The following is a 115343-nucleotide window of genomic DNA, read 5'->3' as shown; positions in this document are numbered from 1 at the left end:
CAGCGTCCACCGCGGGAGCATGGTGGACGGGTCGAGCCCGAGCGTGGCCGTGCCGGTCCACCACAGCAGCACCGGGCCCGCGAGGCGCGCCCCGAGGCCCTGGCCGGCGGGGTCCGTGGCCGTCGAGTCCGGGATCGTGCCGGCAGCGGGGCCGAGCGGGAGGGTGGCGACCGGGGTCCCGGCCGCGTCGTACACCCGCAGCGTCCCGTCCGGGGCCTCGAGCGCGGTGCGGGACTCCGAGGTGGCCACCAGTCGGCCGCCGCTGACGCCGGAGAGCACGCTGAAGCGGTCCTCGGGCTTGTCGTACTCCGCCGGCGTGGTGGAGAGCACCGAGAGCCGGTCGGACGGCTCGCCCGGGCAGCGCTCCAGGACCGCGACGTCGTCCGCGCCCACCGTGATCGAGGTGTGCGGGCACTGCGCCCGGGCCTGCGGGGTGCTCTGCACCGGGGTGGGCAGCGCGCCGTACTCGAGGGTCGCGACGAGGTCGTCGCGCCACACCTCGAGGTAGTCGCGACCGGTCGCGGTGACGTGGGAGCCGTCGGCGAGCAGCCGGGTCCCGGGACGCACGTCGGCGTTCCGGGTGGGCCCGCGGGCGCCGCTCGAGGGGTCGAACGAGGCGACGTCACTGCAGTAGGTGCCGACCGGCGACGTCGTCCCGAAGAGCGCGAGGACCACCCCGGAGCCCTCGCCGAGGGTGCAGAGCGGGTCCGGTCGGCGGTACTCCCAGGCGACCGTGCCGGTGGCGGCGTCGAGCCCGGTGACCACGCCGGTGCCGTCGGGCTCGGTGCGGCCGGTGGCCACGGCGGCACCGACGCTCGTCGGCCCGCCGAGCAGGCCCGGCCCGGGCGGGGCGCCGACCGGGTCGGCGGCCCGCCACGCCTCGGTGAGCGCGGTCGGCACGCCGGCCACGTCGGGGGAGGGGATGGTGCGGAACTGCCGGAGGGTGGTCGAGGCCTCGTCGCCGGAGCGGACGACGAGGACCACACCGACGACGGCCGCGACCACGATCAGCGCGATCACGACCAGGTCGGCGCGGCGGCGGCGCTCCGCCCGGGGCCACCACGTGTCCCGCCGCGTCGGCGGGACCGTGCTCCCCGGTCGGGCTCCGCTGCGCTCCGTCTCCCCGTCGCGCTGCTCCGGCGGTGCGCTGCTCACCCGCCTATGGAATCAGTCGGCGTCGGCGCCGACTGCGACGGCCTCGCCCTCGGCGCCGCTGTGCGCACGACCGCGGCCGCGACGACGACGCCGCGGGCGCGAGCGTCCGGCCTCGTCGTCCGACGCGCCCTCACCCGTGTCGGGGCCGGCGGCCGAGGACTCCTCCGGCGCCGCCTCGTCGGCGGCCTCGGCGGCCTCGCCGTCCGTGCCGGTCACGACCTCACCCGCACGACGGCGGGTGCGGCTGCGGGCGCGGCGCGGGCGCGACGGCTCCTCGGCGGCCTCGGTCTCGCGCGCGGGCGCACCGTCCTCGGCCTCCTCCTCGGCGGGCCGGCGGCGGCGGGCCACCCGACCGGTCGCGTCGGCGGGAATGTCGAGGTCGCGGTAGAGGTGCTTGGAGTTGGAGTAGGTCTCCGGCGGCTCCGGGGCGTTCAGCTCCAGGTCGTCGGAGATCATCTTCCACTTGGGCAGGTCGTCCCAGTCGACGAGCGTGATCGCGATGCCCGTCTTGCCCGCGCGGCCGGTGCGCCCGATGCGGTGCACGTAGGTCTTCGCGTCGTCCGGGCACTGGTAGTTCACGACGTGGGTGACGCCCGTGACGTCGATGCCGCGCGCGGCGACGTCGGTGCAGACCAGGACGTCGATGCGTCCGTTGCGGAACGCCTTGAGGGCGTGCTCGCGGGCGCCCTGCCCGAGGTCACCGTGGACGGCGCCGACCTTGAACCCGCGCTCGGCGAGCTCCTCGGAGACCTTGCTCGCGGTGCGCTTGGTGCGGGTGAACACCATCGTGGGCCCGCGGTCGTGCGCCTGGAGCGTGCGGGCGAGCATCTCGACCTTGTCCATCGCGTGGGCGCGGTAGACGAACTGCGCGGTCCGCTCGCCGATGGCGCTGGCGTCGACCTGCTCGGCGCGGATGTGCGTCGGCTGCGTGAGGAACGTCCGGGCCAGGGTGATGATCGGGCCGGGCATCGTGGCCGAGAAGAGCATCGTCTGACGCTGCGTGGGCAGCATCGCGAGGATGCGCTCGACGTCGGGCAGGAAGCCCAGGTCGAGCATCTCGTCGGCCTCGTCGAGGACCAGGCCGCCGACCTTCGCGAGCACGAGGTGCCCCTGCTGCGCGAGGTCGAGGAGCCGGCCGGGGGTGCCGACGACGAGCTCGACGCCGGTCTGCAGCGCGGCGATCTGCTGCTCGTAGGGGCGGCCGCCGTAGATCGAGACGACGCGGGTGCCGAGGCCCTTCGACGCGCCCTCGAGGTCCTTCGCGACCTGCAGGCACAGCTCACGGGTGGGCACGACGACGAGCGCACGCGGCGTGCCGTCCTCGGTGGGGGTGCCGAGGCGCTGGAGCAGCGGCACGCCGAAGCCCAGCGTCTTGCCGGTGCCGGTGCGTGCCTGGCCGATGACGTCCTCGCCGGCGAGCGCCAGCGGCAGCGTCAGCTCCTGGATGGCGAAGGTCCGCTCGATGCCGTTCGCGGCGAGCGACTCGACGATCTCGGGCATGACGCCGAGCTCGGCGAAGGTCGGGGAGGCCTCCGACGACGTCGTGGTGGCCACGGCCTGCGTGACGACCTCGGCGACGTCGTCCGCGCCCTCGGTGGTGTCGGGGTTCTCGCTGGGGTTCAGGGGTCTGCCTTCCTCGCGGCTGGTGCACGCGAGATGTGCCGGTTGGCTCGACCGCTCCGCCCGGGCATCGCTGCCGCCGGGCACGAGGGCGGGAGAACCAGGGAGACCCGCGCGCGCTGATGCGTCCCGCTCCGGGGGCCGACGGCGCCGGCCCGCTCGGGGGCGGGAGGCCCGACGGCCGGCGACGGGGCGTGGGGGAGCGGCCCCGGGTGGGGCCACATCGGTCAGGTAGGGGGTGTCACCGGCCCGGACCGATGCCCATGATACCTGCCACGACGCCTCCTGTTCACCACCACCGCACCGCGTCCCGGTCGCGGGCGCTCCCCGGACGGGTGGTCGTAGGCTTCCGCGCCGTGAGCGACGGCGGCGGACGGGACGAATCGCGGGCCCTGCTGGGCCTCGTGGCCTACGGCGAGCTCGCCGCGTTCAGCCGGCTCGCCGCGGACGCCCAGCGGGCGCCGGACCTCGCGGGACGGGTCGAGCTCGCGACCCTGGCCGCCGTCGAGATGGACCACTTCCGCCGGGTGCGCGACCACCTGGCGGCGGACGGCGTCGACGTGCTCGACGCGATGGCCCCGTTCACCGCGCGCGTCGACCGGCTCCTCGCCACGGTCGTCGGCCGGGACTGGGCCGAGGCGCTGGTCGCGACGACGCTGGGCCGGGGCCTGGTCACCGACCTGCAGGCCGAGGCCCTGGAGAGCCTCTCCGGCCCGGAGGCCGACCTGGTGCGCGAGGTGATCGCGGACGCCGGGCACGACGCCTTCGCCGCCGCCCGGATCCGTGAGGCGTGCGCGGACCCGCAGGTGCACGGGCGGCTCTCGATGTGGGCGCGCCGCCTGCTGGGCGAGGCACTGGCGGCGGTGACGGCGGCGCTGGAGGAGAGCCCCGGGCTGGCCGCGGTGGTGGCGGAGGGGACGAGCGGCACCCGTTCCCCGGTGCTCAAGCGGCTGAAGTCGGCGCACAACAAGCGGGTGGCCGCGCTCGGGCTGTAGTCCGTTCGCCCTGAGCGAGCCCACCGGCGGTGGGAGCCCGATCTCGACTAGCCTCGCGGTCGCCAGGTCAACGAACGAGGACCGGAGGGTCGCGTGGAGGTCAAGATCGGCGTCGCGGACAGCCCGCGCGAACTCGTCGTCTCGAGCGGGCAGACGCCCGACGAGGTGGCGGAGCTCGTCGACGGTGCCCTGTCCGGCAGCAGCGGCACGCTGTCGCTCACCGACGACAAGGGCCGCCGCTACCTCATCCCGGCCACGCGCATCGCCTACGTGGAGATCGCGCCGTCCGAGGTGCGTCGCGTCGGCTTCGGCGTCGGCTGAGCAATCCCGACGACGGGAGCTCCCGGCGGGTCGGGCGTCAGCCCTCCTGCCGGGGGAACCCGCCGCCGATGCCCCGCCAGGCCAGCGTGGACATGAGGGCGATCGCGTCCTCGCGCGGCGGTTGCAGCCCGGCGTCCAGCCAGTAGCGCGCCGCCGTCGTGGACAACCCGACGAGTCCGACCGCGAGCAGCCTCGCCCGCTCGGGCTCGAGGCCGGCGTCCGCGGTGACCACCTCGGTCACCGCGTCGATGCAGTCGCTGGTCGCCCGGTCGACGATCTCCGCGATCTCGGGCGTGGCCCGGGTGTCGGTCTCGAACACCAGGCGCATCGCGCCGTCGCGTGAGGACACCACGTCGAAGTAGGCCTGCACGGCCGCGTGCACGCGGGCCTTGTTGTCGGTGGTGGAGCGCATCGCCGCGCGGACGGTGCGCACCATCTCGTTGGCCGCGGATTCCACGAGCGCCCGGTAGAGGTCGAGCTTGCCCGGGAAGTGCTGGTAGAGCACCGGCTTGCTCACCCCGGCCCGCTCGGCGATCTCGTCCATCGCCGCCGCGTGGTAGCCCTGGGCCCCGAACACCGACCGGGCGGCGGCCAGCAGCTGGGCCCGCCGCTGCGAGCGCGACATGCGCGGGCGACCCGCCGATCCCGGCGCGGGCGACCCGCCGGCCGCCGCGTGCGCCGCCGCTCCGGTCTCGCTCATCGACTTCCCCGCTCCCCGCATCCACGTCCCGTCGGCCGCGCGGGGGTGCCCCGCGCGGTCGGGGCGACCCTACCGACCGTGACGCGCGGACGCGTCCGTCACGCGCGGTCCGTCGTCGGTCGCCCTCCGGAGTACCGCCCGGGTGGATTCGCTTCACCTGCCGTCCACCTGCACCATGGTCATCGTGACCATCACGGTTCCGGGGAGTGGCCCGCAGGTGAACGGAGGCGGGGCGAGCGCGACGACGGCGGTCGACACCGTCCCGTTCGCCCCGACCGGCGCCCTCGGGCCGATCGGCGACCCCACGCCGCACTGGCCGGGCCGGCGCGTCGTGGTCGACGGCGTCGAGCTGCACGTGCGGGACACGCCGGCGACGGGCCCGGCCTCCGGCACGGTCGTCTACGTCCACGGCCTCGGCGGGTCCGCCACCAATTGGACCGACCTCGCGGGCGCGCTGTCGTCGCGCTGGGCCGGGCACGCGGTCGACCTCCCGGGGTTCGGCCACTCCACCCCGCGCGCCGACCGGGACTACTCGCTGCGCGCGCACGCCGACGCCGTCGGCGCGTACGTCGCGTCTCTCGGCGGGCCGGTCCACCTGGTCGGGAACTCCCTCGGCGGGGCGGTCGCGCTGACGGTGGCGGCCGACCGGCCGGCGTCGGTCCTCACGACGACGCTGATCAGCCCCGCGATGCCCGACCTGCGACCCGCGCCCGCCCGGCTCGGCGACGGGAAGATGGCGCTCGCCGCGATCCCGGTGGTGGGGGCCCGGACCCGGCGGGAGCTCGCCGCGGAGGACCCCGGGACGCGGCTGCGGCGCACGATGCGGCTCTGCTACGCCGACCCCGACGCGGTCAGCCCCGCCGCCTTCGCGCAGGCGGTCGCCGAGCAGGCCGAGCGCGCCGCGTACCCCTGGCTCGCCGAGGCCCTGCAGCGTTCGTTCGGCGGCCTGGTGTCCACGTGGTTCGCGCCGCGGTCGCGCTCGCTGTGGTCGGTCGCCGCCCGCGTCCGCACGCCGACGCTCGTGGTGTGGGGCGAGGTCGACCGTCTCATCTCCGTGCGCAAGGCCCGCCGCACCGTCGCGACGATCCCCCGCGCCCGCCTCCTGCGCCTGCCCGACACCGGGCACGTGGCGCAGATGGAGCGCCCCGCCCTGGTGGCCCGCGCCGTCCTCGGGATGGCCGACGCGGTCGACGCGGGCACATGGGACTCCGTGCCGATTCGTCCGGATGTCCGTGAGACCGTGCGGGGGTGACCCGATCGACCGGTTCGTCCCGCGGGACGCGCCCGTCCGGTCGCGCGGGCGACGGCCGCCGGTCCCTCCGACGTCGGGGTGAGCCGTTGGCGGCCTCCTGGTCGCCGTCCCGCGAGGCGGCCGCGCCGGGGACCCCGTCCCGGTCGCGGCGCGGTGCGCTCGCGGCGCTCGCGGTCGTCCTGCTGGCCCTGACCGGCTTCGTCGTGGCCCGCGCGGTGTCCCCGCGCGCGGAGAGCACCGACGTGCGCTGGCCCGCGGCGGCGGCCGAGCGGGGACCCGTCGTCGGGGAGGCGCCCTCCGGCGGGGAGTACGCGGGGATCGACATCCCGACCGCCGAGCTGCCCGCGGGCGGCGACGTCCCGGTGTCGGGCGGCGGGACGTGGCGGGTGGTGCCGGGCTCGACGCCGCAGGTCGGCACCGGACGGGTCTACACCTACACCGTCGAGGTGGAGGACGGCGCGACACCGGCCGAGGGCGACACGGCCTTCGCCACCGCGGTCGACGCGACGCTCGACGACCCCCGGAGCTGGACCGGCCGCGGCGAGATCGCGCTGCGCCGCGTGGACGCGGCGGACGGTGTGGTCCCCGACTTCCGCATCAGCCTCACCTCGCAGCTGACCACCCGGGCGCAGTGCGGCTACCAGATCCGCTACGAGGCCTCGTGCTGGAAGTCCGACCTCGGGCGGGTGCTGATCAACGGGTCGCGCTGGGTGCGCGGGGCCGCCGCCTTCGAGGGGCAGCTCGGGCTCTACCGGCAGTACGCGATCAACCACGAGGTCGGCCACGTCTTCCGCAACCAGCACGTGCCGTGCCCGGGCGACGGCGCGCCGGCGCCGGTGATGATGCAGCAGAGCTTCGGCGTGTCGAACGACTACCTCGCGCAGCTCACCGACGACCACCCCCAGGGCATCCGGATCCCGCGCGACGGCAGGGTCTGCCGCCCCAATCCGTGGCCGAACCCGGTCCGCTGAGAGCGACCACACCGGCCGTCGGGAACACGGCGTCGACACGTGGGGTTGAATCGGGTCGAGCAGTCGTCCTAGAGGAGCTGAACGCGCGATGGCAACCCTGCCGCCCCTGGTGGAACCGGCCGCCGAGCTGACGAAGGAGGAGGTCGCCCGCTACTCGCGGCACCTCATCATCCCGGACGTCGGCGTCGACGGTCAGAAGCGCCTGAAGAACGCGAAGGTCCTGGTGGTCGGCGCGGGTGGCCTCGGCAGCCCGGCCCTGCTCTACCTCGCGGCCGCGGGCGTGGGCACGCTGGGCATCGTCGACTTCGACGTCGTCGACGAGTCGAACCTGCAGCGCCAGGTCATCCACGGCCAGTCCGACATCGGCAAGCCGAAGGCCCAGTCGGCGAAGGAGTCGGTCGCCGAGATCAACCCCTTCGTGCACGTCAACCTGCACCAGCAGCCGCTGGACGCGTCGAACGCGCTGGACGTGTTCCGCGACTACGACCTGATCCTCGACGGCACCGACAACTTCGCCACCCGCTACCTGGTGAACGACGCCGCCGTGCTGCTGGGCAAGCCCTACGTGTGGGGCTCGATCTTCCGCTTCGAGGGCCAGGTCTCGGTCTTCTGGGAGGACGCCCCGAACGGGCAGGGCCTCAACTACCGGCACCTCTACCCCGAGCCCCCGCCGCCGGGCATGGTCCCGTCGTGCGCCGAGGGTGGCGTGCTGGGCGTGCTCTGCGCGTCGATCGGCTCGATCATGGTGACCGAGGCCATCAAGCTGATCTGCGGCATCGGCGACACGCTGCTGGGTCGGCTCAAGGTCTACGACGCCCTCGACATGGAGTACCGCGAGGTGAGGATCCGGCGCGACCCGAACGCCACGCCGGTCACCGAGCTCATCGACTACGAGGCCTTCTGCGGCGTCGTGTCGGACGAGGCGCAGTCGGCCGCGGCGGGCCACACCATCACCGCGGTCGAGCTCAAGGAGAAGATCGACGCGGGCGACAAGTTCGAGCTGATCGACGTCCGGGAGCCGCACGAGTTCGAGATCGTGAAGATTCCGGGCGCGAAGCTCATCCCGAAGGACAAGATCCTCTCGGGCGAGGCGTTCTCCGAGATCCCGCAGGACCGCCAGACGATCCTGTACTGCAAGTCCGGCGTCCGTTCCGCCGAGGCGCTCTCGGCCCTGCACAACGCCGGGTTCTCCAACGCCGTGCACGTGGGTGGCGGCGTTACCGGCTGGGCGCAGCAGGTCGACACGTCGCTGCCGACGTACTGAGTCACCCGTCCCGAGCGAAGGGCCCCTCTGGTCGATCTGACCGGAGGGGCCCTTCGCTCGTTCCGGAGACCTACGCGGACGCCCCGACCGGGGTGCGGTCCGTCGACCCCACTGCGTCCTCCTCGCTGCCGTGCGTCTCCTGCTCGATGGCGTCGCGGACGAGGGACGGGTCGTCGAGCGCGGCCTGGAAGCGCTCGTCGTCGCGCTCGCCGCACCAGCCCGCCACGACCATGACCGCCACCGTGTTGCCGATGACGTTGGTCAGCGCGCGGCCCTCGCTCATGATGCGGTCGATCCCGGCGATGATCGCGATGCCGATGGCGATCGACTCCACCGTGTAGAACTCGCCGCCGAAGGCCTGCAGCGAGGCGGCCAGCGTGACGAGCCCGGCGCCGGAGACCCCGGCGGCGCCCTTGGAGGTCAGCAGCATCAGGGCGACGAGGCCGAGCTGGACGCCCCACGGCAGGTCCTGCCCGCCGGCCTGGGCGATGAACAGCGCGGCCATCGTCAGGTAGATGCAGGTGCCGTCGAGGTTGAACGAGTACCCGGTCGGCAGGACCATGCTGACCGTCGAGCGGGAGGCGCCGGCGGCCTCGAGCTTGGCCAGCAGGCGGGGGAGCACGGTCTCCGACGACGAGGTGCCGACGATGATGAGGATCTCGTCCTTGATCATCCGGATCAGCTTGAACACGTTGAAGCCGGAGAGCGCGCAGACCACGGCCAGCACGCCGAAGACGAAGAGGGCACAGGTCGCCCAGAACGTGAGCATGAGCGAGAGCAGGTTGGTGAGGCTCTTCCCGCCGAGGGCGCCGACGGTGTAGGCGATGCCGCCGAAGGCCGCGAGCGGCGCCAGGAACATGATCATGCGGATGATGCCGAAGATGACCTTGGCGATGAGGTCGACCCCACCGACCACACGCCGGCGCAGGGCCGGGGCCAGCATCGAGGTCGCGGCGGCGACGAGGACCGCGAGGACGAGCACCCGCAGGATCTCGTTCTCCACGAACGGCCCGAGGAAGCTCTCGGGGAGCAGCGTGCCCCGGATGAAGTCGAGGGCGCCGCCGCCCTGGGCGCTCTTGGCGATGTCCTGCTGCGCCTCGGCGAGCGTGGCCGGGTTCGGGGGAATCCGGGGGAAGCCGGCACCGGGCCGGACGAGGTTGACCACGACCAGCCCGAGCCCGAGCGCGATCATCGTCATGAGCAGGAAGTAGGCGAGGGCCCGGCCGGCGATGCCGCCCGCGCTCGCCAGGTTGCCGATCGAGGCGATCCCGACGATGACCGTGCAGAAGATGACCGGGGCGGTCACCATCTTGATCAGCTGGATGAAGATGTCGGGGAGGACCTTGAGGTCGGAGGCGAAGCCGGGCGCGGTGAAGCCGACGACCACGCCCGCGACGATCCCGACGATGACCCAGAACCAGAGCTGCCGGTACACACCGCCCCGGGTCGTGCGCCGCGGCGGCGGATCGGTCGGCGGGGCCTGTGTGGTCGTCGACATCGGTGTCTCCTCAGGAGCGGGGCGTGGTACAGCTCTCATTCGCTGCGGCGAGTGTGAGGAAGGCCCTCCCCGTGGACCCAGATCGCGCCCTACGAACTTGAGGAACCTTTGAGCCGGCGATGAAGGTCTTGCTCGTCGAGGACACCGCACCGGTGCGGGACGCACTGGCGAAGGTGCTGCGCGCCCAGGGCTGGCGGGTGGGCACCGCGACGACCGGCGTGGCCGCGGTCGCGGCGGTCGGCGACGAGGTCGATCCGCCCGACCTCGTCCTGCTCGACCTCGGGCTGCCCGACCTCGACGGCATCGAGGTGTGCCGCCGGATCCGCGGGCGGTCGCCGGTCCCGATCATCGCGGTGACCGCCCGGGGCCACGACAGCGCGCGCGTGATGGGGCTGCGCAGCGGCGCGGACGACTACGTGGTCAAGCCGTTCTCGATCGACGAGCTGCTCGCGCGCATCGACGCCGTGATGCGGCGGGTGTCCGGACATGCGCTGGCCTCGACGATCACGTCCGGCCCGCTCGAGATCGACCTGGGGGCCCGGTCGGTGCGGGTCGACGGCGCCGAGGTCGCGCTGCGCCGCAAGGAGTTCGACCTGCTGGCCGCCCTCGCCCGCCGCAAGGGGCGGGTCGCGAGCCGCGAGGAACTGCTCGACGACGTCTGGGGGCTCGCTCCCGACGACCACGGCGCCGACGCGGGCGGCCGCACCCTCGAGGTGCACGTGGCCGCGCTGCGCTCACGCCTGGGCGTCCCCGGCCTGGTGGTCACCGTGCGGGGCGTGGGCTACCGGCTCGCGAGCACCTGACGGGGCCCGCCGGGGCAGGACGACGACGAAGCCGGTCCCGGCGCCGTCGACCCCGGGGCCCGTCGTCACCGTGCCGCCGCGGCGCTCCACGACCCGCGCGACGAGGGCCAGCCCGAGGCCGCGCGGCCCGCCCGGCTTCGTCGACCAGCCCGCCGTGAAGGCCGCCGCCGGATCGGCGAGTCCCGGTCCGTCGTCGGCCACCCGGATCGTGAGGTCGTCCCCGACGTCGGTGAGGTCCAGCTCGACCACGCCCCGTCCCGTCGTCGCGAGCACCGCGTCGAGGGCGTTGTCGACGAGGTTCCCGACGACCGTCACGAGGTCGTCGCTGCCGTCCGTGGTCCCGGTGCGGCCGGTCACCCGCAGGTCGACGCCGCGGTCGCGGGCGTCGGTGGCCTTGTCGAGGACGAGCGCGGCGAGCGCGGGGTCGGCGATGCGTTCCCGGAGGTCGGCGCCGAGGTCGGCGATGTCACGGCTCCAGCGCACGGCCAGCTCGCGGGCGTCGTCGTGGGCCCCGAGCTCGATCAACGTCGACACCGCCTGCAGGTGGTTCGCGTGCTCGTGGGCCTGGAAGCGCAGCGCCCCGGCCACCGACCGCGCGTCGTCGAGCGCCCGCATCACGTGCTCGATCTCGGTGCGGTCGCGCAACGTGATCACCCAGGAATCGTCGGTCCCTGTCCGGTTCACCAGCAGCAGCCGCTCCCCGACGAGCAGCGACTCGTCCGCCACCGGGCTCGGGTCGGCCAGCCGCGCCGCGAGCGCGGGGTCCACCCCCAGCTCCGCGAGGGTCTTCCCGACGGCGGCCGTGGTCATCTCGAGCAGGCGGGTCGCCTCGTCGTTCACCACGACGACCCGGTCGTCCGCGTCCAGGACGAGCAGCCCCTCCCGGATGGCGTGCAGCACCGCCTCGTGGTGGCGGTGCAGCGCGGTGATCTCGGCGGGCTCCAGGCCCAGCGTGTCCCGGCGCACCCGGCGGGCGGCGACGACGGCGAGGCCCGTCCCGATCGCGAGAGCGGCGACCGCGCCGAGCGCCAGGTAGCCGAGCTCGCGCAGCACCCGCGAGAGCACGTCGACGCGGAGCAGGCCGACCGCCACCATCCCGACGACGGGTCCGGTCCCACCCGCGCGCACCGGCACGATCGCGCGCACCGAGGGGCCGAGCGTGCCCGGGAACGTCTCGACCAGGGCCCCGCCGCGCGCCGCGGGCAGGAAGGTGCCCTGGTAGGTCTGCCCGATCAGGCCCGGGTCGGGGTGGCTGAGCCGCGTGCCGTCGGGCGTCATGACCGTGACGAACGAGGCGTCGGCGTCGCGGCGGACCGCCTCGGCGGCCGGCTCGAGCCGCGCGACGTCCCGGGCGGCGACGGCCTCCGGGACGCCGGGGGCGACGGCGAACGCGGTGGCGAGCCCGAGCATCCGCGCGGCCTCGTCGTCCTCCACGAGCGTGCGGGTGCTCACGGCGCTGACCCCGGCCGCGATCAGCACGGTGAGCAGGACGGTGACGAGCTCGACCACCAGCAGGCGGCGGACGAGACGGGACCGTCGACGGGGTGCGGGCACACCGGAACCGTGACGGTGTTCACCGGGCGCCCGCAAGTCCGGTCCCGTTGCTCCGGACCGTGACGATCAACGGGCGGAAACCCGACGTACCACCCGAGTGTGATGACCCACCGTGCAATGCCACCGTCGGGACCTCGGCGACGTGACCGGAACGAGATGTCACACTACGGACACGGTCACGGTGCGTGGCCCCGATCGGCGCGAGGGTGGTGGAGGCACGTGGCACGACGCTCGTCCTCCGAGCGGTCCGGCCCGTCGGTCGGGACCTGGCTCGTGGTCGCCGTGCTCACCCTGCTCGTGGCCACGGTCCTCGGCGTCACCGGCCTGGTGAACGCGACGATCGGCAACGACGCGAACCACGACCAGGGCGCGAGCGGGGCCGTGCCGCTGGAGGTGTCGCGCGGGGGGACCTTCGTCGACGGCCGGGTCGACCCCGCGCGCTCCACGGGTCTCCCGCCGCGCACCATCGCGCTGACCTTCGACGACGGGCCCGACCCCACGTGGACCCCGCAGGTCCTCGCCGTGCTGGCGAAGCACCGGGTGCCGGGCACGTTCTTCGTGGTCGGCTCGCTCGGGGTGCGTCACCCCGACCTGCTGCGCGATATCCGGGCGTCGGGCAGCGAGATCGGCATCCACACCTTCACCCACGCCGACCTGTCCCAGGTGCCGCGCTGGCGGCTGGAACGCGAGCTCGGCGAGACCCAGCTCGCGATCGCCGGTGCGACCGGCGAGACCACGTACCTCGTCCGGCCGCCGTACTCCTCCACGCCCGACGCGATCGACGACCGCGCCTACGCGGCCGTGGAGGAGTCGGGGCGCGACGGTTACGTCAACGTCTTCACCGACGTCGACGGCGAGGACTGGCAGCGCCCCGGCGTCGACGCCATCGTCCGCAACGCCACCCCGCTGAACGGGGTGGGCGCGACGGTGCTGCTGCACGACGCGGGCGGTGACCGCTCGCAGACGGTGGCGGCGCTGGACCGGCTGATCCCCGAGCTGCAGGCGCAGGGCTACCGCTTCGCCACCGTGACGGGGGCGGTCGGCGCGCCGTCGGCCCACGCGCCCGCCTCGGACCGCGACCGGCTCGTCGGCGGTGCCCTCGTCGGGGCGGTCGACCTCGCCACCGGCACCGTGCGGGTGCTGCAGGGGCTGCTGATCGGGGTCGGGCTCGTCGTCGTGCTGCGGCTGGTGCTGACGCTCGTCGTCGCCCGCCGCCACGCCCGCCGTCGTCGGGACCCCGCGTTCTCCTGGGGACCGGCCCCCGCGGCCGTGCCACCCGTCTCGGTGATCGTCCCGGCCTACAACGAGACCGAGAACATCGAGGCCACGCTGCGCTCGATCCTCGCGAACGACCACCCGCTGGAGATCCTCGTCGTCGACGACGGCTCCACCGACGGCACCGCCGAACTCGTCGAGTCCCTCGGGCTGCCCGCCGTCCGCGTGATCCGCCAGCCCAACAGCGGCAAGCCGATCGCCCTGAACACCGGTGTCGCCCGCGCCCGCCACGACCTCGTCGTGATGATGGACGGCGACACCGTCTTCCAGCCCGACACCATCGCGCACCTCGTCGCGCCGTTCGCCGACCCGGGGATCGGGGCGGTCGCGGGCAACGTCAAGGTCGCCAACCGGGCCGCGCTGATCCCGCGCCTGCAGCACATCGAGTACGTGGTCGGGTTCGGCATCGACCGCCGCGTGCAGGACACGATGCAGGCCATCACGACGATCCCCGGCGCGGCCGGGGCGTTCCGGCGCGAGGCGGTGCTCGAGGTCGGCGGGCTCTCGCTGGACACCCTCGCCGAGGACACCGACCTCACGATCGCGCTCGGCCGCGCCGGGTGGCGGGTGGTGTACGAGGAGCGCGCGATCGCCTGGACCGAGGCGCCCACCACGCTCACCCAGCTCTGGCGCCAGCGCTACCGGTGGACCTACGGCACGATGCAGGCGGTCTGGAAGCACCGCCGCTCGCTGCGTGAACGCGGCCCCTCCGGGCGCACCGGCCGGCTCGGCCTGGGCCACATCGGGCTGTTCCAGGTCCTGTTCCCGCTGGCCGCGCCGCTGGTCGACGTCTTCTTCGTCTACGGCCTGCTCTTCGGGAACGCCGCGCTCACGCTCGTGCTCTGGGGCTCGATGCTGGTGGTCCAGACCGGCGCCGCGGCGTACGCCTTCCGGCTCGACGGCGAGCCGATGGCGCCGTTGTGGGTGGCCCCGGTCCAGCAGGTGCTCTACCGCCCCCTGATGTACGCGGTGCTGCTGCGCTCCCTGCTCTCCGCCGTCACCGGGGGGCGGGTGCGGTGGCAGCGGATCCAGCGCCTCGGGGCGCTGCGCGCCCTCATGCCGGGCCAGGCGGCGCCGGTCCCCGTCCCGGTCCCGGCCCCGGCACCTGCCGGTCCCGGCACGGCGTCACCGCCTCCCCCTCGCGCGACGAAGGACACACCGTCGGAGCCGGCCGCACCGGCCGTCGGGAAGGACGACAAGCCGCTGGAGCGGACGCGGTGGCTCGACGTGCTGCGCGCGATCGCGCTGGTCCGCGTGATCGGCTACCACATCGCCGGCTGGGGCTGGCTGTCGTTCGTGTTCCCGTCGATGGGCGTCATGTTCGCGCTCGGCGGGTCGCTGATGCTCGCGTCGCTCGCGCGCGCCGAGGCCGTGGACGTGATCGGGCGGCGGCTCAAGCGGCTGCTCCCGCCGTTCTGGCTGTTCGGGCTGATCGTCGTGCCCGCCATGCTGTGGCACGGCTTCGGGCCGGAGGAGACGCCGAACGCGTCCGAGTGGCTGTTCTGGTTCGTGCCGGTGCTCGACCCGCCCGGCAGCGCCTGGGCCGTGGACGCCACGGTCGTGCTCTGGTACATCCGCACCTACCTCTGGCTGGTGCTGCTCACCCCCGCGCTGCTGTGGGCGTGGCGGCGGCGTCCGGCGGTCGCGATCACGGTGCCGCTGGCCCTCGTCGCGCTGGACGCGGTGCTCGGCGGCGCGATCCGCGAGTTCGGCGCGGTCGGCACCGCCCTCACCGACGCCGCGATCTTCGCCGGCTGCTGGATGCTCGGCTTCGCCCACCGCGACGGCTCGCTGCGCCGCATGCCGTGGGGCTGGGCCCTGCTCGCAGCGGGCGTGGCGATCGGCGCCGGCACCGCCTGGGCGCTGGCGAACCCGGCCGGCGACAACGGCATCGACCTCAACGACATCCCGCTCGGCCAGGCGCTCGTCTCCCTGGGCGCCGTGCTGCTGGTGCTGCGCTACACCCCGCGGCTGGCGTGGCTGGAGCGCATCCCGCTGCTCGGCCGCCTCGTCACGGTGATCAACGCCCGGGCCGTGACGATCTACCTCTGGCACAACGTCGCGATCGCGCTCGCCCCGGCCATCGACGAACGGTTCGGGTGGGCCGGCGACGGCGCCCTCGTGGGTACCGCGGTGGGCCTCACGGTGGTGCTCGCGCTCGGCCTCGGCTGGATCGAGGACCTCGCCGCCGGGCGCCGTCCCGCGTTGATCCCCGGGCCGGCGCAGCGCCCGCTGAGGCCCCGGGGGCCCCGGCGGGAGGCCCCGCGGCCGCCGCAGATCCCGGCCGGCGCGCTCGTCGTGCCCGCCGAGACCCAGGAGAGCCCGCTGGCCGCGCTCAACGCGCTCCGTCCGGCGTCGGACTTCCGCCGCGACCCCCGCTTCGGCGCCGTGCCGGTGCCCGACTCCCGCCGGGCGGGCCCGTCGTCGCTGCCGGGTCCGGCCGTGCGTCCGGGCCCGACGCGGGGCGGTCGGGTGCGCAGCGCCCCGACGGCGATCCCGACGGCGGCTCCCCGGACCCCGAGCGGTCCGACGGCGGTGCCCACGGGCCGGCCTGCCACCACGACGACGCGGCGGGCCGAGCGGGTCGAGCCGGACGCCGTCACCGGCGTGGTCGGACGCGCCCCGGCCGGACGCCGGCGGCTGATGACCTTCGGGGACGCGTCGCCGTCGCCGTCGCCGTCGCCGTCGCCGTCGCCGGGGTCGGGCACGGAGCCGACCGGTCGCCGCCGTGCCGACGACACCCCACCTCCGCCGTCGGCGCGGGGGACGGGCACCACCCGGCACCGGGCCGAGCACGACGACGGACGGTTCACGAACCTGGACGCGCCGAGCCGCCACCGGCGGTGAGCCGCTCGGCCCGCAGCGCCGAGCGCCGCACCTTCCCTGCGTCGTCGCGCAGCGGACCGTCGACGACCTCCACCCCGGTCGGCACCGCCCACGGCGGGAGGTCGGCCGCGGCGACGACCGCGTCGGGATCGGCCTCCCGGTCCAGGTCGAGCAGGGCGTGCACCCCGTCGTGGAGTTCGAACACCGCGGCCGACCGGACGGCGGGATGCCGTTCGAGGGCGGCCTCGACCCGCGCGGGGTGCACGTCGTGCCCGTCCCGGCGGATCACGTCGTCGGCGCGGTCGACGAGGAACAGCCGCCCCTCGTCGTCGAGCCACCCGAGGTCGCCGAGCGCGTCCCAGTCCTCCCAGCCCGGCATCCGGCGGGCCGTCCCGCCGAGGTAGCGGTACCGGGGTCCGCCCGTGCGGGTCATGATCACCTCGCCGACCTCCCCGGCCGGGAGCTCTCCGCCGTGGGCGTCGACCACGCGGAACGACGACCCGCCCACCGGCCGCCCCACCGAGCCCGGCGCCGCGAGCCATTCGTCACCCCGGATCATCGTGATCCCGGCCGACTCGGAGCTCGCGTACACCTCGACGACCCGCTCCGCGCCGATCCGTTCCAGCCACCACCGCTTGAGGTCGGGTGGGCACGGGGCGCCGAGGTGCACGAGGTGACGTAGCGAGCCCAGGTCCGCCGACCCGACGTCGGGATGGCGGGCCAGCCGGTGCAGCATGCTCGGGACGAGCAGCGCCCAGGTGACGCCGAACCGCGGGATCGCGGTGAGGACGGCCGTGGGGGAGAAGCGCTCGAGCAGCACGAGCGTGTGCCCGGTCATGAGGCCGCGCAGCGCGTAGGTGAACGGCGCCGAGTGGTGCAGCGGTCCGCTGACCAGCTGGACCTGCTCGCGGGGCAGGTAGGGGGCGACGTCGGCGTCGGGGTCGACCGTCGCGGCTCCGGTCGACAGCACGACCTTCGGGGGCCCGGTGCTGCCGCCGGTGGCGGTCGCCTTCCACGCCGACGCCGGCGCGCGGTCGGCGATCCGTCCTGACGCCCGGTCGGGCAGGGTCCCGACGACGAGGGCGGGGTCGGCGACGTCGAGCGCCGCCGCGGGCTCGGGCGGCAGCGGCAGCGGCGTGGCACCGAGGCGCCACACCGCCACGCAGCCCACGACGAGGTCCGCGGTGTTGCCGAGGTGGAGCCCGACGAGGTCGCCGGGCGCCACGTCGTCGGACCACGCCGCGGCGACGGCCGCGGACCTCGTCGCGACGTCCCGGCGGGAGAGGGTGGTCCCGGTCGCCATCTCGTGGACGGCGGTCCGGTCCGGGTCACGGTCGGCGAGGAGGTCGAGCGCGGCACCGATCGGTTGGACCGTCACGACGGATCCACTACCCCGTTCGGCGTCCGTCTCGTGTCGTGCTGGGCGATTGTGCGACAACGGTGACACAGGGTTGACCGTCTGTTCACGACCTCTTGGCCGACGACCGGGAACCGACTGTTCGTATGCCTTCCGACATGATCCCGTCGTCCGAGAGGTGACCATGCCCATCCCCATCACCGAAGCCGTGGACGAGCAGGCCGAGGCTGCGAACACCAAGCTCCGCGCCTCGCGCTCGCCCGTCTCCTACCTCGTGAGCGCCGCGCTGGCCGGGGCCTACATCGGCGTCGCGGTCACCCTGATGCTCGCCGCCGCCGGTCCCCTCAGCGCCGCGAACAGCCCGTTCACCAAGCTGGTGCAGGGACTCGTCTTCGGGATCGCCCTGACCCTGGTCGTGTTCGCCGGCGGCGAGCTGACCACCGGCAACATGATGACGATGGTCCTCGGCCTGTTCGGCCGGGCGCGACGCGTCGGGGTCGGCGCGGTGGTCGCCGTCATCCTGTGCTCGTTCGTCGGCAACCTCGTCGGCGGGCTGCTGTTCTCGCTGCTCGTCGAGGCCTCGGGCGTGCTCAAGATCGCGAACCCGGGCCAGCCGCCTGCCGCGTTGAACTTCCTCACCTCGACGTTCCGGTCGAAGGAGACCGAGACGGTCTCGACCATGTTCTTCCGCGGCGTGCTCTGCAACTTCCTGGTCTGCCTCGGGGTGTGGATGGCCGCCCGGACGCGGTCGGACGGCGCGAAGCTCGTCGTGCTGTTCTGGGCGCTCCTCGCGTTCATCACCACCGGCTTCGACCACGTCGTCGCCAACATGACGATCTTCGGCCTCGGCCTGTTCAGCGGGCTGCCGGAGGCCACCATCGGGCACTTCGCCTGGAACCTGCTGTGGGTCGGGCTCGGCAACCTCGTCGGCGGCGGCCTGCTCGTCGGTGCGGCCTACGGGTTCGTCGCGCGCAGCGAGAAGCCGGGGCGCGACGACGACGTCCCCGACTCGGCGGTGCCCCGCGAGCGCGAGGTGGCGCAGGCGTAGGTGCCTCCGGCTCGTGAGTACTCGTCCGTGCTCGGGCACGGAGAAGTGCTCACGGGCCGAAGGCGTAGCGGCTGCCCACGGCGCCCGGCACGAACGCGTCGCCGAGGGCCTGGGCCAGCCGCATCTGCGCCCGCCAGCCCGTGCAGTGCGCGGGGACGACGACGTCGGGGGCGAGGTCGACGAGCGACGCCACGGTGGGCTCGATGATCGGCTCGAACCCCGGACCGGTGAGGTGCAGGCCCCCGAGCAGGGCGTGCAGCCGGTCGTGACCGGTCAGCCGCAGCGCGTGCCGTGCGATGTTCACCGACCCGGCGTGCCCGCAGCCGGTCAGCACGACGAGGCCCCGACCGCGGACGTCGACGACGAGCGCCTGGTCGTCGACGATCCACGGGTCGGGCGCCCAGGTCCCGTCGACCCGGGCCTCGTGGAACGGCATGCCGCGCTCGAACTCCGTCGTCCGGTCGACCTCCCCGGTGACGAGGACGCTGCCGCCGAGCAGGAAGGACGGCTCGCGGCGCTCGATCAGCTCGATGCCGTCGCCGACGAGGGCCGCGCGGTCGAGCCGCGGCATCACGAACGGCTCGCCGCCCGGCGGCACGAGACGCCGCTCGGTGAACGCCACCGGGTGCAGGACCAGCGGGCTCGCGGTGCGACCGAGCCACCGTTCGAGGCCGGGGAAGCCGCCGGTGTGGTCCGCGTGGCCGTGGGAGAGCACGACGGCGCCGATGTCGGTGGGGTCGATGTCGAGCCGTCGCCCGTTCACCGCCATGCCCTCCGGCGAGACCCCGGTGTCGAACAGCAGCGTGTGGTCGTGCCCGTCGCGCGTGACCGTGACCAGCGCCGAGAACCCGTGCTCCGCCACCAGCCCGGGCCGGGCGAGCCCGCCGACGTACTGCCCGGCCTCGAGGCCCGGACCGGTGCCGAGCCGGGCCCGCGTCACCCCCGGCCCGTCGGCGAGCAGCGCGTCGAAGGAGTTGTCGACGAGCACGGTGATCGTCAGGGCGTCGACCGGCTCGAGGTGGACGGGGTCGACGGCGGTACCGTCCGCGGCGCGCGGGGCCGCGAAGGCGACGGCGGCCGCGTCGGGGGTCTCGGTGCACACGCGGGGTGCCTCCGGCCGGTGGGGACGTGTCCGGCCCGGAGCGCGGAGTGCTCACGGGCCGCAGGGCACCTAGTAGTACCAGGGGAACGGCGACCAGTCGGGCGCGCGCTTCTCCAGGAACGACTCCTTGCCCTCCACGGCCTCGTCGGTCATGTACGCGAGGCGTGTGGTCTCGCCGGCGAAGAGCTGCTGGCCGACCAGCCCGTCGTCGACGAGGTTGAACGAGTACTTCAGCATCCGTTGGGCCTGCGGGGACTTGCCGAGGATCTCCCGCGCCCACTGCAGCGCGGTGGTCTCCAGCTCCGCGTGCGGCACGACCTCGTTGACCGCGCCCATGCGGTGCATCTGCTCGGCGGTGTAGGTCCGGCCGAGGAAGAAGATCTCGCGGGCGAACTTCTGCCCGACCTGGCGGGCGAGGTAGGCCGAGCCGTACCCGCCGTCGAACGACCCCACGTCGGCGTCGGTCTGCTTGAACCGGGCGTGCTCGGCGCTCGCCAGGGTGAGGTCGGAGACGGCGTGCAGCGAGTGGCCCCCGCCCGCCGCCCACCCGTTGACGACGGCGATGACGATCTTCGGCATGAAGCGGATCAGCCGCTGGCACTCGAGGATGTGCAGCCGGCCCGCGCGGCCCTGCTCCTGGGCGCTGACCGCGGTCTCCGACGAGGCGTACTGGTAGCCCGTGCGCCCGCGGATGCGCTGGTCGCCGCCGGAGCAGAACGCGTGGCCGCCGTCGCGCGGGGAGGGGCCGTTGCCGGTGAGCAGGACGACGCCGACGTCGGCGCTCGTTCGGGCGTGCTCCAGCGCCGTCGCGAGCTCGTCGACGGTGTGCGGGCGGAACGCGTTGCGCACCTCGGGCCGGTCGAAGGCGATGCGCACGCATCCCAGCTCGACCGAGCGGTGGTACGTGATGTCGGTGAGGTCGAAGCCCTCCACCGGGCGCCAGACCGAGCTGTCGAAGAGCGGTTCGTCCACGAGGAGCGACCCTAGGCGTCCGGTCCCCGAGCCGCGGACGTGACGGGGACCCGACGCGGGAACCGGACCGTCGTCCGCGCGGGGTGAGCCTGCTGGTCTTCCTCGCCGTCGACACGGCGTACGCGGCGGTGGGCTCCTCCCGGGCCGACCGAAGGGCACCGTCGGTCGGGTAGATCGAGCGACGGTGCCCTTCGGTCAGGACACCGAGGACCGGGAGCGGACCGGCATCAGGGGCAGCGACGGCCGACCCGGACCCTCGTCGTCCCCGGCCTCCCACGCCAGGCCGGGCAGGCCTCGCAACGCCGACACGAACGGCTCCAGGCCGGTGCGGGCGACGCTGTCGGCGAGGGTCTCGTGGCCCACGCGCAGGTCCTCCCAGATGCGCACCACCTGGTCGACGAGCAGGGGCACCTGGTCCTCGGCGACCCGACCGAGCACCGTGCCGATGCGGTCGCGGCCGAGGTCCCCGCCGAGGTGCACGCGGTAGCCGGGCACGCGCCGGCCGCGGACCGAGACGAGGTTGCCGGCGAGGCCGAGGTCGGCGGCCTGGTGGCGGGCGCAGGAGGCGGGGCAGCCGGAGATGCTCACGGCCACGCGGGAGTTCCGGCGCAGGGCGGGCAGGTGCCACAGGACGCGGGCGAGGTCGCGGGTCGGGGTGATGGCGAGCGCGCACGAGGCGGCGCCGACGCAGGCGCGGACGTCGCGGGCCGGCCGGTGGGTGTGCACGGCCAGGCCTACCGCGGCGACCCGGGCGGCGACCGCCCCGACGTCGTCGACCGTCACGTCGCGCAGCACGACGTTCTGCTCGCGGCTGAGCCGGACCACCCCGTCGGCGTGGTCCTCGGCGACCTCGGCCAGCACGTCGAGCGCCGCCGCCGACAGGCTTCCGAGCGGCACCGTGACCGTCACGGTCGCGAGCCCCGGCGTGTGCTGCGGGCGCACGTCGTCACCCCAGCCGTCGGGCGGGGCCGGTCCCTCGGGCACACCGGGCGCGCGGACCGCGGGCAGCGGGGCGGGCGGCGGCCACGCCCGCGCGGACAGGTCGGTCTCGGCCTCGGAGACCAGCGCGCGGAACCGGTCGGGGCCGAGCCGGGCGACGAGGAACTTCAGCCGCGCGCGGTTCGGGCTCTCGAAGGCGCCGTGCGCGAGGAAGACCGCCAGCACGGCGTGCACGGCCGGGAGCAGGCCCTCGCGGGGGACGAAACCGGCGAGCCGGGTCGCGAGCGTCGGCCGGGAGCGGCCGAGCCCGCCGCCCACCCACAGCTCGTAGCCGGGGCGGCCGTCGTCGTCGAGGACCGACACGAGCCCGACGTCGGAGATCTTGGCCTGGGCGCGGCAGCCGGGGCAGCCGCCCAGGCTCACCGAGAACCGTTGGGGGAGCCGCGTGTTCAGCTCCGGTCCGAGGCGCAGCAGCGAGTCGGTGAGCTGCTCCGCGTCGGGCGTGCAGTCGAACGGCTCCTCGGCCGAGACCCCGGCGTCCGGGCAGCTCGTGACGCCGCGGACGGTGTGCCCGCACGTCGCGTCGGTGTCGAGGCCCGCCGTGTGCAGGGCGTCGAGGGTCCCGACGACGAGCGCCGCCGGCACGTCCTGGAGCTCCAGCTGCTGCCGGGTGGTGAGGTGCACCGGGCCGAGATCGCGCTCGCGCAGGAGGGCGGCGAGCGCCCGTACCGCCGCGGCCGGCACCCGCCCGCGGGTCCGGGCGCGCAGCAGGAACAGCCCGTCCTCGCGCTCCGAGCACGCCCCGAGTGTCTTCAGGCTGTAGCGCTCCAGGGCGCCCAGCCGGGCCGGTTCCGCCACGGCGTCGAGGTCCAGCGGCAGCCCGGCGCGCTTGCTCGCGACGACGTCGCCGGGCGCGTCGCGGCCGCCCGGCCGGGCCGGGGACGACGGGGCGTCGAGGGCCTCGTCCGGGCGCAGCGGTGCGGCGACCCGCGCGGGCGGGGCGACGCGGTCGGGGACCGTCGCCGCACCCGTCGTCGGGAAGAGGGCGTAGCCGACCCCGCGCAGGGTGCGGATCAGGTCGCGGTGGGGGGGCCCGAGGACCCGGCGCAGGGCCCGGACGTGGACGTCGACGGTGCGGGCGCTGCCCTCGTAGTCGCGGCCCCACACGTGGCGGAGCAGGGCCGCGCGGGTGGCGGGGCGGCCGGGACGCGCGGCGAGCGCGGCGAGCAGTTCCAGCTCGCGGCGGGCCAGCGCGAGCGGGCGCCCCGCGAGGAAGGCCTGGTAGGCGACGGTGTCGACGACGAGGTCGTCGACGACGAGCGCGCCCGGCGGCGGCGCGGCGGGGCGCCGGTCCCGACGCGGGCGTGGGGCCGGCGGCACCGGGCGGGCGAGCAGGCGCAGACGGGCCGCGACCTCGGCGGGCGACGCGTCGGGCAGCAGCAGCGTGTCCACCGGCACGTCGTCCTCGACGGGGAACGCCGCGTCCGGCCCCACCACCACGGCGACCGGCAGCCCGGGACGGGTCGCGTCCACGGTGGCGGCGAGCTCGGCGGCCGCGAAGGGCCGGGTGCGGGCGTCGAGCAGGACCGCGTCGACGTCCACCGCGGAGGTGACGGCCTCGGCCGCCGTCAGCGCGCCGAGCGTGACGCGGTGGTCGGGCAGCATCGCGAGTCCGGGGAGCACCTCGTCGACCGAGGACGCCCCGGTGAGCAGGAGCAGGTGCACCCGGCCATGTCATCACCCGGCGGTTACGCCCGTGTTGCTCCGCCCTCCACGGCGAACAGATCACGCACCGCGGCCCGGTCGGGCTTGCCGATGCCCCGCAGCGGCAGCTCGTCGAGCACCCGCACGGCCCGCGGCGTCGCCCGGCCGAGCCAGTCGACCTCGCGGCGTACCGCCTCGGGCTCCAGTCCGGCGCCGGTCACCACGGCCACCACCCGGGCGCCCCACTCGGGGTCCGGCACCCCGACCACGCAGGCCTCCCGCACCCCGGGCACGGTGAGCAGCGCCTGCTCGACGACGACCGGGGGCACCTTCTCGCCGCCGGTGACGATGACGTCGTCGGCCCGGCCGAGCACCTCGAGCCGGCCGCCCGGGAGTACCCGTCCGAGGTCGGACGTCCGGAACCGGCGGCCCGGGAGGAACGCGGGGTCGTCGAGGCCCTGGTAGCCCTCGGCGACGGTCGCCCCGCCCAGCACGATCCGTCCGGCGCCGGACGGGTCCTGGTCCTCGATGTCCAGCGTGACCCGGTCCAGCGGCACGCCGTCGTACACGCAGCCGCCGCAGGTCTCGCTCATGCCGTAGGTCGTCACCACCCGCACGCCCGCGGCCCGGGCGCGGTGCAGCAGCGCGGCCTCGGCGGCGGCCCCGCCGACCAGCACGGCCCCGAACCCGCGCAGGGCGTCGAGGCCGCGGCCGGTCCCGTCCTGCGCGTCGTCGAGCAGCCGCCGCAGCTGGGTGGGCACCAGCGAGAGCCGTGTGACCGTAGGGCGGGCGGCGGCCACGGCGTCCGCGAAGGCGTCCGGGCGGAACCCGTCGCGCAGGTCCATCACGGCGGCCGGCACCCCGGCCCGTGCGGAGCGCAGCAGCACCTGGACCCCGGCGACGTGGTGCGCGGGGAGGGCGAGCAGCCAGCGGCCCTCCCCGCCGAGGCGGGCGGCGGTGGCGGTCGCCGACGCGGCGAGGGCGGTCCCCGAGAGGAGGACGGCCTTCGGAACGCCGGTGGAGCCCGACGTCGTGACCACCGCGGCGACGCCCGGCGCGACCGGCGCCCTCAACCGCGCGGGCGGGGGCGCGTCGTCGGGGCCGGTGGGCAGCACCGCCGGCCCGTGCCCCGACACGGCGGCGACGAGACGTTCGCCGAGGGCCCGGGCCGCCGCCGCGGACCCGTCGGTGGCGACGACCTCGACCGGTCGGGAACGATCCATGGTCATGACGTTAGGCCCGACCCCCGCCGAACCCGCGCCGACGGTCGACATCGTCACGACCGTCGGCGGCGTCGGGCTCCGGGCGTACCCCGTGGCCCTGCCGATGCGCGTCCGCTTCCGCGGCATCACGGTGCGGGAGACGCTGCTGCTCGAGGGTGCCGACGGCGGGTGGGGCGAGTTCTGCCCCTTCGCCGAGTACGACGACGACGAGGCCGTGCCCTGGCTGCGGTGCGCGCTGGAGTCGGCGCTCGGTCCCGCGTGGCCGGCCCCGCTCCGGTCGACGGTCCCGGTCAACGCCACCGTCCCCGCCGTCGATCCGGAGCACGCGCACCGCATCGTCACGGCGTCCGGGGCCGGCACCGCGAAGGTGAAGGTCGCCGAGGCCGGCCAGGACCGGGCGGCGGACCTCGCCCGCGTCGAGGCGGTGCGCGACGCCCTCGGCCCGGGCGGCCGCGTGCGGGTCGACGCGAACGGCGGCTGGGACGTCGACGGGGCCGTCGCCGCCGTCCGGGCGCTCGACCGCGCCGCCGGGGGCCTGGAGTACGTCGAGCAGCCCTGCCGCACCGTCGAGGAGCTGGCCGCGGTCCGCCGCCGCGTCGACGTCGCGGTCGCCGCCGACGAGTCGATCCGCCGGGCGTCCGACCCGATGCGCGTGGTCGCGGCCGGGGCGGCCGACGTCGCGGTGGTCAAGGTCGCGCCGCTCGGCGGGGTCGCCGCGTCGCTGCGGATCGCCGAGGCGATCGGGCTGCCGTGCGTGGTGTCGTCGGCGGTGGAGAGCTCGGTGGGGCTCGCCGCCGGGCTCGCGCTGGCGGGCGCCCTGCCCGAGCTGCCCCACGCCTGCGGGCTGGGGACGACGAGCCTGCTCGCCCGGGACACCGTCGCGGCGTCGCTGGTGCCGGAGGGCGGCGCGCTGCCGGTGCCGCCCGCGGCGCCCGCACCCGGCGTCGGGAACCTCGCGGGGAACGCGATGTCCCCGGACCGGGCCACGTGGTGGCTCGACCGGGTGAGGCGGGTGCTACTCCTGGTCGAGGACCGGTGAGGCGCGACCCCGGGCCCGACAGGCCGGGACGGACACGCCGGGGCTCGTGTCCCTGACTCGACCCGCGTCGGGTATAGCGTGCGGAGCGTGACGGGCAGGGTGTCCATGGCGACGGGGGAACGATGACCGCGGTTGCTCAGGGCTCGTCGCAGGGACCGTCGGCCGCGGGGGAGCCCGAGGGGCCCCCGCAGCACGTCCGCACCGCCTTCGGGGTGCGCGACTCGGTGCCGCGTCCCCGCCCCCACCTGCCCGGCCCGGCGTGGAGCTGCGACGGCGTCCTGCTGCGCCCGGTGTCGGACACCGTGCTCGCCGCGTGGTCGGCCGCGACCCTCGAGGAGCTCGCGGGCGGCGGCGTCGACGGGATCCGGCTCGCCCGGCCGGTCCGTGCCTCCGACGGCCGGCGCGTCGTCTCCGGGTGGTCGGCCTGCCACGACGTCGCGGGGGAGGTCCGGCCCCGGCACGACGACGTGGTCGCCGTCTCGCTGCGCCTGCACCGCGCCACCGCGCGCCTGTCCCGCCCGCGGCTGGTCGACGACCGCGACGACATCCTCGCCCGCGCCGACCGTGCGGCCTTCGGGGAGAAGCAGGTGCCGCTCGACCCCGAGACCGGGGGCGACCTGTTCGCGGAGCTGGCCCGCCGCCGGATCGCGTCCACTCTGCCGCTGCAGCTCGTGCACGGCGACCTGTTCGGCACCGTGCTCTTTGAGGGCGACGGAACCGGGGAGGACCAGCCGCCCGCCGTGCTCGACCTCGTCCCGTTCTGGCGTCCCGTCGAGTGGGCCGCGGCCGTCGTCGTGGTGGACGCCCTCGCGTGGGGCGGCGCCGACGCCGGCCTCGTCACGCGGTGGGGCCACCTCCCGCAGTGGCCGCAGATGCTGCTGCACGGGCTGCTGTTCCGGCTCGCCGTGCACGCCCAGCACCCCGCCTGCACCAAGGAGTCGCTGCGGGGACTCGAGCACGCCGCCCGGATCATCAGCGAGCTGCTCTGAAAACCGTGACGGTGCGCTCTTCGACCGTCGTTCCACCGAAACACGCTGTCATCGCCGCGTAACGGGCGCTTCCTAGCGTCCCCGCCGAGACGACGTCCCCCCGAACGGGACGTTCCCGGCGAGGCGGAGGACGACGAGATGACGGTGGCCGCGAGGTCCGAGGGGCTGATCCGGGGTCGGTGGATCGACGACTGGCGCCCGGAGGACGAGTCCTTCTGGGAGGGCGGCGGCAAGCGGGTCGCGAACCGGAACCTGTGGTTCTCGGTGTTCTCCGAGCACATCGGGTTCTCGATCTGGACCCTGTGGTCGGTCCTCGTGCTCTTCATGCCGAACGACGTCTTCGGGCTCGACGTGGCCGGGAAGTTCTTCCTCGTCGCCATGCCGACGCTGATCGGCTCGTTCCTCCGCCTGCCCTACACGATGGCCGTCGCGGTGTTCGGCGGCCGCAACTGGTCGATCATCGCCGCGGCCCTGCTGTTGATCCCCACGATCCTCGCGGCGTTCATCGTCCAGCCCGGCGTCAGCTACACGACGCTCATGGTGCTCGCGGCGATCGCGGGCGTCGGCGGCGGCAACTTCGCCTCCTCGATGACCAACATCAACGCCTTCTTCCCCGACCGCCGCAAGGGCTACGCGCTCGGCCTCAACGCCGGCGGCGGGAACCTCGGCGTCGCGGTGATCCAGCTGCTCGGGCTGCTCATCCTCGCGACGGCGGGCGGCGGCGTGGGCGGCATCCGCATCCTGCTCGGGATCTACATCCCGCTCGTCGTGATCGCGACGCTGTCCTGCGCGCTGTTCATGGACAACCTGAGCTCGGTGCGCAACGACACCGGGGCACTCAAGGAGGCCACGAGCCAGGCCCAGACCTGGGTCATCTCCTTCCTCTACATCGGCACCTTCGGCTCGTTCATCGGCTACAGCTTCGCGTTCGGGCTCGTGCTGCAGAACCAGTTCGGCCGCACCCCGCTGCAGGCCGCGACCCTGACCTTCATCGGCCCGCTGCTCGGGTCGCTCATCCGCCCCGTCGGCGGCTGGCTCTCCGACCGCATCGGCGGCGTGAAGGTCACCTTCTGGAACTTCGTCGCGATGGCCGTCGCCTCGCTGCTCTGCATCGTCGCGTCGGGGCAGAAGTCGCTCGCGCTGTTCGTCGTCGGCTTCACCCTGCTGTTCATCACCTCGGGCATCGGCAACGGCTCGGTCTACAAGATGATCCCGGCGATCTTCCGGACGAAGGCCCTGGCCTCGTCGGAGAGCAAGGGATGGGACCAGGACGCGGCGCTGCTCTGGGCGCGACGCATCTCCGGCGCCGTGATCGGCATCGCCGGCGCGATCGGCGCCTTCGGCGGGCTGCTGATCAACCTGGCCTTCCGCCAGTCATTCCTCACCGTGAAGAGCGGCGTGCCGGCGTTCTGGGCGTTCCTCGCCTTCTACGCCGTCTGCTTCGTCGTGACCTACCTCGTCTACATGCGCAACGCGAAGGCGGCGACCGACCCGACGACGGGCTCGAAGGTCTCGTACGCGTCCGTGTGAGCACAGGTGAGCAGAAAGGGTCGCCATAGCGGCCCTTTCTGCTCACCTGCGACCGAAGGGAGCACATCGCCATGAACGCCCGCACGGTCGTCGTCGTCGGCCACGGGATGGTCGGGCACCGGTTCGTCGAGAGCCTGCGCCGGCTGGACACCGACGACGCCTGGAAGATCGTGGTGCTGGCCGAGGAGAACCGGCCGGCCTACGACCGGGTCGCGCTGTCGTCCTACGTGGGCGACGCCTCGGCCGAGGACCTCACCCTCGACGAGCACAGCGACCCGCTGGTCGAGCTGCACCTCGACGAGCCGGTCACCGCGGTCGACCTCGCCGCCCGGACGGTGCGCACCGCGAAGGGCCGGGACGTCGCCTACGACGAGCTCGTCGTCGCCACCGGCAGCGTCCCGTTCGTGCCGCCGGTCCCCGGCCGCGACCTCGACAACGTCTTCGTCTACCGCACCCTCGAGGACCTCGACGGGCTGCGCGCGGCCGCCGAGAAGGCGGTCTCGACGGCGGGCGCGGGACGGCGGGCCGGCGTCGTCGTCGGGGGCGGCCTGCTCGGGCTCGAGGCGGCGAACGCGCTGCGGCAGCTGGGCCTGTCCCCGCACGTCGTGGAGATGGCGCCCCGGCTCATGCCGGTGCAGGTCGACGAGGGCGGCGGGGCGCTGCTCGCGCGGCTGGTCTCGGAGCTCGGTCTGCGGGTGCACACCGGCGTCTCCACCAGCTCGATCGCGAAGGACCACCGCGGCGGCCTGACGGTCACGCTGTCCGACGGCACCGAGCTCGACGCGTCCGTGGTCGTCTTCTCCGCGGGCATCCGGCCCGCCGACTCGCTGGCCCGCGAGGTCGGGCTCGAGGTCGGGGAGCGCGGCGGCGTGCTGGTCGACGAGCGGTGCCGGACCTCCGACGAGCACGTGTGGGCCATCGGCGAGGTCGCGGCGGTCAAGGGCCGCACCTACGGCCTCGTCGCGCCCGGCTACGCGATGGCCGAGGTCGTCGCCGAGCGCCTGACCGGCGGGGACGGCCGTTTCACCGAGGCCGACCTGTCGACCAAGCTCAAGCTGCTCGGCGTGGACGTGGCGAGCTTCGGCGACGCCCACGCGGCCACCGCCGGCGCGCTCGAGGTGACGCTGAACGACCCGGTCGCCGGGACCTACTCCAAGCTCGTCGTCTCCGACGACGCGCAGACCCTGCTCGGCGGCATCCTCGTCGGCGACGCCTCGAACTACGAGACGCTGCGCGGGTTCCTCGGCGAGAAGCTCCCCGGCGACCCGATGTCGCTCATCGCGCCGGCGGGCGACGGCGCAGTCGGCGTCGGCATCGACGCCCTGCCCGACGGCGCCCAGATCTGCTCCTGCAACGCGGTCACCAAGGGTGCGCTGGTCGCGGCGATCGCCTCCGGCGAGGCGACGACGGTGCCGCAGCTCAAGGCGTGCACGCGCGCCGGGACCACGTGCGGGTCCTGCGTGCCGACGCTGGGCAAGGTGCTCGCGTCCTGCGGCGTCGAGGTGTCGAAGGCGCTCTGCGAGCACTTCTCCCAGTCGCGCGCCGAGCTCTACGAGATCGTCATGGCGACGGGCCTGCAGACGTTCTCCGAGATCATCGGGCAGTACGGCACCGGACGGGGCTGCGACATCTGCAAGCCCGCCGTCGCCTCGATGCTCGCGACGCTCGCCGGGGGCCACGTGCTCGACGGCGAGTCGGCGGTGCTGCAGGACACCAACGACCACTTCCTCGCCAACATGCAGCGCAACGGCACCTACTCGGTGGTCCCGCGGCTGCCCGGCGGGGAGGTCACGCCCGAGGGCCTCATCGCGATCGGCTCGGTGGCCAAGGACTTCGGGCTCTACACGAAGATCACCGGTGGCCAGCGGATCGACATGTTCGGCGCCCGCGTCGACGACCTGCCGAAGATCTGGCAGCGCCTGGTCGACGCCGGGTTCGAGTCCGGCCACGCGTACGGGAAGTCGCTGCGGACGGTGAAGTCGTGCGTCGGCACCGACTGGTGCCGCTACGGCGTGCAGGACTCCGTCGGGCTCGCGGTGGCCCTGGAGCTGCGCTACCGCGGCCTGCGCTCGCCGCACAAGCTGAAGTCCGGGGTGTCGGGCTGTGCCCGCGAGTGCGCCGAGGCCCGCTCGAAGGACTTCGGGATCATCGCCACCGAGACCGGGTGGAACCTCTACCTGGGCGGCAACGGCGGCTTCACCCCGCGGCACGCGGAGCTGATCGCCTCCGACCTGGACACGACGACGCTGGTCCGCACGATCGACCGCTTCCTCATGTTCTACATCCGCACGGCCGACCGGCTGCAGCGCACCGCGCCGTGGATCGAGGCGCTCGAGGGCGGTATCGACCACCTCCGTGACGTGATCATGGAGGACTCGCTCGGCATCTGCGCCTCGCTCGACGAGCAGATGGCGCGCCACGTCGAGGGGTACGCCGACGAGTGGGCCGCGGTCCTCGCCGACCCGGACAAGCTCGAGCGGTTCACGTCGTTCGTCAACGCGCCGGGCACGCCCGACCCGACGATCGAGTTCGTCGACCACCTCGGTCGGCGCGTGCCGGCGGGGATGAAGGACGGCCAGCCGACCGACCTCGCCGCTCTCGGTCTGGGCGGCGTGCCGATCACCGACGGAGCCCGGATCCCGATGGGAGCGCCCGCATGACCGCGCAGGCCGACGTTCGCCAGCACCCCTCCGGCTCGACCGACGGAGCCGAGTCCAAGGACCCGCAGCCGACCCCGGCGACCCCCGCGGCCCCGCCGTCGGGAACGGGATGGACCGCGGTCTGCCCCCTGGCGAAGCTCCAGCCGGAGCGTGGGGTGTGCGCCCTGGTCGACGGCGAGCCGGTGGCGGTGTTCCGCACCCACGACGACCGGCTGTTCGCCCTGCACAACGTCGACCCGTTCTCCCGGGCCTCCGTGCTCTCGCGCGGCATCGTCGGGGACCTCGGCGGGACGGCGGTGGTGGCCTCGCCGCTGCACAAGCAGCACTTCGCGTTGGAGTCGGGCGTGGCGCTCGAGGACTCCGACGTGGTGGTGGCGACCTATCCTGTGCGGGTGGTGGACGGGACGGTCGAGGTCGGGAGCCCATGACGGAGGACGCTGTCGCGCAGGACACGACCCGGGTCGCGGGTCCGCTCGGGGGCGTGCGCGTCGGCGTCACCGCCGACCGCCGCGCCGACGACCAGATCGAGCTCCTGCACCGCAAGGGCGCGACGACGGTGCACGGGCCGACGATGCGGATCGTGCCCCTCGCCGACGACTCGCAGCTCGCGGACGTCACCCGCGGGCTGGTCGACACCCCGCCCGATGTCGTCGTCGCGACCACCGGGCAGGGCTTCCGCGGCTGGCTCGAGGTCGCCGACGAGTGGGGTCTCGGGGAGCGACTGCGGGAGGTGCTCGGTTCCGCGGAGGTGCTGGCGCGGGGCCCGAAGGCGCGCGGTGCGATCCGTGGCGCCGGGCTCCGCGAGGTCTGGTCGGCCGACGAGACCGAGTCGTCGCCGGAGGTGCTCGAACACCTGCTCGACGTGGGGGTGTCCGGACGACGGGTCGCGGTGCAGCTGCACGGCGACCCCATGACCTCCTTCCTCGAGGCCCTGCGCGAGGCCGGGGCGGACGTCGTCGAGGTGCACGTCTACCGGTGGGAGCCGCCGCCGGACCTGCCGGCGGTCGACGCGCTGATCGCGGCGATCGTGGACGGGGAGGTCGACGTCGTGACCTTCACGTCCGCGCCGGCGGTGGAGGGACTGTTCCACCGCGCGGAGGCGACCGGGTCGGCCCCGGACGTCGTGGCCGCGTTCCGCGACGGCGTGCTCGCGTGTGCGGTCGGGCCGGTCACCGCGGCCCCGCTGGACCGGCTCGACGTCCCGTCGATCGCGCCGGAGCGGTTCCGGCTGGGAGCGATGGTGAAGCGCCTGGAGGAGCACGTGGCGGCGTCCTCGTGAGCGGGGCGGCGTCCTCGTGACGCTCGTGGTCCTCGCGCACGGCACGAACGACCCGGCCGGCCGGGCGACGTGGGGTGCGCTGCTCACGCGGGTGCGGTCGCTGGTCCCGGACGTCGGGGTTCGGCTGGCCTGGGCGGGCGTGGCCCGACCACAGCTGGCGGACCTGCTGCCGAAGCTGGACCCGGGACCCGTCGTCGTGGTCCCGGCGTTCCTCGCGTCGGGCTTCCACGTGCGCCGCGACGTGCCGGACCAGCTGGCCGCGCTCGGCCGGACCGACGTGCGGGTGACCGAGCCACTGGGCCCCGACGCGGTGCTGGTGGACGCGGCGCTGTCACGGCTGCGCGACGCCGGGTGGCGCTCGGAGCGGGTCGTGCTCGCCGCGGCCGGGTCGACCGACCCGGTGGCGCAGGCCGACCTGCGGGTCGCCGCCGACCTGATGCGGGAGCGGGTGGGTGCCGCGGTGCCGGTCGGCTACGTCGCGGGGGGCGACCCGCGGCTGGCGGAGGTCGTGGCGGCCCAGGACGGGCCGGTGGCCCTGCTGACGTGGCTGCTCGCCCCGGGAGTGTTCCACCGCTGGGCGTCCGCCGTGGGCGCCGCGGTGGTCGCCGAGCCGTTGGGGGACCACCCGGCGGTCGCGTCGTTGCTGGTCGACCGGTACCGGGCGTCGGTGGCGCTGGCCGGCTGAGGCCGCCCGCCGCGTATGCCCGGCGGCCCGGGTGGGCACTCCGCACCGCGCGGACGGCGGAGGGAGAGACAGCGGGTGGCCGAGGACGAGGTGATCGGCGGGCGCTACCGGGTCGTCGCGCGGGTCGGGAGCGGGGCCATGGGCGTGGTGTGGCGCGCCGAGGACGAGCGGCTGCGCCGCGCGGTGGCCCTCAAGCAGGTCCGGCTGCCCGGCGGGGTCGACGAGCGGAGCACCGAGCAGGCCCACCAGCGCGTGATCCGTGAGGGCCGGCTCGTCGCCCGCATCCACCATCCGCACGCCATCACCGTGTTCGACGTCGTCGACCACGGCGGCGAGCCGTGGCTCGTCATGGAGTACCTGCCCTCGCGGAGCCTCGCCGAGGCGTTGGCGGCGGACGGGCCGCTCTCCGCGCGGGACGCCGCGGCCGTGGGGCACCAGGTCGCCGCGGCGCTCACCGCCGCCCACGCGGCCGGGATCGTGCACCGCGACGTCAAGCCGGGCAACGTCCTGCTCGGCACCGACGGCGTCGTCAAGGTGACCGACTTCGGCATCTCCCGCGCGGTCGACGAGGCCACGATCACCTCGACCGGGATGATGGCCGGTACGCCCGCCTACCTGGCGCCCGAGGTCGCCCGCGGCACGGCCGCCGACTTCCGCTCCGACGTCTACTCGCTGGGCTCCACCCTCTACGCGGCCGTCGAGGGCGAGCCGCCGTTCGGGTCGGGTGAGAACGCGCTGGCGCTGCTGCACCGCGTCGCGACCGGGGACCACCCGGCCCCGCGGCACGCCGGGACCCTCGCACCGTTGCTGGAGCGGATGCTCGCCACCGACCCCGTGCACCGCCCCGAGATGCACCAGGTGCGCGACGAGCTCGAGCGCCTCGCCGCCGTCGACGTCGAGACCGACGCGTGGCCCGAGGAGCAGCCCCCGACGAGCCCGACCGTGCCCGTCCCGCCCCGCGACGACTCGCTCGCCGGCGCTCGTCGGCAGGCCGCCGTCCTCCACCCGGCGACACCCCCCGGCGCCCCGGCTGCCGTCGCAGAGGCGACCCGGCCGCAGGAGACCGGCCCGGTGTCGGCGCCGCCCGAGGAGGGGCAGGAGCGGGCGGGACGACGGCGCACCCCGCTCCTGGTCGGGCTCGCGCTCCTGCTGGTCGGGGCGGTCGTCGCGGTGGCGCTCGTCCTGAGTACGGGGAACGGCGCTCCCAGCGCGAGCACGGCGCCCGGCACCGGGGCCGGGGCCGACCAGCCCGCCGATCCGGGGTCGAGCTCCGGGGCCGGTTCCGGCTCCGACTCCGGCGGTGGGACGGGTGGCGGCGGTCGGTCGACCCCGCTGCGGGGCACGGCCGACCAGGTCGCGCAGCAGCAGGCGGTGATCGACTACTACGGCCTCATCCCCACGGACCTCCAGGAGGGCTGGCAACGCCTGACGCCGTCGTACCAGTCCACCACCGCGGGCGGCTTCGCCGGCTACTCCCGGTTCTGGGGCGACATCGGCCGCGTCGACGTCCGCGGGGTCTCCTCGGGACCGGGCGACACCGTCGACGCCACGGTCACCTACGAGCGCCGCAGCGGGGGCACGAGCGAGGAGCGGACGCTCTTCCGGATGGTCCAGCAGGACGGCGGGTGGAAGATCGACGGGAGCCAGGTGCTCTCCAGCCGCTGACCCGTCGTCAGGAACGCCGGTAGCGCTCCGCGTAGCGCGCGGCGGCCGCCTCGTCCTTGTCGCGGTCGCGTTCGGCCCGGGTCGCCACCCCGGTGCCCACCGGGTAGCCGGCCTTGAGCAGCCGGTGCTCGGCCGTCTCGTGCACGTAGGCCACGGCGAAGATCATGCCCATGATGCCGCCGCCGAGCGCGCACATCGTGCGCAGCCACAGCGGGCCGGGCACGAAGATGATGATCGCCGCGGCGACGGGCGCGATCTGGACCAGGATCCGTACGACGTGGCGGAGCCACCACGTGCGGCAGGTGGTGTCGTGCAGCACCCACGGCGCGAACCGCTCCGGCAACCCGCCGCCGTAGGCGTACCAGAGCCACCACAGGGGACCGGGCCGCTTGACGTCGTTCACTCCATCAGTATGCGGACGAAGTCGACCCGGGAGCGGGGCGCCGGCCTGCTGCGGCGGACGGCATGATCACGTCGGCGGGACGCCGGTGGCGGATGTCGATCTTCGGGAGAGCCACCACCGTCCCGCCGACGTGATCATGGTCGGGCCCGTCGATTTACAGGTCGGTCGCCGGCGGGGACGCTGCTCGGTATGACCACCACCACACCGGCGGCGCGGGACGTCGACGTCGCGGCGGCCGGGGACGTGCCCGAGCGGGGCCGCCTCGTCGTCGAGATCGACGGCACGACCACCGTCGGCATCTTCCGCTTCGCCGGGCGCCTCTACGCGTGGGAGAACGTCTGCGCGCACCAGGGCGGGCCGGCCTGCCAGGGGCGGATCGTCAGCCGGGTCCGCGAACGGCTCGACGACGGGAAGCGCAGCCTCGGCATGCGGTTCGACGAGGACACGATGCACGTGGTGTGCCCGTGGCACGGCTACGAGTACGACGTGACGACGGGCCGGCACCCGGGCGTGCCGGGGGCGTCGCTGCGCTCGTTCCCGGTGGCCGAGGTGGAGGGCCGCATCCGTGTCACGGTCTGAGCGGATCGCCGCGCTCGTGGCGGACCTGGACGCCGAGGTCGCGGCGGGGCTCGACGACGGGGCGATCGCGCAGCTCCCGCCGGAGACCGCGCGCCGGCTCGTCGGGGTCGCCGGACGGTGCTGGGCGGTGGCCGCCGAGGAGGGGCACGACCCGCCGTCGGGAAGGGATCTGACCCCGACCGACGCGGTGGTGCTCGCGACCGCCGCGCTGCGCAGCAACGACCTCAACCCGTTCGACCTCGCCCTGTGGTTCTCGAGGAGCAGCTCATGAGTGTCCGTCGCCTGGAGCCCCAGGAGATCACCACCGCCACCGACACCCGTGACATCCTCGCCAACGCCCGACGGGACACCGAGCGCTACGGGCTGGACGACTACTTCATCGTCGACGTCGACTCCCACCACGTGGAGCTCGACTCCTGGCCGGAGATCCTCGCGTACCTCGACTCGCCGGTCCTGCGGGACACGGCCGCGCAGATGATGCGCAACTGGCCACAGGCCTCGCACCTGGCCCTCCACAACCACCCGCCGGGCCTGACGATGCAGGACGTCTCCGGGCGCATCCCGCACCAGGCGTCGCTGGGCGAGCCGACCCCGGACGTCGGGTCGGGCGCGGAGCGCGACGTGACGCTCGTGCGGCGCGCGATGGAGGCCATGTCGATCGACGTCCAGGTCGTGTTCCCGCAGCCGATGCTGGAGACGGGGCTGCACCCGCAGCCGGAGGTCGCGACCGCCCTGCTGCAGGCCTACAACCGGTGGTTCACCGCCGAGGTGCTGCCCCGCGAGCCGCGGATCCGCACGATGCTGGGGCTGCCGTTCGAGAACCCCGACGCGTGCCTCGCGACGATCGAGGAGTTCGCGGACGTGCCCGGCGTCATCGGGTTCCTCGTGACCTCGCAGCGGCACGCGGGGGTGCACCGCAACGCGTACATGCCGGTGTACCGGGAGCTGGAGCGGCGCGGGCTGCCGATCGGCTTCCACGCCGGGCCGAACCAGGCCGACACGATGACCTCGACGATGAACCGCTTCCTCTCGGCCCACGCGATGAGCTTCGTGACCTGCAACATGACGCACATGACGAACTGGGTCGTCAACGGCATCCCGGAGCGGTTCCCGGGGCTGCGGACGATCTGGATCGAGAGCGGCCTCGCGTGGCTGCCGTTCATGATGCAGCGCCTCGACCACGAGTACTCGATGCGTCAGTCGGACGCCCCGCTGCTCACGCGCCCGCCGTCGCACTACATCCGCGAGATGTACTACACGTCCCAGCCGATGGAGTGGACCGACGACAAGCTGCTCGCGGCCACCCTCGAGGCGATCGACGCGGAGAACACGCTGATGTACTCCAGCGACTGGCCGCACTGGGACTTCGACGTGCCCGGCAAGATCGCGGCACTGCCGTTCGTGTCCGAGCACGGGAAGCGGAACATCCTCGGCGAGACGGCGCGGAAGGTGTTCTCGCTAGGTGGCTGACGCCCTGTGAGCACTTCTCCGTGTCCCGGCACGGATGAGTACCCACAGGCACCCTGTGCCCATGAGCGGATTCGTGCGACCGGCCGGGACCGGGGACACCTACGACTTCGACGGTGCCGTGTTCACGGTCAAGGCGTCGGCCGACGACACCGAGGGCCGGGTGTCGGTCATGGAGCAGGCGGCGCCCGTGGGCCTCGTCGTGGCGCCGCACACGCACGAGGGCGAGGACGAGATGTTCCACGTCCTCGCGGGCGAGGTCGGCGGGCGGTGCGGTGACGACGAGTTCACCGCGGCCGCCGGGGACTTCATCTTCCTGCCGCGCGACGTCGAGCACACGCTGTGGGTGCTGGGCGACGAGCCGGTGCGCATGCTGACGATCTGCGGGCCGGCGACGTTCGACCGACTCGTGGCGGAGCAGGGGCGCCGACGCGGGTAACCGGCCGGATGGCGAAGGGCAAGCAGGACTACGAGAAGGACTACACCGACCCCGAACTGCGGGAGCGCCTCAAGGAGGAGATCAAGCAGTCGGACAAGGGCGGTGCGCCCGGGACGTGGTCCGCGCGCAAGAGCCAGCTGCTCACCCAGGAGTACGAGAAGCAGGGTGGCGACTACAAGCACGAGGACCAGCCGACCGAGCAGCAGCGCAGCCTGGAGCAGTGGACCGACGAGGACTGGCAGACGGCCGACGGGTCCACCGAGGCGCGCGGGGAGGACGGCACCGACCGGTACCTCCCGAAGAAGGCCTGGGAGGAGCTCTCCGACGACGAGAAGGAGAAGACCCGGGCCAAGAAGAAGGACGCGTCGAGGAAGGGCCAGGGCACCGTCGACAACACGGCCGAGGCCAAGCAGGCCCGCACGGACGCGAAGCTCGAGGAGATGAACGCCGACGACGCCGTCAAGCGGGCGAAGAACATGGAGCCCGACGAGGCGGAGAAGGCCCTCGAGCACGAGAAGGACACGAAGGACCGCAAGACCGTGAAGCAGAAGCTGGAGAAGGTCGCGGCGGACTAGGGACGCCGCGGGTCCTCCGGCCACGCGTGCTTCGGGTAGCGGCCGCGCAGCTCCGCGCGCACCTGGCGGTAGCCCTCGTCCCAGAACGACGCCAGGTCGGCGGTCACGGCCGCCGGCCTCCCGGCGGGCGAGAGCAGATGCACGACGACGGGGACGCCCGCCAGCTCCGGCGCCTGCTCCCACCCGAAGGCGTGCTGGAGCTTCAGGGCGACGGTGGGCGTGTCGGGCTCGCTGTAGTCCACGCGGACGCGCCGTCCGTCCGGCGTGACGACGTGCGTCGGTGCCAGCTCGTCGAGCCGCGCCGCCTCCGGCCAGGGCAGCAACGCCGTCAGGGGCGGCGTCAGCCGGGCGAGGTCGGCGCGGCGCCGGACCCGGCTCAGGTCGAGCCACTCGTCGGCCCGGTCGAGCAGCGACGCGTCGTCGACGGCGGGCCACGGCTCGCCGACCGCGGCGTGCAGGAACGCGAGGCGCCGGCGGAGCGCCGTGACGTCGTCGGTCCACCGCAGCAGGTCGAGTCCCTCGGCCTCGAGCCCCTTCCGGACGGCGGGTGCGAGGGCTTCCACCGTCGGCTGCGGGATCGGCCGGCGGGCGAGCACGATCGCGCCGAGCCGTTCGCGGCGCTCGGCCACGACGTCGCCGTCCTCCCAGGCGACGACCTCGTCGTCGGTGTGCAGGTGGGACGCCGCGGAGCGGGCCAGGTCCTCGTCGATCGGGACGGCCAGCCTGACGCGCGCCACCCGGTCGCCCGGGCCGCGCGCTGCGTCCGCCACCACCAGCCACGCCTGGCCCCGCAACGACGACGACGGCCCGACCTCGACGCCCGTGCCACCCGTCGTCAGGAACTCGCGGGAGTCCGCGCCGCGTGCCCGGGCGAGGCGGTCGGGATAGGCGAGGGCGACGACGGTGGCGGCACTCCGCGCGAGGGTGACGCCGTCGGCCTGCCCGGCGGGCCGGTCGCGGAGGGCGCGGTCGAGGCGGCGGACCTCGGCGCGCCAGCCGGGGTCGTTGCCGGACCGCACCGCACGGAGGCGCTCCTCGAGGTCGTCGGAGCCGACGGGGCCGGCCGTGGCGAGGAGCGCGACCACCTCGGTGGCCAGGCGTGACCCGACGACGTCGGCGCCGTCGAGCAGCGCCCGGCCGAGTCGCGGGTGCACCCCGACGCCCGCCACCACCCGGCCGCGCGAGGTGATCGACCCGTCCTCGTCGACCAGCCCGAGGCCGCGCAGCATGGCGCGGGCGGCGTCGAAGGCGGCGGGTGGGGGAGGGTCGAGGAGGGCGAGGCCGGCCGCGTCGGGCGTGCCCCAGCGGGCGAGTGCGAGGGCGAACGCGGCGAGGTCGGCGTGGGCGACCTCGGGGTCGTCGTCGCGGTCGCGGTGGGCGTGCTCGGCCTCCGACCAGCATCGATACGCGACGCCGGGCGCCTCACGACCCGCGCGGCCGGCGCGCTGCGTGGCCGACGACTGCGACGCGAGCACGGTGACGAGGGCGTCGAGGCCGCGGGCGTGGTCGGTCCAGGGCTGCCGGGAGAGCCCGGCGTCGACGACGACCCGCACGCCGGGCACGGTCAGGCTGGTCTCGGCGATGGACGTGCTCAGCACGACCCGTCGAGCGGGCAGCCGTGGCCCACCGCTGACGTTCGACGTCAGCAGGTCGCCACGCTGGTTCCCCGCGAGTACGACGTCCTGGGCCGCCGCGGTCAGCCCGCCGTGCAGGGGGAGCACCTCGACGTCGGTCCCGGAGAGTCGGCGTGCCACGTCGTCGATCTCCCGCCGCCCGGGGAGGAACACGAGGACGTCGCCGTCGGCCTCGGCGAGGGCCCGGCGGGTCGTCGCGGCGACGTGGTCGAGCAGGGCCGGCTCGACGCGCATGCCCTGGGGCGGCGGGACGGGTCGGGGTGGCGGGGTCCAGCGGATCGCGACGTCGTGCAGCGGGTCGGGCGCGGTGACGACGGGCCCCTCGAGGGCGGCCGACAGCCGGTCGGCGGCGGCCGTGGCGGAGGTCGCGAGCAGGCGCAGGTCGGGGCGCAGCACCCGGGCGTCGACGGTGAACGCGAGCGCGAGGTCGGTGTCCAGGTGCCGTTCGTGGCACTCGTCGAGGACGACGGCGTCGACCCCGGCGAGCTCCGGGTCGTGCTGCAGGCGGGCGACGAGCAGGCCCGTCGTGACCACCTCGATGCGAGACCCGGGCTTCCGTTCGCCCCGGATCGCGTAACCGACCCGTTCGCCCACCTTCTCCCCGAGCAGTGAGGCCATCCGCGCGGCGGCCGCACGGACGGCCACCCGTCGCGGTTCGGCGACGAGGACACGACCGTCGACCTGCCCGGCCAGCGCCAGCGGCACGAGCGTCGTCTTCCCGGTGCCGGGCGGGGCCACGAGCACCGCCGCGCCGTGCTCGCCGAGTGCCGCGGTCAACGACGGCAGCGCGGCCCGCACCGGCAGGTCGAGCCGCACCTCGTCGATCACGCCCGCCGGTCTACCAGGAAGCGGTCACCGGCCGGGACGGCCGGTCGACGACGTCGTCGTGCGTCGGTGGCTCCCCCGACGCATCCGGTGCGACGGATCGGCCACCGACGCCGCTGGGCGCCCGTCCGGCACGTGAGTGCCGGCGCCCTGCTGACATCGGACGTCAGCGGTGGGCCACGGCTGACACGTGACCGGACGGCCTGTCACCGGACGCCAGCGCCGTGCCAGCCCCGTGCCAGCCGACCGGCCCAGAGTCGTCGCCATGCACACCACCCCCGCCCTCGAGGTCGAGGACCTCGTCCGGTCGTTCGGCGACGTCCGCGCGGTCGACGGCATCTCCTTCACCGCCGAGAAGGGCCAGGTGCTCGGCCTGCTCGGACCCAACGGGTCGGGCAAGACGACCACCGTCCGCATGCTCACCACGCTGCTCCCACCCACGGGGGGGCGGGCGAGCGTGCTCGGCCACGACGTGGTCACCGACGCGGCGGAGGTCCGCGGTCGGATCGGGCTCACCGGGCAGTACGCGGCCGTCGACGAGGCCCTGACCGGCCGCGACAACCTGTTTCTCATCGGGCGGCTCCTCGACCTGCCCCGGCACGAGGCGAAGGCCCGCGCGGGCGAGCTCATCGAGCAGTTCGGGCTCGTCGAGGCCGCCGGTCGGCGTGCGAAGACCTACTCCGGCGGCATGCGACGGCGGCTCGACCTGGCCGCGAGCCTCGTCGGCCGACCCGAGGTGCTGTTCCTCGACGAGCCGACCACGGGCCTCGACCCGCACCACCGCAACGAGGTCTGGGAGGCCGTGCGGACCCTCGCCGACGACGGCGTCACGGTCCTGCTCACCACCCAGTACCTCGAGGAGGCCGACCAGCTCGCCCACGACCTCGTCGTCCTCGACCGCGGCCTCGTCATCGCCTCCGGGACCGCCGCCGAGCTGAAGTCCCGCGCGGGCGGCCGGCGGCTCCACGTCCGCCCGGAGCTGCCGGGCGAGGCGGCGATGGTCGCCGCGATCGTCGCCTCCGACGTCGGACGGGAGCCGACGATCGCGCCGTCCGGCGAGGTCGTCGTCGGCACCTCGGACCCGCTCGCGCTGCGCCGCGTCGAGGAACGCCTGGCCGTCGCCGGCATCGCCGTCGCCGAGATCGGCCTGCGCCTGCCCAGCCTCGACGACGTCTTCCTCTCCCTCACCGGCCAGGCCACGCAAGGAGTGCCCGCATGACCACCACCCTCGAGCCGACCGCACCCGTGGTCGGGAAGGCCCCTGCCCGACGACGGGTGCCCTCGACCCTGCGCCACGGCGCGGCGCTCGCGCGGCGGGGGATCGTGAAGACGATCCACTCGCCGGAGGCGCTGATCGACGTCACGCTGCAGCCGGTCATCTTCCTGCTGCTGTTCGTCTACGTCTTCGGCGGCGCGATCGCGGGGAACAGCGCCGACTACCTGCACTTCGCGCTCCCCGGCGTGCTGCTGCAGACCGTCGTGTTCGCCTCGGCGGGCACCGGGGTCGGGCTCGCCGAGGACCTCAAGACCGGCATCTTCGACCGGTTCCGGAGCCTGCCGATCTCGCGTGCGGCCCCGTTGCTCGGCGCGATCGGCGCCGACCTCGTCCGCTACCTGACGGCGGGCGTGATCATGCTGGCGTTCGGGTTCGTCCTCGGCTACCGGACGAGCGCCTCACCGCTCGCGGTGCTCGCCGCGTTCGGCCTCGTCGTCGCCTTCGCGTTCGCCCTGTGCTGGGTGTTCACGGCGCTCGCGATGGTGGTGCGGGAGCCGCGGTCGGTGCAGGGGCTGTCGGCGACGATCATGCTGCCGCTGACGTTCGCCAGCTCGGTCTTCGTCCCGACGGCGACGATGCCCGGTTGGCTGCAGGGGTTCGTCGCGGTCAACCCGGTGTCCCGGTCGGCCGACGCGGTGCGCGCCCTGCTCGACGGCGCACCCGCCGGGGGAGCGGCGGCGATCTCCCTGCTGACCTCCGCCGTCGTCGTCGTGATCTTCGCTCCGCTGGCCGTCGCGCTGTACCGGCGCCGCACCTGATCCGTGAGGGGAGTTCTCGAGCGCTCTTGTGGCTCGAGGGTTCCCCTCACGCGAGTGGTCAGCCGACCGGATGCGACCCGTCCGCGGCCTTCGGGACGAGCACCTCGCCCTCGAGCCCGTCGGGGTCGCGGAAGAACATGCTCCAGGCCGACCCGAAGTCGGTGACCGTCCCGTCGGAGGCGCCCTCGGCGATCAGGCGTTCGCGGATCGTCGCGAACGTGGCGTAGGACGACGCGCGCAGCCCGAGGTGGTCGAGGCGGCCGCGGTGCCACATCGGCGTCTGGCGGTCGGCCTCGTCGCTGCTCGGGACGGTGAAGACGTTCAGTTCGGTGTGCGGCCCGATCCGCATCACCGTCATCGTCTCCTCGCCCTCCTGACCGTGCCGCTGCGTCGGGCCGATCTCGGCGTCGAACACCGTGGCGTAGAACGCCCCGAGGCGTGCCGGGTCGTGGGTCAGGCAGGCGACATGGTCGACCCCGTCGAGCAGCATGTCCGCATCCCCTCGTCGACGGAACGGGAGCACGGTACCGATGCGTGAGGGGAGTGTTCGAGCGTTCTCCTGGCCCGAGGGTTCCCCTCACGCGGGAGGGGCGAAGCCACAGCCGTCCCGGGTCGCGACGACGTCCGGATCGCCCAGGTGCAGCGTCCCCCGTCGGGCGACGGCCTCCGCCAGCAGCTCCGCGGCCCGCACGGCGTCGCCCTCGGCGAGCGCCAACCGGGCGGCGATCTCGGCGACCTGGCCCCGGACCGGGCCGTCCTTGGCCTCCTCGGCGGCCCGACGGGCGGCGTCGACCTCGACGCGGGCCTCGTCGAGGCGCCCGAGGTCGATCAGGGCGGCGGCGGTGGTGCCGTGGACCACGGCCTCCCGCTGGGCGCGGCCCGGGCCGAGGCCGTCGCCGGCCGACGGCGGGTGCGCGCGCAGCGTGGCGAGCGCCCGCTCCGGGTCCCCGAGCCGCCGGTCGACGTCGGCGCCGCCCCACGCGAGCCAGGCCGCGGTGCTCGGGTCGCGGGACGCCTGCGCGGCCTCGGTGGCGAGACGGAGCTGCTCGCGGGCCTCGGCGCCGTCGCCGTCGCGGGCGGCGAGGGCGGCCAGGCGCATGCGGTACTGCGGCACGTCGTCGGCGTTGTCGAGCTCCGCGGCCAGCGCGATCGCCGTCGCGAACGTCTCGCGGGCCGCGACCCGGTCCCCGGCGAGGTCCTCGAGCTCGCCGAGCGAGAACGTCGTCATGCCCAGGCCGAACCGGTCGCCGACCGCGGCGAAGCCCTCGTGTGCCGCGCGCAGGGCCCGGCGCTGGCCCGCGAGGTCGCCCGCGTTCTCGGCGTGCACCGCCGCGATCTGAGCGGCCGCCGCCCGGAGCCACGGGTCGTCGGCGCCGGCGGCGAGGTCGAGCAGCCCCGACCGGTCGTCGTCGAGGAACGCCCGCGCCGTCGGCTCGTGCAGCGCGACCACGGGGTGCCAGGGGCGGGGCAGGTCCCGGATCGTCGCGACGACGGCGTCGGACTCCCCGCGCACGTCGGTCCCGGGCACGGTGACGGCCAGGAGCACCGTGTGCAGCGACCGGTTGAGGACCACGCCCGCGTCCGTCGCGGACACCGGGAGCGCGAAGAGCCGCTCGGAGGCCCGGATGAGGCTCGCCATGTCGCCGCGGACGACCCAGCTCCACGTCAGCGCCGCGAGCAACCGGTGCGCGCGGGTCGCCTCACCGGCGTCGACCGCCCGCTCGAGGGCCCGCACCGCCTCGCCGTCGACCTCCCGCACGACGGCGAGCGCCTCGAGCTGCCGCCCGCCGCGCAGGGCCGGTTCCACGGGCTCGAGCACCCCGAGCACCCACGCGGCGTGGGCGGCGACCACGGCGTCCCGTTCCTCGGACGCGTCCAGCCGGGCCAGTGCGTACTCGCGGATCGTCTCGAGCATCCGGTAGCGCGTCGGCCCGCCCGGGACCGCGACGACCAGCGACTTCTCCACGAGCGCGTCGAGGAGGTCGAAGTCCTCGCACACGGCCTCGACCGCCCGCGCATCGACGGCGCCCGCGAACACCCCGAAGCGGGCCGCGGCCCGGCGCTCGTCGTCGGTGAGCAGGTCCCAGCTCCAGTCGACGACGGCGCGCAGCGTCTGGTGCCGCGGCAGCGCGGTCCGGGCCCCCGTCGTCAGGAGCCGGAAGCGGTCCGCCAGCCGGTCGGCGATCTCCGCCGGTGCCAGGCTCCGGACGCGGGCCGCGGCCAGCTCGATCGCCAGCGGCTGCCCGTCGAGCCGACGGCAGATGTCGCGGACCACCGCGGTGTGCTCGGACGGCACGAACCCCGGTCGGACCGCGGCGGCCCGCTCGGCGAAGAGCCGGGTCGCGTGCTCGTCGTCGAGCGCGCCGAGCGGGTGGAGCACCTCGCCGGGCACCCCCAGCGGCTCCCGGCTGGTGGCGAGGACGACCAGGCCGGGGACGGCGGTCAGCAGGTCGTGGACGAGCACGGCCGCCGCGTCGACGAGGTGCTCGCAGTTGTCGAGGACCAGCACGGTGTCCGCCCCGGTGAGCGCGGCACGCAGCCGGCCCAGGACGGCGTCGTCCGTCGGGCGGTCGCCGAGCGCGAGCTCCTGGCCCCCGACCGCGTGCAGGACGGTCGGGGCCACCTGGTCGGGGCTGGTCAGCGCGGCGAGCTCGGCGACGGCGACCCGGCGCGGGTCGTCGCGGACGGCCTCCGTCGCCAGCCGGGTCTTCCCCGCGCCGCCGGGTCCGGTGATGGTCACCAGCCGGGTGGTCGTCGCGAGGGCGTGCAGCCGCGCGAGGTCGTCGTCGCGACCGACGAACGAGGTCAGGGCCTGCGGCCGGGCCTTCCCGACGACGGGTGGGTCGTCCTGGAGCAGTTCGGTCCGGGCGTGCTGCCAGCCCGGTCCGGGATCGACACCGAGCTCCTCGGCCAACGCGGCGCGGGTCCGGTCGAGGACGGCGAGCGCGTCGGCGCGCCGCCCGCCCGCGTGCAGGCCGCGGGCCAGGGCGACGGCCGTCGTCTCGCGCAGCGGGTCGGCGTCGAGGACCGCGTCGAGGACGTCGCGGCCGGCGTCTGGGCGGCCGGCGGCGCGGCCGAGGGCGGCCAGCTCCTCCGCCGTCGCCGCGCGGGCGTCGGCGAGGCGGGCGAGGGCGGGGCCGGCGAACGGCAGGTCCTGCACCCCGCCCAGGACCGGGTCCTGCCACAGGCCCAGCGCCTCGGTCAGCAGCGCGCAGGCCCGCCCGGCGTCGGGCTCGGCGGCCGCGGTCCGGCGGAGGGTCGCGAACCGCAGCACGTCGACGTCGTCGGGATCGACCGCGAGGACGTAGCCACCCGCCGAGGACCGCACCCGGTCCGGCCCGAGGGCGCGGCGCAGCCGGGAGGCGAGGGACTGCAGGGCGTTCGCGGTGGCCGGTGGGTCCTCGCCCCACAGCGCGTCGACCAGCGTCGCGGCGTCCACCGGGCGGCCCGCGTCCAGCGCCAGCCGCGCGAGCAGCCCCCGCACCCGCGGCCCGGCGGGCAGCAGGTCGCGCCCGCCGTCGTCGACCACCGCGACGGGGCCGAGCAGCCGGATGGACACCGGATCATTGTGCCGCCGCGCGGTCGGGCCGGCCCGGAATGCACGAACGGGCCGTCCGTCACGCACGAACGTGACGAACGGCCCGTTCGTCCGGAAGGGGAACCGTCAGGAACCGAGCGCCAGCACGTTGCAGACGTCCCCGCGGCCGCCGGAGCTGGTCAGCCCGCGCTGCGAGCGGATGCGCTCGGCGAGGTAGCGGGCGTCGTCGCCGACCCCGGAGAAGCGGCCCGAGCCCCAGGTCCACTGCCAGGGCAGGCCGAGGAAGTACAAGCCGGGGGCGCTGGTGACGCCCCGCTGGTGGCCGGGGGCGCCGCGGCCGGAGAAGACCGGGACGTCGACCCAGGAGAAGTTCTGCCGGAAGCCGATGCACCAGACGACGGAGGTGATGCCGGTGTTGGCCAGGCGGAGCTCGGTGGTCTCGGTGGGCTCCCAGACCGGGGTGTAGCGCTCCTCGGTCGGGGCGTCGAGCTCCTGCGCAGCGATGTACTTGTCGATCGTGTCCTTGATCGACTCGGACACCTCGTCGGCGTGGTCGAGGCGCTCGGTGAGGTCCGGGTTGAAGTGCAGCACGCCGTCGCGGTGGTCGGTCATGAGGCCGTAGAGGCGCATGCCGTCGCGGGCGTGGGCGCGCAGGTCGATGTCGCGGCCGCCGTCGCGCCCGGTCACGTAGTGGTTCGCCTGCGCCCGGACCGCCTCGCGGCGCGGGTGCTCGGTGACGGGCATGCGGTAGTAGCCCATCTCGTCGAGCCAGTCGGTGACGTCGCGACCGCGGTAGAAGCGGGCCACGCGCGGGGCGTCGCCGACGACGAGGTGGACCTGCCGGCCCTCGAGGTGCAGGTCCTCGGCGATCTGCGCCCCGGACTGCCCGGAGCCGACGACGAGCACCTCGCCCGGCGGCAGCTGCGCCCCCGACTTGTAGTCCTGCGACTGGACCTGGGTGATCGTGTCGGGCAGCGGCTGGGAGAGCGGCGGGGTGATCGGGGTGTGGTAGCCGCCGGTCGCGACGACGACCTGGTCGGCCGTGCACTCGCCCGCCGTCGTGGCGAGGTGGTAGGTGCCGCGGTCGTCGCGGGACAGGCGGGTCACCCCGACGCCCTCGAGCAGCGGCGGGTCGACGAGGTCCCGGTAGGCCTCGAGGTACTCCACGATCTGCGAGCGCACCATGAAGCCGTGCGGGTCGGTGCCGCCGAACCCGCCCTCGCCGTACGGGAAGTCCGGCAGGTTGCACTGCCAGTTCGGGGTGACGAGGCAGAACGTGTCCCACCGGTAGGTCTTCCACGAGTGCGCGACCTCGTCGCGCTCCAGCACGAGGTGGTCGACGCCCGCCCGCTGCAGGCACCGGCTCATGGACAGACCGGCCTGACCGCCCCCGATCACGATCACGGGGCGGTGGACTCCGGTGAGGTCGCCCGGGACGTCCGGGCGGCCGCGAGCGGGAAGCGGCGTGACGGTCATGGCCGGGGTGTTCCTTCCGGAGCGCGGGTGCGAACGACGGCAGCGTTCGCCCGCGGTGTTTCCGAATGGTTGCGCGCGGAGGACCGGCGTATTGCGAGATGTTTCGCAACACGGCGGTCATGAAGGGGTCGACCGGTGACGCCTTCGTAGTCACGTGGAAACGACCGGGAAACAGGCGGTTGGTGTGCTCTGGCTGCACAACGCCCGGGACAGCGACGACCCGGTTCCGTCGTTCCGGACCGAACGTCACCAGGGGGTCATCGTGCCCGGCTTCTGGGCGACGGTGCGGCAGAAGGTGACCGGATCGTCCGGGGGCAGCCCCGCGACGGCCCCGTCCACCACTGGCCCACCGGCGTCATCCGACACCGCTCCGCCCACCGCAGATCCGAAGGAGAACGGCATGACCACGGCCGAACTGTCCGACGTCGAGCAGAAGAGCCTCGAGGAGATCCCGCACCCGTCCCTGCCCGAGGGCTCGAGCATCTACGGCGGCACCAAGGTCTTCCCCGACCTGCAGGCCGAGAACGGCGAGACCTACTTCACCCTCGTGCACGGCATCGCGCACGAGTCCTCGGTCAGCTTCGTCGCCGTCCTGCAGGCCACCCGCGCGCTGCGCAAGGGCTTCGAGACCGCGATCTACTTCTACGGCCCCGGCTCGCTGAACTGCCTCGCCACCCGCGGCTTCCCGACGACGGGCAGCTCGGCCTTCCCCGGCGAGCACAACATCAACGACCAGCTGAAGACCTTCATCAGCGAGGGTGGCAAGGCGTACTGCTGCCGCTTCGGCCTGTCGCTGCACGGTGCCCGCGAGGAGGACCTGATCGAGGGCGTCATCCCGACGCACCCGCTCGACGTCCAGGACGCGCTCATCTACTACGCGCGCAAGGGCGCGATCATCAACTCGACCTACCAGCTCTAGGTGGCTTCGCCCTGTGAGTACTAATCCGTGCCCCGGCACGGATTAGTACTCACAGGCGGCTCGCCGCACATTCCAGGAGGTCTCCCGCGTTGTCCGCTCCCGCCGAATCACGATCCGGGCTCGACGTCCGTGCCGAGGTGGCCGTCCGCGGCGTCGCGGTCGATCTCGGCTCCACCATTCCCCTGCGCCGCCCCGGTGGCGCCGGCCCCTCCGACGACGGGCACCTGCTCGTCGACGGGCGCAAGGCCGCCCTGCCGATCGACCCGTCGAGCCCCTTCCGGCTCCGGGACGGCCGGATCGTGCGCACCGGTCCCGACGGCGGGATCACCGACCTCGGCGTGGCCGTCGACACCGTCGCCCGGCCCGCCTTCTACGACCTCACCACCGCCGACGGCGTCCGCTACGAGCAGATCGCCCGCCTGCACGGGAACGACGTGCTCGCGACGACGGTCGTGCAGACCTGCGTGCGCTACGGCACGGACGACGACGCTGCCGACCGCTGCCGCTTCTGCGCCATCGAGCAGTCGCTGCGCAGCGGCGCGACCACCGCGGTGAAGACCCCCGACCAGCTCGCCGAGGTCGCCGAGGCCGCGGTGCGGCTCGACGGCGTCCGCCAGATGGTCATGACGACGGGGACGAGCAACGGCCGCGACCGCGGCGCCCGCCACCTCGCCCGCTGCACCGCCGCCGTCCGGGCGGCCGTGCCGGGGCTGCCGATCCAGGTGCAGTGCGAACCTCCGGCGCCGGACGACCTCGCCGCCCTGCAGGCGCTCAAGGACGCCGGGGCCGACGCGATCGGCATCCACGTCGAGTCCCTCGACGACGCCGTGCGCGGCCGGTGGATGCCGGGCAAGGCCACCGTCCCGCTCTCGCAGTACTGGACGGCGTGGCACGAGAGCGTCCGGATCTTCGGCCGCAACGCGGTGTCGACCTACCTCATCGTCGGCCTCGGCGAGGACCCCGACGAGCTGGTGGCGGGCGCCGAGCAGCTGATCGACGCCGGGGTCTACCCCTTCGTCGTCCCCTACCGCCCGATCCCGGGCACCCTCGCCTTCGCCGACGGCGACCCGGCGCCCGAGCCCGCCCTCCTCGCCGACGTCACCGCCCGCGTGGCCGCGTCCCTGCGCGCCGCCGGCATGCGCGGCGCCGACCAGGCCGCCGGCTGCGCCGCCTGCGGGGCGTGCTCCGCGCTGTCCGCGGCGGGGGGCTGACCGTGGCACCGCCGCTCGACGATGTGGCGTTCCGCCCACTGGATTTGCCAGCAGATTCAGGGGAGCACGCCGATAGGGCTTCGCTGGCACAGCGGGGAAGGGCCCTGACCGCCGCCGAGGAGATCCTCGGCGGCCTGGTGCACAAGCCCCGCGGGGTGACCGTCTCGGAGGCCCCGGCCGCCGACGCGACCCACCCCGACGTCGTCGCCCACCGCGCCCTGCGCCGTGCCGTGTTCGTCGACGAGCAGCAGGTCTTCGCCCACGACGACCTCGACGACGTCGACACCGACCCCCGCGCGATCGTCCTCGTCGCCCGGGACGCCGACGGCAGCGTGCTCGGCGGGGTGCGCCTCGGCCCGGCGCGGCCGGGCGAGCCCGATCTCGGCTGGTGGACCGGCAGCCGCCTCGCCGTCGACGTCCACGGCCGCCGTCGGGCCGGGGTGCGGATCGGCGCCACGCTGATCCGGGCCGCCGTGGCCCGCGCGGAGTCGGCCGGCGTGCTGCGCTTCGAGGCCGGCGTCCAGGCACCCAACGCGCGGCTGTTCGAGCGGCTCGGGTGGGAGACCGTGGCCCCGGCCCGCACGGTCGGCGGCATCGAGCACGTGCGGATGCGGCACCCGATGGACCGGATCCAGCGCCTGGTCGCCGCCACGAAGGCCCCGCTCGCCGGCCTCGTCGCCGGGCTGGCCCCGCCCGGGTTCGTCGGCGACGACGGCGCGCCCGTGCCCGGCACCGACGTCGTCGCGGCCTGCGACGCGATCCTGCCCGCGATGGTGGAGCGCGACCCGGAGTGGGCCGGCTGGTGCTCGGTGCTGGTCAACCTCAACGATCTCGCCGCGATGGGCGCCCGGCCCGTCGGCCTGCTCGACGCCGTCGGCGGGGCGGACGCCGCGGCCGTCGGGCGCGTGCTGCGGGGCCTCCGCGCCGCCGCCGACGCCTACGGGGTGCCGGTCCTCGGCGGGCACACCACCGTCGACGTCCCCGCCTCCCTCGCGGTCACCGCGCTCGGCACCACGCCCCGACCGGTCCCGGCGGGGGGCGGACGGGTCGGCCACGCCGTGCGGCTCACGTCCGATCTCGACGGCGGGTGGCGCCCGGGCTACTCCGGGCGCCAGTTCGACACCACCTCGCGGCGCCGGCCCGAGGAGCTCCGCGCGATGGTCGGGGCGATCGGACCGGACGCCGCGTACCGCCCGGCGGCCGCGAAGGACGTCAGCATGGCGGGCCTCGCCGGAACCCTCGGCATGCTCGCCGAGGCGAGCGGGACCGGGGCGGTGCTCGACGTGGCCGCCGTCCCCCGGCCCCCGGGCGTCGGCGTCGCGGACTGGTTCACGTGCTTCCCCGGCTTCGCGCTGCTGACCACCGACGAGCCGGGGGCCCCGCTCCCGGCCGCGGGACCCGCCGTCGGGAACGCGTGCGGGGAGCTCGTCGAGGGCGCGGGCGTCGCGCTGCGCTGGCCCGACGGGGAGACGACAACAGCCGTCACGGACACCGTGACCGGACTCGGGAGGGCCTGATGACGCTCACCTTCGCCGCCGCCGCCGAGGGCTTCGTCCGAGACCTGGACGAGGACTTCCGGCGCATCGAGGCCCTCGTCGGCCGGGCCCGCGCGGCCGGGGCCGACCTGCTCGCGCTGCCGGAGGCCGCGCTCGGGGGCTACCTGTCGTCGTTGCACGACGACCCGGACGACGTCCCGCCGCAGCTCGACCCCGACGGGCCCGAGATCGCGCGGCTGGTCGCCCTCGCGGGCGACCTCGTCATCACGGCCGGGTACTGCGAGCGGGGGGACGCCGCGTCGGACGGGCTGCCGTACAACAGCGCCGTCGCGGTCCACGGCGACGGCGTGCTCGGCCGGCACCGCAAGGTCCACCAGCCGTTGAACGAGAACAACTCCTACGCCGCGGGGGACCGGTTCGCCGCGTTCGACTCCCCGGTCGGGCGGCTCGGGATGATGATCTGTTACGACAAGGCGTTCCCGGAGGCCGCGCGGGCACTGGCCGTCGACGGGGCGCGGATCGTGGTGTGCATGTCCGCCTGGCCCGCGTCGCGGACCAACCGGGCCCCGGTGCTCGCCGACGACCGGTGGACCCGCCGGTTCGACCTGTTCGACCGGGCCCGGGCGCTGGAGAACCAGATCGTCTGGGTCTCGGCGAACCAGGCCGGGACCTTCGGGTCGATGCAGCTCGTGGCGAGCGCGAAGATCGTCGACCCGGGCGGGGAGGTGCTCGACACCACCGGTACCCGTGCCGGGCTCGCAGTCGCCTCGATCGACGTCGACGACGCCGTGGACGCCGCCCGCCGGTTCATGGGCCACCTGCGCGACCGCCGGCAGGCGAGCTACACCTCGGTCCCGGCCTAGGTCGCGGGCCCCGTGCTCCGGATCGCCGCCGCGGCGGCCCACTTCACCCGCGACCTCGAGTTCGACCTCGAACGGATCGGCGTCATCGTCGCCCACGCCCGTGAGGCCGGGGTCGGGCTGCTGGCCCTCCCCGACGGGGCACTCGGCGGCTACGTCACCGACCTGCGGCCGGACGACCTCGAGGCGGTGGACCTCCCGCCGGCCCTGGAGCCCAACGGGGACGCGGTGCGGTCGGTCATCGCGCTGGCGGGGGACATGGTGGTGTGCCTGGGGTACTGCGAGCGGGGCCCGGGCGGCGAGCTCTACAACGCCGCGGTGGCGCTGTGCGGGAGCGGCATCCTCGGCCGGCACCGCAAGGTCCACCAGCCCGCCGGGGTGGCGAAGCTGTTCACGCCCGGCTGCGGGTTCGCCGCGTTCGACAGCCCCGTCGGGCGGCTCGGCATGCTCATCGACCACGACAAGACGTTCCCGGAGTCGGCCCGCGCGCTGGCCCTGGACGGGGCGACCACGATCGCCTGCCTCTCCGCGTGGCCGACGTCGCTGACCAACCGCGCCCCGCGCATGGCCCAGGACCGCCAGGCCCGGCTGTTCGACCTCTACGACCAGTCCCGGGCGGCCGAGAACCAGGTGCTGTGGCTCTCGGCGAACCAGAGCGGCCGGTCGGGCGCGCTGCACTTCCTCGGGCGGGCGAAGGTCGTCGGACCCGGCGGCGAGATCCTCGCGCGCACCTGGTCGAAGGGCGGGCTCGCGGTCGCCGAGGTCGACCCGGCGGCGATGGTCGACGCCGCGCGCGCCGTGCTCCACCACCTCGACGAGCGTCGGCCCTCGGCGTACTCGTGAAGATCCGGCTCTCCACCTACTCCACCAAGCCGCGCGGCGGGGTGGTGCACACGCTCGCCCTCGCGGAGGCGCTCGGCCGCGCCGGGCACGACGTGGAGGTGTGGGCGCTCGCGCGCGGGGGCGACACGGCCTTCTTCCGCGAGGTCGCCGTACCGATCCGGCTGGTCGAGGTGCCCGAGCTCGACGGCGAGTCGGTCGGGGACCGCATCCTGCGCTCGATCGCGCTGCTGACCGATGCCCTGGCCGCCGCCGGGCCGGTCGACGTCCGGCACGCCCAGGACTGCCTCACCGCGAACGCCGAGGGCGCCGCGCACGGCTACGGGGACCTGGTCCGCACCGTGCACCACCTCGACCAGTTCACGACGCCGTCGCTCGCCGCCTGCCACGAGCGCGCGCTCGTCGAGCCCGCGCAGCTGCTCTGCGTCTCCGACGCCGTCGCCGCGGAGGTGGCCGCGGGCTGGGGCCGCACCGCACCCGTCGTCGGGAACGGGGTGGACGCGGCGCGGTTCGCCGCGGCGGAGGCGGCCCGCGCGGGGGAGCCGTGGCGGGCCCGGTTCGGGCGCTACGTGCTGTCGGTCGGCGGCATCGAGCCGCGCAAGGGGACGCTCGACCTGGTCGAGGCGATGGCATCCGTCGATGCGCCGCTGGTCGTCGCCGGCGGGGACACCCTCTTCGACTACCGCGGGTACCGCGACGAGGTGTTCGCGCGCGCGGCGTCCCTCGGCGTCGAGCCGGTGGTGCTCGGACCCGTTCCCGACGACGGGCTCCCCGGGCTCGTGGCGGGCGCGGCCGCCTTCGCGTTCCCCTCGACGAAGGAGGGCTTCGGGCTCGCCGCGATGGAGGCCCTGGCGGCCGGGGTGCCCGTCGTCGCGCGGGACCTGCCGGTGCTGCGCGAGGTGTTCGCGGGCGCGGTCCGGTTCGCGGCGGACGCTCCCGGGATCGCCGCCGAGCTCCGGGGTGTGCTCGCGGGGGACGACCCGGGCGCCCCGGCGCGCACGTCGGTCGGGCGCGCCCTGGCCGCCTCGCACACCTGGGACGCCGTCGCGGCGCGGCACCTGGCGGCGTACCGCGCACGCCTCTGACAGCGGGGGGTCGTCGCTGTCATCCGGTGGCAGGTCCGGCCACGTCGTCGGCCGCGGCTCCCGCGTGGACCTCCTCGTAGACCGCGGGCGTGGAGGCGACCTCGGCCCACTCCGGCCCCGCTGACGAGGGCCCGGAACTCCTCGTCGTGCGCCGCGGCCACGGCGGCAGCCGAGGTCCAGCGCGCGACGTTGACGAAGCGGAAGCGCGCCTCGGGCGCGAGCGAGCGGTACAGGTGGTGACCCTCGTACCCGGGCCGGGTCCGCATGTGGGCGTTGACGTCGCGCCAGCGGGCGAAGAAGTCGTCCTCGCGACCGGCGGGCACCTCGAAGCAGTTGACGAACGTGACGGACATGGGAGCTCCTCCTCGATGTAAGTGCACTGCTGTGCAGTGAGTGCACTGTCGTATAGTGAGCACATCGTCGTCAAGGAGGAGCCGCGATGGACACCCGGGAGGCGCAGCGCCGTCGGACGCGCCGCGCGATCGTCGACGCCACCGCGGGCCTGCTCGCCGCCGACCCCGCGCACACGCCCGCGGTCGCCGAGATCGCGGCGGCCGCCGAGGTCTCGCGGCGGACGGTCTACCTGCACTTCCCGACCCTCGACCAGCTCCTGCTCGACGCCGTGCTCGGCAGCCTGTCCGGCGACGTCGACGCGGCGCTCGAGGGCGCACCGGCCGACGACGTCCGGGCCCGGCTGATCGCACTCGTGGACGCGGTGGTCGCCACGATGGACACCTCGCTCGGCCTGGGTCGCCGCCTGGTCGCACTGACGGCCGGGTGGAGCCCGCACGAGGACGGGGCACCGCGGCGCGGCTACCGACGCGTCGGGTGGATCGAGGCGGCCCTCGCGCCGCTGCGGGGGGTCCTCGACGCCGGAGCGTTCGAGGACCTCGTCTCGGCGCTCGCCGTCGTGATCGGCTGGGAGGCCGTGGTGGTGCTGACCGACGTCCGGGGGCTGACCGTCGCGCAGGCCGGCGAGGTGTGCCGCCGGGCCGCGCTCGCGCTCCTCGACGCGGCGACGGGCGAGGTGTGACGCGCCCGTGGGTACACGCCGGGCATGAGCACCCCCGACGTCCGGTACTGGTTCGACCCCGTCTGCCCCTACTGCTGGCTGACCAGCGGCTGGGTGCGCACCGTCGCCCGTCGTCGTGACCTGACCGTGCAGTGGCAGTTCATCTCCCTGCGGCTGCTCAACGCGCACGTGGACTACGACGCGCAGTTCCCGCCGGAGTACGAGGCCGGACACACCGCCGGGCTGCGGCTGCTACGGGTGTGCGCGGCGGTACGGGAGGCCCACGACGACGAGGCGGTCGGCCGGTTCTACGAGCACCTCGGCGAGGCCGTGTTCGAGCAGGGCGAGGTCCCCGAGCACTCCAGCGAGCGGGAACGCCGCGGCACCCGCGCCTTCGTCGTGCCGGTGCTGGAGGCGGCCGGGCTGGACCCCGCGCTGGCCGACGCGCTCGACGACGACCGCCACGACGCGACGATCCAGGCCGAGACCGACGAGGCGCTGGCGCTGGTGGGGAAGGACGTCGGCACCCCGCTGATGCAGATCTCCCCGCCCGACGGGCTCGCCTTCTTCGGCCCCGTCATCAGCCGCCGGCCGACCGAGGAGCAGGCCGAGGAGCTGTGGGACCACGTCGTGGGGCTCGCGAGCTTCCCCGGGTTCGCCGAGCTCAAGCGCAGCCTGCGGGAACGCCCGCAGCTCCCGGCGTTCGGCGTCGCGGCGGGCGAGACCGGGATCGTCGAGGACTGGCACGGGGGCAGCCGCCGGCAGCACCGGTGACGTGACACGCCATCGGGCGCGACCGGCCGCGCGGACTGCTTAGGCTGGCGAACGATGAGTGCCCAGGCGGAGGCCCCGCCCACCCACCTCGGCCGCCCCACCGTGCTGCTGCTCGCCGTGGTGTGCGGCGCGGCGGTGGCGAACATCTACTACGCCCAGCCGCTGCTGCCCGTCGTCGCGCAGGCCTTCGGCGTCGGGGAGGGCACGGCGGGCTACCTCGTCACGGCCTCGCAGATCGGCTACGCCGTGGCCCTGGCCTTCCTCGTGCCGGCGGGCGACATCCTGGAGCGGCGCCGGCTGGTCAGCACGCTGCTCGCCCTCACCGGCGTCCTGCTGCTGGGCGCCGCGGCCGCACCCACGCTCGGGGTGCTGCTCGGGGCGATCGCGATCGTCGCCGTGACCTCCGCGGTCGCGCAGATCGTGGTGCCGATGGCCGCCTCGCTCGCCGACGACGCGAACCGCGGCTCGGTGGTCGGGACCGTGATGAGCGGGCTGCTCGTCGGCATCCTGCTCGCCCGCACCGTGGCCGGGCTCGTCGCCGAGATCGGCGGGTGGCGGCTGGTGTTCGTCCTCGCGGCCGTCGTCATGGTGGTGCTCGCGGCGCTGGTGCGGCTCGCGCTGCCGAAGGTCGCGGTCGCGGCCGAGGCGTCGTACCCGTCGCTCCTGGCCTCGGTCGGCTCGATCGTGCGCCACGACTCCCTGGTCCGACGGCGGATGCTGCTCGGCGGCGTCGGGTTCGGCTGCTTCACGATCCTGTGGACGGCGCTGTCGTTCCTGCTCGCCGCGCCGCCGTACTCCTACGGGTCGGGCGTCATCGGGCTCTTCGGGCTCGCCGGTCTCGCGGGGGCGCTCGCCGCGATCTGGGCGGGGCGGTTCGCCGACCGGGGGCACGGGCGGCGCACCGTGACGGTCGGCCTGGTGCTGCTGCTCGGGAGCTGGGGGCTGCTCGCGCTCGGCGGTGGCTCGCTGGTCGCCCTGCTGGCGGGCATCGTCGTGCTCGACCTCGCCCAGCAGCTGCTCCAGATCAGCCACCAGCACGCCATCTACGCCCGCCGTCCGAACGCCCGCAGCCGCGTGACCAGCGCCTACCTGGTCTCGGCGTTCATCGGCGGCGGGATCGCGTCGGCCCTGACCTCGGGGCTCTACGCGACCGTCGGGTGGGCCGGGGTGTGCACGCTCGGGGCGGTGGTCTCCCTGGTCGGGCTCGGCGTGTGGGTCCTCGAACTGCTCCGACCGGCGCCGACCGAGCCGGTCGGCTGAGACCCGTCGTCGGGAAGGAGCCCCGGAACGGAACGAACGACCCGTTCGTGGCCTCTAGGTGCACGAACGACCCGTTCGTTCCGGCTCCGGTGCAGCGAACACGTGCCGCTGGTCCTTCGCGGCGCGCGCGTCGACGACGAGGACGCCCTCGAGGGTGAGGCGCCGGATCTGTTCGACGGCGATGTGCGGGGCCGGCGTCCCGGTGGTCCGCAGCACGCGGTGCCACGGGACGTCCGCGCCGTCCTCGCGCAGCACCGTGCCGACCACCCGGGCCGACTTCTCGCCCGCCGCCGCCGCGACGTCGCCGTAGCTGCACCACGAGCCCTCCGGGATCGACGCGACCACCGCGCGGATCCGCTCGTGCCGTTCCTCGTCCACGGCCCGACAGTGTGCGCCGCCGGGGTCAGCGGGCATTCCGCGGCATGACGACCACGCCCCTGCAGGACCTCGCACGCGTGGGACTCGGCACCTTCCTCGCCGGCGCCGGGCTCTCCCACCTCACGTTCGCGCGCCGGGGATTCCGGGCGCAGGTGCCCGACTTCGTGCCCCTCGACGTCGACCGCACCGTGGTGCTCTCCGGCGTCGCGGAGATCGCGCTCGGCACCGCGCTCGCGGCGCTCCCGTCGCAGCGCCGGCGGGTCGGGACGGTCGCGGCCCTGTTCTTCACCGCCGTGTTCCCCGGCAACGTCGCGCAGTGGCGCCACCGCCGCGACGGCTTGGGCCTCAACTCCGACCGGACGCGGTTCCTGCGGCTGTTCGCGCAGCCGGTGCCGATCGCGGTCGCGCTGTGGTCGACCGGGGTGCTGCCGCTCAGGCGCGACGGGCGTACGCGTCGATGAAGCAGTAGACGCCGTACGCCGCGAGCCCGCCGCTGACCCCGACGAGGGCCACCGTGCCGAACGGGCCGGCGCCCTCGATGAACCACATCGCCTGCGTGAAGCCGCCCGAGTGCCGCGCGTCGCCGGTGAGCGCCGCCGCCGCGAACAGGACCCCCACCGAGCCCGTGAGCACGGCCCGGGCGAGGTTGCCGTAGCTCCCCGCGACGAGCGCGGTCCGCCGCAGCCACGGCGTGAGGCGGTCGGCGTGCAGGTCACCGAGGTACGAGGCGTGCAGCCCGGTCCAGCACATGCCGACGGCCATCCCGAGCGCGATCGCGGCGGCCACGCCCACCGCGACCCGCCCGGCCGGGAGCGCGAAGATGCTCGTGACCAGGTCACTGACCCCGTGCGGGGCGGACGGGGCGGGCGGACCACCGGGCGGCGGCCCCCGGAGCGGGCCGATCGCCGGCGGGAACGCGAGCGAGGCCATCGAGAACATCGCGACCGCCTTGCCGGCCGCCCCGAAGCGCTTGCGGAACCGTTCGCCCCCGCTCACCCACCCGAAGCCCACCAGGGCCGCCCGGACCTGCCACACCCCGAACGCGACCAGGCCGAGCGCCGAGAGCCCGAGCAGGGCGGCCCCGACCGGCCCGAGGCCCGCGACCACCGCGATCGCGCCCTGCTGGTCGGCGTGGACCGTGGGGCTGCCGCGCATCAGGACGACGGCGAGCCCGGCCAGCAGCAGGTGGAGCACCCCGTAGCAGACGAGACCGGCGCGCCCGAGGAGCTCGACCCCGTACGGTCCCGCGTCCCCGGCGTCGGCGGTCACCCACGAGGTCGCCCGCCGCAGGCGCCCGGGGGCCGGAGCCGGTGCTGGCGCCGGGGCCGGGTCCGCCACCGGCACGACGGCGGGCGGCGCGTCGGGTTCCGCCCCGGGCGGGACGAGGCGCGGCGGGCGCGTGGCGCGGCGGCTGCGGACGAGGGGTGACACGGCGCTCCCGGGCAGGACGACAGGGCGGCTCCCCACGGCCGCGTACCCGGACCGGATCCCCGCAGGGCCGCGGACCACACGCGGGCGGACCTGAAGATGTGCGCCCGTGCCCGAGGCTGTCGGGGGGTCGTGGTTCCCTCGGGGGCATGACGGTCGAGTCGGCTCCGAGACTGCTGCGGTCAGCCACGCGGCTGCCCGCCGATCTCCTGCTCGACGACTCCTCGCGGCGGGTCCTCGAGCACACCGCGGGCTTCCTGCGGGTCCTCGGCGGCCCCGGCACGGGGAAGACCACGCTGCTCGCGGAGCGGGTGGCACGGCTGCTGCACGCCGATGCCGACGAGGCGGGCGCGCCGACGGGGCGGCCCGGCGGAGCCGGGTCGCTGGTCCTGGTGGGCGACCGGCGGTCCGCGGCCGCGCTGCGGGAGCGCATCTCGGCCCGCCGCCGGGTCCTGGCGGGGGAGGTGGGCGGCGGGCTGACCGCCGCCCGGGAGCCGCTGGTGCGCAGCGTGCACTCCTACGCGTTCGCGGTGCTGCGTCGCCACGCCGCCCGGCAGGACCAGGCGCCGCCGCGGCTGCTCCCGGGGGCACAGCAGGACGCCGTGGTGCGGGACCTGCTGGCCGGCGAGGCCGAGGGGGTCGGGCGCGGGTCGGGGTGGCCGGCCCGGCTGGCGCCGGCGCTCGAGGCGCCCGCGTTCGCCGCCGAGGTGCGGGACCTGCTGCTGCGCGCCGCCGAGCGCGGGCTGGGGCCGCGGGAGCTGCGGGCCCTGGGCAAGGAGCACGACGTCGCGGTGTGGGTCGCGGCCGCCCGCTTCTACCAGTCTTACGAGGAGGTCACGCTGCTCCGGGCGGCGGCCGGCTCGGCGAATCCGCTGGCCTCGGCGCCGCCGCTGGACGCCGCCGAGCTCGTCGCCGCCGTGCTCGACGCCTTCGCGCACGATCCGGGGCTGCTCGAGGCCGAACGGGTGGCCGTGCGCCACCTGGTGGTCGACGACGCGCACGACATGGACCCCCAGCAGCTCGAGCTCGCCCGGGTGCTCGGCCGCAGCGCCACGACCTTCCTGCTCGCGGGCGACCCCGACTCCTCGGTGCTCGGCTTCCGGGGCGCCGCGCCGGCGCTGCTGCGCGACGCGGACCCGTCGGGCGGGACCACCGCCGTCCTGCACGTCGACCACCGGTGCACCCGCGCGGTGCGCGACGCGGTCGCGCGGGTGATCGAGCCGCTGCGCGGCACCGGGCCCGCGCGGACCCGCACCGGCCCGCCGGGGGAGGACCCCGACGCCGGTGCCGCCACGGTCTCGGTGTTCGCGACGCCGGGGCACCAGGCGGCCTGGGTCGCCGACACGCTGCGCCGTGCCCACCTCGTCGACGGCGTGCCGTGGTCCCGGCTCGCGGTCGTCGTGCGGTCCGTGCCGCTGTCGCTGCCGCCGCTGCGCCGGGCGCTGCTCGCCGCCGGGGTCCCGCTGGCGGTCCCGGCCGACGACACGCCGCTCGCCGCGCTGCCCGCGGTGGCGCCGCTGCTGACGCTGCTGCGCGCCGCCGCGGCGGCCGCCGTCGCCCCGCCCGCGGAGGCGCTCGACCCCGACATCGCCCTGGGCCTGCTCGTGTCCCCCCTCGGGGGTGCCGAGCCGCTCGGGCTGCGGCGGCTGCGGCGCGGGCTGCTGCGGCTGCACGAGGGTGCGGGCGGGGAGTCCCGTTCCAGCGACGAGCTCATCGTCGACGTCCTCGTCGACCACCTGGCCGGCCGGGCCGACCGGCTCACCCTGCTGCCCGACGCGGACGTCGGCCCGCTGCGGCGGGTCGCCCGGCTGCTCGCCACCGCCGTCGAGGCCATCCGCGCGGGGCAGAGCGTGCCCGACGCGGTGTGGTCGGTGTGGTCGGCGAGCGGGCTGCAGCGGCGCTGGGTCGCGGTGAGCGAGCGGGGCGGCGTGGTCGGCGCCCAGGCCGACCGCGACCTCGACGCCGTCGTGGCCCTCGTGGAGCGCGCCGGCCGGTACGCCGAGGAGCTGCCGGGCGGCACCGTCGCCGGGTTCGTCGCGCAGGTCGACGAGCAGCGCATCCGCAGCGACTCGCTGGCGCCCCGCGCGCCCGACGGCGAGGCGGTCGCCCTGCTCACCGCGCACGCGTCGCGGGGGCGGGAGTGGGACGTGGTCGTGGTGCCCGACGTCCAGGAGGGCGTGTGGCCCGACCTGCGCCGGCGCGGCACGCTGCTCGGCGTCGAGCGGATGATCGACGTGCTCTCGGGCGTGCCGGACGACCCGGCGCTGTCGAGCCGGGTGCCGCTGCTCGACGAGGAACGACGGCTCTTCGCGGTCGCGCTGTCCCGCGCCCGGCACGCCGTCCACGTCGGGGCGGTGGAGGCCGAGGACGTCACCCCGTCACGGTTCCTCGACGACGTCTCACCGACGGTCGCGACGGACGACGCCCCGCGCCCCCGGTCCCGGCCTCGGCGCTCCCTGGTGCTCGCGGAGCTGGTGGGGGACCTGCGCCGCGCCGTCACCGACGCCGACACCGACCCCGCGCGGCGGGAACGTGCGGCGGCCCACCTCGCCCGCCTCGCCGAGGCGGGCGTGCCCGGCGCCGACCCCGACGAGTGGTACGGCCTGCTCGCGGTCTCCACCACCGACCCGCTGCGCGAGGACGGGGCGCCGATCGCGGTGAGCCCGAGCGCGGTCGAGACGATCCTGACCTGCCCGCTGCGCTGGGCCCTGCAGGCCCACGGCGGCGACGACTCGGACTCGCTCGCCTCGGTGACCGGCTCGCTCGTGCACGCCCTGGTGCAGCGCGCGGCCGAGGGCGCGGGCGAGCGGGAGCTCGACGAGGCGCTCGACGTCGCGTGGGCGTCGGTCGACGCGGGGGCGCCCTGGTTCTCCCGTCGCGAGCTGGCGAACTGCCGTTCCATGCTGCGCTCCTTCCTCGCCTGGCGCGACGCGTCGCGGCGGGAGCTGACCGAGGTGGCGGTCGAGGAGTCGGTGGCCGCCCGGCTGGCGGAGGGGGTGGCGATCCGGGGCCGGGTCGACCGGCTGGAGGTGGACGACCGGGGGCGGCCGGTGATCGTCGACGTCAAGACCGGCAAGTCCCCGATCAGCGCGCCCGCGGCGCAGGAGCACCCGCAGCTCGCGGTCTACCAGCTCGCGGTCGCCCTCGGCGCCTTCAGCGAGGTGCTGACCGGGCCGGCCGACTCGGCCGCCCGCTCGGTCCCCGGCGGAGCACGGCTGATCTACCTGCAGCGCGACGGCGCCGAGGCGAAGACCCGTGCGCAGCCGCCGCTGGACGAGGCGGGCGTCGAGCACTGGCGCGAGCAGGTGGCCACGGCCGCCCGGCTGACGGCCGGCCCGCGGTTCGTCGGGCAGGAGAACGACGCCTGTCCACGGTGTCCGGTGCGCACGGCCTGCCCCGTGCACACCTCGGGGAGGCAGGTCCCGTGACCGGCGTGATGACCGGGGTCATCGACCCCATGGAGCTCTCCGAACGGCTCGGGCTGCGCCGCCCGACCGACGAGCAGGCCGAGGTGATCGCGGCGCCGTTCGCCTCGGCGCTGGTCACCGCGGGTGCGGGCTCGGGCAAGACCGAGACGATGGCGGCCCGCGTGGTCTGGCTGGTGGCCAACGGGATCGTCACGCCCGACCAGGTCCTCGGGCTCACGTTCACGCGGAAGGCCGCGGGGCAGCTCGCCGACCGGATCCGCAAGCGGCTGCGGCGCCTGGCGTCCGACCCGCTGCTCGACGAGATCGACCCGAGCGGCGAGCGCCGGGTGCTCGTGCGCACCCTCGAACCGACCGTGTCGACCTACCACGCCTACGCCGGGCGGCTGCTCACCGAGCACGGGCTGCGACTGCCGACCGATCCGGGCGCCCGGCTGCTCTCGCCCACCGCGTCGTGGCAGCTCGCGCACCGGGTCGTCTCCTCGTGGGCCCGCGACCTCGACACCCCGCTGATGCCGACGACGGTCACGCAGTACGTGCTGGCCCTCGCGGGCGAGCTCGGGGAGCACCTCGCCGACCCGGAGGCGCTGCGGGCGCACACCGAGGCCCTGTGCCGGGTGATCGAGTCGACGCCGCCCGCGAAGCGGCAGAAGGCGGCACTCCCGCAGGCGCTCGTGAAGATCGTCGAGCGGCAGCGCTTCCGGGCCGCGCTGCTGCCGCTGGTGGCGGAGCTGGCCGCGCGCAAGCAGGCCGAGCGGTGCCTCGACTTCGCCGACCAGATGGCGGCGGCCGCCCGGCTGGCCGACGAGCACCCGGAGGTGGGGCAGGCCGAGCGGGGGATGTTCCGGGCGGTCCTGCTCGACGAGTACCAGGACACCGGGCACGCCCAGCGGATCATGCTGCGCGCGCTGTTCGCGGGGGACGGGGCGACGGCCGTCACGGCGGTGGGCGACCCGTTCCAGTCGATCTACGGCTGGCGCGGCGCGAGCGCGGCGAACCTGCCGCGGTTCGTCACCGACTTCCCCCGGCCCGACCCGGACGGCGAGTGGGTCGCCGCCCGCCGCTTCGGGCTGCTCACGAGCTTCCGCAACCCGCCCGAGGTGCTGGACCTGGCCAACGGCGTGGTCGAGCCGCTGCGCGAGCCCCGGGCGCTCGACGGGGTGGGCGAGCTGCGCGCCTTCGCCGGGGCCCCGGCGGGGGACGTCCGGGTCGCGCTGCACCCCGACGTCCTCGCCGAGCGGACCTGGCTGGCCGACGCCGTCGCCGACCGCTGGCGGGCGGCGCTGGACGCCGGGGAGCCGGCCCCGACGAGCGCCGTGCTCGTGCGTCGCCGCGCCGACATGACCGAGATCGCCGCGGCGCTGCGGGCGCGGGGCCTGCCCGTCGAGGTCGTCGGCCTAGGGGGGCTGCTCGACGAGCCCGAGGTCCGGGACCTGGTCTCCGCGCTGCGGCTCGTCGTCGACCCGCTCGCGGGCGGGGCGGCGGTCCGGCTGCTCACCGGCGCGCGGTGGCGCATCGGCGGGGCCGACCTCGCCGCGCTGTGGCGCCGCGCGCGGGAGCTCGCCGCCCCGCCCGTCCCGCCCGACCTGCCGACCGCGGCCGCGCCCGACCCGGTCGCCGACGCCCTGCCCGGCGAGCACGCCGAACGCGCCGGGCTCGTCGACGCGCTCGACGACCCGGGGCCCGCCGCGCGCTACTCGGCGGCGGGGCACGCCAGGATCACCCGGCTCGCGCGGGAGCTCGCGGGCCTGCGACGGCGGGTGACCGCCCCGCTGGTCGACCTCGTCGCCGACGTCGAGCGGACCCTGCTGCTCGACGTCGAGGCCGTCGCGCGCCCCGGGGCGGTGGGGCGGGCCCACCTCGACGCGTTCGCCGACGTGGTCGCCGACTTCTCCGGCGGCGCGGCCGCCTCGGGCGGCACGGCGACGCCGACGGCGCTGCTCGCCTACCTCGACGCCGCGGAGGACGCGGAGGACGGCCTGACGCCGGGGGAGGTCGACGTGGCGGCCGCCTCCGACCCGGCGCTGGGTGGGACCCGCGTGCAGGTGCTCACGGTCCACGCCGCGAAGGGCCTGGAGTGGCAGGTCGTGGCGGTGCCGCACGTCTGCGCGAAGGTGTTCCCGGGCCCGAAGCTCAGCGGGTCGTGGCTGACGACGATCCCGTCGCTGCCGGTGGACCTGCGCGGGGACCGGCCCGACCTGCCCGTGCTCGACGTGGCCGGGGTCGCCGACCGCAAGGAGCTGACCGAGCGCCTCGACCGGCACGAGCAGGACTTCGACGAGCGCCGGCTCGTCGAGGAGCGGCGGCTGTTCTACGTCGCGCTCACCCGTGCCGAGCGGACGTTGCTCGTCTCCGGGCACTGGTGGGGCGAGTCGGGGAGCACGCCGCGGGGCCCGTCGGACTTCCTGCAGGAGGTCGGGGCGCTGGCCGGGTCGGGCGGGGCCGTGGTGGACACGTGGGCCGACCCGCCCGAGGAGGGCGCGGAGAACCCGCTCGCCGAGACGGTGCGCGCCGAGGCCTGGCCGACCGACCCGCTCGCCGAGCGACGCGGGGCGGTCGAGGAGGGCGCGGCCCTCATCCGCGCGGCCCGCGAACGGCCGGTCGAGGTGCCGCCGGAGGACCCGGATCCCGACGGCTGGGCGTCCGACGTGGCGGTCCTGCTCGCCGAACGGGCCGCGGCCCGAGAACGGCACGCCCGCGTCCTGCTGCCCCCGCAGCTCTCGGTGAGCCAGCTCGTCGACCTCGCCGCCGACCCCGACGCCCTCGCCCGGCGCCTGCGCCGACCGGTGCCGCGCCCGCCGGACCCCCGGGCGCGTCGGGGCACGGAGTTCCACGCCTGGGTCGAGCGGTGGTTCGCCCGCACCGAGCTGCTCGAGTTCGACGAGCTGCCCGGGGCGGCGGACGAGGCGGCCGACGACGACGCCGAGGCCGCCGCCGATCTGGCGGTGCTGCAGGAACGCTTCACCGGCAGCCGGTGGGCGAACCGGACGCCGGTCGCGGTGGAGGTGCCGTTCGAGACCGAGGTCGAGGGCACCCTCGTCCGCGGCCGCATCGACGCCGTGTTCGCCGACCCCGACGGCGGGGCCACCGTGGTCGACTGGAAGACCGGTGCACCGCCGGGCCCCGAGGCGATGCCGGCGCTGTCGGTGCAGCTCGCGGCCTACCGGCTGGCGTGGGCGGCGCTCACCGACACGCCGGTGGAGCGGGTCCGCGCGGCCCTGCACTACGTACGCGAGGACCGCACCGTGACCCCGGCCGACCTGCTCGACGCCGCCGGGCTGCGAGCCCTCGTGGCGAGCGTGCCGGTGGAGGTCCGTGACCCGGTCGGCGACGACGCCGTGCGGTGGACCGACACCGACGACGAGGCCGACCCCGACACGACCGGTTTCGACGACGGCGACCCGGAGGTGCGTTGACGGCCGGCCCTAGAGGGGGTGCCAGTGGCCGTCGCGGATCGACCCGAGCTGGCGGTCGGCGAAGTGCACCCCGTAGCCGATGGTGTCCTCCCGCGACAGCTCCTCGAACAGCCGGAGGCGCGACTCCCGGGCGACGTCGGTCTCGTCGTCCACCGCCACGTCCCAGTCCGGGTGCTGGATCTGGGCCGGGCTGTGGACGGCGTCGCCGAAGGCGATGACGCGGCGGCCGTCGCCGGTGTCGAGCACCCAGCCGGTGTGTCCCGGGAGGTGTCCGGGCAGCGCCCACGCCCGCATGCCCGGCAGCACCTCCTCGCCGTCGCCGACGAGCCGGGAGCGCCCGTCGTGGTCGGCGGGCCGCTCCGCTGCCTCGTCACCGGGCGCCGAGCCCTCGCCGAGCAACCACGTCGCGCGCCGGAACAGGCTCTCGCCGTGCTCGACGGCGGCCGCGGAGGCCCAACCGACGTGGTCGAAGTGCAGGTGCGTGACGGCCACGAACTCGATCGCGTCCGGGTCCAGCGCGGCGTCCGAGAAGGACTGCGGCAGGCCTCCCGAGGTGATCGTGCCGATCGGCGGGGGCGTGTCGTCCTCGCCAAGGGAGACCGGCCCGGCCCCCGCGTCGAGCAGCAGGCGGTGCCCGCCGAGTTCCGCGAGCAACGCCCCGGCGCCCGCCGTCAGCCGGCCGGAGGGAGCGACCAGCTGCGGGTGCCCGTCCCAGTCCGCCCCAGTGCTCGTCGAGAAGAAGGCCGTGGGCACCAGCTCGAGCGTCGCGTCGGGGAGGTAGGTGAGGGTCAGGTCGCCGAAGCGGCGCTGCCAGGGGCCGGGGGACCGGGTCCCGCTCACGGGGTCGAGATCGTCGCAGCAGCTCATGGCGGGCCTCCCGGACTCGCGGCCGCGCTCCGGTGCGCCGGGCCGTGGTCACGGGGGAGTACCCCACGGACGGCGACGGCCGTGTCCCCGCACGCGAGGCACGCCCGCGAGGCCGAGGAGCTGCCCCCGGTGCCACTCGCGGCGAGGGCGGGTCGGGTCGCCGCACGGGTGCTGGCGACCGGGGCTCGGCGAGGGGGATGATCGGGGGGTGAGCAACGTCGAGACGGCCCCCGACGAGGTCCGCTGCGACGGCAGCGAGCCGCCGGACGACGTCGTCGAGATCCTGACGCCGCGGGAGGTCCCGCTGGGCGGGCCGCGGGCGATGACGGTCCGCCGTACCCTGCCCCAGCGGCGGCGGTCGCTCATCGGCGCCTGGTGCTTCCTCGACCACTACGGGCCGGACGACGTCGCGGTGTCCGGGGGCATGGACGTGGCGCCGCACCCGCACACCGGGCTGGCCACCGTCAGCTGGCTGTTCACCGGCGAGGTGGAGCACCGCGACTCCCACGGGGTCCACGCGATCGTGCGGCCCGGTGAGCTGAACCTCATGACCGGCGGGCACGGCGTGTGCCACTCCGAGGTCTCGACGCCCGACACCACCGTGCTCCACGGCGCGCAGCTGTGGCTGGCCCTGCCCGACGCGCACCGCGACACCCCGCGTGCCTTCGCCCACCACGCCCCCGACGCGGTCGACCTCATGGGGGTCACGCTGCGGGTGTTCCTCGGCGAGCTCGCCGGGGTCACGAGCCCCGTCGAGACCTTCAGCCCGCTGCTCGGCGCGGAGCTCCTGCTCGAGCCGCACGCCTCGGTGGGGCTGGACCTCGACCCCACGTTCGAGCACGGCGTGCTGGTGGACACCGGGCGGCTCGGCGTCAACGGCCACCCGGTGGCGGCCGCGGAGCTCGCCTACCTCGCCCCCGGGCGCGAGCGGCTCGACCTGACGAACCCGGGGGACGAGCCGGCGCGCATCCTGCTGCTCGGCGGCACGCCCTTCGGGGAGCAGATCGTCATGTGGTGGAACTTCGTCGGCCGGTCCCACGACGAGATCGCGGCGTTCCGCGCGGCCTGGGAGGACGACCCGGAGTCGCGGTACGGCCACGTCGTCGGGTACGTCGGCCGCGACGGCGGCACGGCGCGGCTGCACGCCCCGGCGCTGCCGAACGCCACGATCCGCCCCCGCGGCTGACCACGGCCGGTCGCAGCCCGACCGGACACGGAACGTAGCGCCTTCCCGCCACTCTCCGTGCCAGATCCACCGCAGAACTGCGTCTTGTGTCACTCTCGGTAGAACCCATACCGTCATCGGCACCGGCCACTCGCCCGAGTGGCCCTGGTGCGATCACGGAGAGTCGAGATGACCGAGCTTGCTGCCCCCATCACCGCCAACGACGACCTCGTCGAGCTGCGCAGAGGCGTGTCCGGACCCGTGTGGGATCCGGGGGAGGTCGAGGTCGTCACCGAGCTCGCGGGCTTCAACCTCGCGCCGGTGCACGAGCCGGTCGGCGTCGTCGGGGCCACCGACGCGCACGACGTCGCCGCGGCCGTGCGGTGGGCCCGGGCGCGGGACCTCGGGGTCGCCGTCGTCGCGACCGGCCACGCCGACTTCTCCCACCGCGGCACCCTGATCGTCTCCACCCGGCGCCTGGACCGCTGCGACGTCGACCCCGCTGCGCGCACCGTCACCGTGGGCGCCGGCGTCAAGTGGGCGCGCGTCCTCGAGGCGGCCGCCCCGAACGGCCTGACCGGCGTGAGCGGCTCGTCCAGCGACGTCGGCGTCGTCGGCTTCTGCACCGGCGGCGGGATCGGCCCGATGGTCCGCCGCTTCGGTCTCGGGTCCGACCAGGTCCGGTCGATGCGGGTCGTCACCGGGGAGGGCGAGATCCGTGACCTCACGCGCGGGGACGCCCACTTCGACGCGATGCTCGGCGGCAAGGACGCGGCCGGGATCGTCGTCGAGATGACCGTCGAGCTCATCGAGGTGTCCCGCTTCTACGGCGGCGCCGTCTTCTACGACGCCGCCGACGCCCCCGCCGTCCTGCACGCCTGGCGGGCGTGGCAGGCCCGGCTCGGGGAGAACACCACCACCTCGATCGCGATCCTGCGCATGCCCGACCTCGACGCCGCACCGCCGCCGCTGCGCGGCCGGACCGTCGTGCACCTGCGGGTCTGGCACCTCGGGCCCGAGATCGAGGGCCTCGAGATCCTCGCGCCGATGCGGCGGGTCGCGACCCCGATCGTCGACCTGGTCGACGAGCGGCCCTCGGCCGCGATCGACGCCGTGCACTGCGACCCGACCGACCCGATGCCGTCGTGGATCACGGGCGGGTACCTGCGCGAGATCACTCGCGAGACGATCGACACCGTCCTCGAGATCGCCGGGCCGCAGCGCGAGCTGCCGGTGGTCGTCGTGGAGCTCCGGCAGACCGGCGGGCAGGCGCTGCGCGGCACCCAGGGCGTCGCCGCCCGCGCGCCCTACGCCGTCGGGGTGGTCGCGCCGATGGTGCCGGAGCTGGCGACGGTGGTCCCGCCGCTCGGGCTCGGGCTGGTCGACGCCCTCGCCCGGTGGTCGGCGGGCACGGTCCCGGCGAACTACGCCTCCCCGGAGACGATCACCGCGCGTCCCGGGGCGTGCTGGGACGACGACGGACGGGCGCGGCTCGCCGCGGTCGTCGCCCGGACCGATCCGGACGCCGTGCTCGGCGGCCGGCGGCTCGGGCTGCGGTGAGGACACGGTAGGCGGGGACGCGGTGGGCGAGGACGCGGTGGACACCGTCGGGTCGACGACCGGGGAGACGTCATGACCCTCGGACCGCAGGAGCTGCCTCCCCGGCGCGGACCCCGCGCCGGGAGGGCGGGCCGGGCGGCCGCGGAGCTCGAGCCGCTGCTCGACGGCCCGGTGCACGCGCCGTACACGATCGACGCGGCCGTCGAGCTCGCCACCGATCCCGCGGTGGGCACCCTGCCGCGACTGCTCGCCGTGGTGGGCGCCACGAGCACCGACGACGTCGCCGCCGCCGTCTCCTGGGCGGGGGCGCACGACGTCGGGGTCGTGCCGCTCGACCCCCGCGCGCACCGCCCCGCCCTGCCGGGCGGCCGCAGACCCGCGGGCACCCGGCCGGTGCTCGCGATCTCGTTGTGTCGCATCGACCGGGTGACGCTCGACCCGTCGACCCGGACGCTGCGTGCCGGCGTCGGCGCGTCCTGGGCGGCGTGCCACCGCACCGCCGCGTCCGGCGGGCCCGGGCCGCGGGCCCTGCTGCACCGCCCCGGGCTCGTCGCCCACGGCGTCGGGTCGGTGACGAAACGGGGGGTCGTCCTCGTCACCGGGGACGGGACCGTGCACCGGCTCGGCGCCGGGGTCGGGGACCCCGACCTGTGGTGGGCCCACCGGGCGCACCCCGAGCGGATCGGCGTCCTCACCGAGGTCGTCCTCGACCCGTGGGACGTCGCGACGCTGCAGCAACGGCCCGCGGGGACCGCCGCGGACCGCAGGCGGTTCGCGGACCTGGTGCGGCGACACGACCCGCACGCGATCCTCACCCGATCGATGGGGGAATCCGGATAACCCTTCCGGGTCGGGGAGCGATGCACCGGGCGTGACCATCAGTCCGCGCCCGCACCGTGGTGGCGCCGCCGGCCGCGTGGCCCGTGCGGCCATGGAGCTCGGCGACCTCGTCCACGGCCCGGTGCTCCCGCCCTACACGGCCGACGCGGCCGTCGAGCTGCTGCGGACGACGTCGATCGGTCGTCCGCCGTCGCGGCTGATCGCGGTGGTCGGCGCGACCGGCACCCCCGACGTCGTGGCCACGCTCACCTGGGCGAACGAGCACGACGCCGAGGTCGTGGTCCTCGACCCGCACACCGCGCAGCCGCCGAGCCGGTCGGCCCGCCCCACGGTCGCGCTCTCGCTCACCCGCGCCGACCGCGTGGTCCGCCGCGACGGGCTGGTCCACGCCGGGGTCGGGGCGGCCTGGTCGCAGGTCCGCCGGGTCGTCGGCGCGAGCGGTGGCACCGTCCGGGTGCCCCGCCGCCCGGACACCGTCGCCGACGCCCCCGGCGCCGGCGGGCTCCGCGGCGTCACGCTGGTCACCGGCGACGGGACCGTGCACCACCTCGCGGGCGCCCACCCGGACCCCGAGCTGTGGTGGGCCTTCCGGTGCCGCCCGGAGGCGGTCGGCGTGGTCACCGAGATCGTCCTCGACCCCGACGGGGCCGGCCCGGCCCTGCTCGCCGCCGAGCCCGCCGACACCGACGAGGCCCGCTTCGCCGCCCTCGCCCGCCGCCACGACCCCGCGGACGTGCTCGGCCTGCCGGCCTGAACCCGGGTCGAGCTCCGCGGCGCTGCGTCTCCCGTCCGCCCCGGGTCGAGCTCCGCTGCGCTGCGTCTCCCGTCCGCCCCGGGTCGAGCTCCGCTGCGCTGCGTCTCCCGCCCGACCCCCCCGTCAGGCGTCCGCGCGCACCCGCAGCGCGTGCGTGACCATCGGGTACTGCAGCGGCAGCCGCCCGAGCGCGACCGCGAGCCACGGCCAGGATCGGCGCCGCCAGTCCCAGGCCATCTGCACGTTGGCCGGGAACACGGCGAGGAACAGCCCGACCGCGGCCGTCGCGCCCAGCCGACGCGTGCGCGGCACCGCCACGGCCGTCCCGACGGCGAGCTCGGCGACGCCACTGGCGTAGGTCCAGAACCGCGCCCCGCCCGGGATCCACGGCGGCACCAGCGCGTCGAACGGGGCCGGCGCCGCGAAGTGCAGGACCCCCATGCCGAGCAGCGGGTAGGCGAGCAGGGCCGCCGACGCCTCGGGGGACGGACGACGGCGGCGACGCAGCGGGAAGGCCATGTCGATCACCTTCCCACCGCGTAGCCCTGCATGCCCCGGGGGTTCGCCGCGCCCCACAGCACCCCGCGGTCGCGGTCGGTCCCGACCGCCGACAGCCGCCCGAGCGACCAGTCGCCCGCCCGCGTCACCCGGTGGCCCCGCCGCTCCAGCCCCGCGATGACCGCGTCGCCGAGCCGGTCCTCCACCGCGGCGCCCGCGGGTTCACGGTCCCTTGGCCAGAACGACCCCGGCGACGACGTCGTGTGGAAGGCCGGCGCGTCGATGGCCGCCTGGGGCGACCAGCCCCCGACCAGCGTCCGCAGCAGGTAGAGCAGCTGCCACTGGTCCTGCTGGTCCCCGCCGGGCGATCCGAGGGCGACGACGGGTCCGCCCTCGTCGAGCACCAGCGTGGGCGTGAGCGTGGTGCGCGGCCGCCGGCCCGGCGTCAGCGTGGAGGCCAGCCCCTCCTCGAGCCACGTCATCTGCAGGCGGGTGCCGAGTGCGAACCCGAGCCCGGGGATCGTCGGGGAGGACTGCAGCCAGCCGCCCGACGGCGTCGCCGACACCAGGTTGCCCCACCGGTCGACCACGTCGACGTGGCACGTGTCGCCGCGCATCTCGCCGTGCGAGCTCGTGCCCGGCTCGCCCTCCAGGGTCACGGTGGGTTCACCCACCGCCGAGCCGAGGCTCACTCCCGGCGCCACCCCCGCCGTCGCGAACTCCGCCATCCGCGGCTCGCGCCCGCCGACCCGGCCGGGCCGGACGTCGGGGGAGGCCTCGTCGCCGATCAGCGCCCGCCGCCGGGCGAGGTAGGCCGGGTCGAGCAGCTCGGCGAGCGTCACCGGTGACGGGTCGCCGAACCACGCCTCCCGGTCGGCCTGCGCGAGCTTGATCACCTCGAGGACCCGGTGGGCGCCCTCCGCGGTCGACGGGTCCGGCGGGTCCGGCTCGAGGAGCGCGAGCATCTGCAGCAGGGCGGGGCCCTGCCCCCACAGCGGGGTCTTCGCGATCCGGTACCCCCGGAAGGTCCCGACGGCCGCGTCGGTCACCGACGCCCGCCAGCCGGCGGAGTCGGCGACGGTCAGCACCCCGGCGTGGTCGGTCCCCGACGCGTGCCGGTGCGGGGTCCGGCAGAACGCCTCGACCGCCTCCGCGACGAACCCCTCGGCCCACACCGTGCGCACCGCGTCGACGCGGGCCTCGCGGGTCGGGCCCTGCGCGGCCGCCGTGAGGCGGTCCAGGGTGTCCGCCCAGGCCGGGTTGCGCAGCACCTGACCGGGGGCGGGCGGACGGCCGTCGGGCAGCCACAGGGCGGCGCTGGAGGGCCAGTGCTCGCGGAACAGGTCGGCCACCGCGGCGACCGTCGACCCGACGCGGGCGACGGCGGGGAAGCCGTCGCGGGCGTACCCGACGGCCGGCCCGACGACGTCGGCGACCTCCCACGTGCCGTGGTCGCGCAGCAGGAGCAGCCACGCGTCGGTGGCGCCGGGGATCGCCGCGGCGAGCGCGCCCGCCCCGGGCACCCGGTCGAGGCCCTCGTCGCGGTACCGGGCCGCGGACGCTCCGGCGGGCGCCGAGCCCTGGCCGTCGAGGACCCGCGGAGTCGGGTCACCCGCCGTCGTGAAGACCGCCGTCAGGTCCCCGCCGGGGCCGTTGAGGTGGGGCTCGACGACCTGCAGGACGAAGGCGGCGGCGACGGCCGCGTCGAACGCGTTGCCGCCGCGCTCGAGCACCCCCATCGCGGTCGCCGAGGCCGCCCAGTGGGTGGACGCCGCCATCCCGACGGTGCCCTCCAGGGTCGGGCGCGTGGTGAAGGCCGGCGGGCGGGAGAAGCTCACCCGGGCATCGTGGCCCACCGACGGGGCTAGCGTGGGTGCGTGACCAGCACCGTCGAACCCCTGTCGGGCACCGTCGAGCAGACCGAGGTGGCGGCCCGGGCCGACGCCTTCGTCGCCGAGCTCTCGGAGTGGCTGCGGATCCCCTCGATCAGCGCCGACCCGGGCCACCACGGCGATGTGGCGCGCTCGGCGGAGTGGCTCGCGACGACGCTGCGGCGCGACGGGTGGCCGACCGTCGAGGTCTGGGGCCGGGCGAGCGCAGCGACGGGGGACGGGGACGACACGGCCGCACTGCCCGCGGTGTACGCGCACTGGCCCGCCGCCGACCCGGACGCGCCGACCGTGCTGGTCTACGGCCACCACGACGTGCAGCCCGCCGACCTCGGGGACGGCTGGTCCTTCGCCCCGTTCGAGCCGCAGGTGGTGGGGGAGGAGCTGCGCGGCCGCGGCGCCTCCGACGACAAGGGCCACATCGCGATGGTGCTGCTCGGGGTGCGGGCGCACCTCGCCGCGACCGGTGCGACGGCCCCCGCGGTGTCGCTCAAGCTGCTCGTCGAGGGCGAGGAGGAGTCCGGGTCCGCGCACCTCGCCGAGCTGCTGGCTGCGCACGGCGACGCGCTGGCCTGCGACGAGATCGTCGTGACCGACACCGGCATGGTCGACCGCGAGACCCCCACCGTGTGCTGCGGGATGCGCGGGCTGGTCGACCTCGAGGTCGTCTACCGGGGCGCGTCGGTGGACCTGCACTCCGGCCAGTTCGGCGGCGCCGTCCCCAACCCCGTCACCGAGCTCGCCCGCCTCGTCGCCGCCTTCCACGACGCCGACGGGCACGTCGCGGTGCCCGGCTTCTACGACGACGTCCGGGAGCCGACGGCCGAGGAGCGGGCCGCGTGGGCGGCGCTCCCCTTCGACGAGCCGGCGTGGCTCGCGGGGTCGGCGGCCGGCGCGATGGCGACCTCCGGGGAGGCCGGCTGGACGACCTACGAGCGGCTCTGGGCGCGCCCGACCGCCGAGGTCAACGGCCTGCACGGGGGCTACGCCGGCCCCGGCCACAAGACGATCGTCCCGCACACGGCGACGTTGAAGATGACCTTCCGGCTCGTCGACGCGCAGGACCCGGCGCGGATCAAGACGCTGGTGGAGCGGTTCGTCGCCGACCGCGTGCCGGCCGGGATCGACGCCGAGGTGTCCACCGGCGGCCCCGGCGTCCCGCCGCTGATCTGTGACCTCGGCTCCCCGCTGGTCGCCTCGATCCGCGAGGCGATGGGGCTCGCGCTCGGCGCCGAGGTGCTCCCGGCGCGCGAGGGCGGGAGCGGTCCCGAGGCCCTCCTGACGACGGCGCTCGACGCCCCGCTGGCCTTCCTCGGCGTCATGCTCCCCGGCGACCGCATCCACGCCCCGGACGAGCGTGCGGTGCTCCCGCTGCTGCTGCGCGGCGCGGAGTCGGTCGCCCACCTCTGGCGGCTCCTGGGGGAGCGCCACACCCGGTGACAGCCTTCCTGCCACGGAGGACGGTGTTGCGTTCGAGCGCGCTCGAAGACCTAGCGTCGACCGCATGATCACTGCGCAGCAGACCCCGATCGGTTCCGGGTTCGGTGCGACCACCACGGCCGCCGAGGTCCTCGACGGTCTCGACCTGAGCGGGCGCGTCGCGCTCGTCACCGGCGGCTACTCGGGTCTCGGCCTGGAGGCGACGAAGGCGCTGACGGCGGCAGGGGCCCGCGTGGTCGTCCCGGCCCGTCGTCCGGACGTCGCGGCGGAGGCCCTGGCCGGCCTCGACGGCGTGACGACCGACGAGCTCGACCTCGCCGATCTGGACTCGGTCGCCGCCTTCGCGGACCGCCGCCTGGCCGAGGGCGCCCGCATCGACATGCTGATCGACAACGCGGGCGTCATGGCCTGCCCGCTCGAGCGCGTCGGGCCCGGCTGGGAGCGGCAGCTCGCGACGAACCACCTCGGCCACTTCGCCCTGGTGAACCGCCTCCTGCCGCTGCTCGACGACTCCTCCCGGGTGGTCTCGGTGTCCTCCCGCGGCCACCACTTCTCCGACCTGCACCGCGACGACGTCCACTACGAGCACCGCGACTACGACAAGTGGCAGGCATACGGCCAGTCGAAGACGGCGAACGTGCTCTTCGCGGTCGGGCTCGCCGCCCGCGGCGTCCGCGCCTTCGCGGTGCACCCGGGCGGGATCATGACGCCGCTGCAGCGTCACCTCCCGCTCGCGGAGATGGTCGCGCTGGGGTGGAAGGACGAGGACGGCAACCCCGGGCCGGCCGCGGCGGCGCTGAAGACGCCCGAGCAGGGCGCGGCGACCGAGACGTGGGCGGCGACCGGCCCGCAGCTCGCCGACCTCTCGGGGGTGTACCTCGAGGACTGCGAGGTCGCGATCGCGGTGGACACCTTGGTGCCGCCGGACTCGCGCGGCGGCTATCCCCGCGGCGTGATGCCCTATGCCATCGATCCCGACGCCGCGGAGTGGCTGTGGGCGGCCTCCGTCGAGGCCACGGGGGTGGACGGCACGCGGTGACACCCGGCGCCCGGCGGGCTGCGGCCGACCCGGTGGCGGCTCGGCCGGTCGGGACGGCCGCGCAGCGTGCCGGTGTACCAGTCGGTCGCGCCGGGTAAGGGGTGGGGATCCCTCCAACGGGTCCGGCGTGGCGTGAGCAGAATGTCAGCCGTGTCACTCACGGTCGACGGCTTCGCGTCCCGCGCCTCCTCGCTCGCGCGACCCCGGGCCGCCGAGAGTGATCCCCGCGCCACCCGCACGCTCGTGCTGCTGATCGCGCTCGCCCTCGGGGCGATGGCCGTCGTGGCGCTGGTCGTGCCCCGCGTGCCCGCGCTCGCGCAGGCGGTGGGGCTCGGCCCGGCGCCCGCCGCCGCCCCGGTGGCCCCGCCCATCACGACGACGGCCGTGGTCACCGCCACCGCCTCGTGCCTGTCCGCCGACCCGCACGACCGCGTGACGCTGCAGGTCGGAGGCGTGCGCCGCGACGCCACGCTCGACGGCTGTGGCCGCAACCCGGGCTTCCCGGTCCCCGTCGCGGTCCCGGCGGACGGGGCGATCACCGGCCCGCTGGCCGTCGTGGGGACGGGCGCCGGCGCCACCCGCACCGCCACCGACGCGGCGGGCGAGAGCGTGTCCCCGCTCGTCGCCCGCCTCGAGCTCGCGCTGGCCGTCGCCGCGGCCCTCGGCGCCGGGTCGCTCGTCGTCGCGCTGAGCCGGCAGCAGCGCCGGCCGGCCCGCGCGGCCCGTCCGGGGCGTCGCCCGGAGGCCCGTCCGGCCCGCGGGCGGGCGTGCGCGGCGACCCGTCGTCCGGGCCGCCGACCCGCCGTGCGCGCCGTCCCCGCCCAGCGGGACCGCCCCCGCCGTTAGGGTCGGGGGGTGAGTACGGCCCCCACCTCCGCCCCGCCGGAGCAGCGACAGCGCCTGACGCTCGACAACGGTCTGCGGGTGCTCCTCGCGCCGGACCGGACCAATCCCGTCGTCGGGGTGGCCGTCCACGTCGACGTCGGGTTCCGCAGCGAGCCGGAGGGCCGCACCGGGTTCGCGCACCTCTTCGAGCACCTCATGTTCCAGGGCTCCGAGAGCCTGGAGAAGCTCGCCCACTTCCGCCACGTGCAGGGGTCGGGCGGGGTGTTCAACGGGTCGACCCACCAGGACTACACCGACTACTTCGAGATCCTCCCCGCGGGCGCGCTCGAGCGCGGGCTGTTCCTCGAGGCCGACCGGCTCCGCGCCCCGAAGCTCACCGAGGACAACCTCCGCAACCAGATCGACGTGGTGAAGGAGGAGATCCGCCTCAACGTGCTCAACCGGCCCTACGGCGGATTCCCCTGGATCCTGCTGCCGCCGGTGCTGTACTCGACCTTCGCGAACGCCCACAACGGCTACGGCGACTTCACCGACCTCGAGACCTCCACCCTCGACGACGCCGCGGCCTTCTTCGACGCCTACTACGCGCCCGGCAACGCGGTGCTGACCGTCGTCGGCGACTTCGATCCCGACGACGCCGCCGGGCTGGTGTCCCGGCACTTCGGCGACATCCCCGCCCGCCCGGTTCCGGCCCGACCGTCCTTCGGCGAGCCCGCCCCCGACGGCGAGCGCCTGGAGTCCGTCGTCGACGCCCACGCCCCGCTGCCCGCGCTGGCCATGGGCTACCGGCTGCCCGACCCCGGCACCGACCTCGCCGGCTACCTCGCCCACGCCGTCCTCGGCAGCCTGCTCACCGACGGGGAGGCCGCGCGGCTCACGCAGCGCCTCGTCTACGGCGACGGGCTGGTCACCGACGTGTCCGCCTCGGCCGGGCTCATGGGGGCGCCGCTCGACGCGCGCGATCCGGACACCTTCACCATCACCGCCGTCCACCCCGACACCGTCGACCCGCGGCAGGTCGTCGACGCCGTCGACGCCGAGGTGCTGGTCCTCGGCGAGCGCGGCCCCGACCCCGAGGAGCTGCGACGGGTCACGGCCCGCTGGGCGGGTGCGCTGCACCGCGAGCACGACCGGCTGATGAACCGGATGCTCGCCCTCGGCTCGGCCGAGCTGCTCCACGGCCGGGCGGAGCTCTCCGACGAGCTGCCCGCGGCGATCGCGGCCGTGACCCCGGAGGCGGTGGCCGCCGCGGCGGACGCGCTGCGCCCCGACGCCCGTGCCCTGCTGGTCCTCACCCCCGGAGCGTCCGCATGAGCGCTGAATCTACGGTCGAGCTCCGCTCCGCTGCGTCTCCCCCCACCGCTCCCTCGCCCGCCGAGCGCCGCTCGGCCGCCGAGATCGGCCGCACCCCGGCCGGGCCCCGGGACCTGCCCCCGCTGCGGCCGCAGCCGCAGGTCCCGGCCCCCGAGGAGACCGACACCGTCCTGCGGACGGGCCTGCGGGTCATCGCGGTGCGCCGGCCCGGCGTCCCGATGGTCGAGGCCCGCCTGCGGATCCCGTTCTCGGGCGAGGACGCCGAGCGCCCGACGCACGCGGCCGTCGCCGAGGTGCTCGCCTCGACGGTGCTCTCCGGCACCACGCGCCGCAGCCGGGTCTCCCTCGACGACGACCTCGCGGGCGTCGGCGGCGAGATCGGCTTCTCCGTCGACCCGGAGCGGCTCGCCGCGGCCGGCCACGCCCTCGCGGACGGATTGCCGACGCTGCTCGACGTCATCGCCGACGTCCTCACCGGCGCCACCTATCCCGACGAGGAGGTGGCCCGGGAGCGGGAGCGTCTCGCCGAGCGCATCCAGGTGGCCTCCGCGCAGCCCTCGGTGATCGCCCGGCGCGCGCTGCAGCGGCACCGCTACGGCGACCACCCGGTCACCCGGGAGATGCCCGACGTCGCCGACGTGGCCGCCGTGACCCGGGACGACCTGCTCGTCATGCACCGTCGCCACGTGGTGCCGCGCGGCTCGGTGCTCGTGCTCGTCGGCGACCTCGAACCGGACGCGGCCGTGGCCGCCGCCGACGCGGCCCTGGCGGCGTGGGACACCCCCGGGGACGCCGGGCTCCTGCCGCCGCTGCCCGAGCTGCACGGTTCCGAGCTGCTGCTGGTCGACCGGCCCGGCGCGGTGCAGTCCCAGCTGCGGCTCTCCGCGGCCGCCGTCCCGCGGACCGACCCGCGGTATCCGGCCCTGCAGCTCGCCAACCTGGCGTTCGGCGGCTACTTCTCGTCGCGCCTGGTGGAGAACCTGCGCGAGGACAAGGGCTACACCTACCACGCGTCGTCGTCGCTGGAGTTCGACCCGTACGGCGCCGCCCTGCTCGTCGAGACCGACTGCGCCTCCGAGGTCACCGCGCCCGCGCTCCTCGAGATGCGCTACGAGCTCGGCCGGGCCGCCGTCGTCCCGCCCGACGCGGCGGAGCTGGAGTCCGCGCGCCGGTACGCCGTCGGCTCGCTGCTCATCTCCATGAACACCCAGGCCGGGCTGGCGTCGACGCTGGCCGGGCTGGCCGGGGTCGGGCTCGACCCGGAGTGGGTGCGCGAGCACCCGCAGCGCCTCGAGGCGGTGACCCTGGAGCAGGTGCACGCGGCGGCCGCGGAGTTCCTCGCCCCGTCACGCTTCACCGGGGTGGTGGTGGCCGACGCCGCCACGACGGCGGAGTCGTTGCGGGCCCTGGGTGGTATCAGGATTCCGTGACCTCTGCACCCACCGCGGGCCCCGACATGCGCGCGGCGTTCCACCTCGACTCCCTGCCCCGGCTCTCGCGCTCCACGGTCGACCGGCGCGAGCAGGTCCGCGACGACCCGGACCACGTGGCGTCGACGTGGCCGCTCGCCCGCGTGGTGCGTGTCGACCCGCAGGGCCGCACCCCGGTCGAGGAGCAGCCCGACGGGACGCTGCGCGTCGTCGACGTGCCGTCCCGCGAGTTCGGCACGTCCATCCCGGAGGGCGCGGTCCTGCTGGGCGCGGAGGACGGCACCGTCTACTGGGGCGTGCGGGTGCCGGACGCCGACGCCTCCAACGACGCCGGCTCGGGGTTCTCCTCGACCGAGCTGTGGCGCGACCTGCGGATGTCCGGTGGCGACCTCGACGCCCACTCCGCCGGGTTGCTGACGACGGCGGTGGCCCTGCTGTCGTGGCAGGAGCGGGCCCGGTTCTGCACCCGCGACGGCTCGCCGATGCGGTCGATCAAGGCCGGCTGGGCGCAGCTGTGCGAGGCGAACGACCACGAGGAGTACCCCCGCACCGACCCCTCGATGATCTGCCTGGTCCACGACGGCGCCGACCGGGTGCTGCTCGCGCGTCAGCCGATCTGGCCGGCGGGCCGCTACTCGGTGCTCGCGGGCTTCGTCGAGGCCGGCGAGTCGCTCGAGGCGTGCGTGGCGCGGGAGTGCGCCGAGGAGGTCGGGGTCACGGTTTCGACGATCACCTACCTGGGCTCGCAGCCCTGGCCGTTCCCGCGCTCGCTGATGATCGGCTTCTCCGCCGTGGCCGACCCGGAGGAGACGCTGAAGCTCCAGGAGGGCGAGATCGAGAACGCCCGCTGGGTCACGCGGGACGAACTGCGCGCGGCCCTCGACGCGGGCGACTGGATGACCCGCGAGGGCGATGGTCCGCGCGGCGCCCACGGCGTGGGCGGCACGGCGTTCGAGGCCGGCGAGGACCGCGAGCTCATCCTGCCCGGCGGGGTGTCGATCGCGCGCGCGATGCTCGAGGCGTGGGCGGCGGCGGGCTGATCCCCTCCTCGTGACAGCGAAGCCCTATCGGCGTGCTCCTTTGAACCGCTGTCATCCAGTGGCAGGAACGCCACATCGTCGGCGCGCCGTCGGCCGACCCCGGAATGAGCGAAGGGCCCCTCCGGTCGAGTAGATCGACCGGAGGGGCCCTTCGCTCAGCATGGGCCGACGGACTCAGGCGCCCGAGGCGGCCTCCGCCTTCGCGAGGGCGGTCTTCACCTCGCCGAAGCTCGGGTTGGTCGCGGCCGTGCCGTCGGGGTAGACGACCGTCGGTACCGTGCGGTTCCCGCCGTTGATCCGGGTGACGATCTCCGCGGCGTCGGGCGTGCGCTCGATGTCGACCTCGGAGTAGCCGATCCCCTCGCGGTCCAGCTGGCTCTTCAGCCGCCGGCAGAAGCCGCACCAGCTGGTCGTGTACATCGTCATCTGCGCCATGTGGGGCACAACGCACGGGAGCGCGTCAGGCTTCCACGTGTCCGAAGCGGTGACGGGTCACACTCACGGCCTGCTCACGCAGCACGGTGAGCAGCTCGCGGCGACCGTCGGCGAGCACCGGGCCCTCCACCAGCGTCGCCCCGACCTCGCCCGCCCGCCGGCGCAGCGCCTCCGTCGCCGATCCGACCACGCGCAGCCGCTCGCCCGGCTCCGGGACGACCTCGGGGGTCACGTCGGCGACCGGCACCCCGGCACACGCCCCGGCCAGCCGCAGCCGCACGACCTCCCGGTCCGTGGCGCCCTCGCCGACCACGACCCGCAGCCCCGGCAGCGGCCGGTAGCGGAACACGTTGGCCTCCGCGGCAATGCCGGTGGGGTCGTGCTCCACGTCGAACTCCTCGCGCCACCAGAACGCGTCCGACCCCGCCGCCGCGCGCAGCCACGTCAGGTCCGCGGCCGGCACCGACGACGCCACCGCGGCGAGCAGCTCCGACGCCTCGCGCCCGATCGGTGCGGCCTCCGGCGCGGCCGTGTCGGTCCAGGTGCCGAACTGGGCCACGTAGTTGGGTCCGCCCGGCTTGGCGCCCGGCCCCACCACCGAGCCCTTCCAGCCCCCGAACGACTGACGCTGCACGATCGCCCCCGTGATGTGCCGGTTGACGTAGGCGTTCCCGACCTCGACCCGCTCCATCCAGTGCCCGATCTCGTCCCGGTCGAGCGAGTGCAGCCCGCCGGTGAGCCCGAACCCGGTCGCGTTCTGCCACGCGATCGCCTCGTCCAGCGACCCGGCCGCCATCAGTCCGAGGACCGGGCCGAAGCACTCGGTGCGGTGGAACCACGAGCCGGGCGCCACGCCCTCACGCACTCCTGGAGTCCACTGCGCGTCACCCACCCGGCGGGGCTCCACCAGCCACGTCTCGCCGTCCTCGAGCGTGGTGAGCGCCCGCTCCAGCTTCGGCGACAGGTCGCCCACGAGCGGGCCCATCGTGCTCGACAGGTCCGTGCCCGGGCCGACCCGCAGCGTCCGCACGGCGTCGACCAGCTGGCGACGGAACCGGCGGCCGACCTTCGAGCGCGGGTCACCCACCGGCCCCACCAGGATGGCGAGCGACGCCGCCGAGCACTTCTGGCCGGCGTGCCCGAACGCGGACCGGACGAGGTCGGCGACCGCGAGGTCGGGGTCGGCGCCCGGGGTGATGACGAGCGCGTTCTTGCCGCTGGTCTCCGCGACGACGGCGAGCTCGGGCCGCCACGAGCGGAACAGGGCGGCGGTCTCGCTCGCGCCCGTGAGCACGACCCGGTCCACCGCGGGGTGCGTCACGAGCCGCCGGCCCGCGTCGCCCTCGTCGGTGTGGACGAGTTGCAGGGCGTCCGCGGGGATCCCGGCGGCGTGCAGGGCCGCGACACCGACCTCCGCGCAGGCCCGGACCTGCGGCGCGGGCTTGATGACGACGGCCGCCCCCGCCGCCAGTGCCGCGAGGCAGCCGCCCAGCGGGATCGCGACGGGGAAGTTCCACGGCGGCGTCACGACGACGACCCGGTCCGGCGTGAACCGTGCCGGGTCGAGCTCCTCCGCCCGGTCGGCGTAGTAGGCCGCGAAGTCGACGGCTTCCGAGATTTCGGGGTCGGCCTCCGCGACGGTCTTGCCCGCCTCGTGCACCATCGTCGTCAGCAGGTCGGTGCGCGCCGCGGCCAGCGCGCGGGCGCCCTCCCGCAGCAGCCGCGCCCGCTCCGCCGGCGCCACCGTGCCCCACGTCGACGACGCCGCCCGGTCCACCACGGCGTCGACCGCGGCCGGCTCGGTCAGCTCGGGCGCGGCCACGACGGCGGGTGCGGCCGCCACGGCGCGCCGCGCCCAGTCCCGGTTCGCTCCGAGCGAGGGGTCGGTGTCGGGCTCGTTGCGGAACCGCGCCGGGAACGGGCCGACCACCTCGGTCGACCGGTCCTGCGTCCGACGCGGCGTGGCGGCGATGTGGTCGCGGTCGGCCACCGAGGCGCGGAACCGGTCGAGGTAGGACCCCGGACCCTGTTCCGAGAACATCGCGTACAGGTAGTTCTCCTGCCCGGCGTTCTCCTCCAGGCGCCGCACCAGGTAGCTCACGGCGGCGTCGAAGTCCTCGGCGTGCACCACCGGGGTGTAGAGCACGAGGCCCGAGTCCGGCAGGTCGGCGGCCACCGCCCGTGCCTGGGCCGGCGCCATGCCCTGCAGCATCTCGACGTCCATCTGCGCGGAGACCCCGCGGGCACCCGCCAGCTCCACCGCCAGGGCCACGTGGTGCAGGTGGTGGCTCGCCACCCCGATGCGCAGGGCGTCGGCTCGTTCCGGGCGCAGCGCGTGGTCGAGGAGCCGGACGTAGTTGGCGTCGACCTCGGCCTTCGTCGCGTACGGCGCCTGCGGCCAGTCGTGCAGGGCGGCGTCGACCCGCTCCATCGCGAGGTTCGCGCCCTTGACCAGCCGGACCTTGACCGGCGCGCCGCCCGCGTCGACCCGTCGTCGGGCGAAGGCGGCGAGGTGCTCCAGCGCCGCCACTGAGTCCGGCAGGTAGGCCTGCAGGACGATCCCCGCGGAGTAGCCCCGCAGCAGTTCCTGGTCGAGGAGCGCCGTGAACAGCGCGACCGTGAGGTCGAGGTCCTTGTACTCCTCCATGTCGAGGTTCACGAAGACCCCGTGGTCCCGTGCCGCGACGAACAGCGGCGTGAGCCGGCGGACCAGCCGGTCACGGCTGCCCTCGAGGTCCCACGGCACGAGCTGGCTCGCGACCGACGACGCCTTGACCGAGACGTAGTCGACGTCGTCCCGACGGATGAGCTCGAGGGTGCGCGCGAGCCGCCGGTCGGCCTCGTCCTCGCCCAGCACCGCCTCGCCCAGCAGGTTGAGGTTGAGCCGGAAGCCGTCCTTGCGGGCGGCGGCGAGGCGACGGCCCAGCGCGCGGCCGGACGCGTCGACGACGAGGTGACCGACCAGCTGCTGCAGCCGGCGGCGCGCGAGCGGGACGACCAGCCGCGGCAGCCGCGGGGCGAGTGCCGCACCGGACCGCAGCATGAGACGGTCGAGGGCCGTGGCGAACCCCGGCAGGGTGGCGCCGCGACCGGCGATGCGGGCCAGCTCCCGAGCGGCCACCGCGTCGTCCTCCGGGCGGGCGACCCGGTCGACGAAGTGCATCGCGAAGTCGACGCCCGCGGGATCGTGCACCAGGGAGGCGAGCCGCCGGGTCGCCGCGTCGTGCCCGGCGTCGTCGCTCGCGTCGGCCCACCGGTCCGCCCGCGCCACCGCCCGCCCGACCAGCGCCTCGTCGAGACCCCCCACCACCACAGGGGCCGAGCTCCGCTGCGCTCCGTCTCCCACCACCTGCTCGCTCATGTCCTCACTGTGCACCCGGGGTCCGACACTCCTCTTGTCCGAATCCGGCGCCCCCGCCGTCGGGACCCGCCAACGAGGATGGACAGCGTGGACCTGCCCGCCGACGCCCTCCTCGCGCTGTTCGCCGAGCTCACCGGCGTGATGTTCTGCGCGAAGGACGCGCAGGGGCGCTACACCGCGGTCAACGACGCCTTCGTCCGGCGCACCAACCAGCGGGACCGGGCCGGCGTCGTGGGCCGCCGGGCGGGGGAGCTGTTCGTCCCGGCGCTCGCCGAGCGGTACGAGGAGCAGGACGCGCGCGTGCTGGCCGAGGGCCGCACGCTGCGCCACGAGCTGGAGCTGATCCGCCGCGAGGGCGGGGTGCCCGGCTGGTACGTCACGACGAAGGTGCCGGTCCTCGCGAGCGGCGCGGTGGTCGGCGTCGTCAGCGTGTCCGAGGATCTCCGGTCCGCCGACGAGACCGACCCTGCGATGCCGGCGCTCGCCCGGGTCGTCGACCTCGTGGCGGACCGGGTCGAGGACCCGCCGCGGCTCGAGGAGATGGCGTCGACGGCGGGGATGTCGACCTCGGCCCTGGAACGGCGCATGCGGGCGGTCTTCGGGCTCGCGCCGACCCAGTTCGTCCTCCGGGCACGGATCGACCGCGCCCGCTCGCTGCTCACCGGTGGCGACCTCCCGCTCGCGGAGGTGGCGCTGGCCTGCGGCTTCTACGACCAGCCCGCGTTCACCCGCCAGTTCGCCCGGCTCGCGGGGGAGACCCCGGGGCAGTTCCGACGACGGGCCCGCTGACGGAGCGGACTTCCTGCCACCGGAGGGGCCGGTCGGGCCCCACGGTGTCGGACCCGCTTGAGACGATGACGGGCGTGGCGGTGGACCGGAGTGCGACCGACGGACTGGACCCCGAGCAGCGGGCGGCGGTCGTGGCCCCGCGCGGTCCGGTCTGCGTGCTCGCCGGGGCCGGGACGGGCAAGACCCGCACGATCACCCGCCGGATCGCCCACCTCGCGCGCACCGAGCAGGTCCGGCCCGGCCAGGTCCTCGCGGTCACCTTCACCGCCCGGGCGGCGGGGGAGATGCGCACCCGGCTGCGGGACCTCGGCGTCGGCGGGGTGCAGGCCCGGACGTTCCACGCCGCGGCGCTGCGCCAGCTGCGCTACTTCTGGCCCCGCGCGGTCGGCGGCGAGGTGTGGCCGCTCGTGGAGAACAAGGTGCGCTTCGTGGGCCAGGCCGCCCAGCGGGCCGGGGCGGCCACCAACCGGGAGTCGCTGCGCGACCTCGCGAGCGAGATCGAGTGGTCGAAGGCGTGCCTCGTGGCGCCGGACCGCTACGTCGAGGCCGTCGCGTCGGCCCAGCGCGACACCCCCGCCCCCGCGGAGCAGGTCGCCGCGGTCTACGCGGGCTACGAGCAGCTCAAGAACCGCGCGGAACAGCTCGACTTCGAGGACCTGCTGATCCACACGGCGGGCGCGCTGGAGGAGACCGCCGAGGTCGCGGACGAGTTCCGCGAGCGGTACCGCTGTTTCGTCGTCGACGAGTTCCAGGACGTCACGCCGCTCCAGCACCGACTGCTCGACGCCTGGCTCGGCGGCCGCGACGACCTGACGGTCGTCGGCGACGCCAACCAGACCATCTACTCGTTCGCCGGGGCGAGCCCGTCCTACCTGCTGGACTTCCCCCGCCGTCATCCCGACGCCGAGGTGGTCCGGCTGGTGCGCGACTACCGGTCCACCCCCCAGGTGGTCGCGGCCGCCAACACCGTCATCGGCGCCGCGCGGGGCCGTGCGGCGGGCAGCCGACTGCGCCTGGAGGGCCAGCGGCCGCCCGGGCCGGCGCCGGACTTCGCCGAGCACGACGACGAGCCCGCCGAGGCGGTCGCGGTCGCGGAGCAGATCCGGGAACTCATCGACGACGGGGTGCCCGCCGCCGAGATCGCGGTGCTGTTCCGGATCAACGCGCAGTCCGAGGTCTACGAGCAGGCGCTCTCCGACCTCGGGATCGCCTACCAGGTCCGCGGCGGGGAGCGGTTCTTCCAGCGCACCGAGGTGAAGAACGCGATCGCGGCGCTGCGGACCCTCGGCGGCCGGCTCGAGGGCGGGCCCGACGCGGTCGTCGGCGCCGACGTCGTCACCACCGTGCGGGCGGCGCTGGGCGAGCAGGGCCTCACCGACACCCCGCCGGCGGGCAGCGCGTCCGACGGCGCGCAGCGCCAGCGCTGGGAGTCGCTGCGCGCGCTCGCGGAACTCGCGAGCGACCTCGTCGAGGCGCTCCCGGAGGCCACGTTCGGCGGGTTCCTCGCCGAGCTGTCGACGCGGATGCAGGCCCAGCACCCGCCGACGGTGCAGGGCGTCACGCTCGCGTCGCTGCACGCCGCCAAGGGCCTGGAGTGGGACGCGGTGTTCCTCGTCGGGCTCGTCGACGGCACGCTGCCGATCCAGCACGCCGACGGCGACGACGAGGCGGTGGAGGAGGAGCGGCGCCTGCTCTACGTCGGTGTCACCCGGGCCCGGGTCCACCTGCGGATCTCCTGGGCGCTCGCCCGGCAGTCGGGCGGGCGGCGGTCCCGGCGCCGCAGCCGTTTCCTCTACGGGCTGGTGCCCGAGAACCACCCCGCCGCCCGCAAGCCCGGCACCGGGGTCGACGGCGGCCCGAAGGCCAAGGTGGCGCGCGCCGCGTGCCGGATCTGCGGGAAGGCCCTCGGCGACGCGGCGGCGCAGAAGATCGGGCGCTGCACCGAGCACCCGTCCGACGTCGACGTCGAGCTGCTCGACGCGTTGCGTACGTGGCGGTCGAACGAGGCCAAGCAGCGCTCCGTGCCGGCCTACGTCGTGTTCACCGACGCGACGCTGGTGGCCCTGGCCGAACAGCGCCCGCAGGACACGAAGGGCCTGGTCACGATCCCCGGGATCGGCGCCTCGAAGCTCGAGCGCTACGGCGAGGACGTGCTCACGATGGTGCGCGACCACGCCGGCTGACATTCCGGGGACGGATCTCCGGGTAATTCCGTTGCGGGCCCCGCAGGAGGGCCCCTAGGTTCGAAACCACTCCGGCGCAGCAGGTGCCGGGGCGAGACGAGGGGGGTGTGCACCGCGATGAAGCTCCTGTCCACGGGCACACCCGTCTCCGGCGCCGTCCTCGCGCAGCGAGCGACGGCACACGTCTGCCGGTGGGACCGCGTCGCGGTCGGGGCGCAGCTGGTGCGCACCCGCGCGTTCGCGGCCGTGCCGTCGGGTCCGGTGACCACGGGAGGGATCCCGATGTCGGGTCTCCCCGGCTCCCGCCCGGCCGGTTCGCCCGACCCGCAGCGTCACGTCGATCTCGCCCCGCAGAGTCCGCGCCCGAGCGGCGGTCAGCCCCAGGACTGACCGACCACGCTCTCCCAGGCCGCGGACCCACTCCGGTTCGCGGCCTTCGTCGTCCCACTCCGACGACGGCTCCGCGGTCCGGGTGACCACCCCGAGACACCCGCCGTTGGAGGTCCGACCCATGTTCTCCGTGCCCGCCGCCCTCGACCAACCCGTGTCGGTCTCCCTGCCGTGCCGCACGGAGCCCGACGACCTGTGGTTCTCCGAGAGCCCGTCCGAGCTCGAGCAGGCCAAGGTGCTCTGCGCCGCCTGCCCGATCCGGCGCGCCTGCCTCGCCGGCGCCCTCGAGCGCCGCGAGTTCGCCGGGGTATGGGGCGGCGAGATCCTCGACCGTGGTGCCGTGATCGCGCGGAAGCGTCCGCGGGGTCGGCCGTCGAAGGCCGACCTGGCGCGCGACGCCGAGATCGCGGCCGCCCGGGCGGCGGCCGGTGTGGCGTGACGCCCCGGCCCCGTCCCGCGTGAGGGGAACCCTCGGGCCACGAGAGCGCCCGAGGGTTCCCCTCACGCAGGTGGGACGAGGTCAGACGTCGAAGCCCGGCTGCCAGTCCCGGAAGATGGAGCGCAGCGCGATCTCGGCGTCGAGCTGGCAGAGCACCGCGACCGAGGCGAGCGTCACGCGGTGGATGAGCAGGTACTGCGGCGGGAGGTTCAGCCCGCGGCCCGTCTCGAACTCCGGGCGCCGCAGGTCGCCGAGCCGCTCGGCCTGCCCGCGGATCCACTCGCGCGTGAAGTGGAACTTCTCGGTGCGCAGCGGGTCCACGAGCGGCCCGAGGTAGGCCATCGCCCGTTCCGGGGTCATGTCGGTGTCGGGCAGCACGAAGTTGAGGTCGCGCATCAGGTCCAGCAGCTCGTCGGCCCGGTCCTCGACGGACAGCGCGAGCATGTGGCCCAGCTCGTGCGGCAGCCCCTCGGGCAGGCGGGCGACGGCGCCGAAGTCGATGACGCAGAGCCGACCGTCGGGCAGCACCTGGAAGTTCCCCGGGTGCGGGTCGGCGTGCAGCATCCCGACCCGGGCGGGCGCGGAGAAGTGGAAGGTGGAGAGCAGGGTGCCGACGCGGTCGCGCTCCTCCGGCTCCCCGACGCGGATGACCTGCGACAGGGGGGTGCCGGAGATCCACTCCGACACCATGGCCTTCGGCGCGGACGCGACGACCCGCGGCACCACGACGTGCTCGTCGCCCTCGAAGGCAGCGGCGAACGCGCGCTGGGCGTCGGCCTCGTCGCGGTAGTCCAGCTCCTCGGCCATGCGGTCGCGCAGCTCCTGGAGCAGCGGCTTGATCTCCATGCCGGGGACCATCGGCTGGATCACGCGGGCGAAGCGCTGCAGCTGGCGCAGGTCGGCCATGACGGCCTCCTCCGCGCCCGGGTACTGCACCTTCACTGCGACCTCGCGCCCGTCGCCCCACACGGCGCGGTGCACCTGGCCGATGCTCGCCGAGGCGGCCGGGGTGTCGTCGAACTCGCGGAACCGCTCGCGCCACCCGCGCCCGAACTGCTCGGCGAGCACGCGGTGGGTGCGCGCCGTCGGCATCGGGGGAGCGGCGGTCTGCAGCCGGGTCAGGGCCTCGCGGTAGGGCTCGGCGAGCTCCGGGGGCACGGCGGCCTCGAACACCGACAGCGCCTGCCCGAACTTCATGGCGCCGCCCTTGAGTTCGCCGAGGACGGCGAAGAGCTGTTCGGCGCCCTTGCGGGCCACGTCGGCGGAGATCTCGCTCGCGTCGCCGCCGGCGAGACGGCGGCCCCAGCCCGCGGCCGTGCGCGAGGCGAACCCGAGCGGCAGCGACGCCAGGCGCGCGGAGCGTTGGACCGTGCGGCGCGGGATGTCATCGGACACGCCCCCGATTCTCCCCCGCCCGCACCTCGGGGGCGCGCGGAGGTGCGCCGTCACACGGGCAGCGGGGATGGGCCGGACACGGACGACGGCGCATCGACCCGATCGCCGCGTCGATCTCGTCGGCGGCCCCGAGGAGTCCCGACCGCCCCTGCAGGAACGCGAGGACCGCGCCGGTGACGAGCCCCGCGAGGGTCGTGGCCGCGGCGATCGACACGGGGACGGCGGACGCCGGCGGGCACGGGTCGCCGCCGTCCGCCCGGTGCCGGGCGACGCACCGCAGGCAGGACGTCCGCCCCGGCAGGACGAGCGGGCCGACGACGCCGACCGGATCGCCGGCCGCGACCGCGAGATGGGGCTGGTGCCGCGCGTGCAGCGGGCCGGTCACGGTCGGGTCGGTGGTCGCGGGGCCGGTCAGGACGACCAGCTCGGGACGACGCCGGGACGGCTCGGCGACGGCGACCGCGGGGTCGGCGCGGGCCACGGCCGCTGCCGCGGCGAGCACCGCCGGGTGACCGACGTCACCGGGCTCCAGTCCGGTGCCGAGGTCGTCCGGCCCCACGGTCCCGCCCGCCCGGACTGCCACCCGGCCGATCCCGGCGCGGGCCAGCACCGTCGCGATCGCCACGCCGAGGCGCCCCGCGCCGTGCACCCGGACGTAGGCCGCCCGGTGCCCCTCGTCGGGGGTCGGCCGCAGCAGGCCCGCGGCCGTCAGGTCGGCCAGCAGGGCGGCGGTGTCCTCGGGCCGGGCGCCGCGGGCCACCGCGTCGGCCAGCGGCGAGGCGGTGGGGGTCGGGGCGGCGAGCGCGGTCAGCAGCGCCCGCACCGGCGGGTCGACCCCGTCGACCTGCCAGCCCGGGTCGTCGCCGAACCGGGCGGTCGTGGTGTCGGGCCACCGGGGGACGGCGACGAGCCGGGGAGGGACGGAAGAAGGCCTCACACGGGTTCCGACGCACGAGGACGGCCCCCGGATCCGTCTCGCCTACCGTGGCCGTCGTGGAGGACCCGAAGGTCGTGGTGCGCCGCAGCGCGCGGCGCACGCGCACCATCAGCGCCCGGCGCGAGGGCGACACCCTCGTCGTCTCCATCCCGGCCTCGGCGAGCCGGGCCCAGGAGGAGCGGTGGGTGGCCGAGATGGTCGCGAAGCTGCAGCGCTCGGAGGCCCGGAAGCGACCGGGCCGTCGGGCGGCCGACGAGGACCTCGCAGCCCGCGCGGACGCGCTCGCCCGCGCCCACCTCGACGCGGTGGGGCCCGACGGCCGCTGGCCGCGCCCGGTGTGGGTGCGGTGGGTGCCGCCGATGCGGACCCGCTGGGCGTCGTGCACCCCGACCGAGGGCACGATCCGCGTCAGCGAGCGCCTGCGCGACGTCCCGGGCTGGGTGCTCGACCACGTCCTGGTGCACGAACTGGCACACCTGCGGGAGGCCGGGCACGGCCCGGCGTTCCGGGCGCTCGAGGCCCGGTACCCCCGCTCGGAGCGGGCGATCGGCTACCTCGAGGGCCTGTCCGACGGCGCCGGTCTGGAGATCGGCGCCGAACCGGACGACTGAGGCCTCAGGCCTTCGGGTCGGCCGACCCGTCGTCGGGACCCTCGGTCTCGGACCCGTCGGGCTTCTCGGTGGAACCCTCCCGCTCGGCCTTCATCTCCGCCTCGAGGCGGGCGATCGGGTCGTCGAGGTCGGCGAAGGAGCCCTCGCGGCCACCCTCGGCGATCTCGGAGCGGCCCCGGACGAAGGCGGCCGGGTCGTCGAGGTCCTCGGCGGTCGGCAGCAGGTCGGGGTGGGCCCACACCGCGTCGCGGCCGTCGACGTCCCGGGCCTCGCCGAGCCGGCGCCACAGCTCGGCGGCGTCGCGCAGGCGGCGGGGCCGCAGCTCCAGGCCGACGAGCGTGGCGAAGGTCTGCTCGGCCGGGCCGCCCGAGGCGCGCCGGCGGCGCATGCTCTCGCGCAGCGCGTCGGCGCCGGGCAGACGGTCGCCGATCGCGGCCGCGACGACGTGGTCGACCCAGCCCTCGACGAGCGCGAGCAGCGTCTCCAGGCGGGCCAGCGCGGCCTTCTGGGCCTCGGTGGTCTGCGGCTCGAACAGGCCCGAGGACATGGCCTGCTCGATCGCGGCCGGGTTCGACGGGTCGAGGTCGCGCGCGAGCTCCTCGATGCGCGAGGTGTCGATGGAGATGCCGTGCGCGAACTCCTCGACGGTGGCGAGCAGGCGCTGGCGCAGCCACGGGACGTGGCCGAACAGGCGGTGGTGCGCCGCCTCGCGGGCGGCGAGGAACACGAGGACCTCCCCGGCGGGCCGGTCGAGCCCGTCGGTGAAGCGGGCGATCGCGTCGGGCAGCAGCGCTGCAGTGCCCTCGGGCCCGAGCGGCAGCCCGACGTCGGACGAGGTGAGCACCTCGCCGGCGAGCTGCCCCAGCGCCGCGCCGAGCTGCGACCCGAAGGCCATCCCGCCGACCTGCGAGATCATCCCGAGCATCGGCCCGGCCATCTCGCGTGCCTCGGCGGGCAGTCCCTCGACCCACGCGCCCGCGACGCGCTGGGCGACCGGGTCGCACAGCCGCTGCCAGGTGGGGATGGTCGCGTCCACCCAGTCGTCGGGCGACCAGGCCGTGACCGTCGAGGCACCCGAGGGCAGCGTGGTGGCGTCGTCGAGCCAGAGCTCGGCGAGCCGCACCGACTCGACGATCGCGTTCTTCTGCTCCGCGGTCGGCGCGCCCTTGACGGTGATCTGCTGGTGCGCCATCTGTGCGGCCAGCTTGTAGTTCACCGGGCCGTTGCCGCCGCCGGGACCGCCGGAGGCGGAGAGCATCTGCCCGAGCTGGGTGAGCATCTGCCCGAGCTGGTTCATGTCGAAGCCGCCCGCGCCGCCGGGACCGCCCGCGGCACCGAACGGCATGCCGCCCGGACCGAAGCCGAAGCCCTGCGGGCCCCCGCCGGACCCGGACCCGGAGGAGCCCCGCCGGTGCTCGTCGTCGGGGTCGGACGGGCCGAAACCGAAGGGCAGGTCACTCATGGCGCCCACGGTACGCGCGACCCCTGATACCGGGACCCGTCCCGAGGAGCCCACCGCACGCCTGCAGCGAACAGGCCCGTATCCCGAGCCCACACGGTCGATCACTACCCTCGCGGCCCGTGACCCGGTTGCGCGCGACGCTGGCCCTGGGGCTCGTGCTCGCCGCGGTGCTGGGACTCACCGGAGCGACGGTGCGGGTGCCGTTCGTCGCCCTCGGCGACGGGCCGACCTTCGACGTCCTCGGGGCCCAGGACGGCCGCACGATCATCGACGTGTCCGGGTCGGTCCCGACCTTCCCGACGACGGGTCAGCTGCGGATGACCACCGTCGCCGTCACCAGCCAGGTGACGCTCTTCGGGGCGATCGCGATGTGGATCAGCGGCTCCCACGAGGTGGTGCCGCGCGAGCAGGTCTACCCCTCGGGGCAGTCCAGCCAGCAGGTCGACGCGGAGAACACGCGCCAGTTCACGCAGTCCGAGGACGACGCCCAGAACGCGGCGCTGCACTACCTCGGCTACCCGAGCGCGGTGCAGGTCGGGGACGTGACGACGCCCGGCCCGTCGGTGGGGCTGCTGCGCCAGGGCGACCGGATCAGCGCGATCGGCGGCCGCCCGGTGACCACCCCGCAGGACGTGGTGGACGCGGTCGGCGCCGTCCGGCCGGGCACGCCCCTCGTCCTGACCGTGGTGCGCGGCGGGGCCACGAGCGACGTCACCGTCGTCACCGCACCCCGTCCCGGCGACGCGACGAAGGGCTACCTCGGCGTCACCGCCACCTCCGTGGTGGACGCCCCGGCCTCCATCCGCATCGGGCTGGCCGACGTCGGCGGACCGTCCGCGGGCCTCATCTTCGCCACCGCGATCGTCGACAAGCTGACCCCGGGCGACCTCACCGGCGGCAAGGACATCGCGGGCACCGGCACCATCGACGCCTCCGGCCGGGTCGGCCCGATCGGGGGAATCCGCTTCAAGATGGACGCCGCGCACCACGACGGCGCGACCGCGTTCCTGGTGCCCGCGGGCAACTGCGCGGAGGCGGTGCGCAACGCACCGTCCGGCCTCACGCTGGCGCGTGTGTCCGACCTGCGCGAGGGTGTGGCCGCCGTCCAGACCCTCGCGGCCGGGCGCATCCCGCCGACCTGCTGAGACGACCTGCCGGAAAACGGACGAACTCGTCCACAGGGAACCCACACGGGCTCAATAGAGTTGTCGCTCCGAGCCCGCCATCGAAATCTGGAGTGTGACCGCCCGTGGCCAACCGGCCGGCGACCGGGAACCCGCAGCTCTCCCGGCGTACGAAAACGCTGCTCGTCCTGGGCGCGGTCGTGCTCGTCGTCCTCGTCGGTCTGGCCCGGCTCGTCGACGTCTACGTCGACTTCGCCTGGTTCGGCGAGGTCGGCTACCGCAACGTCTTCACCACCGTGCTGGCGACCCGTGTCATCCAGAGCGTCGTGGCCGCGGTGTTCATGGGTGGGCTGATCGCGCTCAACCTCTACGTCGCCTACCGCACCCGCCCCGTGTTCGTGCCCGTCGCGGGCCCGGAGGACCCGGTCGCGCGCTACCGCACCGTGGTGCTCTCCCACCTGCGCCTGTTCGCCATCGGCATCCCGGTGGTCGTCGCGGTCATCGCGGCGCTCTCCGCACAGAACGACTGGCAGACCACGCAGCTCTTCCTCAACCAGACGCCGTTCGGCATCGCCGACCCCGTGTTCAACCACGACATCGGCTTCTACGTCTTCGCCCTGCCGTTCTGGCGCGCCGTGCTCTCGTGGCTGTTCGTCGGCGTCGGGGTCAGCTTCGTCGCGGCACTCGTGGCGCACTACATCTTCGGCGGCATCCGGCTCGCGGGCCGCAACGGGTCGCTGGCCACCGCCGCCCGCGCCCACCTCGCGATCCTCGTGGGCGTGTTCGTCCTGCTCAAGGCGGTCGGCTACTTCTTCGACCGCTACGAGCTGCTGTTCTCCGACCGCAAGGCCTCGATCGGCGGCGCGAACTTCTACGGCGCGAGCTACACCGACCTGAACGCCGCGATGCCCGCCAAGCTGATCCTGCTCGTCATCGCGGTGATCTGCGCCGTGGCGTTCTTCGCCGCGGTCTTCCTGCGGAACCTGCAGATCCCGGCGATCGCCCTCGCCCTGCTGGTGCTCTCCAGCATCCTCGTCGGCGCCGCGTGGCCCGCCGTGCTCGAGCAGTTCTCGGTGCGCCCGAACGCCAACCAGCGCGAGGCGCTCTCGATCCAGCGCAACATCGACGCGACCCGACAGGCGTTCGGCATCACGGATCAGACCGTCACCCGCGAGCCGTACGCCGGGACCACCGACCAGAGCGCAACGGCCGTCCAGCAGGCGATCGCCACCGACACGGCGACGGTGCCGAACATCCGCCTGCTCGACCCGTACCGGCTCTCGCGGACGTTCACCCAGCTCGAGCAGCGACGGAACTTCTACGGCTTCCCCGCCACCCTCGACGTCGACCGGTACACGGTCAACAACCAGACCCAGGACTACGTGGTCGCCGCCCGCGAGATCGCGCCGGGCAACCTCGCCGGCAACCAGCAGGACTGGATCAACCGGCACCTCGTCTACACCCACGGCAACGGGTTCGTGGCCGCACCGGCCAACACCGTGAACGCGCCGCTGGACTCCAACGGCGGGCAGGGCGGTTACCCGCAGTTCCAGGTGTCCGACGTCGACAACCCGGGCCCGTTCGGCCTGCAGCAGCCGCGCATCTACTTCGGTGAACTGGTGAACGGCCCGGACGACTACGCGATCGTCGGCGCCGACGCGGGCACCCCGCCGCGCGAGTACGACACCGACTCGAAGCAGTTCACCTACACCGGTCCCGGCGGTGTCTCCCTCGGGAACCCGATCAGCCGGCTCGCGTTCTTCGCCTACTACGGCTTCGAGCGCAACATCCTGTTCAACTCCTCCATCGGCGACAACTCGCGGATCATGTACAACCGCGATCCGCTCACCCGGGTGCAGAAGGTCGCGCCCTGGCTGGAGCTCGACAACGACGTCTACCCGGCGGTGGTCAACGGGTCGATCAAGTACATCGTCGACGGCTACACGACGCTGCCGCGCTACCCGTACTCGCAGCAGGTGCCCCTCGGCGACGCGACCCGCGACTCGGTGAACGCCGCGACGCTCGCGCCGCAGACCGCCGGGTACATGCGGAACTCGGTCAAGGCCACCGTCGACGCCTACACCGGCCAGGTCGACCTCTACGAGAACGACCCGACCGACCCCGTGCTGCAGACCTGGGAGAAGGTGTTCCCGGGCGTGGTGAAGCCGGCGGCCGACGTGCCGCCCGCCCTACGCGCGCACTACCGGTACCCGGAGGGCATCTTCAAGGTCCAGCGCGACCTGCTGACCCGCTACCACGTGTCCGACCCCGGCGAGTTCTACTCGACGGTGTCGTTCTGGGACGTCCCGTCCGACCCGACGAGCGACGCCGCGGCCGCCGCGGGCGACCCGCAGCCGCCGTACTACCTGCTCGCCGACGATCCCCGGCGCGGCACGGCGAACGTCGCGCAGTTCCAGCTCACGACCGCGCTGGTCAGCCTCCGTCGTGAGTTCCTCTCGGCCTACCTGTCGGTGAGTTCCGACCCCGGGACCTACGGGCAGATGACGTTGCTGCAGCTGCCGGCGGACACCCAGACCCGGGGTCCGCAGCAGGTGCAGACCCAGTTCCTGTCCTCGCCGCAGGTCTCCAGCGAGCTGAACCTGCTGCGCCAGCAGGGCACGCAGGTGCTCTACGGCAACCTGCTGACGCTGCCGGTGGCGGGCGGCCTGCTCTACGTCGAGCCGGTCTACATCGAGCGCTCCAACCAGGAGTCCTCGTTCCCGCAGCTCTCCCGCGTGCTCGTCAGTTTCGGCGGCCGGATCGGCTACGCGCCGACCCTCCCCGAGGCGCTGACCCAGGTGTTCGGCTCGTCGGGCGCGGCCACGACGACGCCGGGCGCCACCGGCCAGACGCAGGCGCCCACCACCGGGCAGGCCCCGACGACGGGCCAGGCCCCGGCGCCGGCTCAGGCCCCGACCGCCGGCGGAGCGCCGGCGGCCGGCAACTCGGCGGCGGTCACGTCCGCGGTCACGGCGATGAACACCGCCCTGGACGAGCTGCGCACCGCGCAGCAGCAGGGGGACTTCGCCGGTATCGGCCGGGCCCAGCAGGACCTGGCCAACGCCATCAACCAGTACCGGACCGCGACCGGGGGGACCCCCGGCTGATCCACTCCACCCCGCGTCGCGTACTGTTGGTGACACGACGCGGGGTGGAGCAGCTCGGTAGCTCGCTGGGCTCATAACCCAGAGGTCACAGGTTCGAATCCTGTCCCCGCTACTCGCAGGAGGGCCCCTCACCACGGTGAGGGGCCCTTCGTCGTTCCTGGAGTCGGGTGGCCTCGGCGCCCGCCGCGAGGGTGACCCGAGGCAGGTCCGGGGGCTCGGCGAGCTGCCCGGTGTGTCTCTCGGCGGCCGGCGTGGCCCCACCCCCCTGCGAGCCCACGGTTCACCGCCCGGTAGTCTTGCCGTCATCGCCGGAAAGCACGGCGACGGCGCGGGGTGGAGCAGCTCGGTAGCTCGCTGGGCTCATAACCCAGAGGTCACAGGTTCGAATCCTGTCCCCGCTACCACCACACGAAGGCCCCCTCACCACGGTGAGGGGGTCTTCGTCGTTCCCGCCCGGTCCCCGTCGTGGTGACCCACCACGACACCCTCGCAGGGCGGTGCCGGAGACCGCGACGAGGCAGCCGGGGAGATCCCGGCTCAGCGCTCCGCGAGCGACGTCGGCAACCGGAAGGACCCGTCCGGCTCCGGCGGGAACGGGTGCACCGCGACGACGGCGGCCACGGGCAGCGGGCCGTACACGTGCGGGAACCACGGCCCGGAGGTCTCCACCTGTCCGTCGCGCACCCCGGGCTCCCACCGGACGGGCGCCTCGCAGCGGGCCGGGTCGACCTCGAGCAGCAGCAGGTCCTCCCGGCCCCGGTAGAGGCGGGTGGCGGGCAGGGCGACGGTCCCCGGGTCGGAGCAGTGCACGAAGCCCTCGCCGGCCAACGACGGCGGCTCCAGCGCCGTGTCGGCGGCCTCCCAGTCGGAGCGGGGACAGATGTGGAGGATCATGACCCGGGATCCTGGCCTTCACGCCGAACAGGGGACACTGGGGGCATGTCGAGCCCGACGGACACGATCCTGCTGGTCGTCTACTACGTCCTGTTCGTGTTCTACCTGTTCATCATCGGGCGACTGGTCGTCGAGGTGGTGCGGGGCTTCGCGCGCGAGTGGCGCCCGGCCGGGGGCACGGCGGTCAGCCTCGAGCTGATGTACCGGGTGACCGACCCGCCGGTGAACCTGCTGAAGCGGCTCATCCCGGCCGTCCGGATCGGCAACATCAGCCTGGACCTCTCGATGATGATCCTGCTGTTGGTCGTGTACATCGTGATGCGTGTGGTCGACCCGCGGTGACGTCCGGCGGCTTCCGGTGGTCGCCCGGCGGGTGACCTGACACGCTGCCTGGCGTGACGGCTGCTCGTGACCTGCTGACCTTCGTCTCCTCCGCCGTGCGGAGCCCCGGTGTGATCGGTGCGGTCGCCCCGAGCGGGCGCGCACTGTCCGACCTGCTCGCCTCGGTCGCACCGGCGGACACGGCGGCCACGGTGGTCGAGCTCGGGCCGGGTACCGGCGTCGTCTCCGAGGCCCTGCGTCGCCGGCTGCCGCCGGAGGCCCGCCACGTCGCCGTGGAGTTGGACCGCAGCATGGTCGGCCTGCTGCGGCGCAACCTGCCGTGGCTCGAGGTCATCCAGGGCGACGCGAAGGACCTGCAGAAGCTCCTCGCCGACGTCGGGATCACGACGGTCGACACCGTCGTCAGCGGCCTGCCGTGGACGCTGTTCAGCCGCGACGCGCAGCGCGGGATCATGGACCAGGTCAACCGGGTGCTCGTGCCGCGCGGGGTGTTCACCACGTTCGCCTACGCGCACGTGATGAACCTGCCGACGCAGAAGCGCTTCCGTGAGCTGCTCCAGGAGAGCTTCGACGAGGTGTCGGTGACGCCGATCGTGTGGCGCAACGTCCCGCCGGCACTGGCCTACCAGTGCCGGAACGTGTGACGGTCAGCCGACGAGCTTGGCCCCGATCACCGCGGCGGACATCTCGCCCGGCGCGGTCGACGCGCAGAACCCGGTGAGCAGGCCGACGAAGCGCTCGGGCTCGTCGCAGTGCGGGAAGTGCCCGGAGCCGTCGAAGATCTCGAGCCGCGAGCCGGGCATGAGCGCCGCCGCCCGGTAGGCGTGGCCGACCGGGATGATCGGGTCGCGTCGACCCCAGACCACCATGGTCGGCAGCCCCTCGGTCAGGTAGAGCCGGTCGGTGCCGCTCACCCGCTGTCCGTGCGGGCCGATGACGCCGCGGATGGTGTCGACGAAGGCGTCGGCGTGGGCGCGCTCGGTGAGCGACCCGACGTGGCGGGAGTACTCGACGAGCGACACCTTCTCCGCGGGCGGCAGCGGCAGGGACGCCGCGGCGCGCAGCGCGCTGACGCCGAGGCCCAGCAGTCCGGTGCGGGCCAGCAGCGGGAGCACGATACCGGCGCCCGGCAGCGCGGCGAGCCGCAGCGTGGGGCTCACGCCCCGCCCGAGACCGCCGGAGGAGACGAGCACGAGCCGGGAGCACATCTCCGGGAACTGGTAGGCGAACTGCATCGCCACCCCGCCGCCGAGCGAGTGCCCGACGACCGTCACCCGACGGCGCCCGAGGGCCGCGAGCAGGTCGCGCAGCCCGTTCGCGTAGGCGCCCATGGAGAAGTCGCCGCTCGGCCCCGCGGACTCGCCGTGCCCGAGCAGGTCCGGGGCGATCACGAGGTGCCGGCAGCCCTGCTGCTCCAGCCGGTCCAGCACCGGCTCCCACGTGGACGAGCTCCCGGCCACCCCGTGGAGCAGCACCAGGACCTCGGGGTCGTCGCCCGACGGCTCCGGGCACGCCTCCAGGTACGCCATCCGGTGCCCGTGGAGCGTGATCGCCCGCCGTGTGGTGCTCATGGGTGCATCGTCCCGCATCCGCAACGCCGGTGCCCACCCTCTCCCTTCGTGACGACGGGTCGTCCCTACCCTGGCCCGCGATGTCCCGTTCCGGTCTCGCCGCCTCGTTGTCCGCCCTGGCCCTCGTCGCGGGCTGCGGCGCCGGGCAGGCACCGGCCGCCCCGCCGCTCGCCGTCGGCTCCGCCGCGCCCGCGGCCGCCCCGTCGACCACCGCGGCCCCCGCCTCCTGCGCGGACCGGACCTACGACCGGCTGAGCGACCGGCAGCGCTGGGCCCAGCTCGTCGTGATCGGGGTCCCCGCGGGCGGCGTCAGCGCGGCCGCCCGCACCGCCCTCGGGCTCGAACCGGGCGGGATCATCCTCACCGACGGGAAGTCGGCGAGCGTCGACGACGTCACGCGCGTCGTCACCAGCGCGCAGGCGACGGGCGGCGGCGAGGTCCCGCTGCTGGTCTCGACCGACCAGGAGGGCGGCCAGGTCCAGGAGCTCGAGGGCCCGGGATTCCCGACGATGCCCTCCGCCCTGGAGCAGGGGCGCGACCCCGCCGGTCTCGCCGCCCGGGCGAAGAGCTGGGGCGACGCCGTGCGCAACGTCGGCGTGACGGTGGACCTCGCGCCGGTGGCCGACGTCGTCGACCCGGCGTTGGGCAGGCAGAACGCGCCGGTGGGCCGGTACGACCGGCAGTACGGCGACGACGCCGCGACCGCCTCGGCGGGCGTGCGGGCCTTCGTCACCGGGATGCGGAACGCGGACGTCGCCCCGACGCTCAAGCACTTCCCGGGGCTCGGCGAGGTCCGGGAGAACACCGACTTCGCCGGGGGAGTGGTCGACTCGACCACCACGACGGACTCGCCGACGCTGCAGTCCTTCGCCGCGGGCATCCGCGCGGGGGCCCCGCTGGTGATGATGTCGTCGGCCCGCTACAGCCGCATCGACCCCGACAACCAGGCGCTCTTCTCCTCGCGGGTGATGAACGACCTGCTCCGCGGCCGGTTGGGGTTCGGGGGCGTGATCATGACCGACGACGTCGGGGCGGCGGCCGCCCTCGCGGACACCCCCGTCGGGGCGCGGGCGACCAGGTTCCTCGCGGCGGGCGGCGACCTCGTGCTCGACATCCGTCCGGGCGACCTCGCCCCGATGCTCGACGCGATCACCACGGCCGCGCGCGAACCGGCGTTCGCGCAGCGTGCGCAGGACGCGGTCCGGCGGGTCCTCGCGTTCAAGGAGCAGCAGCGCATCCTGACGTGTTGACCGGAGCTACCGGGCGGTAGTGCGTCCCGCTGCGGGACCTGCGAGAGTGCGGGCCGTGGACCTGACCTACACGGCCGAGGAGGAGCAGTTCCGGCAGGAGCTGCGCACCTGGCTCGCCGAGAACATCCCCACCGAGTGGACCGTTCCGGGCTACTGGGCGACGCTCTCCGACACCGAGTCGTTCGAGAAGCGCCGGGAATGGGAGGCGCGCAAGACCGCGGCCGGCTTCTCGGGCATCCAGTGGCCCGTCGAGTACGGCGGCCGCGGCGGCACCCCCGCGATGAAGGCCATCTACGACGAGGAGACGGTGCGGGCGCACGCCCCGCAGACCGTCAACGTCCTGGGCCTCACCTTCCTCGCCCCGACGATCATGGCGATCGGCACCGAGAAGCAGAAGGCCGAGATCATCGGCCCGATGCTGCGCAACGAGGTCATCTGGTGCCAGGGCTTCTCCGAGCCCGGCGCCGGCTCCGACCTCGCGGCGGTCGCGACCCGCGGCGTGCTCGACGGCGACGAGTACGTCGTCAACGGGCAGAAGATCTGGACCACCAACGCCATGCACGGCGACAAGATCTTCACCATCGTGCGGACCGAGGCGGGCTCGGAGAAGCACAAGGGCCTGTCGATGCTGCTGATCGACATGGACCAGCCCGGCGTCGAGGCCCGTCCGCTCAAGCAGATGAGCGGTGCCAGCGAGTTCGGCGAGGTCTTCTTCACCGACGCGCGCGTCAAGGCGGAGGACTGCCTGGGCGAGATCGGCCAGGGCTGGCGCACTGCGATGCTGCTGCTCTCCTTCGAGCGCGGCGCCTCCGGCGTGGGGCAGTACACCGAGTTCCGCCGCCAGTACGACGAGATCGTGGCCGAGGCGAAGCGCTTCGGCCGCGCCGACGACCCGGTGGCCCGCCAGGAGCTCGCCCGCTGCCTGGTCGAGCTCGAGTGCCTGCGCTACCACGCGATGCACATCCTCACCCAGGTCGAGCAGGGCCGGGACCTCGGTTCGGAGTCCTCGATGACCAAGCTGCAGTGGTCCGAGGCGTTCCAGGACCTCTGGGAGGCCTTCGAGCACGTCCTGGGCCCGGAGGCGACGCTCGCGGCGCCCCGCCCCGACGTCGACCTGTCCCCCTTCCACGCGCAGGACCACTGGTCCCGGTCGGTCACGATCTGGGGCGGCTCGTCGCAGGTGCAGCGCAACATCGTCGCCGAGCGCGTGCTCGGCCTGCCGCGGTAGAGGAGAGACACGTGTTCTTCGCACTGACCGACGAGCAGCAGGCCTTCGCCTCGACGGTGACCGAGTTCCTGGCCGACCGCTTCGACCTCGAGGCCGTCCGCGGCGTCGTCGAGGACCCCGACGGCGACGGTCACCCGCTGACGCTGTGGAAGGGCCTCGCGGACCAGGGGGCGCTCGCCGTCCTCGTCCCCGAGGAGCACGACGGCCTCGGGCTCGGCCTCGTCGACGCCCAGGTGGTCGCCCGGGCGCTCGGCGCCGGCGTCGCACCCGGGCCGTGGCTCGCGACCGTGCTGGCCGCCGAGGCCGTCCGCATCGCGGGGTCGGCCGAGCAGCAGTCCCGCTGGCTCCCGGCCCTGGCGGCGGGGGAGACCGTCGGCATCGTCGCGCTGCGCGGTGAGGGCGGGGCCTGGGACGGCTCGGGCATCACCGTCGACGCCAACAGCGCGGAAGGAGAAAGTACGAGCCGCCTGAACGGGTCGGCCTCGCCGGTCGACTACCCCGCCGTGGCCGGCCTGATCGTCGTGGCCGCCACGGACGCGTCCGGGACCCCGGGTCTGTACCTGGTCGAGGCCGGCGCGTCCGGCCTGACGGTCCGCGACCAGCGCACCTACGACGGCACCGCCCGCGTGGGCGCCGTGGAGTTCGCCGACACCCCGGCCGAGCCCCTGGCGAACGGGGACGCCGCCGCGGTCCGGGCCCTGCTCGCCCGCGGCGCGGTGCTCAACGCCGCGGACCTCGTGGGCGTGGCGCGCGAGGCGCTGACGCGCACCGTGGCCTACGACCGGGACCGCAACCAGTTCGGGGTGCCCGTCGGCTCGTTCCAGGCCCTCAAGCACGCCCTGGCCGACCTGCACGTCGCGGTGACGATGGCCGAGCACGCGGTGCTGTTCGCCGCGCACGCGCTCGACACCGACGACGAGGGCGCCGCGATCGCCGTGGCGGTCGCGGGCTCGAAGGCCGCGGACGCCGCCTGGAACGCGACCGGCGCGATGATCCAGTTCTTCGGCGGCATCGGCTTCACGTGGGAGCACGAGGCGCACTTCTTCTACAAGCGCGCCCGCCGCCGGGCCCCGCTCTTCGGCTCCGCCGCGGAGCACCGCGAGGCGCTGTTCGTGGCTACCGCCTTGTGAGCACTTTCCGTGGCGGGAGCCACGGAAAGTGCTCACGAGGGCGGAGCCCACCCCTTCGGATAGGTCGGGGGTGCGCACCGGGTACGGGGGTGATGGCATGACCGGCGTCACCCCCTCACCGACGAAGGAGATCCCCGTGGCCAGCACTCCGACCCAGGACGACCGCAGCCTGCTGACGGTCGTCGCACGCATGACGGCGAAGCCCGGCAAGGAGGACGAGCTCCGCAAGGGGCTCGAGGCCCTGATCCCGACCACGCTCGCCGAGGACGGCTGCGTCAACTACGACCTGCACGTGGCCGAGGACGACCCCGCGACGTTCTTCTTCTACGAGAACTGGACCTCCGGCGAGAAGCTGGACGCCCACCTCGCCGCGCCGCACCTGGTCGACTTCGCGGGCAAGCTCGACGACCTGCTGGTCAACGGCTCCGAGGGCCTGATCATCCAGCGCCTCAAGCGGATCGCGTGACGGCGACCCCCGCGTCCGTCGCCTCGGCCATGGCCGAGGCGGCGGCGGCCTGGCAGGAGACCCTCGACGACGAGCAGTCGGCGCAGGGCGCCTGGGACTGGCCCGGCTCGAAGGCCGCCGAGGCCGAGCGCCTGAACTGGTATTACACACCCACCGACCACGGCGGGCTGACGATCCACGAGCAGCTGCCCCACCAGCAGCGGGCCGCGATGAAGCTGCTGGCGACCGGGCTCTCCGAGCCGGCCTACGTCAGCGCGTCGACGATCATGGGCCTGGAGAACATCCTCGACCGCACCGAGGGGTTCGCCACCGGCTTCGGCCGGGACCGCGGCCGCGACCCGGGCATGTACTACCTGCGGGTGTTCGGCGACCCGACCGGCGACGCCCCCTGGGGTTGGCGCTTCGGCGGCCACCACGTGTCGGTCAACCACCTGGTGATCGACGGCGAGGCGGTCGCGGGGTCCCCGTGCTTCCTCGGGGCCGACCCGATGGTCTCCCCGTTGCTCGGCGGGCAGGAACTGCGTCCGCTGGGCGGGATCGAGGACTCGGGGCGCGCGCTGCTGCACGCGCTCGACACCGGGCAGCGCGAGCAGGCGATCCTGACGCCGACGGCGCCGGCCGACATCATCGGCGCCAACCGGACCCACACGTCCCCGGGCGACCGGCTGATCCCGCTGCCCGACCTGTGGCGCGGCCACTTCGACGACCAGGCCCTCGAGGACCGGCTCTGGTCGATGCACGACGGCCTGGAGGCCCAGCTCGGCGTGACCGACGCCGACCGTGCCGCCACCGAGCTGTCGGCGCAGCCGAAGGGGATCGCGGGGAAGGACCTCTCGGCCGGGCAGCACGAGCTGCTCCGGGCCGTCGTCGGGGTGTACCTCGACCGGATGCCGCCCGGGCTCGTCGAGCGGGAGTACGAGCGGCTCGATCTCGACGGCGTGCACTTCGCGTGGGCGGGCGGCCTCGAGCGCGGCGACCCGCACTACTACCGCCTCGAGGGGCCCGGCCTGCTCGCCGAGTGGGACAACACCCAGCGCGGCGTCAACCACGCGCACAGCGTGTGGCGGGTGCCCGGACACGAGTTCGGCCGGGACGTCCTGGGCGACCACCTGCGCGCCCACCACTGAGGACACCCGTTCCCGACGACGGTGCCCCGCACCCGCCGTCGGGAAGGTTGGGTGAGGTCGAGGATTACCCTGGACCCGTGGACGACTCGACCGCGACCCAGCTCAAGGACCTCGCCGCCAGCCTCGACTCGGTGGAGGCGGCGATGGACCTCGACGGTCTGCGGCGGCAGGTCGCCGAGCTCGAGTCGCAGGTCGCGGCCCCGGATCTCTGGGACGACGTCGAGACCGCGCAGAAGCTCACCAGCGAGTTCACCCACAAGCAGGCCGACCTGCGCAAGGCGGAGTCGCTGCGCTCCCGGCTCGACGACCTTTCGACGCTCTACGAGATGGCCGACGAGGAGTCGGGCGCCGACGCCGCCGAGCTCACCGCGGAGGCCGACGCCGAGCGGGCGTCGCTGCACACCGACATCTCGGCCTTCGAGGTGCGCACCCTGCTCAACGGCGAGTACGACGAGCGCGACGCGCTGGTCACCGTCCGGGCCGAGGCGGGCGGGGTGGACGCCGCCGACTTCGCCGAGATGCTCATGCGGATGTACCTGCGCTGGGCCGAGCGCCACGGCTACCCGACCGAGGTCTACGACACCTCCTACTCCGAGGAGGCGGGGATCAAGTCCGCCACCTTCAAGGTCACCGCGCCCTACGCTTACGGCACCCTGTCGGTCGAGCAGGGCACGCACCGCCTGGTCCGCATCTCGCCGTTCGACAACCAGGGCCGGCGCCAGACGTCGTTCGCCGGGGTCGAGGTCGCGCCGGTCGTGGAGTCGACCGACCACGTCGAGATCGACGAGAAGGACCTCCGGGTCGACGTCTACCGCTCATCGGGTCCGGGCGGCCAGGGCGTCAACACCACCGACTCCGCGGTGCGCCTCACCCACATGCCGACCGGCATCGTCGTGAGCTGCCAGAACGAGCGCTCGCAGCTGCAGAACAAGGCCTCGGCGATGGCGGTCCTGGCCGCGAAGCTGCTGGCCCGCCGCCGGGAGGAGGAGCGGGCCCTGCTGGACTCGCTCAAGGACTCCGGCTCGTCGTGGGGCAACCAGATGCGCTCCTACGTGCTGCACCCGTACCAGATGGTCAAGGACCTCCGGACCAACCAGGAGACCTCGCAGACCTCGCAGGTCCTCGACGGCTTCATCGACGACTTCCTCGACGCCGGGATCCGCTGGCGCAAGCAGAGCGGGGTCGCTGCGTAGCTCCTCCCGACGGGGCGTTCGCCCGACCGGGAAGATCGACACCGCTTCAGTAGCATCGCCAGCCGTGCTCCGGCTCGAGAACGTCACGAAGATCTATCCGACGTCCGCGCGGCCGGCGCTCGACGGCGTGTCGATGGACGTCGAGGCCGGGGAGTTCGTCTTCCTGATCGGCCCGTCCGGCTCCGGGAAGTCGACGCTGCTGCGGCTGCTGCTGCGCGAGGAGGTCCCGAGCGGCGGCAGCGTCTACGTCGCGAACTGGAACGTGGCGCGGCTGCCGAACCGCAAGGTGCCCAAGCTGCGCCAGCGGATGGGCTGCGTGTTCCAGGACTTCCGGCTGCTGCCGAACCGCAGTGTCGCCGACAACGTGGCGTTCGCCCTGGAGGTGACCGGCAAGTCCGAGCACACCATCCGCACCGTCGTGCCGGAGATGCTCGAGCTGGTCAACCTGACGGGCAAGGCCGACCGCATGCCCGCGGAGCTCTCGGGCGGCGAGGCGCAGCGGGTGGCGATCGCCCGGGCCCTGGCGAACCGCCCGCTGGTGCTCCTCGCCGACGAGCCCACCGGCAACCTCGACCCGGAGACCAGCGACGACATCATGCTGCTGCTCGACCGGATCAACCGGGCCGGCACCACGATCGTCATGGCGACCCACGACCGGCAGATCGTCGACGCGATGCGCCGCCGGGTGGTGGAGCTGCACCTCGGCAGGCTGGCGCGCGACGACGCCCGCGGGGTGTACGGGGCCCGCCGGTGAACGGCGTCGGCTTCGTCTGGCGGGAGGCGGTCGCGGGTCTGCGGCGCAACGTCACGATGAGCGTCGCGATGATGCTGACCACCGCCATCTCCCTCGGTATGCTCGGCGCGGGCCTGCTCGCGGTCCGCACCATCGACCGCACCCAGGACCTCTACTACTCCCAGCTCGCCGTCCAGGTCGCCCTCGACGAGCCCACCAGCGCCGGGGACCCCGACTGCAGCAGCCCGACCTGCGCGGCGCTGCGGGGGCAGCTGCAGTCCGACCCGCTCGTCGCCGGGGTCACCTACGAGTCGCGGGACGCGGCCTACCAGCGGTTCCTGCGCATCTACGCGGGCCAGTCGATCCTGCAGCTGGTCCGCCCGCAGTCGCTGCCGGCGACGCTGCGGGTCACGCTCCGGGACCCGACCCGCGGCGACGCGATCGTGCAGGAGTTCTCGAACCGGCCCGGCGTCCGCAACGTCGTCGACCAGCGGCGCCTGGTCGAGGACCTGTTCACGTTCCTCGGCAGCGTGCGCAACGCCGCCTTCGGGCTCGCCTCGGTCCAGGCGCTGGCCGCGCTGCTGCTGATCTCCAACACCATCCAGGTCTCGGCCTTCACGCGGCGGACCGAGGTGGGGATCATGCGGCTGGTCGGCGCCACCCGCTGGTACACGCAGGTGCCGTTCCTCATCGAGGCGGTGATCACCGGCGTGGTCGGGGCGGTCCTCGCGACCGGCGGGCTCGTGCTCGGCAAGCTCTTCTTCATCGACCGGCTGCTCTCCGGGCGCCTGATCTCCAACGCCATCCCCGCGGTCGGAATGAGCGACGTGCTGCTGTTCGTTGCACCCCTGCTGATCGTGATCGGCGCGGTCATCGCCGCCGCCACCGGGTATGTCACCCTGCGGCTGTACGTACGGAGCTGACAGCAGTCAGGACAGGAGGGCCCTCGTGGCCAAGACGGCCGTCCCCACGGACTCGGGTCGCGCCAAGGAGAAGGCACAGAAGAAGGCCAGCTCCAACCGGCCCGAGGAGCGACGCAAGGTCGTCGCCACCAACCGCAAGGCCCGCTACGACTACTCGATCATCGACGTCTTCGAGGCCGGGATCGCGCTGCAGGGCACCGAGGTCAAGAGCCTGCGCGCGGGCCGGGTGTCGCTCGCGGACGCCTTCGCCACGGTCACCGACGGCGAGGTGTGGCTGCGCGGCCTGCACATCCAGGAGTACGACTTCGGGTCCTGGACCAACCACGAGCCGCGCCGGCACCGCAAGCTGCTGCTGCACCGCGCCGAGATCGAGCGGCTCATCGGGAAGACGCGCGAGGGCGGGATGACGCTCGTCCCGCTGTCGGTCTACTTCTCCGGTGGCCTGTGCAAGATCGAGCTCGCCCTGGTCAAGGGCAAGGCGTCGCACGACAAGCGCCAGGCGATGGCCGAGCGCGACGCCAAGCGCGAGGCGGAGCGGGTCGTCGGGCGTCGGATCAAGGGATGGTAGGAGACGCGGGAGACGGAGCGGAGCGGAGCTCGACGGTCGGTGGGGTGAGCCCGCTCGAGGCCCCGCTGGCGTCCGACGACGACGTCGCGCCCTGGGTCCGGTCGTTGGGGCTGGGTCTCGACGGCGGGTCGGGGCTGGTCGACGTGCACGTCCACTTCCTGCCCGACCGGATGCTGCAGAAGGTCTGGGCCTACTTCGACGACGCCGCGACCCACTACGGGTACGACTGGCCGATCCACTACCGCCTGCCCGAGTCCGAGCGGCTCGCCCGCCTGCGGTCGTTCGGGGTGGAGGCGTTCGCCCCGCTGGCCTACCCGCACAAGCCGGACATGGCCGCGTGGCTGACCGGCTGGGCCCTCGACTGGGCGGCGGAGGTCCCGGAGGCGGTGCCGACCGCCACGCTGTTCCCCGAGGAGTCGGTGACGACCTACCTCGGTGACGCGGTGGAGCGCGGCGCCCGGCTGGTGAAGGCGCACGTGCAGGTCGGCGGCTACGACCCGCGCGACGAGCTGCTGGACCCGGCCTGGGGGCTGCTCGCCGAGGCGGGCGTCCCGGTCATCGCCCACTGCGGGGACGGACCGATCCCCGGGCGGCACACCGGCATCGAGATCATGGGCGAGGTGATGGACCGGCACCCGCGCCTGCCGCTCGTGCTGGCCCACGCCGGGCTGCCGGACTACGACGCCGCCCTGGCGCTGGCGCAACGGCACCCGGCGGTCCGCCTCGACACCACGATGGTCGGGACACCGTTCACCGAGGGCTTCGCGCCGCTGCCGTCGGACTGGGCGGCGCGGCTCGCCGACCTCTCGGGTGCGGGCCGGGTGGTGCTCGGCACCGACTTCCCGAACATCCCGTACGCCTACTGGCGCCAGCTGGAGGCGATCCGCGGCTGGGCGGCGGCCGACGACCGGCTCGGGGAGCCGTTCCTGCGCAGCGTGCTGTACGACGCACCCGCCGCACTCGTCGGGCACGGATGATCCGCCGACGCCGGGGCGTTATGATGGGCAGTCCCGCCGGACGACACTGTGAGTGCCGGTGGGAGAAGGGGGTGACTGGTTTCGACTCCGAGCGGTTGATCAGGGGAAGCGTGCCGAGGAAGGCGACGATGATCTCGATAACCACCCGTCGCAAAGAAATAAGCGCCGAGAACAGTACTCAGCGCGAGTTCCAGCTCGCTGCCTAAGTAGCGAGGTTGGACTCTGTCGGCCCGGGTTCGTTCCCGACCCGGTCGCCGGCATCAGCTAGGGGACTCCACCTCCGGGCCCGGTCGCGGGGCCCGGTGGGACATCGAACAGCGACTGGGGTCGTCACACCGGTGTGTCTGCGCATCCGGTGGACCCGAGCAGAGACGCAGCAGACTGCGCACGGAGAAGTCCTGACAGGTGTTCGGAGGACCCGGGTTCGATTCCCGGCACCTCCACCCCCCGTCGAAGGCCGGAGAGCACACCGCTCTCCGGCCTTCGTCATGTGACGGGCGTGTTGCCCCTTCCTGACGGCGGAACGGCCGAGATCCTCGTCCCACCGCCGCGTCGGCGAACGGTGTCGACCACGACCGGCCCGGGGAGATACGGTCACCCGGCCGAGTGAGCTGGTTGGCACCAGTGCTGCACACCGTGAGGTGGGGGGAACGTTCGTGGCCGCCGACGACACGGTCGAGATGACCGGATCGACCCGGGACGGTGACGGCAGTTCCGCGCCGGACACGGACGGTGCGCACGTGGACACCGACCGTACGGGCGGCTCGGAGGCGGTCACCGAGGCCTTCGTCGGCGGGGCCGCGGACGCCGCGGTGCGGGGCGTGGACGAGGTCCTCGGGCGCGAGGTCCGGCTGGTCACCCTGCCGCCGGCCACGGGCGAGGCGCTCACCGACCGGATCGAGCAGGTCCGCCACCTCGCCCGCCTGCACCACCCGCACCTGCTCGAGGTCTACGACGTCGACGGGCTCGCGCCCGACACCGAGAGCACCCTCGTCCTGGAGAGCGTGGCCGGGGAGCCGCTGCCGCTGGTCCTGCGCGACGGCCCGGTGCCGCCCGTCGACCTCGCGCGCATGGGCGCCCAGCTCGCCTCCGCGCTCGCCCACGCGCACGCGCACCACGTGGAGCACGGCGCCGTCGGCCCGGCCAGCATCCTGGTGAACCGGGCGGGCGCCGAGGCGTGGCTCGTCGGCCTCACCGCCTCGTTGTCCGGCCCGCTGCCGGTCATCGCCGAGGTCGAGGACGCGGCCGCGCGCCGCGCCGCCGACGTCCGGGCCCTCGCCCGCACCCTGGCCGAGGTCGCCGCCCACGACGGGGAGGCCGACGCCGAGGGACTGGTCGCGCTCCTGCGCGACGCGGACTCGGCCGTGCCCCCGTCGGCCGCGGCGCTCTCGGAGCGGCTGATCCGGTTCGGCCGGGACGACACCCCGGCCACCGACGACGCCGTCGCGGCACGCCTGGTCCCGGTGGTCGCCTCGTGGGCGGAGAGCCCGGCGGTCCCCGCGGAGACCGGTCCGACCGTGGGCGTCCCGGTCGCGGTCGGGCCCGCCGTCCGCACCCCCGGCAGGTCGGGCGTGACGCCCTTCGCGGTCGTCCACGCGCAGCGTGCGCGCCGCGCTGGCGTGCTCGCCGCGGCCACGGCGACGCTGGCGCTCGCCTCCGGGCTGGTCATCTGGGCGGGGGAGTCGCACGTGGTGCGCTCCGTCCCGCAGGCCGAGGTCGGCTCGAGCGTCGCCGCGCCGGCGGGCCTGCCCGCCCTCCCGGTCTTCGTCCCGGCCGTGCCCGTGACGGCGGGGGACAGCTCCGGTTCCGCCGACGCCGACACCGGGAACGACCCGGGCGGGTGGACGCGCACGGCGGAGTCCTCCTCCGCCACGCCGCCCGCGTCGCGGGAGCAGGCAGCGCCGTCGACGGGCGAGACCTCCACGACGCCCGGCCCGACGACGACGAGGCCGGACCCGACGACGACCCGGCCGGATCCGACGGCCACGACGACGGTGCCGCCGACGACGAAGCCGGTCCCGCCGACGACGAAGCCGGTCCCGACGACGACGAAGCCGGTCCCGACGACCACGACGACGCCTCCGCCGGCCGCCACCAGCAGCACGGTCCCGGCGTCCGTGGTGCCGGCCGTGCCGCCGACGACGACCACGCCGCCGACGACGACCGTGGTCCCGCCCACCACGACGACGACCACCCCTGCGCTCCCGGTGTCCTCGCCGTCCAGCGCGCTGCTCGCCCTCGGTCTCTAGACCGGGACCCGTCGTCGGGGTCCCGGCGTAGCGTCGGTCCCGGTCGGGCCAGGGGCGGGGACACCGCCGGAGAGGACGTCGATGTCCGTCGCCGCCGAGCGGCGTGCCGCGCTGCCCTGGGAGGTCTGGGCGCTGCTGGCGGGGAGCTTCCTGGTCGCGGCCGGCTACGGGATCGTGGCGCCGGCGCTGCCGGTGTTCGCCCGCAGCTTCGGGGTCGGGGTGACCGCCGCGGCCGCCGTCGTCAGCGCACTGCCCGTGCTGCGCCTGCTGTTCGCGCCGGTGTCGGGCCGGCTCGTGGCCCGGGTGGGCGAGCGGTCGATGTACCTGACGGGCCTGCTCGTGGTCGCGGCGTCGACCGGGGCGTGCGCGCTCGCGACGAGCTACCCGCAGCTGCTCCTCTACCGGGGCCTCGGCGGCATCGGGTCGACGATGTTCACGGTCTCGGCCTTCTCGCTGATCTTCCGGCTCGCGCCGCAGGACCGGCGGGGCCGGGTCAGCGGGCTGTTCACCGGGTCGTTCCTCCTCGGCGGCATCAGCGGGCCGGCGCTGGGCGGCGGGCTCGTCGCGGTGGATCTCCGGGCCCCGTTCCTGGTCTACGCGGGCGCGCTGGTGGTGGCCACGGCCGTCGTCGGGGGCCTGCTGGCGCGCTCGACGGGGCTGGCCCGCCGCCGGGACGACCCGTCGGTGGCCCCGCTGACGCTCCTCGGCGCGCTGCGCTTCCCGACCTACCGCGCGGCGCTCGCGTCCGGGCTCGCGACCGGGTGGGCGGTGCAGGGCGTGCGGGTCGGGCTGGTGCCGCTCTTCGTCGCGGTCGCCCTCGGCCGTGAGCCGCTGTGGACCGGGATCGCGCTGACCGTCTTCGCCCTCGGCGACGGCGCCATGCTCCTCGCCACGAGCGGGCTCTCCGATCGTCGGGGTCGTCGCCCCGTGGTGGTCGCGGGGCTCGCGATGGTGGCGGTGGGCACGGCCTGCCTCGGGGCGCTGCCCGACCTCCGGGTCCTGCTCGTCGCCTCGCTCGTCGCGGGAGCGGGGGCAGGTCTGCTCCAACCGGCGCAGGGCGCGGCGGTGGCCGACCTCGTCGGGTCGCGGCGCTCCGGCGGGCCGGCGCTGTCCGGGTTCCAGATGGCGTCCGACGTCGGCACGATCGTCGGCCCGGTCGCGGCCGGCGCGTTGGCCGAGCGGTCCGGGTTCGGCGCCGCGTTCGTCGTCTCCGGCGGGGTCGCCGCCGTCGCCCTGGTCGTGTGGCTGCTGACCCCGACCGGTTCGGTCGCCGAGGAGCAGGGCACCCGCCGGGCATGAGCATCGGGCCGCGCAGCGTGCCGGACGGGGTCGTCGGGATCTACGGCGACGCGATCGACACGGCCCTGGACGGCGTCGCCGAGGACGCGCCGCTGTGGTGCTTCGGCGACCAGCTCGGTCCGGCCGTGTACGGGTTGCCGCAGCACGCGAAGCGCGAGGTCGTGCTCGTGGAGTCCTCCGGGGTGCTGCGCCGCCGCCGCTACCACCGCCAGAAGCTGCACCTGCTGCTCTCCGGCATGCGCCACCTCGACGACCACCTCGGTGACCGCTCCACCTACCACCGCACCACGACCTACCGCGAGGCGCTGGAGAAGGTCGACCGACCCGTCGTCGTGCACGAGCCCACCTCGTACGCGGCGGCGGAGTTCGTGGACGCGCTGCACGCCGAGGGGCTCGTGGCGGCGGTCCTGCCCACCACGACCTTCGCGCGGCCGAAGACGGAGTTCGCGGCGTGGGCGGGGGAGGGGGCCGACGCCCGGGGCCGGTCCGGGAAGACCTCCTTCACGATGGAGAACTTCTACCGCAACCAGCGGCGGCGCTTCGACGTGCTCATGGAGGGCGCGGACGCCCCCGTCGGCGGGAAGTGGAACCTCGACCACGAGAACCGGGAGGAGCCGCCGAAGGGCAGGACGCTGGGGGTGAAGGAGCCCTGGTGGCCCACCGAGGACGAGATCGACGAGCGCGTGCGCCACGACCTCGACGCCATGGACCTGCCGACGGTCGGCGAGGACGGGCCGCGGCTCTTCGCGGTCACCCCGGACGAGGCGCGGTACGCCCTGAAGCGCTTCGTCGACCACCGGCTCGACCCGTTCGGCCCGTACGAGGACGCGGTGATGGCGGGCGACTGGACGATGGCGCACTCGCTGCTCTCGGTCCCGCTCAACCTCGGCGTGCTCCACCCCCTCGACGCCGTCCACGCCGCCGAGGAGGCCTACCAGGAGGGACACGCACGGCTGAACTCCGTCGAGGGGTTCGTCCGGCAGATCCTCGGCTGGCGCGAGTACATCTGGCACCTGTACTGGCACTTCGGCAAGGGCTACGTCCGGAGCAACGAGCTCGGGGCCAGCACGAAGCTGCCGGACTGGTGGGCCGACCTCGACGGCGACGCGGTGACCGCGGCGTGCCTGGGCCACACCCTGAACGAGGTCCGGGACCGCGGCTGGACCCACCACATCCCGCGGCTGATGATCCTCGGCAACTTCGCCCTGCAGCGCGGCTACCGCCCGGGCGCGCTCTCCGAGTGGTTCGCCACGTCGTTCGTCGACGGCTTCGCCTGGGTGATGCCGCCCAACGTCGTCGGGATGAGCCAGCACGCCGACGGCGGCCGGCTCGCGACGAAGCCCTACGCCTCCGGCGGGGCCTACCTGAACCGGATGACCGACCACTGCGGCGGCTGCGCCTTCGACCCGAAGGTGCGCGTCGGCGAGAAGGCCTGCCCGTTCACGGCGGGCTACTGGCAGTTCGTGCACCGCCACCAGGACCTCCTGCGGGCCAACCAGCGCACCGCGCGCGCCGTCGCGACCATGGACCGGCTCAAGGACCTGGACGCGCTGCTGGAGCAGGAGAAGGGCCGTACGGAGTTCTGATCGCGGCTGGCTACGGTTGACACATGGCCAAGCAGCGTGCACGGGGTCGGGGCAGTGCCCCGACGGTCGGTCGGTCCCGGACCCCGACGATCATCGCGGTCGTCACCCTCCTGGTGCTGGTCGGGGTGATCGCCGTGGCGGTCATCTCCGCGCAGTCGAACAAGAACGCGGCGCTGCCGGTGAACCAGCCGGTGACGCCGGTGAACGCCACGTACCAGACGACCGTGCAGAACGGCGTGATCGTGGCGGGCAGTGGGCGCACCACGCTCGACGTCTACGAGGACGCGCTCTGCCCGGCGTGCAAGCAGTTCGAGTCCGTGTACGGCCAGCGCGTCACCGACGCGCTGAACAGCGGGAAGATCACCGTGCGCTACCACATGGTGAACCTGCTGGAGCAGAGCTCCGTCCCGCCCGGCTACTCGACGCTCGGCGGCAACGCCCTCATCTGCGCCGCGCAGAACGGCGCCTTCCCGACGCTCCACAAGACCCTGTACGACCGCCAGCCCGAGGAGGGCGGGGCGGGCTACACCGTGGACGACCTCGTGACGCTCGGGAAGAACTCCGGGGCCGGCGACGGCTACGAGTCGTGCGTCCGGAACGGCACCTACAGCGGTGCGGTGGCGCAGAACTACCAGCAGGCCTCGACGAACCCCGCGCTGCAGCAGAGCTCCGGGGGCAGCACCGGCTTCGGCACCCCGACGATCCAGCTCGACGGCCGGCTCGTGCAGCCGAACGACCCGCAGTTCGCGGCCGCCCTCGGCTGATCCCGCTGATCGCCGCACCCCCCTGACGGCGGGCGTTCACCCCCCGTGTAGCGTTCCGTCGCGTTGGGGCTGTGGCGCAGCTGGTAGCGCATCACACTGGCAGTGTGAGGGTCAGGGGTTCGAGTCCCCTCAGCTCCACCCACGGACACGACGGCCCGTCGACCACCCGGTCGGCGGGCCTTCGTCGTGTCGGCGGACGGGTGTCCCGCCCTCCCCGCCCGGCTGTCGTACGACAGTGTGTCGGAGATACCGTCTCCCGGTGAGCCACCGGGCTCCCCGGCGGTTACGATCGCCGGGTCGAGGACGGCGCATCCAGGTGCCGTCGATCAGGAGGCAGTAGCCGTGGGCAGGAGGCAGACGTGACGGCCGTCGCACCCAAGCCGATCGCGACCACGCCGTACCCGGCGCGGGAGACCAAGCGCGGTTCGTTCATCGGCCGGATGCTCAAGACGACGGATCCCAAGGACATCGGGATCCTCTACATGATCACGTCCTTCGCGTTCTTCCTCATCGGCGGGCTGATGGCCCTGCTGATGCGGGCCGAGCTCGCGCAGCCGGGTCTGCAGATCCTGTCGGTCGAGCAGTACAACCAGCTGTTCACCATGCACGGCACGATCATGCTGCTGCT

96 protein-coding genes, 3 tRNA genes, 1 other RNA gene and 1 pseudogene (1 of these 101 running past the window's edge) are annotated in these 115343 nt (G+C 74.8%); 73 read left to right on the top strand and 28 right to left on the bottom strand.

Annotated features, from left to right (window positions below; genetic code table 11):
• Together A3CO_RS0126050 and A3CO_RS0126045 are read right to left on the bottom strand one after the other, a co-directional pair.
• Positions 1 to 1155: the 5' portion of an Rv3212 family protein gene (locus tag A3CO_RS0126050; protein ID WP_018335201.1), read on the bottom strand. Its footprint begins 240 nt before the window's first position; 1155 of the gene's 1395 nt are visible here — the first part of the coding sequence; it begins with the start codon at positions 1153 to 1155; its stop codon lies beyond the left edge, outside the window.
• A gap of 12 nt (positions 1156 to 1167) precedes the next feature.
• Entirely contained in the window at positions 1168 to 2655 is a 1488-nt protein-coding gene (locus A3CO_RS0126045) for a DEAD/DEAH box helicase (protein ID WP_084682216.1), read from the bottom strand.
• A 476-nt stretch (positions 2656 to 3131) separates the two neighbouring features.
• Between A3CO_RS0126045 and A3CO_RS0126040 the strand changes: the two genes are divergently transcribed.
• Positions 3132 to 3770, top strand: coding sequence for a ferritin-like fold-containing protein (locus A3CO_RS0126040; protein WP_018335199.1), 639 nt, complete (start codon positions 3132 to 3134; stop codon positions 3768 to 3770).
• Positions 3771 to 3863: 93 nt separating this feature from the next.
• On the top strand, positions 3864 to 4091 hold the full coding sequence (locus tag A3CO_RS0126035) for a DUF3107 domain-containing protein (protein ID WP_018335198.1): 228 nt from the start codon (positions 3864 to 3866) through the stop codon (positions 4089 to 4091).
• A 37-nt stretch (positions 4092 to 4128) separates the two neighbouring features.
• Here A3CO_RS0126035 and A3CO_RS0126030 read toward each other — a convergent pair whose 3' ends face one another.
• Complete coding sequence (locus A3CO_RS0126030; protein ID WP_018335197.1) at positions 4129 to 4791, bottom strand: TetR/AcrR family transcriptional regulator; 663 nt, start codon at positions 4789 to 4791, stop codon at positions 4129 to 4131.
• Between the two features lie 175 nt (positions 4792 to 4966).
• Between A3CO_RS0126030 and A3CO_RS0126025 the strand changes: the two genes are divergently transcribed.
• The 3 genes from A3CO_RS0126025 (at position 4967) to moeZ (ending at position 8278) form a co-directional block, all read left to right on the top strand.
• Positions 4967 to 6043, top strand: a complete 1077-nt coding sequence (locus tag A3CO_RS0126025) for an alpha/beta fold hydrolase (RefSeq protein WP_018335196.1) — start codon at positions 4967 to 4969, stop codon at positions 6041 to 6043.
• An 86-nt stretch (positions 6044 to 6129) separates the two neighbouring features.
• Entirely contained in the window at positions 6130 to 7014 is an 885-nt protein-coding gene (locus tag A3CO_RS34390) for a DUF3152 domain-containing protein (RefSeq protein ID WP_018335195.1), read from the top strand.
• Positions 7015 to 7102: 88 nt separating this feature from the next.
• On the top strand, positions 7103 to 8278 hold the full coding sequence (gene moeZ / locus A3CO_RS0126015) for an adenylyltransferase/sulfurtransferase MoeZ (protein WP_026205023.1): 1176 nt from the start codon (positions 7103 to 7105) through the stop codon (positions 8276 to 8278).
• 70 nt (positions 8279 to 8348) lie between these two features.
• Here moeZ and A3CO_RS0126010 read toward each other — a convergent pair whose 3' ends face one another.
• Complete coding sequence (locus A3CO_RS0126010) at positions 8349 to 9776, bottom strand: cation:dicarboxylate symporter family transporter (protein WP_018335193.1); 1428 nt, start codon at positions 9774 to 9776, stop codon at positions 8349 to 8351.
• A gap of 119 nt (positions 9777 to 9895) precedes the next feature.
• Between A3CO_RS0126010 and A3CO_RS0126005 the strand changes: the two genes are divergently transcribed.
• Positions 9896 to 10579 carry a response regulator transcription factor gene (locus A3CO_RS0126005; protein ID WP_018335192.1) on the top strand — a complete coding sequence of 228 codons (684 nt, stop codon included), beginning with the start codon at positions 9896 to 9898 and terminating at the stop codon, positions 10577 to 10579.
• Here the strand turns inward: A3CO_RS0126005 and A3CO_RS34385 are convergent.
• Positions 10511 to 12133, bottom strand: coding sequence for a sensor histidine kinase (locus tag A3CO_RS34385; RefSeq protein ID WP_157647854.1), 1623 nt, complete (start codon positions 12131 to 12133; stop codon positions 10511 to 10513). The two genes, A3CO_RS0126005 and A3CO_RS34385, sit on opposite strands and share 69 nt — an antisense overlap.
• Positions 12134 to 12352: 219 nt before the next feature.
• Here A3CO_RS34385 and A3CO_RS0125995 point away from each other — a divergent pair, with 219 nt between their 5' ends.
• Entirely contained in the window at positions 12353 to 16255 is a 3903-nt protein-coding gene (locus tag A3CO_RS0125995; protein ID WP_018335190.1) for a glycosyltransferase, read from the top strand.
• On the opposite strand, the gene A3CO_RS0125990 is transcribed toward A3CO_RS0125995, so the two are convergent.
• On the bottom strand, positions 16218 to 17612 hold the full coding sequence (locus tag A3CO_RS0125990; RefSeq protein WP_018335189.1) for a class I adenylate-forming enzyme family protein: 1395 nt from the start codon (positions 17610 to 17612) through the stop codon (positions 16218 to 16220). The two genes, A3CO_RS0125995 and A3CO_RS0125990, sit on opposite strands and share 38 nt — an antisense overlap.
• Positions 17613 to 17775: 163 nt before the next feature.
• On the opposite strand from A3CO_RS0125990, the gene A3CO_RS0125985 reads away from it, so the two are divergent.
• Entirely contained in the window at positions 17776 to 18639 is an 864-nt protein-coding gene (locus A3CO_RS0125985) for a formate/nitrite transporter family protein (RefSeq protein WP_033415049.1), read from the top strand.
• A gap of 49 nt (positions 18640 to 18688) precedes the next feature.
• Here A3CO_RS0125985 and A3CO_RS0125980 read toward each other — a convergent pair whose 3' ends face one another.
• From A3CO_RS0125980 to menE, 4 genes are all read right to left on the bottom strand, one after another.
• A complete protein-coding gene (locus A3CO_RS0125980) occupies positions 18689 to 19741 on the bottom strand; it encodes an MBL fold metallo-hydrolase (RefSeq protein WP_018335187.1) in 1053 nt (350 codons plus the stop codon).
• 69 nt (positions 19742 to 19810) lie between these two features.
• On the bottom strand, positions 19811 to 20713 hold the full coding sequence (locus tag A3CO_RS0125975) for a 1,4-dihydroxy-2-naphthoyl-CoA synthase (RefSeq protein WP_018335186.1): 903 nt from the start codon (positions 20711 to 20713) through the stop codon (positions 19811 to 19813).
• A 195-nt stretch (positions 20714 to 20908) separates the two neighbouring features.
• The gene (locus tag A3CO_RS0125965) at positions 20909 to 23377 is read right to left on the bottom strand and encodes a winged helix-turn-helix domain-containing protein (RefSeq protein ID WP_018335184.1); all 2469 of its coding nucleotides are present in this window, start codon (positions 23375 to 23377) and stop codon (positions 20909 to 20911) included.
• A gap of 23 nt (positions 23378 to 23400) precedes the next feature.
• Positions 23401 to 24579, bottom strand: a complete 1179-nt coding sequence (gene menE, locus A3CO_RS0125960; RefSeq protein WP_018335183.1) for an o-succinylbenzoate--CoA ligase — start codon at positions 24577 to 24579, stop codon at positions 23401 to 23403.
• Here menE and A3CO_RS0125955 point away from each other — a divergent pair.
• The 8 genes from A3CO_RS0125955 (at position 24578) to A3CO_RS37715 (ending at position 34426) form a co-directional block, all read left to right on the top strand.
• Positions 24578 to 25618, top strand: a complete 1041-nt coding sequence (locus A3CO_RS0125955) for an o-succinylbenzoate synthase (protein WP_018335182.1) — start codon at positions 24578 to 24580, stop codon at positions 25616 to 25618. The genes menE and A3CO_RS0125955 overlap by 2 nt on opposite strands.
• A 122-nt stretch (positions 25619 to 25740) precedes the next feature.
• Positions 25741 to 26607 carry a TIGR02569 family protein gene (locus tag A3CO_RS0125950; protein WP_018335181.1) on the top strand — a complete coding sequence of 289 codons (867 nt, stop codon included), beginning with the start codon at positions 25741 to 25743 and terminating at the stop codon, positions 26605 to 26607.
• A gap of 138 nt (positions 26608 to 26745) precedes the next feature.
• Complete coding sequence (locus A3CO_RS0125945; protein WP_018335180.1) at positions 26746 to 28137, top strand: nitrate/nitrite transporter; 1392 nt, start codon at positions 26746 to 26748, stop codon at positions 28135 to 28137.
• A gap of 71 nt (positions 28138 to 28208) precedes the next feature.
• Complete coding sequence (nirB, locus tag A3CO_RS0125940) at positions 28209 to 30797, top strand: nitrite reductase large subunit NirB (protein WP_018335179.1); 2589 nt, start codon at positions 28209 to 28211, stop codon at positions 30795 to 30797.
• Complete coding sequence (gene nirD, locus A3CO_RS34380) at positions 30794 to 31225, top strand: nitrite reductase small subunit NirD (RefSeq protein WP_018335178.1); 432 nt, start codon at positions 30794 to 30796, stop codon at positions 31223 to 31225. The genes nirB and nirD overlap by 4 nt, the downstream gene beginning before the upstream one ends.
• Positions 31222 to 32076 carry a uroporphyrinogen-III synthase gene (locus A3CO_RS34375; protein ID WP_018335177.1) on the top strand — a complete coding sequence of 285 codons (855 nt, stop codon included), beginning with the start codon at positions 31222 to 31224 and terminating at the stop codon, positions 32074 to 32076. The genes nirD and A3CO_RS34375 overlap by 4 nt, the downstream gene beginning before the upstream one ends.
• Positions 32077 to 32092: 16 nt before the next feature.
• The gene (locus tag A3CO_RS0125925) at positions 32093 to 32761 is read left to right on the top strand and encodes a sirohydrochlorin chelatase (protein WP_018335176.1); all 669 of its coding nucleotides are present in this window, start codon (positions 32093 to 32095) and stop codon (positions 32759 to 32761) included.
• Positions 32762 to 32836: 75 nt separating this feature from the next.
• Positions 32837 to 34426 (top strand): serine/threonine-protein kinase, encoded by a 1590-nt coding sequence (locus tag A3CO_RS37715; RefSeq protein WP_018335175.1) that lies wholly within the window; start codon positions 32837 to 32839, stop codon positions 34424 to 34426.
• A 7-nt stretch (positions 34427 to 34433) separates the two neighbouring features.
• Here A3CO_RS37715 and A3CO_RS0125915 read toward each other — a convergent pair whose 3' ends face one another.
• Complete coding sequence (locus A3CO_RS0125915) at positions 34434 to 34829, bottom strand: DUF5313 family protein (RefSeq protein WP_018335174.1); 396 nt, start codon at positions 34827 to 34829, stop codon at positions 34434 to 34436.
• Positions 34830 to 35018: 189 nt separating this feature from the next.
• Between A3CO_RS0125915 and A3CO_RS0125910 the strand changes: the two genes are divergently transcribed.
• The 5 genes from A3CO_RS0125910 (at position 35019) to A3CO_RS0125890 (ending at position 37889) form a co-directional block, all read left to right on the top strand.
• Positions 35019 to 35408: a Rieske (2Fe-2S) protein gene (locus A3CO_RS0125910; protein WP_018335173.1), complete on the top strand. Its 390-nt coding sequence runs from the start codon at positions 35019 to 35021 to the stop codon at positions 35406 to 35408.
• The gene (locus tag A3CO_RS0125905; RefSeq protein ID WP_018335172.1) at positions 35395 to 35679 is read left to right on the top strand and encodes a hypothetical protein; all 285 of its coding nucleotides are present in this window, start codon (positions 35395 to 35397) and stop codon (positions 35677 to 35679) included. The genes A3CO_RS0125910 and A3CO_RS0125905 overlap by 14 nt, the downstream gene beginning before the upstream one ends.
• On the top strand, positions 35676 to 36878 hold the full coding sequence (locus A3CO_RS0125900; protein WP_033415026.1) for an amidohydrolase family protein: 1203 nt from the start codon (positions 35676 to 35678) through the stop codon (positions 36876 to 36878). Before A3CO_RS0125905 ends, A3CO_RS0125900 begins: the two co-directional genes overlap by 4 nt.
• Positions 36879 to 36939: 61 nt before the next feature.
• Positions 36940 to 37314, top strand: a complete 375-nt coding sequence (locus tag A3CO_RS34370) for a cupin domain-containing protein (protein ID WP_018335170.1) — start codon at positions 36940 to 36942, stop codon at positions 37312 to 37314.
• 8 nt (positions 37315 to 37322) lie between these two features.
• The gene (locus A3CO_RS0125890) at positions 37323 to 37889 is read left to right on the top strand and encodes a hypothetical protein (protein ID WP_018335169.1); all 567 of its coding nucleotides are present in this window, start codon (positions 37323 to 37325) and stop codon (positions 37887 to 37889) included.
• Here A3CO_RS0125890 and hrpB read toward each other — a convergent pair.
• Positions 37886 to 40351, bottom strand: coding sequence for an ATP-dependent helicase HrpB (gene hrpB, locus A3CO_RS0125885; protein WP_018335168.1), 2466 nt, complete (start codon positions 40349 to 40351; stop codon positions 37886 to 37888). The genes A3CO_RS0125890 and hrpB overlap by 4 nt on opposite strands.
• 262 nt (positions 40352 to 40613) lie before the next feature.
• Here hrpB and A3CO_RS0125880 point away from each other — a divergent pair, with 262 nt between their 5' ends.
• Together A3CO_RS0125880 and A3CO_RS0125875 are read left to right on the top strand one after the other, a co-directional pair.
• Positions 40614 to 41567 carry a daunorubicin resistance protein DrrA family ABC transporter ATP-binding protein gene (locus tag A3CO_RS0125880; RefSeq protein WP_018335167.1) on the top strand — a complete coding sequence of 318 codons (954 nt, stop codon included), beginning with the start codon at positions 40614 to 40616 and terminating at the stop codon, positions 41565 to 41567.
• On the top strand, positions 41564 to 42382 hold the full coding sequence (locus A3CO_RS0125875) for an ABC transporter permease (RefSeq protein ID WP_018335166.1): 819 nt from the start codon (positions 41564 to 41566) through the stop codon (positions 42380 to 42382). Before A3CO_RS0125880 ends, A3CO_RS0125875 begins: the two co-directional genes overlap by 4 nt.
• Positions 42383 to 42440: 58 nt before the next feature.
• Here the strand turns inward: A3CO_RS0125875 and A3CO_RS0125870 are convergent, their stop codons facing one another.
• The 3 genes from A3CO_RS0125870 to A3CO_RS0125860 all read right to left on the bottom strand — a co-directional run bounded on the left by A3CO_RS0125870 (position 42441) and on the right by A3CO_RS0125860 (position 47396).
• Positions 42441 to 42872: a VOC family protein gene (locus tag A3CO_RS0125870; protein WP_018335165.1), complete on the bottom strand. Its 432-nt coding sequence runs from the start codon at positions 42870 to 42872 to the stop codon at positions 42441 to 42443.
• Positions 42873 to 42959: 87 nt separating this feature from the next.
• Entirely contained in the window at positions 42960 to 45941 is a 2982-nt protein-coding gene (locus A3CO_RS34365; protein ID WP_018335164.1) for an AfsR/SARP family transcriptional regulator, read from the bottom strand.
• A 105-nt stretch (positions 45942 to 46046) separates the two neighbouring features.
• Entirely contained in the window at positions 46047 to 47396 is a 1350-nt protein-coding gene (locus A3CO_RS0125860) for an MSMEG_0569 family flavin-dependent oxidoreductase (RefSeq protein ID WP_018335163.1), read from the bottom strand.
• A 400-nt stretch (positions 47397 to 47796) separates the two neighbouring features.
• Here A3CO_RS0125860 and A3CO_RS0125855 point away from each other — a divergent pair, with 400 nt between their 5' ends.
• The 6 genes from A3CO_RS0125855 to A3CO_RS0125830 all read left to right on the top strand — a co-directional run bounded on the left by A3CO_RS0125855 (position 47797) and on the right by A3CO_RS0125830 (position 53807).
• On the top strand, positions 47797 to 48315 hold the full coding sequence (locus tag A3CO_RS0125855; protein WP_026205021.1) for an MSMEG_0572/Sll0783 family nitrogen starvation response protein: 519 nt from the start codon (positions 47797 to 47799) through the stop codon (positions 48313 to 48315).
• Positions 48316 to 48404: 89 nt separating this feature from the next.
• Positions 48405 to 49526, top strand: coding sequence for an MSMEG_0568 family radical SAM protein (locus A3CO_RS0125850; RefSeq protein ID WP_033415025.1), 1122 nt, complete (start codon positions 48405 to 48407; stop codon positions 49524 to 49526).
• Positions 49527 to 49528: 2 nt separating this feature from the next.
• A complete protein-coding gene (locus A3CO_RS0125845; RefSeq protein WP_245561601.1) occupies positions 49529 to 51043 on the top strand; it encodes an MSMEG_0567/sll0787 family protein in 1515 nt (504 codons plus the stop codon).
• The gene (locus tag A3CO_RS0125840; RefSeq protein ID WP_018335159.1) at positions 51043 to 51885 is read left to right on the top strand and encodes a carbon-nitrogen hydrolase family protein; all 843 of its coding nucleotides are present in this window, start codon (positions 51043 to 51045) and stop codon (positions 51883 to 51885) included. The genes A3CO_RS0125845 and A3CO_RS0125840 overlap by 1 nt, the downstream gene beginning before the upstream one ends.
• A gap of 12 nt (positions 51886 to 51897) precedes the next feature.
• Complete coding sequence (locus A3CO_RS0125835) at positions 51898 to 52725, top strand: carbon-nitrogen hydrolase family protein (protein WP_018335158.1); 828 nt, start codon at positions 51898 to 51900, stop codon at positions 52723 to 52725.
• Positions 52722 to 53807 carry an MSMEG_0565 family glycosyltransferase gene (locus A3CO_RS0125830; protein ID WP_018335157.1) on the top strand — a complete coding sequence of 362 codons (1086 nt, stop codon included), beginning with the start codon at positions 52722 to 52724 and terminating at the stop codon, positions 53805 to 53807. Before A3CO_RS0125835 ends, A3CO_RS0125830 begins: the two co-directional genes overlap by 4 nt.
• A 155-nt stretch (positions 53808 to 53962) precedes the next feature.
• Here the strand turns inward: A3CO_RS0125830 and A3CO_RS40505 are convergent.
• Positions 53963 to 54160 (bottom strand): annotated as a pseudogene (locus A3CO_RS40505) (antibiotic biosynthesis monooxygenase family protein); the annotation flags it as partial.
• A gap of 86 nt (positions 54161 to 54246) precedes the next feature.
• On the opposite strand from A3CO_RS40505, the gene A3CO_RS0125825 reads away from it, so the two are divergent.
• Genes A3CO_RS0125825 through A3CO_RS0125815 form a run of 3 tightly spaced genes read left to right on the top strand, consistent with a single transcriptional unit; the run spans position 54247 to position 56853 of the window.
• Positions 54247 to 54840: a TetR/AcrR family transcriptional regulator gene (locus A3CO_RS0125825; RefSeq protein WP_018335156.1), complete on the top strand. Its 594-nt coding sequence runs from the start codon at positions 54247 to 54249 to the stop codon at positions 54838 to 54840.
• 24 nt (positions 54841 to 54864) lie between these two features.
• Positions 54865 to 55593: a mycothiol-dependent nitroreductase Rv2466c family protein gene (locus tag A3CO_RS0125820; protein ID WP_018335155.1), complete on the top strand. Its 729-nt coding sequence runs from the start codon at positions 54865 to 54867 to the stop codon at positions 55591 to 55593.
• Positions 55594 to 55647: 54 nt separating this feature from the next.
• A complete protein-coding gene (locus tag A3CO_RS0125815) occupies positions 55648 to 56853 on the top strand; it encodes an MFS transporter (RefSeq protein WP_018335154.1) in 1206 nt (401 codons plus the stop codon).
• Positions 56854 to 56907: 54 nt separating this feature from the next.
• On the opposite strand, the gene A3CO_RS0125810 is transcribed toward A3CO_RS0125815, so the two are convergent.
• Positions 56908 to 57231, bottom strand: a complete 324-nt coding sequence (locus tag A3CO_RS0125810; RefSeq protein ID WP_018335153.1) for an MGMT family protein — start codon at positions 57229 to 57231, stop codon at positions 56908 to 56910.
• 44 nt (positions 57232 to 57275) lie between these two features.
• Here A3CO_RS0125810 and A3CO_RS0125805 point away from each other — a divergent pair, with 44 nt between their 5' ends.
• A complete protein-coding gene (locus tag A3CO_RS0125805) occupies positions 57276 to 57692 on the top strand; it encodes a DoxX family protein (RefSeq protein WP_018335152.1) in 417 nt (138 codons plus the stop codon).
• Here A3CO_RS0125805 and A3CO_RS38465 read toward each other — a convergent pair.
• On the bottom strand, positions 57664 to 58662 hold the full coding sequence (locus A3CO_RS38465; RefSeq protein ID WP_018335151.1) for a DUF1206 domain-containing protein: 999 nt from the start codon (positions 58660 to 58662) through the stop codon (positions 57664 to 57666). The two genes, A3CO_RS0125805 and A3CO_RS38465, sit on opposite strands and share 29 nt — an antisense overlap.
• A gap of 146 nt (positions 58663 to 58808) precedes the next feature.
• Here A3CO_RS38465 and A3CO_RS0125795 point away from each other — a divergent pair, with 146 nt between their 5' ends.
• Positions 58809 to 62087, top strand: a complete 3279-nt coding sequence (locus tag A3CO_RS0125795; RefSeq protein WP_018335150.1) for an ATP-dependent helicase — start codon at positions 58809 to 58811, stop codon at positions 62085 to 62087.
• A gap of 8 nt (positions 62088 to 62095) precedes the next feature.
• Positions 62096 to 65500: an ATP-dependent helicase gene (locus A3CO_RS0125790; RefSeq protein ID WP_084682215.1), complete on the top strand. Its 3405-nt coding sequence runs from the start codon at positions 62096 to 62098 to the stop codon at positions 65498 to 65500.
• Between the two features lie 9 nt (positions 65501 to 65509).
• Here the strand turns inward: A3CO_RS0125790 and A3CO_RS34360 are convergent, their stop codons facing one another.
• Positions 65510 to 66340 carry an MBL fold metallo-hydrolase gene (locus A3CO_RS34360; protein WP_018335148.1) on the bottom strand — a complete coding sequence of 277 codons (831 nt, stop codon included), beginning with the start codon at positions 66338 to 66340 and terminating at the stop codon, positions 65510 to 65512.
• A 235-nt stretch (positions 66341 to 66575) separates the two neighbouring features.
• On the opposite strand from A3CO_RS34360, the gene A3CO_RS0125780 reads away from it, so the two are divergent.
• The 4 genes from A3CO_RS0125780 (at position 66576) to A3CO_RS0125765 (ending at position 70686) form a co-directional block, all read left to right on the top strand.
• On the top strand, positions 66576 to 67553 hold the full coding sequence (locus A3CO_RS0125780) for a pirin family protein (protein ID WP_018335147.1): 978 nt from the start codon (positions 66576 to 66578) through the stop codon (positions 67551 to 67553).
• A 168-nt stretch (positions 67554 to 67721) separates the two neighbouring features.
• Positions 67722 to 69092: an FAD-binding oxidoreductase gene (locus tag A3CO_RS0125775; protein ID WP_018335146.1), complete on the top strand. Its 1371-nt coding sequence runs from the start codon at positions 67722 to 67724 to the stop codon at positions 69090 to 69092.
• Positions 69093 to 69164: 72 nt separating this feature from the next.
• Positions 69165 to 69932 (top strand): FAD-binding oxidoreductase, encoded by a 768-nt coding sequence (locus A3CO_RS0125770; protein WP_018335145.1) that lies wholly within the window; start codon positions 69165 to 69167, stop codon positions 69930 to 69932.
• Between the two features lie 31 nt (positions 69933 to 69963).
• Positions 69964 to 70686, top strand: coding sequence for a hypothetical protein (locus A3CO_RS0125765; RefSeq protein WP_157647852.1), 723 nt, complete (start codon positions 69964 to 69966; stop codon positions 70684 to 70686).
• A gap of 123 nt (positions 70687 to 70809) precedes the next feature.
• Here A3CO_RS0125765 and A3CO_RS0125760 read toward each other — a convergent pair whose 3' ends face one another.
• Together A3CO_RS0125760 and A3CO_RS0125755 are read right to left on the bottom strand one after the other, a co-directional pair.
• Complete coding sequence (locus A3CO_RS0125760) at positions 70810 to 71205, bottom strand: DoxX family protein (protein ID WP_051086102.1); 396 nt, start codon at positions 71203 to 71205, stop codon at positions 70810 to 70812.
• Positions 71206 to 71210: 5 nt separating this feature from the next.
• On the bottom strand, positions 71211 to 72962 hold the full coding sequence (locus tag A3CO_RS0125755; protein WP_211214570.1) for a gamma-glutamyltransferase family protein: 1752 nt from the start codon (positions 72960 to 72962) through the stop codon (positions 71211 to 71213).
• A gap of 99 nt (positions 72963 to 73061) precedes the next feature.
• Between A3CO_RS0125755 and A3CO_RS0125750 the strand changes: the two genes are divergently transcribed.
• From A3CO_RS0125750 to nudC, 6 genes are all read left to right on the top strand, one after another.
• Positions 73062 to 74513 carry a M20/M25/M40 family metallo-hydrolase gene (locus A3CO_RS0125750; protein ID WP_018335141.1) on the top strand — a complete coding sequence of 484 codons (1452 nt, stop codon included), beginning with the start codon at positions 73062 to 73064 and terminating at the stop codon, positions 74511 to 74513.
• A gap of 67 nt (positions 74514 to 74580) precedes the next feature.
• The gene (locus A3CO_RS0125745) at positions 74581 to 75552 is read left to right on the top strand and encodes an oxidoreductase (RefSeq protein ID WP_425393426.1); all 972 of its coding nucleotides are present in this window, start codon (positions 74581 to 74583) and stop codon (positions 75550 to 75552) included.
• 150 nt (positions 75553 to 75702) lie between these two features.
• Positions 75703 to 76398 carry a hypothetical protein gene (locus tag A3CO_RS0125740; protein WP_026205017.1) on the top strand — a complete coding sequence of 232 codons (696 nt, stop codon included), beginning with the start codon at positions 75703 to 75705 and terminating at the stop codon, positions 76396 to 76398.
• A gap of 9 nt (positions 76399 to 76407) precedes the next feature.
• Positions 76408 to 77712, top strand: coding sequence for a M16 family metallopeptidase (locus A3CO_RS0125735; protein WP_018335139.1), 1305 nt, complete (start codon positions 76408 to 76410; stop codon positions 77710 to 77712).
• Entirely contained in the window at positions 77709 to 79142 is a 1434-nt protein-coding gene (locus tag A3CO_RS0125730; RefSeq protein WP_018335138.1) for a M16 family metallopeptidase, read from the top strand. The genes A3CO_RS0125735 and A3CO_RS0125730 overlap by 4 nt, the downstream gene beginning before the upstream one ends.
• Before the next feature lie 26 nt (positions 79143 to 79168).
• Positions 79169 to 80182 (top strand): NAD(+) diphosphatase, encoded by a 1014-nt coding sequence (gene nudC / locus A3CO_RS0125725; RefSeq protein ID WP_018335137.1) that lies wholly within the window; start codon positions 79169 to 79171, stop codon positions 80180 to 80182.
• Positions 80183 to 80356: 174 nt separating this feature from the next.
• Here nudC and A3CO_RS0125720 read toward each other — a convergent pair whose 3' ends face one another.
• A complete protein-coding gene (locus tag A3CO_RS0125720; protein WP_018335136.1) occupies positions 80357 to 80617 on the bottom strand; it encodes a mycoredoxin in 261 nt (86 codons plus the stop codon).
• A 25-nt stretch (positions 80618 to 80642) separates the two neighbouring features.
• Positions 80643 to 83978, bottom strand: coding sequence for a proline dehydrogenase family protein (locus A3CO_RS0125715; RefSeq protein ID WP_084682199.1), 3336 nt, complete (start codon positions 83976 to 83978; stop codon positions 80643 to 80645).
• A gap of 78 nt (positions 83979 to 84056) precedes the next feature.
• On the opposite strand from A3CO_RS0125715, the gene A3CO_RS0125710 reads away from it, so the two are divergent.
• The 4 genes from A3CO_RS0125710 (at position 84057) to A3CO_RS0125695 (ending at position 87779) form a co-directional block, all read left to right on the top strand.
• Entirely contained in the window at positions 84057 to 84767 is a 711-nt protein-coding gene (locus A3CO_RS0125710; protein WP_018335134.1) for a helix-turn-helix domain-containing protein, read from the top strand.
• 65 nt (positions 84768 to 84832) lie between these two features.
• A complete protein-coding gene (locus A3CO_RS0125705) occupies positions 84833 to 86950 on the top strand; it encodes an ATP-dependent DNA helicase UvrD2 (protein ID WP_026205014.1) in 2118 nt (705 codons plus the stop codon).
• A 117-nt stretch (positions 86951 to 87067) separates the two neighbouring features.
• Entirely contained in the window at positions 87068 to 87340 is a 273-nt protein-coding gene (locus tag A3CO_RS0125700) for a hypothetical protein (RefSeq protein WP_157647851.1), read from the top strand.
• Between the two features lie 121 nt (positions 87341 to 87461).
• A complete protein-coding gene (locus A3CO_RS0125695; protein WP_018335131.1) occupies positions 87462 to 87779 on the top strand; it encodes a WhiB family transcriptional regulator in 318 nt (105 codons plus the stop codon).
• Positions 87780 to 87860: 81 nt separating this feature from the next.
• On the opposite strand, the gene A3CO_RS0125690 is transcribed toward A3CO_RS0125695, so the two are convergent.
• Both A3CO_RS0125690 and A3CO_RS34355 read right to left on the bottom strand, forming a co-directional pair.
• The gene (locus tag A3CO_RS0125690) at positions 87861 to 89174 is read right to left on the bottom strand and encodes an ABC1 kinase family protein (RefSeq protein WP_018335130.1); all 1314 of its coding nucleotides are present in this window, start codon (positions 89172 to 89174) and stop codon (positions 87861 to 87863) included.
• A complete protein-coding gene (locus A3CO_RS34355) occupies positions 89164 to 90111 on the bottom strand; it encodes a ThiF family adenylyltransferase (RefSeq protein WP_018335129.1) in 948 nt (315 codons plus the stop codon). Before A3CO_RS34355 ends, A3CO_RS0125690 begins: the two co-directional genes overlap by 11 nt.
• Before the next feature lie 56 nt (positions 90112 to 90167).
• On the opposite strand from A3CO_RS34355, the gene A3CO_RS0125680 reads away from it, so the two are divergent.
• Entirely contained in the window at positions 90168 to 90722 is a 555-nt protein-coding gene (locus A3CO_RS0125680; protein WP_026205013.1) for a M48 family metallopeptidase, read from the top strand.
• A gap of 4 nt (positions 90723 to 90726) precedes the next feature.
• Here A3CO_RS0125680 and A3CO_RS0125675 read toward each other — a convergent pair whose 3' ends face one another.
• A complete protein-coding gene (locus tag A3CO_RS0125675) occupies positions 90727 to 92184 on the bottom strand; it encodes a zinc-dependent metalloprotease (protein WP_018335127.1) in 1458 nt (485 codons plus the stop codon).
• A 119-nt stretch (positions 92185 to 92303) separates the two neighbouring features.
• On the opposite strand from A3CO_RS0125675, the gene A3CO_RS0125670 reads away from it, so the two are divergent.
• The 4 genes from A3CO_RS0125670 to A3CO_RS0125655 all read left to right on the top strand — a co-directional run bounded on the left by A3CO_RS0125670 (position 92304) and on the right by A3CO_RS0125655 (position 96819).
• Positions 92304 to 93329, top strand: coding sequence for a YlbL family protein (locus tag A3CO_RS0125670; protein WP_018335126.1), 1026 nt, complete (start codon positions 92304 to 92306; stop codon positions 93327 to 93329).
• Between the two features lie 104 nt (positions 93330 to 93433).
• On the top strand, positions 93434 to 96415 hold the full coding sequence (locus A3CO_RS0125665) for a UPF0182 family protein (RefSeq protein WP_018335125.1): 2982 nt from the start codon (positions 93434 to 93436) through the stop codon (positions 96413 to 96415).
• Between the two features lie 38 nt (positions 96416 to 96453).
• A tRNA-Met gene (locus A3CO_RS0125660) sits at positions 96454 to 96527 on the top strand.
• Positions 96528 to 96742: 215 nt separating this feature from the next.
• A tRNA-Met gene (locus A3CO_RS0125655) sits at positions 96743 to 96819 on the top strand.
• Between the two features lie 133 nt (positions 96820 to 96952).
• Here the strand turns inward: A3CO_RS0125655 and A3CO_RS0125650 are convergent.
• Positions 96953 to 97309 (bottom strand): DUF952 domain-containing protein, encoded by a 357-nt coding sequence (locus A3CO_RS0125650; protein WP_018335124.1) that lies wholly within the window; start codon positions 97307 to 97309, stop codon positions 96953 to 96955.
• 45 nt (positions 97310 to 97354) lie between these two features.
• On the opposite strand from A3CO_RS0125650, the gene A3CO_RS0125645 reads away from it, so the two are divergent.
• On the top strand, positions 97355 to 97651 hold the full coding sequence (locus A3CO_RS0125645; protein ID WP_018335123.1) for a YggT family protein: 297 nt from the start codon (positions 97355 to 97357) through the stop codon (positions 97649 to 97651).
• A 53-nt stretch (positions 97652 to 97704) separates the two neighbouring features.
• Positions 97705 to 98295, top strand: a complete 591-nt coding sequence (locus tag A3CO_RS0125640; protein ID WP_018335122.1) for a class I SAM-dependent methyltransferase — start codon at positions 97705 to 97707, stop codon at positions 98293 to 98295.
• 3 nt (positions 98296 to 98298) lie between these two features.
• On the opposite strand, the gene A3CO_RS0125635 is transcribed toward A3CO_RS0125640, so the two are convergent.
• Positions 98299 to 99222: an alpha/beta fold hydrolase gene (locus A3CO_RS0125635; RefSeq protein WP_018335121.1), complete on the bottom strand. Its 924-nt coding sequence runs from the start codon at positions 99220 to 99222 to the stop codon at positions 98299 to 98301.
• Between the two features lie 80 nt (positions 99223 to 99302).
• Here A3CO_RS0125635 and A3CO_RS0125630 point away from each other — a divergent pair, with 80 nt between their 5' ends.
• From A3CO_RS0125630 to A3CO_RS34340, 17 genes are all read left to right on the top strand, one after another.
• Complete coding sequence (locus A3CO_RS0125630) at positions 99303 to 100472, top strand: glycoside hydrolase family 3 N-terminal domain-containing protein (protein ID WP_018335120.1); 1170 nt, start codon at positions 99303 to 99305, stop codon at positions 100470 to 100472.
• 55 nt (positions 100473 to 100527) lie between these two features.
• Positions 100528 to 101700 carry an acyl-CoA dehydrogenase family protein gene (locus A3CO_RS0125625; protein ID WP_026205010.1) on the top strand — a complete coding sequence of 391 codons (1173 nt, stop codon included), beginning with the start codon at positions 100528 to 100530 and terminating at the stop codon, positions 101698 to 101700.
• An 11-nt stretch (positions 101701 to 101711) separates the two neighbouring features.
• Positions 101712 to 102830: an acyl-CoA dehydrogenase family protein gene (locus A3CO_RS0125620; RefSeq protein ID WP_018335118.1), complete on the top strand. Its 1119-nt coding sequence runs from the start codon at positions 101712 to 101714 to the stop codon at positions 102828 to 102830.
• 136 nt (positions 102831 to 102966) lie between these two features.
• A complete protein-coding gene (locus A3CO_RS34350; protein WP_245561600.1) occupies positions 102967 to 103296 on the top strand; it encodes a putative quinol monooxygenase in 330 nt (109 codons plus the stop codon).
• Positions 103293 to 104423, top strand: a complete 1131-nt coding sequence (locus A3CO_RS0125610; protein ID WP_018335116.1) for a DUF3500 domain-containing protein — start codon at positions 103293 to 103295, stop codon at positions 104421 to 104423. The genes A3CO_RS34350 and A3CO_RS0125610 overlap by 4 nt, the downstream gene beginning before the upstream one ends.
• Before the next feature lie 77 nt (positions 104424 to 104500).
• Positions 104501 to 105616, top strand: coding sequence for a peptide chain release factor 2 (prfB, locus tag A3CO_RS0125605; RefSeq protein WP_018335115.1), 1116 nt, complete (start codon positions 104501 to 104503; stop codon positions 105614 to 105616).
• A gap of 64 nt (positions 105617 to 105680) precedes the next feature.
• Positions 105681 to 106370 (top strand): cell division ATP-binding protein FtsE, encoded by a 690-nt coding sequence (ftsE, locus tag A3CO_RS0125600; protein WP_018335114.1) that lies wholly within the window; start codon positions 105681 to 105683, stop codon positions 106368 to 106370.
• A complete protein-coding gene (gene ftsX / locus A3CO_RS0125595) occupies positions 106367 to 107272 on the top strand; it encodes a permease-like cell division protein FtsX (protein ID WP_018335113.1) in 906 nt (301 codons plus the stop codon). Before ftsE ends, ftsX begins: the two co-directional genes overlap by 4 nt.
• A gap of 157 nt (positions 107273 to 107429) precedes the next feature.
• The gene (gene smpB, locus A3CO_RS0125590) at positions 107430 to 107840 is read left to right on the top strand and encodes an SsrA-binding protein SmpB (protein ID WP_245561611.1); all 411 of its coding nucleotides are present in this window, start codon (positions 107430 to 107432) and stop codon (positions 107838 to 107840) included.
• Positions 107841 to 107884: 44 nt separating this feature from the next.
• Positions 107885 to 108817, top strand: a complete 933-nt coding sequence (locus tag A3CO_RS0125585; protein WP_018335111.1) for an amidohydrolase family protein — start codon at positions 107885 to 107887, stop codon at positions 108815 to 108817.
• 67 nt (positions 108818 to 108884) lie between these two features.
• Positions 108885 to 109263, top strand: a transfer-messenger RNA (tmRNA) gene (gene ssrA / locus A3CO_RS37300).
• Positions 109264 to 109557: 294 nt separating this feature from the next.
• Complete coding sequence (locus tag A3CO_RS0125575; RefSeq protein WP_157647850.1) at positions 109558 to 111066, top strand: protein kinase family protein; 1509 nt, start codon at positions 109558 to 109560, stop codon at positions 111064 to 111066.
• Between the two features lie 81 nt (positions 111067 to 111147).
• A complete protein-coding gene (locus A3CO_RS0125570) occupies positions 111148 to 112365 on the top strand; it encodes an MFS transporter (RefSeq protein ID WP_018335108.1) in 1218 nt (405 codons plus the stop codon).
• A complete protein-coding gene (locus tag A3CO_RS0125565; RefSeq protein ID WP_018335107.1) occupies positions 112362 to 113951 on the top strand; it encodes a cryptochrome/photolyase family protein in 1590 nt (529 codons plus the stop codon). Before A3CO_RS0125570 ends, A3CO_RS0125565 begins: the two co-directional genes overlap by 4 nt.
• 23 nt (positions 113952 to 113974) lie before the next feature.
• The gene (locus A3CO_RS34345; RefSeq protein ID WP_018335106.1) at positions 113975 to 114715 is read left to right on the top strand and encodes a DsbA family protein; all 741 of its coding nucleotides are present in this window, start codon (positions 113975 to 113977) and stop codon (positions 114713 to 114715) included.
• Positions 114716 to 114780: 65 nt separating this feature from the next.
• Positions 114781 to 114853 (top strand) — tRNA-Ala (locus tag A3CO_RS0125555).
• Between the two features lie 221 nt (positions 114854 to 115074).
• Positions 115075 to 115343: cbb3-type cytochrome c oxidase subunit I (locus A3CO_RS34340; RefSeq protein WP_033415023.1), on the top strand; the 269-nt coding region annotated here is incomplete at its 3' end.

This window comes from Actinomycetospora chiangmaiensis DSM 45062, assembly GCF_000379625.1.
Classification (GTDB): domain Bacteria; phylum Actinomycetota; class Actinomycetes; order Mycobacteriales; family Pseudonocardiaceae; genus Actinomycetospora; species Actinomycetospora chiangmaiensis.
This window is presented reverse-complemented; position numbering and strand designations above follow the sequence as displayed.

Coding starts and splice junctions, on each gene's coding strand:
- A3CO_RS0126045 (WP_084682216.1), bottom strand. CDS start 2,655: ATGCCCGAGATCGTCGAGTCGCTCGCCGCGAACGGCATCGAGCGGACC.
- A3CO_RS0126030 (WP_018335197.1), bottom strand. CDS start 4,791: ATGAGCGAGACCGGAGCGGCGGCGCACGCGGCGGCCGGCGGGTCGCCC.
- A3CO_RS0126025 (WP_018335196.1), top strand. CDS start 4,967: ATGGTCATCGTGACCATCACGGTTCCGGGGAGTGGCCCGCAGGTGAAC.
- moeZ (WP_026205023.1), top strand. CDS start 7,103: ATGGCAACCCTGCCGCCCCTGGTGGAACCGGCCGCCGAGCTGACGAAG.
- A3CO_RS0126010 (WP_018335193.1), bottom strand. CDS start 9,776: ATGTCGACGACCACACAGGCCCCGCCGACCGATCCGCCGCCGCGGCGC.
- A3CO_RS0126005 (WP_018335192.1), top strand. CDS start 9,896: ATGAAGGTCTTGCTCGTCGAGGACACCGCACCGGTGCGGGACGCACTG.
- A3CO_RS0125985 (WP_033415049.1), top strand. CDS start 17,776: ATGCCCATCCCCATCACCGAAGCCGTGGACGAGCAGGCCGAGGCTGCG.
- A3CO_RS0125955 (WP_018335182.1), top strand. CDS start 24,578: ATGGTCATGACGTTAGGCCCGACCCCCGCCGAACCCGCGCCGACGGTC.
- menE (WP_018335183.1), bottom strand. CDS start 24,579: ATGGATCGTTCCCGACCGGTCGAGGTCGTCGCCACCGACGGGTCCGCG.
- A3CO_RS0125950 (WP_018335181.1), top strand. CDS start 25,741: ATGACCGCGGTTGCTCAGGGCTCGTCGCAGGGACCGTCGGCCGCGGGG.
- A3CO_RS0125945 (WP_018335180.1), top strand. CDS start 26,746: ATGACGGTGGCCGCGAGGTCCGAGGGGCTGATCCGGGGTCGGTGGATC.
- nirB (WP_018335179.1), top strand. CDS start 28,209: ATGAACGCCCGCACGGTCGTCGTCGTCGGCCACGGGATGGTCGGGCAC.
- nirD (WP_018335178.1), top strand. CDS start 30,794: ATGACCGCGCAGGCCGACGTTCGCCAGCACCCCTCCGGCTCGACCGAC.
- A3CO_RS34375 (WP_018335177.1), top strand. CDS start 31,222: ATGACGGAGGACGCTGTCGCGCAGGACACGACCCGGGTCGCGGGTCCG.
- A3CO_RS0125910 (WP_018335173.1), top strand. CDS start 35,019: ATGACCACCACCACACCGGCGGCGCGGGACGTCGACGTCGCGGCGGCC.
- A3CO_RS0125900 (WP_033415026.1), top strand. CDS start 35,676: ATGAGTGTCCGTCGCCTGGAGCCCCAGGAGATCACCACCGCCACCGAC.
- A3CO_RS34370 (WP_018335170.1), top strand. CDS start 36,940: ATGAGCGGATTCGTGCGACCGGCCGGGACCGGGGACACCTACGACTTC.
- A3CO_RS0125890 (WP_018335169.1), top strand. CDS start 37,323: ATGGCGAAGGGCAAGCAGGACTACGAGAAGGACTACACCGACCCCGAA.
- A3CO_RS0125880 (WP_018335167.1), top strand. CDS start 40,614: ATGCACACCACCCCCGCCCTCGAGGTCGAGGACCTCGTCCGGTCGTTC.
- A3CO_RS0125875 (WP_018335166.1), top strand. CDS start 41,564: ATGACCACCACCCTCGAGCCGACCGCACCCGTGGTCGGGAAGGCCCCT.
- A3CO_RS0125870 (WP_018335165.1), bottom strand. CDS start 42,872: ATGCTGCTCGACGGGGTCGACCATGTCGCCTGCCTGACCCACGACCCG.
- A3CO_RS0125860 (WP_018335163.1), bottom strand. CDS start 47,396: ATGACCGTCACGCCGCTTCCCGCTCGCGGCCGCCCGGACGTCCCGGGC.
- A3CO_RS0125855 (WP_026205021.1), top strand. CDS start 47,797: ATGACCACGGCCGAACTGTCCGACGTCGAGCAGAAGAGCCTCGAGGAG.
- A3CO_RS0125840 (WP_018335159.1), top strand. CDS start 51,043: ATGACGCTCACCTTCGCCGCCGCCGCCGAGGGCTTCGTCCGAGACCTG.
- A3CO_RS0125825 (WP_018335156.1), top strand. CDS start 54,247: ATGGACACCCGGGAGGCGCAGCGCCGTCGGACGCGCCGCGCGATCGTC.
- A3CO_RS0125820 (WP_018335155.1), top strand. CDS start 54,865: ATGAGCACCCCCGACGTCCGGTACTGGTTCGACCCCGTCTGCCCCTAC.
- A3CO_RS0125815 (WP_018335154.1), top strand. CDS start 55,648: ATGAGTGCCCAGGCGGAGGCCCCGCCCACCCACCTCGGCCGCCCCACC.
- A3CO_RS0125805 (WP_018335152.1), top strand. CDS start 57,276: ATGACGACCACGCCCCTGCAGGACCTCGCACGCGTGGGACTCGGCACC.
- A3CO_RS0125795 (WP_018335150.1), top strand. CDS start 58,809: ATGACGGTCGAGTCGGCTCCGAGACTGCTGCGGTCAGCCACGCGGCTG.
- A3CO_RS0125790 (WP_084682215.1), top strand. CDS start 62,096: ATGACCGGGGTCATCGACCCCATGGAGCTCTCCGAACGGCTCGGGCTG.
- A3CO_RS0125775 (WP_018335146.1), top strand. CDS start 67,722: ATGACCGAGCTTGCTGCCCCCATCACCGCCAACGACGACCTCGTCGAG.
- A3CO_RS0125770 (WP_018335145.1), top strand. CDS start 69,165: ATGACCCTCGGACCGCAGGAGCTGCCTCCCCGGCGCGGACCCCGCGCC.
- A3CO_RS0125760 (WP_051086102.1), bottom strand. CDS start 71,205: ATGGCCTTCCCGCTGCGTCGCCGCCGTCGTCCGTCCCCCGAGGCGTCG.
- A3CO_RS0125755 (WP_211214570.1), bottom strand. CDS start 72,962: ATGGCGGCGTCCACCCACTGGGCGGCCTCGGCGACCGCGATGGGGGTG.
- A3CO_RS0125730 (WP_018335138.1), top strand. CDS start 77,709: ATGAGCGCTGAATCTACGGTCGAGCTCCGCTCCGCTGCGTCTCCCCCC.
- nudC (WP_018335137.1), top strand. CDS start 79,169: ATGCGCGCGGCGTTCCACCTCGACTCCCTGCCCCGGCTCTCGCGCTCC.
- A3CO_RS0125720 (WP_018335136.1), bottom strand. CDS start 80,617: ATGGCGCAGATGACGATGTACACGACCAGCTGGTGCGGCTTCTGCCGG.
- A3CO_RS0125715 (WP_084682199.1), bottom strand. CDS start 83,978: ATGAGCGAGCAGGTGGTGGGAGACGGAGCGCAGCGGAGCTCGGCCCCT.
- A3CO_RS0125710 (WP_018335134.1), top strand. CDS start 84,057: ATGGACAGCGTGGACCTGCCCGCCGACGCCCTCCTCGCGCTGTTCGCC.
- A3CO_RS0125705 (WP_026205014.1), top strand. CDS start 84,833: ATGACGGGCGTGGCGGTGGACCGGAGTGCGACCGACGGACTGGACCCC.
- A3CO_RS0125700 (WP_157647851.1), top strand. CDS start 87,068: ATGAAGCTCCTGTCCACGGGCACACCCGTCTCCGGCGCCGTCCTCGCG.
- A3CO_RS0125695 (WP_018335131.1), top strand. CDS start 87,462: ATGTTCTCCGTGCCCGCCGCCCTCGACCAACCCGTGTCGGTCTCCCTG.
- A3CO_RS0125675 (WP_018335127.1), bottom strand. CDS start 92,184: ATGAGTGACCTGCCCTTCGGTTTCGGCCCGTCCGACCCCGACGACGAG.
- A3CO_RS0125650 (WP_018335124.1), bottom strand. CDS start 97,309: ATGATCCTCCACATCTGTCCCCGCTCCGACTGGGAGGCCGCCGACACG.
- A3CO_RS0125645 (WP_018335123.1), top strand. CDS start 97,355: ATGTCGAGCCCGACGGACACGATCCTGCTGGTCGTCTACTACGTCCTG.
- A3CO_RS0125635 (WP_018335121.1), bottom strand. CDS start 99,222: ATGAGCACCACACGGCGGGCGATCACGCTCCACGGGCACCGGATGGCG.
- A3CO_RS0125630 (WP_018335120.1), top strand. CDS start 99,303: ATGTCCCGTTCCGGTCTCGCCGCCTCGTTGTCCGCCCTGGCCCTCGTC.
- A3CO_RS0125570 (WP_018335108.1), top strand. CDS start 111,148: ATGTCCGTCGCCGCCGAGCGGCGTGCCGCGCTGCCCTGGGAGGTCTGG.
- A3CO_RS0125565 (WP_018335107.1), top strand. CDS start 112,362: ATGAGCATCGGGCCGCGCAGCGTGCCGGACGGGGTCGTCGGGATCTAC.
- A3CO_RS34345 (WP_018335106.1), top strand. CDS start 113,975: ATGGCCAAGCAGCGTGCACGGGGTCGGGGCAGTGCCCCGACGGTCGGT.